The 115343-nt window shown below is 71.5% G+C and carries 90 protein-coding genes and 1 pseudogene (2 of these 91 cut by a window edge); 42 read left to right on the forward strand and 49 right to left on the reverse strand.

Annotated elements, in window-relative coordinates; translation table 11 throughout:
- From ACFYWM_RS23485 to hemG, 3 genes are all read right to left on the reverse strand, one after another.
- Nucleotides 1–231 carry the beginning of a hypothetical protein gene (locus ACFYWM_RS23485; protein ID WP_389917573.1) on the reverse strand. Its footprint begins 381 nt before the window's first position, so the window shows 231 of its 612 coding nt (coding positions 1–231); its start codon is at nt 229–231; the stop codon falls past the left edge of the window.
- Between the two features lie 243 nt (nt 232–474).
- Nucleotides 475–1176 carry a hydrogen peroxide-dependent heme synthase gene (gene hemQ, locus ACFYWM_RS23490; protein ID WP_389917574.1) on the reverse strand — a complete coding sequence of 234 codons (702 nt, stop codon included), beginning with the start codon at nt 1174–1176 and terminating at the stop codon, nt 475–477.
- Nucleotides 1177–1178: 2 nt separating this feature from the next.
- On the reverse strand, nt 1179–2621 hold the full coding sequence (hemG, locus tag ACFYWM_RS23495; RefSeq protein ID WP_389917575.1) for a protoporphyrinogen oxidase: 1443 nt from the start codon (nt 2619–2621) through the stop codon (nt 1179–1181).
- Nucleotides 2622–2768: 147 nt separating this feature from the next.
- On the opposite strand from hemG, the gene ACFYWM_RS23500 reads away from it, so the two are divergent.
- Nucleotides 2769–3848: a DUF4349 domain-containing protein gene (locus ACFYWM_RS23500; RefSeq protein ID WP_389917576.1), complete on the forward strand. Its 1080-nt coding sequence runs from the start codon at nt 2769–2771 to the stop codon at nt 3846–3848.
- Nucleotides 3849–4100: 252 nt separating this feature from the next.
- Here ACFYWM_RS23500 and hemE read toward each other — a convergent pair whose 3' ends face one another.
- Both hemE and ACFYWM_RS23510 read right to left on the reverse strand, forming a co-directional pair.
- Entirely contained in the window at nt 4101–5138 is a 1038-nt protein-coding gene (gene hemE, locus ACFYWM_RS23505) for a uroporphyrinogen decarboxylase (RefSeq protein ID WP_389917577.1), read from the reverse strand.
- A 420-nt stretch (nt 5139–5558) separates the two neighbouring features.
- Nucleotides 5559–5699, reverse strand: coding sequence for a hypothetical protein (locus ACFYWM_RS23510; RefSeq protein ID WP_389917578.1), 141 nt, complete (start codon nt 5697–5699; stop codon nt 5559–5561).
- Between the two features lie 138 nt (nt 5700–5837).
- Here ACFYWM_RS23510 and ACFYWM_RS23515 point away from each other — a divergent pair, with 138 nt between their 5' ends.
- Nucleotides 5838–6434: a DUF3000 domain-containing protein gene (locus ACFYWM_RS23515; RefSeq protein ID WP_362867197.1), complete on the forward strand. Its 597-nt coding sequence runs from the start codon at nt 5838–5840 to the stop codon at nt 6432–6434.
- Nucleotides 6431–7657, forward strand: coding sequence for an HRDC domain-containing protein (locus tag ACFYWM_RS23520; protein ID WP_389917579.1), 1227 nt, complete (start codon nt 6431–6433; stop codon nt 7655–7657). The genes ACFYWM_RS23515 and ACFYWM_RS23520 overlap by 4 nt, the downstream gene beginning before the upstream one ends.
- A 112-nt stretch (nt 7658–7769) precedes the next feature.
- On the opposite strand, the gene ACFYWM_RS23525 is transcribed toward ACFYWM_RS23520, so the two are convergent.
- The 3 genes from ACFYWM_RS23525 to ACFYWM_RS23535 form a co-directional block, all read right to left on the reverse strand.
- Entirely contained in the window at nt 7770–8252 is a 483-nt protein-coding gene (locus ACFYWM_RS23525) for an ATP-binding protein (protein ID WP_389917580.1), read from the reverse strand.
- Nucleotides 8253–8638: 386 nt separating this feature from the next.
- The gene (locus ACFYWM_RS23530) at nt 8639–9403 is read right to left on the reverse strand and encodes an SDR family NAD(P)-dependent oxidoreductase (RefSeq protein WP_389917581.1); all 765 of its coding nucleotides are present in this window, start codon (nt 9401–9403) and stop codon (nt 8639–8641) included.
- Nucleotides 9404–9431: 28 nt separating this feature from the next.
- Nucleotides 9432–10352: an NADP-dependent oxidoreductase gene (locus ACFYWM_RS23535; RefSeq protein WP_389917582.1), complete on the reverse strand. Its 921-nt coding sequence runs from the start codon at nt 10350–10352 to the stop codon at nt 9432–9434.
- Between the two features lie 196 nt (nt 10353–10548).
- Between ACFYWM_RS23535 and ACFYWM_RS23540 the strand changes: the two genes are divergently transcribed.
- Entirely contained in the window at nt 10549–10935 is a 387-nt protein-coding gene (locus tag ACFYWM_RS23540) for a winged helix-turn-helix transcriptional regulator (protein WP_389917583.1), read from the forward strand.
- 431 nt (nt 10936–11366) lie between these two features.
- Here the strand turns inward: ACFYWM_RS23540 and ACFYWM_RS23545 are convergent, their stop codons facing one another.
- From ACFYWM_RS23545 to ACFYWM_RS23555, 3 genes are all read right to left on the reverse strand, one after another.
- On the reverse strand, nt 11367–11999 hold the full coding sequence (locus ACFYWM_RS23545) for an HNH endonuclease family protein (RefSeq protein WP_389917584.1): 633 nt from the start codon (nt 11997–11999) through the stop codon (nt 11367–11369).
- Between the two features lie 307 nt (nt 12000–12306).
- The gene (locus ACFYWM_RS23550) at nt 12307–13026 is read right to left on the reverse strand and encodes a VOC family protein (protein ID WP_389917585.1); all 720 of its coding nucleotides are present in this window, start codon (nt 13024–13026) and stop codon (nt 12307–12309) included.
- 181 nt (nt 13027–13207) lie between these two features.
- Nucleotides 13208–13762, reverse strand: a complete 555-nt coding sequence (locus ACFYWM_RS23555; protein ID WP_389917586.1) for a PadR family transcriptional regulator — start codon at nt 13760–13762, stop codon at nt 13208–13210.
- Between the two features lie 151 nt (nt 13763–13913).
- Between ACFYWM_RS23555 and ACFYWM_RS23560 the strand changes: the two genes are divergently transcribed.
- The 4 genes from ACFYWM_RS23560 (at nt 13914) to ACFYWM_RS23575 (ending at nt 17911) form a co-directional block, all read left to right on the forward strand.
- Nucleotides 13914–15056, forward strand: coding sequence for a Gfo/Idh/MocA family protein (locus tag ACFYWM_RS23560; protein WP_389917587.1), 1143 nt, complete (start codon nt 13914–13916; stop codon nt 15054–15056).
- On the forward strand, nt 15056–16195 hold the full coding sequence (locus ACFYWM_RS23565; protein ID WP_389917588.1) for a dihydrodipicolinate synthase family protein: 1140 nt from the start codon (nt 15056–15058) through the stop codon (nt 16193–16195). Before ACFYWM_RS23560 ends, ACFYWM_RS23565 begins: the two co-directional genes overlap by 1 nt.
- Nucleotides 16192–17037, forward strand: coding sequence for a sugar phosphate isomerase/epimerase family protein (locus tag ACFYWM_RS23570; protein ID WP_389917589.1), 846 nt, complete (start codon nt 16192–16194; stop codon nt 17035–17037). Before ACFYWM_RS23565 ends, ACFYWM_RS23570 begins: the two co-directional genes overlap by 4 nt.
- 127 nt (nt 17038–17164) lie before the next feature.
- Nucleotides 17165–17911 (forward strand): hypothetical protein, encoded by a 747-nt coding sequence (locus tag ACFYWM_RS23575; RefSeq protein ID WP_389917590.1) that lies wholly within the window; start codon nt 17165–17167, stop codon nt 17909–17911.
- Between the two features lie 94 nt (nt 17912–18005).
- Here the strand turns inward: ACFYWM_RS23575 and ACFYWM_RS23580 are convergent, their stop codons facing one another.
- On the reverse strand, nt 18006–18998 hold the full coding sequence (locus ACFYWM_RS23580) for a LacI family DNA-binding transcriptional regulator (RefSeq protein ID WP_389917591.1): 993 nt from the start codon (nt 18996–18998) through the stop codon (nt 18006–18008).
- A 205-nt stretch (nt 18999–19203) separates the two neighbouring features.
- Here ACFYWM_RS23580 and ACFYWM_RS23585 point away from each other — a divergent pair, with 205 nt between their 5' ends.
- Complete coding sequence (locus tag ACFYWM_RS23585) at nt 19204–20403, forward strand: thiolase family protein (RefSeq protein WP_389917592.1); 1200 nt, start codon at nt 19204–19206, stop codon at nt 20401–20403.
- Nucleotides 20400–22517 (forward strand): 3-hydroxyacyl-CoA dehydrogenase NAD-binding domain-containing protein, encoded by a 2118-nt coding sequence (locus tag ACFYWM_RS23590; RefSeq protein WP_389917593.1) that lies wholly within the window; start codon nt 20400–20402, stop codon nt 22515–22517. Before ACFYWM_RS23585 ends, ACFYWM_RS23590 begins: the two co-directional genes overlap by 4 nt.
- A gap of 46 nt (nt 22518–22563) precedes the next feature.
- On the opposite strand, the gene ACFYWM_RS23595 is transcribed toward ACFYWM_RS23590, so the two are convergent.
- On the reverse strand, nt 22564–24018 hold the full coding sequence (locus tag ACFYWM_RS23595) for an amino acid permease (protein ID WP_389917594.1): 1455 nt from the start codon (nt 24016–24018) through the stop codon (nt 22564–22566).
- A gap of 152 nt (nt 24019–24170) precedes the next feature.
- Here ACFYWM_RS23595 and ACFYWM_RS23600 point away from each other — a divergent pair, with 152 nt between their 5' ends.
- Complete coding sequence (locus tag ACFYWM_RS23600) at nt 24171–25112, forward strand: DedA family protein (RefSeq protein ID WP_389917595.1); 942 nt, start codon at nt 24171–24173, stop codon at nt 25110–25112.
- Here the strand turns inward: ACFYWM_RS23600 and dxs are convergent.
- Nucleotides 25057–26979 (reverse strand): 1-deoxy-D-xylulose-5-phosphate synthase, encoded by a 1923-nt coding sequence (dxs, locus tag ACFYWM_RS23605; RefSeq protein WP_389917596.1) that lies wholly within the window; start codon nt 26977–26979, stop codon nt 25057–25059. The two genes, ACFYWM_RS23600 and dxs, sit on opposite strands and share 56 nt — an antisense overlap.
- Before the next feature lie 167 nt (nt 26980–27146).
- Between dxs and ACFYWM_RS23610 the strand changes: the two genes are divergently transcribed.
- From ACFYWM_RS23610 to ACFYWM_RS23620, 3 genes are all read left to right on the forward strand, one after another.
- A complete protein-coding gene (locus ACFYWM_RS23610; RefSeq protein WP_389917597.1) occupies nt 27147–28010 on the forward strand; it encodes a neutral zinc metallopeptidase in 864 nt (287 codons plus the stop codon).
- Between the two features lie 173 nt (nt 28011–28183).
- The gene (locus tag ACFYWM_RS23615; RefSeq protein ID WP_389917598.1) at nt 28184–28966 is read left to right on the forward strand and encodes a neutral zinc metallopeptidase; all 783 of its coding nucleotides are present in this window, start codon (nt 28184–28186) and stop codon (nt 28964–28966) included.
- Between the two features lie 280 nt (nt 28967–29246).
- Nucleotides 29247–29678 (forward strand): hypothetical protein, encoded by a 432-nt coding sequence (locus tag ACFYWM_RS23620; protein WP_389917599.1) that lies wholly within the window; start codon nt 29247–29249, stop codon nt 29676–29678.
- A 118-nt stretch (nt 29679–29796) separates the two neighbouring features.
- Here the strand turns inward: ACFYWM_RS23620 and ACFYWM_RS23625 are convergent, their stop codons facing one another.
- From ACFYWM_RS23625 to ACFYWM_RS23660, 8 genes are all read right to left on the reverse strand, one after another.
- The gene (locus ACFYWM_RS23625) at nt 29797–30306 is read right to left on the reverse strand and encodes a hypothetical protein (protein WP_389917600.1); all 510 of its coding nucleotides are present in this window, start codon (nt 30304–30306) and stop codon (nt 29797–29799) included.
- Complete coding sequence (locus ACFYWM_RS23630; protein WP_389917601.1) at nt 30300–38537, reverse strand: LamG-like jellyroll fold domain-containing protein; 8238 nt, start codon at nt 38535–38537, stop codon at nt 30300–30302. Before ACFYWM_RS23630 ends, ACFYWM_RS23625 begins: the two co-directional genes overlap by 7 nt.
- A 288-nt stretch (nt 38538–38825) precedes the next feature.
- Nucleotides 38826–40034 (reverse strand): ROK family protein, encoded by a 1209-nt coding sequence (locus tag ACFYWM_RS23635; RefSeq protein ID WP_389917602.1) that lies wholly within the window; start codon nt 40032–40034, stop codon nt 38826–38828.
- Nucleotides 40035–40069: 35 nt separating this feature from the next.
- On the reverse strand, nt 40070–41317 hold the full coding sequence (locus ACFYWM_RS23640; protein ID WP_389917603.1) for a sugar ABC transporter permease: 1248 nt from the start codon (nt 41315–41317) through the stop codon (nt 40070–40072).
- Complete coding sequence (locus tag ACFYWM_RS23645; RefSeq protein ID WP_389917604.1) at nt 41314–42078, reverse strand: ATP-binding cassette domain-containing protein; 765 nt, start codon at nt 42076–42078, stop codon at nt 41314–41316. Before ACFYWM_RS23645 ends, ACFYWM_RS23640 begins: the two co-directional genes overlap by 4 nt.
- A 191-nt stretch (nt 42079–42269) precedes the next feature.
- Entirely contained in the window at nt 42270–43388 is a 1119-nt protein-coding gene (locus ACFYWM_RS23650) for a sugar ABC transporter substrate-binding protein (RefSeq protein ID WP_389917605.1), read from the reverse strand.
- 407 nt (nt 43389–43795) lie between these two features.
- Complete coding sequence (gene acnA, locus ACFYWM_RS23655) at nt 43796–46567, reverse strand: aconitate hydratase AcnA (RefSeq protein WP_389917606.1); 2772 nt, start codon at nt 46565–46567, stop codon at nt 43796–43798.
- Nucleotides 46568–46757: 190 nt separating this feature from the next.
- Complete coding sequence (locus ACFYWM_RS23660) at nt 46758–47483, reverse strand: metal-dependent hydrolase (RefSeq protein ID WP_389917607.1); 726 nt, start codon at nt 47481–47483, stop codon at nt 46758–46760.
- Nucleotides 47484–48359: 876 nt separating this feature from the next.
- Between ACFYWM_RS23660 and ACFYWM_RS23665 the strand changes: the two genes are divergently transcribed.
- Both ACFYWM_RS23665 and ACFYWM_RS23670 read left to right on the forward strand, forming a co-directional pair.
- Nucleotides 48360–49151 (forward strand): PadR family transcriptional regulator, encoded by a 792-nt coding sequence (locus ACFYWM_RS23665; RefSeq protein WP_389917608.1) that lies wholly within the window; start codon nt 48360–48362, stop codon nt 49149–49151.
- A 7-nt stretch (nt 49152–49158) separates the two neighbouring features.
- Nucleotides 49159–49725, forward strand: a complete 567-nt coding sequence (locus tag ACFYWM_RS23670) for a DUF1707 domain-containing protein (RefSeq protein ID WP_389917609.1) — start codon at nt 49159–49161, stop codon at nt 49723–49725.
- Nucleotides 49726–49792: 67 nt separating this feature from the next.
- Here the strand turns inward: ACFYWM_RS23670 and mug are convergent, their stop codons facing one another.
- From mug to ACFYWM_RS23695, 5 genes are all read right to left on the reverse strand, one after another.
- Nucleotides 49793–50359 (reverse strand): G/U mismatch-specific DNA glycosylase, encoded by a 567-nt coding sequence (gene mug, locus ACFYWM_RS23675; RefSeq protein WP_389917722.1) that lies wholly within the window; start codon nt 50357–50359, stop codon nt 49793–49795.
- 51 nt (nt 50360–50410) lie between these two features.
- On the reverse strand, nt 50411–51820 hold the full coding sequence (locus ACFYWM_RS23680) for a sugar porter family MFS transporter (protein WP_389917610.1): 1410 nt from the start codon (nt 51818–51820) through the stop codon (nt 50411–50413).
- Nucleotides 51821–51932: 112 nt separating this feature from the next.
- Nucleotides 51933–54431 carry a polynucleotide kinase-phosphatase gene (locus ACFYWM_RS23685; protein ID WP_389917611.1) on the reverse strand — a complete coding sequence of 833 codons (2499 nt, stop codon included), beginning with the start codon at nt 54429–54431 and terminating at the stop codon, nt 51933–51935.
- Nucleotides 54424–56157: a 3' terminal RNA ribose 2'-O-methyltransferase Hen1 gene (locus tag ACFYWM_RS23690; protein WP_389917612.1), complete on the reverse strand. Its 1734-nt coding sequence runs from the start codon at nt 56155–56157 to the stop codon at nt 54424–54426. Before ACFYWM_RS23690 ends, ACFYWM_RS23685 begins: the two co-directional genes overlap by 8 nt.
- Nucleotides 56158–56366: 209 nt before the next feature.
- Complete coding sequence (locus ACFYWM_RS23695; RefSeq protein WP_389917613.1) at nt 56367–57290, reverse strand: LLM class F420-dependent oxidoreductase; 924 nt, start codon at nt 57288–57290, stop codon at nt 56367–56369.
- A 147-nt stretch (nt 57291–57437) separates the two neighbouring features.
- On the opposite strand from ACFYWM_RS23695, the gene ACFYWM_RS23700 reads away from it, so the two are divergent.
- Nucleotides 57438–58523: a hypothetical protein gene (locus ACFYWM_RS23700; RefSeq protein ID WP_389917614.1), complete on the forward strand. Its 1086-nt coding sequence runs from the start codon at nt 57438–57440 to the stop codon at nt 58521–58523.
- A 98-nt stretch (nt 58524–58621) separates the two neighbouring features.
- Entirely contained in the window at nt 58622–59404 is a 783-nt protein-coding gene (locus tag ACFYWM_RS23705; RefSeq protein ID WP_389917615.1) for a Clp protease N-terminal domain-containing protein, read from the forward strand.
- Between the two features lie 272 nt (nt 59405–59676).
- Here ACFYWM_RS23705 and ACFYWM_RS23710 read toward each other — a convergent pair whose 3' ends face one another.
- Both ACFYWM_RS23710 and ACFYWM_RS23715 read right to left on the reverse strand, forming a co-directional pair.
- Nucleotides 59677–60837 (reverse strand): serine hydrolase domain-containing protein, encoded by a 1161-nt coding sequence (locus ACFYWM_RS23710; RefSeq protein ID WP_389917616.1) that lies wholly within the window; start codon nt 60835–60837, stop codon nt 59677–59679.
- 204 nt (nt 60838–61041) lie between these two features.
- The gene (locus tag ACFYWM_RS23715) at nt 61042–62541 is read right to left on the reverse strand and encodes a PLP-dependent aminotransferase family protein (protein ID WP_389917617.1); all 1500 of its coding nucleotides are present in this window, start codon (nt 62539–62541) and stop codon (nt 61042–61044) included.
- Nucleotides 62542–62965: 424 nt separating this feature from the next.
- Between ACFYWM_RS23715 and ACFYWM_RS23720 the strand changes: the two genes are divergently transcribed.
- The 3 genes from ACFYWM_RS23720 (at nt 62966) to ACFYWM_RS23730 (ending at nt 66079) form a co-directional block, all read left to right on the forward strand.
- Nucleotides 62966–64237: an MFS transporter gene (locus ACFYWM_RS23720; RefSeq protein ID WP_389917618.1), complete on the forward strand. Its 1272-nt coding sequence runs from the start codon at nt 62966–62968 to the stop codon at nt 64235–64237.
- A gap of 268 nt (nt 64238–64505) precedes the next feature.
- Nucleotides 64506–65081 carry a hypothetical protein gene (locus tag ACFYWM_RS23725; protein WP_389917619.1) on the forward strand — a complete coding sequence of 192 codons (576 nt, stop codon included), beginning with the start codon at nt 64506–64508 and terminating at the stop codon, nt 65079–65081.
- A gap of 422 nt (nt 65082–65503) precedes the next feature.
- Nucleotides 65504–66079 carry a hypothetical protein gene (locus ACFYWM_RS23730; RefSeq protein ID WP_389917620.1) on the forward strand — a complete coding sequence of 192 codons (576 nt, stop codon included), beginning with the start codon at nt 65504–65506 and terminating at the stop codon, nt 66077–66079.
- A gap of 160 nt (nt 66080–66239) precedes the next feature.
- Here ACFYWM_RS23730 and ACFYWM_RS23735 read toward each other — a convergent pair whose 3' ends face one another.
- Nucleotides 66240–66476, reverse strand: coding sequence for a hypothetical protein (locus ACFYWM_RS23735; protein ID WP_389917621.1), 237 nt, complete (start codon nt 66474–66476; stop codon nt 66240–66242).
- Nucleotides 66477–66634: 158 nt separating this feature from the next.
- On the opposite strand from ACFYWM_RS23735, the gene ACFYWM_RS23740 reads away from it, so the two are divergent.
- The 4 genes from ACFYWM_RS23740 to ACFYWM_RS23755 all read left to right on the forward strand — a co-directional run bounded on the left by ACFYWM_RS23740 (nt 66635) and on the right by ACFYWM_RS23755 (nt 70230).
- Nucleotides 66635–67915 (forward strand): sensor histidine kinase, encoded by a 1281-nt coding sequence (locus ACFYWM_RS23740; RefSeq protein ID WP_389917622.1) that lies wholly within the window; start codon nt 66635–66637, stop codon nt 67913–67915.
- 175 nt (nt 67916–68090) lie between these two features.
- Entirely contained in the window at nt 68091–68753 is a 663-nt protein-coding gene (locus tag ACFYWM_RS23745; protein ID WP_389917623.1) for a response regulator, read from the forward strand.
- Between the two features lie 331 nt (nt 68754–69084).
- On the forward strand, nt 69085–69324 hold the full coding sequence (locus ACFYWM_RS23750; RefSeq protein WP_389917624.1) for a hypothetical protein: 240 nt from the start codon (nt 69085–69087) through the stop codon (nt 69322–69324).
- A 147-nt stretch (nt 69325–69471) separates the two neighbouring features.
- The gene (locus ACFYWM_RS23755) at nt 69472–70230 is read left to right on the forward strand and encodes a hypothetical protein (protein ID WP_389917625.1); all 759 of its coding nucleotides are present in this window, start codon (nt 69472–69474) and stop codon (nt 70228–70230) included.
- Nucleotides 70231–70317: 87 nt separating this feature from the next.
- Here the strand turns inward: ACFYWM_RS23755 and ACFYWM_RS23760 are convergent, their stop codons facing one another.
- Together ACFYWM_RS23760 and ACFYWM_RS23765 are read right to left on the reverse strand one after the other, a co-directional pair.
- Nucleotides 70318–71565: a class I SAM-dependent RNA methyltransferase gene (locus ACFYWM_RS23760; protein WP_389917626.1), complete on the reverse strand. Its 1248-nt coding sequence runs from the start codon at nt 71563–71565 to the stop codon at nt 70318–70320.
- Nucleotides 71566–71633: 68 nt separating this feature from the next.
- Nucleotides 71634–73676 (reverse strand): APC family permease, encoded by a 2043-nt coding sequence (locus tag ACFYWM_RS23765; RefSeq protein WP_389917627.1) that lies wholly within the window; start codon nt 73674–73676, stop codon nt 71634–71636.
- A 116-nt stretch (nt 73677–73792) separates the two neighbouring features.
- Between ACFYWM_RS23765 and ACFYWM_RS23770 the strand changes: the two genes are divergently transcribed.
- Together ACFYWM_RS23770 and ACFYWM_RS23775 are read left to right on the forward strand one after the other, a co-directional pair.
- Entirely contained in the window at nt 73793–74458 is a 666-nt protein-coding gene (locus ACFYWM_RS23770) for a potassium channel family protein (RefSeq protein ID WP_389917628.1), read from the forward strand.
- Nucleotides 74458–75132, forward strand: coding sequence for a TrkA family potassium uptake protein (locus ACFYWM_RS23775; protein WP_362864379.1), 675 nt, complete (start codon nt 74458–74460; stop codon nt 75130–75132). Before ACFYWM_RS23770 ends, ACFYWM_RS23775 begins: the two co-directional genes overlap by 1 nt.
- A gap of 310 nt (nt 75133–75442) precedes the next feature.
- Here the strand turns inward: ACFYWM_RS23775 and ACFYWM_RS23780 are convergent, their stop codons facing one another.
- The 7 genes from ACFYWM_RS23780 to valS form a co-directional block, all read right to left on the reverse strand.
- Nucleotides 75443–76105, reverse strand: a complete 663-nt coding sequence (locus ACFYWM_RS23780) for a DUF3159 domain-containing protein (protein ID WP_389917723.1) — start codon at nt 76103–76105, stop codon at nt 75443–75445.
- A 33-nt stretch (nt 76106–76138) separates the two neighbouring features.
- Nucleotides 76139–76531 carry an OB-fold nucleic acid binding domain-containing protein gene (locus ACFYWM_RS23785; protein WP_389917629.1) on the reverse strand — a complete coding sequence of 131 codons (393 nt, stop codon included), beginning with the start codon at nt 76529–76531 and terminating at the stop codon, nt 76139–76141.
- 49 nt (nt 76532–76580) lie between these two features.
- The gene (locus tag ACFYWM_RS23790) at nt 76581–77261 is read right to left on the reverse strand and encodes a DUF3710 domain-containing protein (RefSeq protein WP_389917630.1); all 681 of its coding nucleotides are present in this window, start codon (nt 77259–77261) and stop codon (nt 76581–76583) included.
- 103 nt (nt 77262–77364) lie between these two features.
- Complete coding sequence (gene dut, locus ACFYWM_RS23795) at nt 77365–77808, reverse strand: dUTP diphosphatase (protein WP_389917631.1); 444 nt, start codon at nt 77806–77808, stop codon at nt 77365–77367.
- Complete coding sequence (locus ACFYWM_RS23800) at nt 77805–78359, reverse strand: PaaI family thioesterase (RefSeq protein WP_389917632.1); 555 nt, start codon at nt 78357–78359, stop codon at nt 77805–77807. The genes dut and ACFYWM_RS23800 overlap by 4 nt, the downstream gene beginning before the upstream one ends.
- 11 nt (nt 78360–78370) lie before the next feature.
- Nucleotides 78371–79816 carry an AI-2E family transporter gene (locus ACFYWM_RS23805; protein ID WP_389917633.1) on the reverse strand — a complete coding sequence of 482 codons (1446 nt, stop codon included), beginning with the start codon at nt 79814–79816 and terminating at the stop codon, nt 78371–78373.
- 405 nt (nt 79817–80221) lie between these two features.
- Nucleotides 80222–82762 (reverse strand): valine--tRNA ligase, encoded by a 2541-nt coding sequence (gene valS / locus ACFYWM_RS23810; protein ID WP_389917634.1) that lies wholly within the window; start codon nt 82760–82762, stop codon nt 80222–80224.
- A gap of 112 nt (nt 82763–82874) precedes the next feature.
- Between valS and ACFYWM_RS23815 the strand changes: the two genes are divergently transcribed.
- A complete protein-coding gene (locus ACFYWM_RS23815) occupies nt 82875–83171 on the forward strand; it encodes a DUF4235 domain-containing protein (RefSeq protein WP_389917635.1) in 297 nt (98 codons plus the stop codon).
- Between the two features lie 98 nt (nt 83172–83269).
- Here ACFYWM_RS23815 and ACFYWM_RS23820 read toward each other — a convergent pair whose 3' ends face one another.
- The 5 genes from ACFYWM_RS23820 to ACFYWM_RS23840 form a co-directional block, all read right to left on the reverse strand.
- Nucleotides 83270–84724, reverse strand: a complete 1455-nt coding sequence (locus tag ACFYWM_RS23820) for a trehalose-6-phosphate synthase (protein WP_389917636.1) — start codon at nt 84722–84724, stop codon at nt 83270–83272.
- A gap of 55 nt (nt 84725–84779) precedes the next feature.
- The gene (locus ACFYWM_RS23825) at nt 84780–85781 is read right to left on the reverse strand and encodes a hypothetical protein (protein WP_389917637.1); all 1002 of its coding nucleotides are present in this window, start codon (nt 85779–85781) and stop codon (nt 84780–84782) included.
- A gap of 81 nt (nt 85782–85862) precedes the next feature.
- Entirely contained in the window at nt 85863–86162 is a 300-nt protein-coding gene (locus tag ACFYWM_RS23830; RefSeq protein WP_030914836.1) for a DUF4193 domain-containing protein, read from the reverse strand.
- A 272-nt stretch (nt 86163–86434) separates the two neighbouring features.
- Nucleotides 86435–87760 carry a sensor histidine kinase gene (locus ACFYWM_RS23835; RefSeq protein WP_389917724.1) on the reverse strand — a complete coding sequence of 442 codons (1326 nt, stop codon included), beginning with the start codon at nt 87758–87760 and terminating at the stop codon, nt 86435–86437.
- Nucleotides 87761–87840: 80 nt separating this feature from the next.
- On the reverse strand, nt 87841–88494 hold the full coding sequence (locus ACFYWM_RS23840) for a response regulator transcription factor (RefSeq protein WP_389917638.1): 654 nt from the start codon (nt 88492–88494) through the stop codon (nt 87841–87843).
- 222 nt (nt 88495–88716) lie between these two features.
- Here ACFYWM_RS23840 and ACFYWM_RS23845 point away from each other — a divergent pair, with 222 nt between their 5' ends.
- Entirely contained in the window at nt 88717–88881 is a 165-nt protein-coding gene (locus ACFYWM_RS23845; protein ID WP_350976068.1) for a hypothetical protein, read from the forward strand.
- A 105-nt stretch (nt 88882–88986) separates the two neighbouring features.
- On the opposite strand, the gene ACFYWM_RS23850 is transcribed toward ACFYWM_RS23845, so the two are convergent.
- The gene (locus ACFYWM_RS23850; RefSeq protein WP_389917639.1) at nt 88987–89802 is read right to left on the reverse strand and encodes an inositol monophosphatase family protein; all 816 of its coding nucleotides are present in this window, start codon (nt 89800–89802) and stop codon (nt 88987–88989) included.
- Between the two features lie 141 nt (nt 89803–89943).
- Nucleotides 89944–91965 (reverse strand): prolyl oligopeptidase family serine peptidase, encoded by a 2022-nt coding sequence (locus ACFYWM_RS23855; RefSeq protein ID WP_389917640.1) that lies wholly within the window; start codon nt 91963–91965, stop codon nt 89944–89946.
- A 93-nt stretch (nt 91966–92058) separates the two neighbouring features.
- Here ACFYWM_RS23855 and ACFYWM_RS23860 point away from each other — a divergent pair, with 93 nt between their 5' ends.
- Nucleotides 92059–93030, forward strand: a complete 972-nt coding sequence (locus ACFYWM_RS23860) for a ferrochelatase (protein WP_389917641.1) — start codon at nt 92059–92061, stop codon at nt 93028–93030.
- 114 nt (nt 93031–93144) lie between these two features.
- Here ACFYWM_RS23860 and ACFYWM_RS23865 read toward each other — a convergent pair whose 3' ends face one another.
- Nucleotides 93145–94605: a lytic murein transglycosylase gene (locus tag ACFYWM_RS23865; protein WP_389917642.1), complete on the reverse strand. Its 1461-nt coding sequence runs from the start codon at nt 94603–94605 to the stop codon at nt 93145–93147.
- 155 nt (nt 94606–94760) lie between these two features.
- Between ACFYWM_RS23865 and ACFYWM_RS23870 the strand changes: the two genes are divergently transcribed.
- The 3 genes from ACFYWM_RS23870 to sepH all read left to right on the forward strand — a co-directional run bounded on the left by ACFYWM_RS23870 (nt 94761) and on the right by sepH (nt 99950).
- Nucleotides 94761–95921: an MFS transporter gene (locus ACFYWM_RS23870; protein ID WP_389917643.1), complete on the forward strand. Its 1161-nt coding sequence runs from the start codon at nt 94761–94763 to the stop codon at nt 95919–95921.
- Nucleotides 95922–96071: 150 nt separating this feature from the next.
- Nucleotides 96072–97385 (forward strand): D-arabinono-1,4-lactone oxidase, encoded by a 1314-nt coding sequence (locus ACFYWM_RS23875; protein ID WP_389917644.1) that lies wholly within the window; start codon nt 96072–96074, stop codon nt 97383–97385.
- A 729-nt stretch (nt 97386–98114) separates the two neighbouring features.
- Entirely contained in the window at nt 98115–99950 is a 1836-nt protein-coding gene (sepH, locus tag ACFYWM_RS23880) for a septation protein SepH (protein ID WP_389917645.1), read from the forward strand.
- An 82-nt stretch (nt 99951–100032) separates the two neighbouring features.
- Here the strand turns inward: sepH and ACFYWM_RS23885 are convergent, their stop codons facing one another.
- Both ACFYWM_RS23885 and ACFYWM_RS23890 read right to left on the reverse strand, forming a co-directional pair.
- On the reverse strand, nt 100033–101760 hold the full coding sequence (locus ACFYWM_RS23885) for a PH domain-containing protein (RefSeq protein ID WP_389917646.1): 1728 nt from the start codon (nt 101758–101760) through the stop codon (nt 100033–100035).
- A gap of 560 nt (nt 101761–102320) precedes the next feature.
- Nucleotides 102321–102929, reverse strand: coding sequence for a PH domain-containing protein (locus tag ACFYWM_RS23890; protein ID WP_389917647.1), 609 nt, complete (start codon nt 102927–102929; stop codon nt 102321–102323).
- Between the two features lie 243 nt (nt 102930–103172).
- On the opposite strand from ACFYWM_RS23890, the gene ACFYWM_RS23895 reads away from it, so the two are divergent.
- From ACFYWM_RS23895 to ACFYWM_RS23935, 9 genes and pseudogenes are all read left to right on the forward strand, one after another.
- Nucleotides 103173–104159, forward strand: a complete 987-nt coding sequence (locus ACFYWM_RS23895; RefSeq protein ID WP_389917648.1) for an ATP-binding cassette domain-containing protein — start codon at nt 103173–103175, stop codon at nt 104157–104159.
- The gene (locus ACFYWM_RS23900) at nt 104156–104965 is read left to right on the forward strand and encodes an ABC transporter permease (RefSeq protein WP_389917649.1); all 810 of its coding nucleotides are present in this window, start codon (nt 104156–104158) and stop codon (nt 104963–104965) included. Before ACFYWM_RS23895 ends, ACFYWM_RS23900 begins: the two co-directional genes overlap by 4 nt.
- A gap of 324 nt (nt 104966–105289) precedes the next feature.
- Nucleotides 105290–108562: a DEAD/DEAH box helicase gene (locus ACFYWM_RS23905; RefSeq protein WP_389917650.1), complete on the forward strand. Its 3273-nt coding sequence runs from the start codon at nt 105290–105292 to the stop codon at nt 108560–108562.
- Between the two features lie 112 nt (nt 108563–108674).
- A pseudogene (locus ACFYWM_RS23910) lies at nt 108675–109244 on the forward strand (hypothetical protein); the annotation flags it as partial.
- An 11-nt stretch (nt 109245–109255) separates the two neighbouring features.
- Complete coding sequence (locus ACFYWM_RS23915; RefSeq protein WP_389917651.1) at nt 109256–109822, forward strand: YbhB/YbcL family Raf kinase inhibitor-like protein; 567 nt, start codon at nt 109256–109258, stop codon at nt 109820–109822.
- A gap of 183 nt (nt 109823–110005) precedes the next feature.
- Nucleotides 110006–111610: a hypothetical protein gene (locus ACFYWM_RS23920; protein ID WP_389917652.1), complete on the forward strand. Its 1605-nt coding sequence runs from the start codon at nt 110006–110008 to the stop codon at nt 111608–111610.
- 72 nt (nt 111611–111682) lie between these two features.
- On the forward strand, nt 111683–113932 hold the full coding sequence (locus ACFYWM_RS23925) for a SulP family inorganic anion transporter (RefSeq protein WP_389917653.1): 2250 nt from the start codon (nt 111683–111685) through the stop codon (nt 113930–113932).
- Nucleotides 113933–114000: 68 nt separating this feature from the next.
- Nucleotides 114001–114993, forward strand: a complete 993-nt coding sequence (locus ACFYWM_RS23930) for an NAD-dependent epimerase/dehydratase family protein (protein ID WP_389917654.1) — start codon at nt 114001–114003, stop codon at nt 114991–114993.
- 7 nt (nt 114994–115000) lie between these two features.
- Nucleotides 115001–115343 carry the 5' portion of a VOC family protein gene (locus ACFYWM_RS23935; RefSeq protein WP_389917655.1) on the forward strand. The gene runs 86 nt beyond the window's last position, so the window shows 343 of its 429 coding nt (coding positions 1–343); the start codon lies at nt 115001–115003; its stop codon lies beyond the right edge, outside the window.

Raw genomic sequence — 115343 nt, forward strand, 5'->3', positions numbered from 1 at the left:
CTCGCTCTCCCTGCCCTTCGCGCCCTTCGCGCCCTTCGTGCTCTCGCCGTCCACCTCGGCGGCGACCACCCCGCCGGCCGCGGGAGCCCCGGGCGGTGCCAGGGCGGCCACGCCGCCGGGAACCGGCGCCCGGACCGTCCCGCCCACGGGGCCCGCCTCGGCGGAGAACCACCCGCTCACCCAGAGAGCCCCCACCGCGAAGGCGACGACGGCCACCGAGACCTCAAGCACGCGCGAGCGGGACTTCTTCCTCCGGCGCCCCCGAGCACGTCGCCTGGACCGTGCCAGACCTTCGCCCCTTTTCACCCTTGGCCTCACATAGACAGGTGATTTTTCCCGAGTATGACAAAGCCAAGTAACGGTAAAGAGACCTTCGGAGGATTAATTTTCGCCGCGACGTCACAGGAGACACGCTCTTCACCTCGCGAAACTCCCGTGACGAAAGGGCGGGCGGCGCAAGGAAGCGCGCGAAGGCTACGGCAGTGCCGCGACCAGCTCGCTCAGCGGCTTGCGGACCCCCGTGAAGAAGGGAATCTCCTCGCGGGTGTGCCGCCGGGCCTCGGCGCCGCGCAGGACACGCATCAGGTCGACGATGCGGTGCAGTTCGTCGGCCTCGAAGGCCAGCATCCACTCGTAGTCGTTCAGCGAGAAGCAGGCGACGGTGTTGGCCCGCACGTCGGGATACTCACGGGCCATCCTGCCGTGCTCGGCGAGCATCCGGCGGCGGTCGGCGTCGTCCAGCAGATACCACTCCAGGGAGCGCACGAACGGGTAGACGCTCACGTACCCCCGCGGCTCCTCCTCGGCCAGGAAGGCCGGGATGTGTGACTTGTTGAACTCGGCCGGGCGGTGCAGCGCCATCGCCGACCAGACCGGCTCGGTCAGCTGCCCCAGGCCGGTGCGGCGGAAGCGCGAGTAGGTCTCCTGCAGGTCCTCGGCCGTCGGGGCGTGCCACCAGAACATGAAGTCTGCGTCGGCGCGGAACCCCGCGACGTCGTACAGGCCGCGGGTGACCACGTCCTTGCGCCCCATCTGGGCCAGGAGCTCCTCGACCTCGGCGGCCATGCCCTCGCGGTGCCCCGGGCAGCGCTCCTTCATCCTGAAGACCGACCACATCGTGTAGCGGATCACCTGGTTCAGGTCGCGTGCCTTGGGCCGCGGGTTCGCGTCCGTCATCGTCACCCCTTTGTCAACGAATCAGTGCTGTCCTGCCATTCTCCCGTGGGATCCAGGTGGTCGAGAATCCGGGCCGCCGCGGTGCGGGCGGTGGCGACGCAGGCGGGGATGCCGAGGCCGTCGTAGGCGGCGCCGCACAGGGCCAGGCCCGGCTGGTCGGCCGCGGCCGCCCGGATGCGGGCCACCCGGTCGAGGTGGCCCACCTCGTACTGCGGCAGGGAGCCTCCCCAGCGGGTCACCCGCGAGTCGCGGGGCAGCCCGCGCACGCCCATGACCTCGACCATCTCGGCCATCGCCAGCGCGACCAGCTCCGCGTCGTCGCGCTGGAGCACGGCCTCCTCGCCGATCCGGCCGATCGAGCAGCGCAGCAGGACCAGGTTGGGATCGCTCCCGGCCAGGTGCGGCCACTTGACCGAGCTGAACGTGGCGGCCTTGATCGCGCGCCCGTCGACGGCCGGGACCAGGTAGCCGCTGCCGGTCGGCGGCTTGGGGAACGCCTCGCGCGGATAGGCGAGGGTGACGATGGCCATGCTGGCGTACTCGATCCGGGCCAGCTCGGCGGCGGCCCCGGGCACCTCGGCGGCGAGCAGGCGGCCCGCCGCGGGGGCCGGGACGGCGATGATCACCGCGTCGGCCTCGACGGTCTCCGGGGCGGGGACGGGACCGGTGACCAGCAGCCAGCCGTCCTCGGTCCTGCGCAGCTCCCTGACCGTGACACCGGTCCTGATCTCGGCCCCCGAGGCGGCGGCGACGGCCTCGGGCAGGCTGCCCATCCCCCGGCTCAGGGTGGTGAAGACGGGCCCGGCGTCCTTGGGGGCGTCGTCGGCGATCTCCCTGGCCGCGGTGAGCAGCGACCGCTCGGACCTGGCCGCGATGGCGATCCTCGGCATGGTCGCGTCCAGCGAGAGCCGTTCGGCCCTGCCCGCGTAGACGCCGCCGAGCAGCGGCTCGACGAGCCGGTCGACCACCTCCTCGCCCATCCTGGCCCGGATGTACGCCGCCACCGACACGTCGTTGGTGACGCGCGTGGCCGGGAGGATGTGGTCCAGCGGCACCCGGGCCAGGCCCGCCGGGCTCAGGACGCCCGACCTGGCCAGCGCGAGGACGTCGGAGGGCACGCCCATGACGTGCCCCTCCGGCATGGGCCGCAGCACGCCCCTGCTCAGGATGCCCGCCCTGGTGGTGCCGGGGAGCCTCAGCTCCTCGCCCAGCCCCACCATCCTGGCCAGCTCCTTGCCCTCGGGCCGCCGGGCGAGCATCGCCTCGGCCCCCGCGTCCATCGCGACGCCCGCCACCTCGGTGGCGTGGAGCTTGCCGCCGATCCGCGGGGCGCCGTCGAGGACGGTCACCCTGAGATGCCTGCCGCGCCCCCGCAGGTGCCACGCGGCGGCCAGCCCGGCGATCCCGCCGCCGACGACCACCACATGCCTCCGCTTGCCTTCCATGACCCCAGACCGTACCGGTCCCCCCTGCCGCCCGCGCATCCCGCCCGGCGCCCCTGGCGCCCCCGTGACCCGGCTGCGCGCGGAACGTGACGCCATCGTGACTGCCCCTCGCCGAACCCGTCCGCGGCGGCCGCCGTCATGATGTTCATGAGCAGATTCCGGTACGGCCCGCGCCTGGCGGTCCCCCTGGTGGGCCTGGTGTTGTTGTTGTCCGCCTGCGGTGGCGGCGCCGAAACGCAAGGCGCCATGTCCGACGCCGCGGCGCCCGCATCCGCCTTCCCCGCCGCAGGCTCCGACGCCGGCGGCTCCGGCGTACAGGCTCCCGAGGCGGAGTCGTCCGCCAAGGACGCCACCACGCGCCAGGCCGTGGCGGCCCCGGCCGACTCCCAGAACACCGCCCGGGTGCAGGTGGTCCCGGAGGACCGGGCGATCGTCTACACCGCGGAGATGACCGTCAGGGCCAAGGACGTCACCGCCGCGTCGGACCGGGCCCGGCAGATCGTCACCACCGCCGGCGGCTACCTGGCCAGGGAGAGGTCGAACGCCCACTCCGACGGCGAGGGCTCCGCGACGCTGGTCTTCAAGATCCCCCCGGGGAACTACCCGGGAACGCTCGACCGCCTGGGCAAGGACCTGGGCACGCGCGAGTCGCTGCAGCAGAACACCAAGGACGTCACCGAGCAGGTGGCCGACGTGGAGAGCCGGCTGAAGTCGGCCAAGGCCGCGCTCGACTCGCTGCGCACGCTGCTGAAGCGGGCCAACACCATCGGCGAGGTCCTCGACGTGGAGCGGGAGGTCTCCAACCGCGAGAGCGAGCTGGAGTCCCTGCAGGCCAGGCAGCGGACCCTCGCCTCGCAGACGAGCATGGCGACGCTGACGCTGAACCTGGTCGGCCCGGCCGCGGTGGTCGAGAAGGAGGAGGACGAGCCGTCCGGCTTCCTCGCCGGCCTGCGAACGGGGTGGAAGGCGTTCGTCACCGCCGCCAAGGTCGGCCTGACGCTCCTGGGCGTGCTGCTCCCGTGGCTGGTCCTGATCGGCCTGATCTGGCTGGTGCTGGCCTTCCTGCTCCGCCTGCGCCGAGGCGGGCGGGGGCCGGAACCGCTCGCCCCCGCTCCTGCGGCCCCCGCGCCGGTCGTGGACAGGCGTGAGGACGGGGACGAGGGTGAGAGGGACGGCGACGAGGGGCCCGTCCCCACGAGCCCGAGAGGGGACGGCACCCCGGGGTGAGCGCGCTCCCGGGGACGCGGATCGGGCGGACGGGTCCCCGGGCGAGCGGTTCCCGGGGAGCCGGGCCGGTCCTTCGAAAGCCGAGCCGGTACCTCGAGAATCGAGCCGGTACCTGGGAAGCCGGGCCGGTCCTTCGAGAGACAAAACGGCCCCTCGGGAACCGAGCCGGTCAGCGGACCCGTTCCCGGGAACCGAGCCGGTCAGCGGGCCGATCCCCGAAAAGCCGGGCCGGTCCCTCGGGAACCGGACCGGTCAGCGGGCCGAGGCCTCGTGGACGAAGTCGGTGAGGCGGGCCAGCTGGTCGGGGTCGATGCCCGGCAGCACCCCGTGGCCCAGGTTGAACACGTGGCCCTCGGTCTTGGCCGCGCGGGCGAGGATGTCGCCCGCGCGGCGCTCGACGACCTCCCACGGGGCGAGCAGGATCGCCGGGTCGAGGTTGCCCTGCAGCGCCTTGCCCGGACCGACCCGCAGCGCGGCCTCGTCGAGCGGGACCCGCCAGTCGACGCCCACGACGTCGGCCCCCGCCTCGCCGAGCAGGCCGAGCAGCTCGCCGGTGCCGACGCCGAAGTGGATGCGCGGGGCGTCGGAGGCGGCCAGGCCCGCGAAGATCCGGCTGGTGTAGGGCAGGACGAACTCCCGGTAGTCGTCGGGCGAGACCGCCCCCACCCAGGAGTCGAAGAGCTGGACGGCGGAGGCCCCGGCGTCGAGCTGCACGTGCAGGAAACCCAGGGTGATCTCGGTCAGCCGGTCCATGAGGGCGTGCCACAGCTCCGGCTCGCCGTACATCATGGCCTTGGTGTGGTCGTGGTTCTTGGAGGGGCCGCCTTCGATGAGGTAGGACGCCAGCGTGAACGGCGCTCCCGCGAAACCGATCAGGGGGGTCGCGCCCAGCTCCCCCGTCAGCGCCCGGACGGCCTCGGTGACGTAGGAGACGTCGTCGGGCTCGATCGGGCGCAGCGCCTTGGCCGCCTCGGCGTCCCTGATCGGCGTGGCCACCACCGGCCCGACGCCGGGCTTGATGTCGAGGTCGACGCCGATCGCCTTGAGCGGCACGACGATGTCGCTGAAGAGGATGGCCGCGTCCACGCCGTAGCGGCGGACCGGCTGCATCGTGATCTCCACGACCAGCTCGGGGGTGGCGCAGGCGGTGAGCATCGGCACCCCCTCGCGGAGCGCCCGGTATTCGGGCAGCGAACGACCGGCCTGGCGCATGAACCACACCGGGGTGTGGGAGACGGGCCGGCGGCGGCAGGCACGCAGGAAGGCGGAGTCGGCGGGCTCGGAAGTCACCCCACCAGGGTGCCATGTCGGGGGACCGGTCGGCTCACCAAGACCGCCGACCGACGAGACCAATACGAAATCACCGGCTATTCAATGAGATCGGACCGCACACCACCCGGGCACTGCCAAGTGATGACAATGATCGCGTCTTACCAGTTTTGAGAGCTTCGTCCACTGAAATCCGATGTTGGTACGCGGCAGGTGACATCACGCCGAGCGAAGCGATCATGTTTCCGGGTACAGTTCCTCCCATCGGCGATCCTGGCCCGGCCCCCGGCTGGTCCAAATGTTCGCCAAGTCACCGCGCGGCATCGATTCCCGTACCACTTTGGGGACACGCCGAGCACGCTGCGCGGAAATGTCGGCGCGACGTGCCAACGTCGGACCACGACCCGACGAAAGGCCCGTGCGATGTCCACCATGTGGAGTTCACCCGAACATCGCGGTGAGCACCGTGCCTCCTGCGCCCGCGGGCGGGTTACCGAACCACGGCCCCACTCCGGCGATCACGGCCGGGACGGGCACCGGGAACGCCCCGGCACCGGACGGGTCCGCGCCGGACGTGGTCACGCGCTCTTCCTGGGAGTTCCCGCCGGCGGGGTCGCCTCCGCCCTCCACAGGCCGCCGGCAGCGGCTTGATCGGCTCCCATGGCTCCTACACACACCCCAGTGGTCCCCATGCGCTCAGTTTCGACCTACGCTTCCGATATGACCGTCGGTGACGCGCCGCCCGCTCCCGCCGCCTTCAGGCGCGCGGTGGCGAGCATGCGCCCCGCGGAGGTCAGGCCCGAGATCGAGCTGGAGGACATCCCGGCCCCGCAGCGCCTGGCCCCCTACTCGGCCGCGATCGGAGCGTCGGTCTACCGCGACGACGACGAACTCGCGGTCGGCCGCCTCATCGTGCTCTTCGACCCCGACGGCCAGCGCGGCTGGGACGGCCAGTTCCGGCTCGTCGCCTACGTCCGGGCCGACATGGAGCTGGAGATCACCGAGGACCCGCTGCTCGGCCCCGTCGCGTGGAGCTGGCTCACCGAGTCGCTCGACGCGCACGACGCCGGATACGCCGCCGCCGGAGGCACCGTCACCCGGGCGGTCTCCGAGGGCTTCGGCAACAAGGCCGACGACCCGGTGACCACCGAGCTGGAGCTGCGCGCCTCCTGGTCACCGCTGCAGGAGGACCTCTCGGGTCATGTCGCCGCCTGGTGCGACCTGATGTGCCTCGCCGCGGGCATACCACCCCTGCCACCCGACGTGGCGGCGCTGCCGCCCCGACGTCGCGAAGATCCGGAGCCCTTCAGAACGTGACCGATGAGACGACCGTAGTCCCGCTGCTGGAACCTCGCGAGGGAATCCCACCCGTCGTCGAGGACCCGGCCGCTCTCGCACGCGTGGTGCGTGCCTTCGCCGAGGGCACCGGCCCCGTCGCCGTCGACGCCGAGCGCGCCTCCGGCTATCGCTACAGCGGCCGCGCCTACCTGGTCCAGCTGCGCCGCGCCGGCGCCGGCAGCGCCCTGATCGACCCCATCCGCTGCCCCGACCTGTCGGGGCTCGACGCGGCGCTGGCCGGCGCGGAGATCGTGCTGCACGCGGCCTCCCAGGACCTGCCGTGCCTGGCGGAGGTGGGCTTCCACCCGCGCGAGCTGTTCGACACCGAGCTGGCCGGCCGGCTGCTCGGCTACGAGCGGGTCGGGCTCGGCCTGATGGTGGAGAACGTCCTCGGGCTCAGGCTGGAGAAGGGCCACTCCGCCGCCGACTGGTCCACCCGCCCGCTGCCCGAAGACTGGCTGCGCTACGCCGCGCTCGACGTCGAGGTCCTGATCGAGCTCCGCGACATCCTGTACGAGGAGCTGGTCTCCAGCGGCAAGCTGGCGTGGGCGCGGGAGGAGTTCGCCGCCGTGCTCGCGCACAAGGCCCCCGCCCCTCGCACCGACCCGTGGCGGCGCACCTCGGGGATCCACAAGGTCCGCTCGCTGCGCGGGCTGGCGGTGGTGCGGGAGCTGTGGACGCTCCGCGACGGGCTCGCCCGCGAGTCCGACGTCGCCCCGGGCCGGGTCCTGCCCGACTCGGCGATCGTCACGGCCGCCCTGGAGCTGCCCCGTACGACCAAGGCGCTCACCGACATCCCGCCGTTCACCGGCCGCAGCGCCCGGCGGCACCTGCGCGACTGGCTGGCCGCGATCGGCACCGCCCGCTCGCTGCCCGACGCGGAGCTGCCGCAGCCCAGCACCCCCGGCGACGGGCCGCCGCCGGCCAACCGGTGGATGGACCGCGACCCGGTGGCCGCCCGCAGGCTCGCCGCCGCCAGGGCCGTGGTGGCCGCCCTCGCCGACGAGCACCACATGCCCGCGGAGAACCTCATCCAGCCCGACGCGGTACGCCGGCTGACCTGGGAGCCTCCCCCTGTCATCGACGACGGGACGGTGACCGCCCGGCTGCGCGAGCTGGGCGCCCGCGAGTGGCAGATCGGGCTGACCGCCCACCCGATCGCCAAGGCGCTGCTCCGCCTGGAGATCAAGGGGCAGGCATGAGGCCCCCGCCCTTTACAAAGTAGATCATTCCCGGACAAATCAGGTTATTCCCGGAGCCCGAGCGGCACGATCCGCTCGGGCCGGGTCCTTTCGTCTCCTGGAACGTTCCAGCTCAGTTCGGGAAGGCCGCCGGGAGGGGCCACGGCGCGAACCGTTCCGCCCCGTCCTCCTCCGCGGACGGCTCCGGCCGCACGTAGGGAATGGCGCACCACACCGTCCGGCCCAGTCCCGGGCCGTGCTCGCGGGTTCCCCAGCGCCCGCCGGAGAGCCGGTCGACGATGAGCAGGCCGCGCCCGCGCCTGGCCCCGGGAGGCCGCTCCCGCGGGATGTGCGGGACACGGGAGGCGGAGCCGGGGTCGGAGACCTCGACGTGGACGGAGTCGAGGGTGGCGGTCAGCGTCAGGCCGATCAGGTCGCCGACCAGCCCGTGGTCGGCGTGCTCCACGGCGTTGGCCAGCAGCTCCGAGACCACCTGGACGACGTCCGGCAGAAGGACGTGGTCCGGGCCGAGGGCCTGGCGCGTCTCGCGGCGCGCCTGCCCGACCGACTCGTAGGCGCCTTCCAGGAATACCTCCGCGAGCTTTCCCGTCTCCATGCCCGAAGCCCTCCAGCTGGTCTCAGAATCGCCGTCGTCACGTCCGCCCCCGCGGGGTTCCCCCCACAGGACGACTACCCTTCGTGTCCGGCTCGACACGCGCCCGCCCCGCGCTTCCGGGCGCCCGCCGCGCGGCCGGGAGGGAACCCGCGACACTCACCCGCACCGGTCTCGACGCCGGCCTTTCGCGGGAACGCGAGCCGGTGTGGAGTGCGGCGGCACGCGAACGCCACCGGATGTCACGAAACCAGTGCGATCACCCTTCCGGCGGCGTCACGCCTCCGCGAGGAGGGCTCCGGCGCCACCGGCGCCCTGGACAGCACGCGGCGACAGCGGGGATCGGCGTGCGGGAACCGGACGGCCGGTGGCGCCGCGGAGATCTCGCGTCAGGCGGCGGTCATGCCGCCGTCGATCGCGAGCGCAGCTCCGGTGACGAACCCGGCCTCGTCGCTCAGCAGGAACGCCACGAACGCCGCGATCTCCTCCGGCCGGCCGATCCGCCCGACCGGGTGCATCGCCCCGGCCGCGCGCAGGGACTCCTCCGGTGTCGGGCCGAGGTTGGCGCGCAGCAGCGGGGTGTCGACGCCGCCGGTGATCAGGGCGTTGATCCGGATGCCGGTCGCGGCCGTGTCGAGCGCCGCCGAGCGGGTGAGCCCGACGACGCCGTGCTTGGCGGCGCTGTAGGAGGCCATGCCCGCCGCGCCGGTGACGCCGAGGTTGGAGGCGTTGTTCACGATCGCGCCGCCGCCGCCGGCCCGCAGCGCGGGGATCTGGTGCTTCAGGCCGTAGAAGACGCTGCCAAGGTTGAGCGCCAGGTCGGCCTGCCAGGCGTCGCCGTCCACGTCGGTCACCGCGCCGATCGCGGTGGCGGCGCCGACGTTGTTGAACGCGCCGTCGAGCCGGCCGTACCGCTCGACGGCCTGCCGGACGAGTCCGGCCGCCTCGGCCTCCACCGTCACGTCGGCGGGGACGAAGGTGGCCTCGCCCCCGGCGGCGCGGATGCCGGTCACCAGCGCGTCGCCGGCCTCCTTGCCGCGTGCGGCCAGGACGACCTTCGCGCCCTCGGCCGCGAGCCGCTCGGCGGTGGCGCGGCCCATGCCGGAGGTGGCGCCGGTGATCAGGACGACCTTTCCCGCGAAACGTGTGGACACGAATACTCCTTTTTGCCAGTGGGTGGGATCAGAAGGTGAGCACGAGCCGGCCGCGGAGGCCGCCGGCCTCGAGCCGCCGGTGCGCGTCGGCCGCCTCGGCGGCGGGGAGGGTCGCCGCGACGCGCGGGGTGAGCACGCCGGACTCGGCGAGCCGGCGGATCTGGTCCAGCTTGTCCGTGCGTCCCGCGTAGTCGGGGACGAACGTCGTCCGCACCGTGATCCGGCCGTCGCCGTCGAACTCGTGACCACCGGGTTCGTCGGCACCGCGGAACCGGGCGTACGCGCCGCCGTCACGTACGGCGGCGAGGAGTGCCGGCCCGGCCAGCGCCGTGTCGGCGACCGCGTCCACACCGTCCGGGTACCGGGCCCGGACACGTTCGGCGACGCCGGATCCCCTGGCCACGACGTCGGTCGCGCCGGACAGGCGGACCAGGGCCTCGTCGGCGGGGGCGGCGTCGGCGACCACGGTCAGCCCCGCGTGCCTGCCCATCTGTACCAGGTAGCCGCCGAGGATCCCGGCGGCCCCGATCACGGCGAGGACCGAGCCCGGGGCGAGCGCCAGCTGATCGAGCGCCAGCCGCGCGGTGAGGCCGTTCATCGGCAGCGTCGCCGCCGCCGCGTGATCGACGCCCGCCGGTGCGCGGACGACCCAGCCGGCCGGCAGCACCACGTGTTCGGCGTAGCCGCCCGCGGCCGGGCCGAGCGGTATCACCATCGCCATCACCGCTTCCCCCGGGGACAGCTCGGTCTCCGTCCCCGGGCCGATCTCGTCGATCACGCCGGCGATGTCCATCCCGAGCACGTACGGGGCCGGCACCCCGTCGAACGCCCGCGCGTGCACGCCGGAGCGCAGCAGCGTGTCCCCCGGATTCACCGCGGCCGCCCGTACCCGCACCCGGACCTCACCGGGCCCGGCGTGTGGTTCCGGCAGGTCCACGACCCGCAGCACGTCGGGTCCCCCGAACTCATGAAAACCTATCGCTCGCAAAGCCGCAGCTCCTAAGTGGTTTCTTTTGTATACCGACCAGGTCGTCCTCACTTTTGCACCGGTGTGCGGAGGCGGCAAGAGAGCACTTCAACGTGCGCAGGTATCACCGGAGGAACCGTCCCGGAGGGAGCCCGGCACCCCTCCTACACTGGGAGCCATGGCGTATCCGGTCACAGAGACGGACGACACCGCCTCCGGCCCGTGCGAGCAGGGCCGCGCGCTCATCCGCGACGTGCTCGAACGGATCGGCGACAAGTGGTCGGTGGTCGTCATCTGCCAGTTGGGCGACACCACCCGGCGGTTCAACGAGCTGCGCCGGATGAGCGAGCCCATCACCCAGCGCATGCTCAGCGCGACGCTGCGAGGGCTGGAACGGGACGGCCTGGTGACGCGGACCGTACACGACACCACCCCGCCGCGGGTCGACTACGCGCTGACCCCGCGCGGGATCAGCCTGCTCCAGGTCGTCCGTGACCTGGCGGGGTGGGCGGGGGACAACGCCGCCGACATCCTGGACTCCAGAACGGCCTTCGACGCCCGGTGACCCTGGCGTTCCCGGGCTCCCCGGAGGTCGTACGGCACGGGCGACGACGGCGCCGTCGACCCGCCGGGCGCTGTCAAACTCCCCCCGGAGGCCGTACAGCACCGTGGCCCCGGCCGGGCGCGGCACGCGACGGCGGCGTCACGGGGCCGGGGCCCGGCCGAGCTGTTCGTGCCCGACGCCGGCCTGCCGGCCCCCGCGGACCTGCCGGTGCCCGTCATCGCGGCGCACGACGTCGAGGAGACGCCGGCGCGTGACGGGAGGATCCCGGGCCCCGCCCCGCCCCCGGGGCGGGACCCGACGCGGGAGTTCCCCCTCACGCGGACGGCGGGCGTCCGGCCCCTCCGGTCGGAGGGGCCGGACGCCCGCCGGTCACGCGAGGGGACGAAGCCCTCACCCTTTCATGGCGGGATCCCGGACACGGGGCGGGACGTTCAGCAGCTCGCGAGCATGCCCTGCAGGGCGCTCTTCTCCGAGCTCTGCAGGGTCAGCTTCCAGTAGTACTTGACCTGGATCCACGCCCTGGCGTAGGTGCAGTCGAAGCTTCCCAGCGGCGGCTGCCACGTCGAGGGGTCCTGGTCGCCCTTGGCCTGGTTGACGTTGTCGGTGACCGCCCACAGCTCGGGGCCGCCCAGGTCGTTGGCGTAGGACTGGCGCTGCGCGCTGGTCCAGGCGTAGGCGCCCGAGCGCCACGCCTCGGCGAGCGGCACCATGTGGTCGATGTCGACGTCGCTCGCGGCGGTCCAGGTGGCGCCGTCGAACGGGGAGTACCAGCGCCCGGAGGTGGCCGCGCAGCTGGAGTCGACGACCACTCCCGTACCGTCCCTCTTGAGCACCGTCTCGCGGGTGTTGCAGGCGCCGCTGATGGTGATCCAGTGGTTGAACAGCGACCGGTTGTAGGAGGACTGGTTGGTCTCCGCGGCGACGGTGAGCGTCGCCAGCCTGCTGGCGGCGGTGGCCGCGGAGGGAATGTTGGGCGGGGTCGCCGACGCGCTTCCCGTTGTCAGGGAGACCGTGAGGAGGATCGCCGTAAGGGTGGCGGAGATCCCGGTGACGACTCGTTTCACGAGTGGCCCCTTCTGTCGCTCCACCTCGGCCAGTCGGGGGGTCTGGGCACGGCGAGAGGAGGACAGACGGAACGTCTCAACTCATGACAAATGCGGAAATGTCATGGTTTGACGACGAGTCAGGACGCGCTTGGTCGGATACTGCCTTGGCCCGTGATCGGACGCGTTTGATCTGCGACGACATGGCGCGTGGAAAGGCGCGGGCTTTCCCTCCCCCGCGAACGCGTCGTGAAGATCTGGTAAACGCCGTAATTCCCGCGATTCCCGCGATTCCCGCGATTCCCGCGTGCCCCGGAAACCGGGAAGCTCAGCCGGCCGACAGGACCGCCTCGATGTCGTCGGCGCCGGCCAGCGTCTCGGCCAGCCGTTCCCGCTCCGCGGCGTCCAGGGGGATCGCGCGGACGCGGGCCAGCAGCTCGCCCGCCCCCTCGCGGTCGGAGAGCGCCAGGGCCATCTCGGCGCGGTAGAGGAGCGCCTCGACGAGGTCCGCCTTCGGCGCGTCCCCGGCCCGCGCCAGCGCGCCGTCGAGGATCTTGGCGGCCTGCTGGGGGTCGCCGCGGGAGTCGCCCATCACGACGGCGTTCCGCACAGACGTGGCGAGCTTGCTCGCGGGGGGTTCCTCCGCCTCCTCGGGCGCGGCGGAGGGGAAGATCCGGATCCAGTTGCCTCCCGGGTCGACGACCGTGAACCCGGCGAGGTTGTCGGCGTTCTTCCGCTTCCTCGGCCGGGTTATCCGGGGGATCCCGGAGACGGGGAGTTTTCCGTACGCCGACCGTATGCCCTCGGCGAAGGCGCGGAAGAGAACCCCGGTGTCGGGGACGCTGATGATGCAACTGCCGTAGGAGTCCTCCGGCTTGAAACCCGGGATGCCGCAGAACTGCAGGTGGATGTCCTCCCGCCGCAGGCCGAGGCAGGGATACGGGCGATCCTGGCGATAGGTCCTGGTGAAACCCAGCGCGAGGTAGAACTCCTCGACCTCGTCGATCGATCGGCAGGGCAGTATCGGCACGGTTATCTCGTTGGCCATCTCGCTCCTCCGGATATGCAGTAGTCAAATTTTACTACTGGTGCGTCCGAGTGTAGCGGCGACCGAAGGAGGATGCCTCCTGGGTTGTCACGCTCCGCGGGGAAATGCCCCACCCGGAAGCCCCGCGGGGAAACCTCACGCGTAAACGTCCCGCACGGTCCCCTCAGCCCGCACGGTCCCCTCAGGACGTGCGCGCGTCCCTCTCCAGGCGTTCGATCAGCCCGCGGGTCCATTCGGCGCCGCTGCCGGAGAAGTGGGTCCACAGGCGCATGATCTCGGCGGTCGGCTCCCAGTCATGGGCGTCGGCGCCCTCGGACGTCCAGTGGCGGGCGACCTCCGCCCGCCAGCCGTCGAGCGCGGCCAGCCGCTCCCTCAGCAGCGCGACCACCTCTTCCCTGGGCAGGCAGTTGAGGAAACCCACCCCGGCCGTCAGCTCGTCGATCTTCTGGTCGTGCCTGGCCAGGGCCGTGCGCAACATGGCCAGGAACTCCGCGTCACCCTCGACGGTGAGCTCGTACTCCACGCGCGGCGGCCCGCCCGCGGCGCTCGGCGCCAGTTCGTGGGCACGCAGCAGCCCCTGCTTGGCCATCTGCCTGAGCGCGTGGTAGATCGAGCCGGGCTTGGCCGTGGACCATTCGTGCGCGCCCCAGCTCTCCAGGTCACCGCGCACCTGGTAACCGTGCGCCCGGCCGCGTTCGCGGACGGCCCCGAGCACCAGCAGCCTGATGGCCGACACCCTGCTCCCATCTCCGGACGGTCGACGGTCGGAGCCTATCGGCCCCGCGGACCCCCTCCAGCTCACCCCTCCTTTCCCCTGGCGCTTGCAGCGGGCGGGACGGCTGCCGTACCGTGGACAGGAAAGCGCTTTCCATTGGAGGTCGGAGAAGATGTCCCCGCAAAGCATCGGCGTCGTGATGAACGGTGTCACGGGCCGCATGGGCTACCGCCAGCACCTGGTCCGATCGGTCCTGGCGATCAACGAGCAGGGCGGCGTGACGCTGTCGGACGGCGGGAGGGTTCTGCTCAGGCCGGTGCTGGTGGGCCGGAGCGCCGAGAAGCTGGAGAGGCTGGCGGGCGCGCACGGCATCGCGGACTGGACCACCGACCTCGACACCGCCCTCGCCGACGACGCCAACCTGATCTACTTCGACGCCCAGGTCACCCAGGCCCGGGTGAAGGCCGTGCTCGCGGCGATCGAGGCGGGCAAGCACATCTACGCGGAGAAGCCGACCGCCGAGACGTACGGGGACGCGCTGGCGCTGGCCGAGGCCGCGACCGCGAGAGGTGTGAAGAACGGCGTCGTGCAGGACAAGCTCTTCCTGCCGGGCCTGCTCAAGCTCAAGCGCCTGATCGACGGCGGCTTCTTCGGCCGGATCCTGTCGGTGCGCGGCGAGTTCGGCTACTGGGTGTTCGAGGGCGACTGGCAGGACGCGCAGCGCCCGTCGTGGAACTACCGCACCGAGGACGGCGGCGGCATCGTCCTCGACATGTTCCCGCACTGGGCGTACGTGCTGGAGAACCTGTTCGGCCGGGTCACCTCCGTCTACGCCCAGGCCGTCACCCACATCCCCGAGCGGGTGGACGAGCGGGGCGAGACCTACCGGGCCACCGCCGACGACGCCGCCTACGGGGTGTTCGAGCTGGAGGGCGGGATCATCGCGCAGATCAACTCCTCCTGGAGCGTCAGGGTGAACCGCGACGAGCTGGTGGAGTTCCAGGTCGACGGCACGCACGGCAGCGCGGTCGCGGGCCTGCGCGACTGCCGGGTCCAGCACCGCGCCGCCACCCCCAAGCCGGTCTGGAACCCCGACCTGCCCGCCACCGCCCGCTTCAGGGACGGCTGGCAGGAGGTGCCCGACAACGCGGAGTTCGACAACGGCTTCAAGATCCAGTGGGAGCTGTTCGTCCGCCACGTGGTCGAGGACGCCCCCTTCCCCTACGACTTCGCCTCGGGCGCGCGCGGCGTCCGCCTCGCCGAGCTGGGCCTGCTCTCCTCCGCCGAGGGCCGCCGCCTGCCGGTGGAGCACTGATGACCGCCCTGAGGATCGCGCTGCCCGGCGGGGAGCACACCCTGCGCGAGCCGGTCACCTGGACCAAGCCTGCGGGCCCGGCGGTGAGCCGCGTCGTCTACGCCGCCGCCCACGTGGTCGCCGACCCGCTCGGCGACAACACTCCGGGCTCCCCCGCCGCCGTCGACTGGGACGCCACCCTGCGCTTCCGGCACCACCTGTGGTCGTACGGGCTGCGGGTCGCCGACGCCATGGACACCGCCCAGCGCAACATGGGTCTCGACTGGGCGGCCACCCGCGAGCTGATCCGGCGCAGCGCCACCGAGGCGAAGGCCTTCGGCGACCCGGCGGAGCTGGTGGCCTGCGGCGCGGGCACCGACCAGGCCCCGCACGCCCGGACCCTGGACGAGGTCGTGGCGGCCTACACCGAGCAGATCGAGACCGTGCGGGACGCGGGCGCCGGGGTCATCGTGATGGCGAGCCGCCAGCTGGCCGCGATCGCGCGGGGCCCGGAGGACTACCACCGGGTCTACGGCGAGCTGTTCTCGCGGGTCGACCGGCCGGTGATCCTGCACTGGCTGGGCGAGATGTTCGACCCGAACCTGGCGGGCTACTGGGGCTCACGGGACGTGCCCGAGGCCACCGCGTCGTTCCTGGACCTGATCCGCGACCACGCGGCGAAGGTGGAGGGGGTGAAGGTCTCGCTGCTGGACGCCGAGCACGAGATCGGGCTGCGCGCGGCGCTGCCCGAGGGCGTGCGGCTCTACACCGGCGACGACTTCAACTACCCCTCGCTCATCAAGTCGGGCAGCCACGCCCTGCTGGGCATCTTCGACGCCATCGCCCCCGCCGCCGCCGCGGCCCTGGAGGAGCTCGACGCCGGGGACCTCGGGCGGTACGACGAGATCATGGAGCCCACGGTCCCGCTCTCGCGGAAGATCTTCGAGGCTCCGACGTACAACTACAAGACGGGCATCGTCTTCCTGGCCTGGCTCAACGGCCACCAGGACGCCTTCGCCATGGTCAACGGCGCCCAGGCGGCCCGGTCCCTGCCCCATCTGGCCGAGGTGTTCCGCCTGGCCGACGGGGCGGGGCTGCTGGCCGACCCCGAGCTGGCGGTCTCCCGGATGCGCTCGCTGCTGGCGGTGAACGGCCTGTGAGCGTGCGCGCGAGCAGGTTCTCGCTGAACCAGTGGACCACGAAGCGCTGGACGGTGGCCGAGGTCGTCGACGGGTGCGTGCGGCACGGCGTCGAGGCCATCGGCCTGTGGCGGCAGGACGTCGCCGCGCAGGGCCTGGAGCAGACCGTCAAGCTCGTCGCGGACGCCGGGCTGCGGGTGTCGTCGCTGTGCCGGGGCGGGTTCCTCACCTCCGGCGGGCCCGAGGCCCTGGACGACAACCGCAGGGCGATCGACGAGGCCGCCACGCTGGGCGCCGCCTGCCTGGTCATGGTGGTCGGCGGCCTGCCCGGCGTGGTGCCCGGCGAGCCGCTGGGCACGATCTCCCGCGACCTGCCCGCCGCGCGGGAGCGGGTCGCCGAGGCGCTGGCCGTGCTGGCCCCGTACGCGGGCGAGCGCGGGGTGCGGCTCGCCCTCGAACCGCTGCACCCGATGTACTGCGCCGACCGGGCCGTGCTGTCCACCCTCGGCCAGGCGCTCGACCTGGCCGAGGCGCACCCCGCCGAGCAGGTGGGCGTCGTCGTCGACACCTTCCACGTGTGGTGGGACCCCCGGGTGCTGGAGGAGATCGCCAGGGCCTCGGGCCGGATCGCGAGCTACCAGGTGTGCGACTTCCTGTCGCCGCTCCCCGCCGACGTGCTGCTCGGCCGGGGGGTGATGGGCGACGGGGTGATCGACTTCGCGCCGATCACCCGGGCGGTGGCCGAGGCGGGCTACACGGGGGACGTCGAGGTGGAGATCTTCAACGCGGACGTGTGGGCCGCCGACCCCGACGCGGTGCTGGCCAGGGTGAAGGCCGCCTTCGCCGAGTTCGTCGGCGATTGACACGCGGTCCCCCGCCACGGTGTTCCGGGGGCGGGGGACCGTTCCAACACGCGGGAAAACGCGTTCGCCGGGCACGGAATACCGGTTCACGTTGGAGTGACATGGCAGGTACTCGTACGGTAGGGGTATGACGACCGCAGAAAGCGAAGCCAGCCCCGCCGTACAGCGGCCGCCGGAACACGTGATGGCCGTACTGGAAGCGATCAGGGAGTGGGAGGCCGCCAACCCCGACTCGGCCCCCTCCGGCCAGGGAGAGGCGATCCTCTGGGCCCTGGGCAAGCGGGAGCAGGCGCCGATCAGCGGCCGCCCCACCAATGGATCCCCGCCCACCCTCGCCGACGCGCGCGCCGAGATCGACGCCGCCGAGCGGGTTCCGCGCGAGGGCCGGGTCGTGCCGGCCGACGGGGTCATCAGCACCCTGAACTGGCTGATCGGCGCCAAGGACGGCCTGCCCATCCCCGGCCGTAAGTCCTCGGAGGGCTGGGGACACCTGGTCGGCGGGCGCGGTGTGATCCTGCGCACCGAGGCCGAGATCGCCAGGATCGCCGAGCTGGCCCGCGAGGGCCGGCCCAACGCGGCGGGCGAGTGGGAGAAGGAGTGGTGCGCGGGCACCATCGCCGTCTGCGAGTGGGTCCTCGGCACCCGCAGGAAGTCCCCCGTCCGCAACACGCCCCGCCCCATCCACGGGCCGACCGGCCTCAACCTCGGCATGGAGGAGAGCGCGGCCGAGGACGTGTCCCGGCAGCTCGGCCGGGGACGCCAGCACTCCCCCGGCTACGGCGACGGGGTCATCAGGACGATCCGGTGGCTGCGCGGGCAGCTCATCGTCCCGCCGATCAACGAGCAGGGAAACCCCGTCTCCGGCGTGCGCTGACCGTTCCTCCTCCCGCCCTCCCCTACGACACGATCGGCCCGGACACCCTGAAGGTGTCCGGGCCGATCGTCGTGACGCCCCCGCCGGCGGCGTCTCACCCCAGGCCGCGGGTGCTCTCCCGGAGGATCACCTCGCCGGTCACGCTCTCGGCCCTGGACTCCTGCGAGGGGTCGAGGGCCAGCTCCAGCGCGCGCACGCCCATGCCGGCGAGCGGCAGCCGTACGGTGGACAGCGAGGGGACCAGGTCCCGCAGGGTGAAGATGTCGTCGAAGCCCGCGACGGAGACGTCCTCGGGGACCCGGATGCCCCGGTCCCTGAAGGCGGCCAGGGCGCCCACCGCCATCACGTCGTTGACGGCGAAGACGCACGTGACCCCGGACACCTGGGTGGCCGCCGCGTAGCCGCCCTCCCGGTCGAAGGAGCCGTGCAGGACGCGCGGCGCGGGCAGGCCGAGCTCCTCCAGCGCGCCGCTGAACCCCTCCACCCTGTCCCTGGGCGCGATCAGCCAGTCGGGCCCGGCGAGGATCGCGAAGTTGCGGTGCCCCAGCCCGGCGAGGGCGCGGGCCAGCTCGGCGGCGCCCAGGCGGTTGTCCGGCACCACCGTGTCGACGCCGAGCAGGTTCTGGCCCACGGAGGCGACCCGGCCCCCGGACTCCCGGTAGTGGTCGAGCTCCGTCCGGAGGCGCCGGGTCGCCTCCGGGTCGGTGACCCGGGAGCCGACGAGCAGCACGGCGCGGACCCGCTGGGCGTTGAGCGTCGAGACGTAGGCGATCTCCCGCTCGGGGTCACGGTGGGTGGTCCCGATCATGACCATGAGCCCCTGGCTCTCGGCGACCCGCATGGCCCCGTCGGCGATCGCGGCGAAGTAGGGGTCGGTGAGGTCGTGGACGACCAGGCCGATCACGTTGCTGGCCCCCCTGGCCAGGGTCTGCGCGGCCACGTTGGTGCGGTAGCCCAGCTCGGCGGCGGCCAGCTCCACCTTGGCCCGCAGGGAGGCGCCCACCTGTCTGGTGCTGCCGTTGAGCACCCGCGACGCCGTGGCGAGCGAGACGCCCGCCTGCCGGGCGACATCCTCAAGCGTGACCACCGACAACCTCCAGGAAAGCGTTTTCCAAAGTCTGCCAGAGTTACCCCCCGCCCCGCATCCCCGACACGGCCCGCGAGGTGGGACCCCGCAGGCCCGCACACTCTTGGGGACAACTTACCCACCTCTCGCGCGCCCGGCCGCGCCAAGCGTTGTTACTGACGAGTAGCATGGTGGCGAAGCCATCCAGCAACGAGGAGCGAACCCCGTGCCTTCGTCTCGTGACGTCGTATTCGTCGACGGTGTGCGCACACCATTCGGCAGGTCGGGCCCCAAGGGCCTGTACGCCGAGACGCGCGCCGACGACCTGGTGATCCGCGTCATCCGCGAGCTGATCCGGCGTAACCCGAATCTGCCTCCCGAGCGTGTCGACGAGGTGGCCATCGCGGCCACCACGCAGATCGGCGACCAGGGCCTCACCCTGGGCCGCTCCGCCGCGATCCTGGCCGGGCTGCCCAAGACCGTGCCCGGCTACTCGATCGACCGCATGTGCGCGGGCGCGATGACCGCGGTGACCTCGGTCGCCGGCGGCATCGCCTTCGGCGCCTACGACGTCGCCATCGCCGGCGGCGTCGAGCACATGGGCCGCCACCCCATGGGCGAGGGCGTCGACCCCAACCCCCGCTTCCTGGCCGAGCAGCTCGTGGACGGCTCCGCCCTCGTCATGGGCATGACCGCCGAGAACCTGCACGACCGCTACCCCTCCATCACCAAGGACCGCGCGGACGCCTTCGCCCTCGCCTCCCAGGAGAAGGTCGCCAAGGCGTACGCCGACGGCAGGATCCAGCCTGACCTGGTCCCGACGGCGACCAGGTCGGCGGAGAAGGGCTGGGGGCTGGCCACGGCCGACGAGGCCCCCCGCCCCGGCACCACGCTGGAGGGCCTCGCCGGCCTGAAGACCCCGTTCCGCCCGCACGGCCGGGTCACCGCGGGCAACGCCTCCGGCATCAACGACGGCGCCACCGGCTGCGTCCTGGCCGCCGCCGACGTGGCGGAGGAGCTCGGCCTCACGCCGAAGATGCGCCTGGTCTCGTACGCCTTCGCGGGCGTGGACCCCGAGGTGATGGGCGTCGGGCCGATCCCGTCCACCGAGCGGGCGCTGCGCCTGGCCGGGCTCTCCATCTCCGACCTGGGGCTGTTCGAGATCAACGAGGCGTTCGCCGTGCAGGTGCTGGCGTTCCTGGAGCACTTCGGCATCGCCGACGACGACCCCCGGGTCAACCCCTACGGCGGCGCCATCGCCTTCGGCCACCCGCTCGCCTCCTCCGGGGTGCGCCTGATGACGCAGCTCGCCCGCGAGTTCGGCGAGCGCCCCGACGTCCGCTACGGCGTGACCACGATGTGCGTGGGCCTGGGCATGGGCGGAACGGTCATCTGGGAGAACCTCGGCTGGGAGGGCGAGAAGTGACGGACATCAAGACGGACACGAACACTGACGGCACCGACATCACCGGGCTCTTCGCCGACGAGGTCGTCACCCGGGCGGTCGTCCGCGACGTGGAGCTGCCCTACGGGGCGGGCACCCTCGCCCTGATCACGCTGGACAACGGCTTCGACCACACCAAGCCGTCGACGTTCGGCCCCGGCGGGCTGACCTCGCTGGGCGAGGCCCTGGACGCGGTCGCCGGGCGCGGCGACCTGGCGGCCGTCGGCGTCGTCGGCAAGCCGTTCGTCTTCGCCGTCGGCGCCGACCTCAAGGGCGCCGCGCTGGTCTCCGAGCGGGACCAGGCCCTTCAGATCGGCAAGCTGGGACACGACGTGTTCCGCCGCCTGGGCGAGCTGGACGTGCCGTCGTTCGCGTTCGTCAACGGCGCGGCGATGGGCGGCGGCCTGGAGGTCGCGCTGCACTGCACGTACCGGACCATCTCCTCCGGCGTGCCCGCCGTGGCGCTGCCCGAGTGCTTCCTCGGCCTGGTCCCCGGCTGGGGCGGCACCCAGCTGCTGCCCCGCCTGATCGGCCCGGCCGCGGCCGTCAAGCTGATCGTCGAGAACCCGCTCGCGCAGAACCGCATGACCAAGGGCAGGGAGGCGTTCGCGCTCGGGGTCGCCGACGCGATGTTCGAGCCCGCCGACTTCCTGGAGGAGTCGCTGCGCTGGGCCGCCCGGGTGCTGCGCGGCGAGGTGACGGTCACCCGTACCGACCACACCGGGGACGACACCGGGCAGGACTGGGCCAAGACGGTCGCCGACGCGCGCTTCCTGCTCGACATGAGGCTGCACGGCGCCTCCCCGGCCCCCTACCGGGCGCTGGAGCTGGTCGAGCTGGCCCGCACCGCCTCGCGCGACGAGGGCTTCGACGCCGAGGACCGGGCCCTGGCCGACCTCCTCATGGGCGACGAGCTCCGCGCCGGCCTGTACTCCTTCGACCTGGTCCAGCGGCGGGCCAAGAAGCCCGCGGGCGCCCCCGACAAGGCGCTGGCCCGCAAGGTGACCAAGGTCGGCGTCGTCGGCGCGGGCCTGATGGCCTCGCAGATGGCGCTGCTGTTCGCCCGCCGCCTGGAGGTCCCGGTCGTGCTGACCGACCTGGACCAGGACCGGCTGGACAAGGGTGTGGGCTACGTCCACGCCGAGGTGGACAAGCTGCTCGGCAAGGGGCGCGTCTCCGCCGACCAGGCCAACCGGCTCAGGGCCCTGGTGACCGGCTCGCTGACCAAGGACGCGTTCGCCGACGCCGACTTCGTCATCGAGGCCGTGTTCGAGGACATGAAGGTCAAGCGGAAGGTGTTCGCCGAGGTGGAGGAGGTCGTCTCCGCCGAGTGCGTGCTGGCCACCAACACCTCCTCGCTCTCGCTGACCGAGATGGCCTCGGGACTGCGCCACCCCGAGCGCGTGGTGGGCTTCCACTTCTTCAACCCGGTCGCGGTGATGCCGCTGCTGGAGATCGTGCGGGGGGCCGAGACCGACGACGCGACGCTCGCCACGGCCTTCTCCGTCGGGCGGTCGCTGAAGAAGTCGTCGGTGCTGGTCAAGGACGCGCCCGCGTTCGTGGTCAACCGCCTGCTGACGCGCTTCATGGGCGAGGTCATCGGCGCCGTCGACGAGGGCACCCCGCTGGAGGTCGCCGACCACGCGCTGGACGGGCTCGGCCTGCCGATGACCCCGTTCGCGCTGATGCAGCTGGTCGGCCCCGCCGTGGCGCTGCACGTCGCCGAGACGATGCACGAGGCCTTCCCGGCCCGCTACGGGGTGTCGGAGAACCTCGCCCGGCTGGTCGCGGCGGGCAAGCCGGGCGTCTACGCGCCCGACTTCTCGCTGGACCCCGAGGCGGTGGCCCTCTTCACCGGCGGCACCTCCCCGTCCACGGCCGAGGAGGTCCGGCTGCGGGCGCTGCGGGCGCTGGCCGAGGAGATCCGCCTCATGCTCCAGGAGGGCGTGGTCTCGGCTCCCCAGGACATCGACCTGTGCATGATCCTCGGCGCGGGCTGGCCGTTCCACCTGGGCGGCGTCACGCCGTACCTCGACCGGGCGGGCATCGCCGAGCCGCGCTTCCTGCCCCCGGGCGTGGCCTCGGTCCCCGCCTGACGTCTTCTCCCGTACGGCCCCCCTGTCCTTCGTGGCGGGGGGGCCGTCAGCGTCCCGACAGCCTGCTGTGCCGGTGGCCGTACCCGAAGTAGATCAGGATGCCCAGGAGCATCCACGCCACGAACCTGAGCCAGGTCTCCACCGGGAGGTTGAGCATCAGGTAGAGGCAGGCGAGCACCGACAGGATCGGCACCAGCGGCACCAGCGGGGTGCGGAAGGAACGCGGCAGGTCGGGGCGGGTACGGCGGAGGATGACCACCGCGATCGAGACCACCACGAACGCGAAGAGCGTGCCGATGTTGACCAGCTCGGCGATGGTGGACAGCGGCACCAGCCCGGCCAGGGCCGCGACGACGACGCCCATCATGATGGTGATGAGGTACGGGGTCCGGTACCTGGGGTGCACCCTGGCCAGCCCGCGCGGCAGCAGGTTGTCGCGGCACATGGCGAACATCACCCGCGACATTCCCATCATGAGGATCATCACGACCGTCGTCAGGCCGGCCAGCGCGCCGACGCTGATCAGCGACGCGGCCCAGGTCTGGCCGACCGCCTTGAACGCGTCTGCCAGCGGCGCCGCCTCACTCAGCTGACCGTAGGGCTGCATGCCCACGACGACCATGGAGACCGCGACGTAGAGCACCGTGCAGATGCCGAGCGAGGCCAGGATGCCGATGGGCAGGTCCCGCTGCGGGTCGCGCGTCTCCTCGGCGGCGGTGGCGACCACGTCGAAGCCGATGTAGGCGAAGAACACGATGGCCGCGGCACTGAAGATGCCCAGTACCCCGAACGCGACCGGGGTGATCCCGAACAGCACCTGGATCAGCGGCGCGGACATCCCCTCCACCGCGGGGGTCGGCTTCGCCGGCGGGACGAACGGCGAGTAGTTGACGGCCCTGACGAAGAACAGCCCGGCCACGACCACCAGCAGGATGACCGCGAGCTTGATCGTGACGATGACCAGGTTGAACCGGGACGACAGCTTGATCCCGACGACGAGGATCGCGGTCAGGATCAGCACGATCAGCGCGGCGGGCAGGTTGAACGCCGCCCCCTCCCCCGCGATCGCGGCGGGCAGGGTTATCCCCATGGACGCCAGCAGCGAGGTCAGGTATCCCGACCAGCCGACCGCGACGACCGCGGCGCCGAGCATCATCTCCAGCATCAGGTCCCAGCCGATGATCCAGGCGGGGAACTCGCCGAGGGTGGCGAAGGCGAAGGTGTAGGCGGACCCGGCCACCGGGACGGTCGAGGCGAACTCGGCGTAGCAGAGCGCCGCCAGCGCGCAGACGACACCCGCGACCACGAAGGACAGGGCGACCGCGGGCCCGGCCATCTCCCTGGCGACCCGGCCGGTGAGCACGAAGATGCCGGTGCCGATGACGACGCCGATGCCGAAGACGGTGAGGTCCAGCGCACTGAGATCCTTACGCAGCCGATGTTCGGGGGCCTCGGTATCGGAGATCGACTGCTCCACCGACTTGACGCGCAAGACACTCATGGTCCCTCCTCGGCCGCCGGCACTGTGTCCTAGGTCACATTCATGGTCCCAGATCACATGCCCAGTCGATCGGCGGCCGAACGGCGAACTCGGGGTTGTTTGGGGGGCGGTCCCCGATGCCGCCCGTCACCTGCGGCGGCGATCCTGGGGCAATGCTCCTGGACATGCTGCAGTCGTCGTCTCCGTACCTGGTCGGCTCGATACTCCTCGCCGTGCTGGCGTTCGCCGGGTCGCTGATCCCCGGGGTCGCGGCTCTCCTCGTGGCGGGGGCGACGCTGGCGGATCCATGGGGCATCGCGGTGGTGGGGGCCGCCGGGTGCGCCGGGTACGCGCTGTACGCGACCGGCGGCTGGCTCGTCGGCCGCCGGTACGGCTCGCGGCTGCGCCACGGCAGGGCCGGCCGCCGGATCGGCGAGCACCGCTGGTCACGGGCCGAGCGACTGCTCACGGGCGCGGGAACGGGCGTGAGCTCGGGTGTGAGCTCGGGTGTGAGCGTAAGAACGGGCGCGGGCGCGGACCCGGGTGTGGGTGCGGGCATGGACACGAACGCGGGCATGGACACGAACGCGGGCAAGGGCACGGACACGGGCAGGGGCGAGAGCAGGGGCAGCGTCACGGGTACCGGCACGGACGCGGGCAGCGGCCCGGCTCTGGCGGTGGCCTGCTTCCTGCCCGTGGTCGGCTCGCTCGTCCCGATCGTCGCCGGGACCCTGAGCGTGCCGTACGCGCGCTTCATCCGCCGGGCCCTGGTGGGCGGCGCGGTCTGGGTGAGCGTCCACCTGTCGCTGGGCGCCCTCGCGGGCGAGGCCCTGCGCCAGAACCGGCACCTGCTGGTGCCGATCTCCGTGTGCGTGGCCGTCGTGGCGGCGAGCCTCATCGTGATCAACCACCGCGCCCGCCCGCCCGCCCCGGGAGGGGGCGGGCACCGGCGACGCGAGCGGCAAGGTCCTGGGATAGCCGGGCCGGGAGCCCCGGCCGGTCAGGGCAGAGGGCTCCCAGGTGACCGGGCCGGGGGTACCGGAGACGCTGGAGACGCTGTCAGCGGGTCGGGTGGTTCTCCAGGGCCGGGGAGCGCTTCGCGATCGCCTCGGTGATCTGGCGGGCGATGTCCTGCGAGGTCAGGCCGATCTCACCGAGGATCTTCGGGCGCTTGGCGTGGTCGAGGAAGCGCTGCGGGATGCCGTAGGTGCGGACCGGGACGTCCACGTCGGCGTCGCGCAGCATGCGGGCCACCGCGTCGCCGACCGCGCCCACCCGGCCGTTGTCCTCGACCACCACGACCAGCTTGTGGGCGCGGGCGGCCGGCACCAGGGCCTCGTCCAGGGGCTTGACCCAGCGCGGGTCCACCACCGTGGCGGAGATGCCCTGGGCGTCGAGCAGGTCTGCGGCCTCCAGGCACAGCCCGGCCATCGGGCCCACGGCCACGAGCAGCACGTCGGGGTCGTCGCCCGCGCGCAGGACGTCCATCTCGCCGAGGCGGCCGACCGCCTCGATCTCGGCGCCCACCGCCCCCTTGGGGTAACGCAGGACGGTCGGGCCGTCGTCGACCTCCACCGCCTCGGCCAGCAGCTCGCGCAGGCGGGGCTCGTCGCGGGGGACGGCGACCGACAGGCCGGGGACGACCTGCAGGATCGACAGGTCCCACATGCCGTTGTGGCTGGCGCCGTCGTCGCCGGTGACGCCCGCCCGGTCGAGCACGACCGTGACGGGGAGCCGGTGCAGGGCGACGTCCATCAGGAGCTGGTCGAAGGCCCGGTTGAGGAAGGTGGCGTAGACGGCCACCACCGGGTGCAGGCCGCCGAGCGCCAGACCGGCGGCGCTGGTCAGGGCGTGCTGCTCGGCGATGCCGACGTCGTAGAGGCGGTCGGGGTAGGCCTCGGAGAACGGGATCAGGCCGGTGGGGCCGAGCATCGCGGCGGTGATCGCCACGATGTCGCGCCGCTCGGCGCCCAGGCGCACCATCTCCTGGCCGAAGACGTTGGTCCAGCCGTGCGGCTTCGGCTTCTCCTCGCCGGTCAGCGGGTCGAAGACGCCCGGCGAGTGGAAGCAGTCCTCGTCGTGGTTCTCCGCCGGGGAGTAGCCGAAGCCCTTCTTGGTGAGCACGTGCACGATCACCGGGCGGCGGAAGTCGCGGGCCCTGCGCAGCGCGGCCTCCACGGCCTGCTCGTCGTGGCCGTCGACCAGCCCGATGTACTTCAGGCCGAGGTCCTCGAACATGACCTGCGGGGCCAGGACGTCCTTGAGGCCCTTCTTGACCCCGTGCAGGGCGTCGTAGACGGGGGCGCCGACCACCGGGACCTTGGTCAGGTTGCCCTTGACGAAGTCGAGCACGTCCTCGTAGCGCTGGTTCGTGCGCAGCGAGGCCAGGTGGGAGGCGAGCCCGCCGATGGTCGGCGAGTAGGAGCGGCCGTTGTCGTTGACCACGATGATCAGCGGCAGGTCCTTGCGCGCCGCGATGTTGTTGAGCGCCTCCCAGGCCATGCCGCCGGTGAGCGCGCCGTCCCCGATCACCGCGACGACCGTGCGGTCGGCCTCGCCCTTTAGCCGGTACGCCTTGGCCAGGCCGTCGGCGTACGACAGCGCGGTCGAGGCGTGGGAGTTCTCGATGATGTCGTGCTCGGACTCGCTCTGGCTCGGGTAGCCCGACAGGCCGCCCTCCTGGCGGAGCGTGTCGAACTGCCCGGCCCGGCCGGTGAGCATCTTGTGGACGTAGGCCTGGTGGCCGGTGTCCCACAGGATGCGGTCGCGTGGCGAGTCGAAGACGCGGTGCATCGCGATCGTCAGCTCGACGACGCCGAGGTTGGGGCCGAGGTGGCCTCCGCTGCGGGCGGTGGAGGCGATCAGGAGTTCCCTGATCTCGGTGGCGAGGACCGGTAGCTCGTCCACCGCCAAGCGCTTGAGGTCCCCTGGTCCCTTGACCGACTCCAGAAGATTTCCAGGCTGCCCGGTCCGCTCGCTCACGGAATCATCCCCTCTGTCCAGTCAACGTCACGACGAGTCTAGTTGCGCCGGGGAACGCAACCCCCGGGAGCGGCGATTCTGCACGCTTTATCCACACTTGCAATAACCTTTGCCCCACCATGAAAACTCTCCCCTTTAGGCAACTATCGTCTCTTGTTGCCGCCTCGTTGACGTTTGCCCTGGTGGCGGGCCTGGACCCCGTCAGCGCGTCCGCCTCGCGGACCGTCGCGCCCTCCGCCTCGCAGCAGGTCGCGCCGGTCACCGGGGTGGCGTCGGGTACGAATACCTCCACCGCCTCCGCCAAGGAGTCCGCCGGGGAGCAGGCACCCCCGCGCGGCCGGGCCGCCGCTACGGCCAGTCCCCTCTACCGCACCGGCACCCTGCCCACCATGCGCTGCCAGGCCGGACAGATCCGCGCGGGGAGCGCGGCGTCCTACCGAACCTTCGTCACCAAGCTCATCCGCTGCCTGAACCTGGCCTGGAAGACCCAGTTCAGGAAGACCAACCTGGGCTTCTCCCACCCCAAGCTACGTTTCACCACCACCAAGGTGACCACCCCCTGCGGCCGGTGGCCCAGCAGCGCCGGGGGGCTGTACTGCTCCAGCAACCGCACCATCTACATCGCCGTCACGCGTGAGGTCCTGAAGAACGCCCACCCGGCCAACCACGCCCAGTTCATCGCCCACGAGTACGGCCACCACGTGCAGCGCCTCGCGGGCATCATGGACTACTACGGCCGCAGCATCTGGCGGGCCTCCTCGTCCACCAAGCTGGCCTTCTCCCGCCGCCTCGAACTGCAGGCCGACTGCCTGGCCTCCGCCTTCCTGCGCCAGGCCGCCGACGACCTGCCGGTCGAGCAGGCGCAGTGGGAGGCGATGGTCAACTGGGTCAGCGCCAACGGGCACAAGAACTGGCCCAAGAACGACCACGGCAAGGGCCGCAGCCAGGCCTACTGGATGGAGCGCGGCTTCGACGCGGGCTCCCCGTCCGGCTGCAACACCTGGACGGCCCCCTCCGGCCGCGTCGCCTGACCTGTCGCCCGACGCCCGGTACGCCTCGCACCGGCCGACCTCCGGTGCGAAGCCGGCTGATTCCCGGCACGAGGCCCGACTCCAGCACGAAACCGCGATGTGCGGCCACTCCTGCCAAGGGTGGCCGCATATCCGCTTTACCCCCCCTTTAACCTCCCCTAGGGTTGAGGATCATGCGCATCCCCCTTATCGCACTGCTCTCCGGCGTGCTGGTGAGCACGCTGCTCGCCGGTACGGCGGGCGCCGCGGTCACCACCGGCCGGCTCGCGCCGGTGCCCACGGGCAAAGCCGCCCTGACCGCCAACCCGATCTACAAGACGGGCAAGCTCGAACCGGATGCCTGTCCGGAGCAGCCGGTCTACAACGACGACCTGGAAACCGCCGAGACCTATCTCAGCTTCGCTCTGGACTGCCTCAACGAGGGCTGGGCGTACCAGTTCTCCAAGGCGAAACTGCCGTTCTCCAAGCCCAAGTTCGCGGTCACCACGCGCGTCGGCGTCCCGACCGGCTGCGGCAAGTTCCCCAAGGGCGCCCAGGCGGTCTACTGCTCGCTGAACAAGAAGATCACCTTCTACCTCGACAAGGGGATCCTCTCCCAGGCGACCGAGCTGTTCCTGCTGCAGACCCTGGCCCACGAGTACGGTCACCACGTCCAGCAGCTCTCCGGGATCCTGCCCACGGTGTTCAACCGGAAGTACAAGAACGACAAGGCGTACCTGCCCGAGCTGCGCAAGGTCGAGCTCCAGGCCGAGTGCCTGAGCGGCGCCTTCATCGGCAGCATCTGGCGCTCCCTCGGCCGCCGCGAGTCGGACTTCAGGTACGTCCTGAGCGCCGCCTACAGCACGGCCAGCCACGGAACGACCAAGAGCATCACCTACTGGGTGACCCGTGGCTTCAAGCAGGAGACCCCCGGCTCCTGCAACACCTTCTCCGCCCCCAAGTCCAGGGTCACCTGACCTCCTCCCCCTCCCGATTTCCACGACCACCCGCCGCCGTCCCCCGGACGCGCGACGGGTGGTCGTTCTTTTCCACCCGGTGTAAGTCTTTTCCCCCAAGAGGTGCGGACCTCGTCCCCTCCTCGTCCGGCACCCCGCGAAACCTCGCTCACGAGTGGCGACGGACCCATGACATTCAGTAACCTGGCGACGCCGCCTGAGCAACCCTCCCTGTGAGCGCCCTCCACGCCACGGAACCAGGTCCGGTCCCCCCGCTGGTCGATGGCAAGGAGAAGACAGAATGGACACGACCGACACCCGCCTGCGCGTCCTGGAGACGGACGTCGCCAAGTTTCGCCTGGCGAACGAGGAGAACAAGGTGATCAACGCCGGGATCCTGGAGGTTCTGGCCGACCTGCGAACGGAGGTGTCCGGAATCCGGACGGAGATGTCTGAAATGCGGGCGGACATGGACAAGCTCCGAACCGGGCAGGACGAACTCCGCGCCGGACAGGACGAACTCCGCGCCGGACAGGACGAACTGCGCGCCGGGCAGGACGAACTGCGCGCCGAGATGCGCGCCGGTCACGCCGAGCTCCGCGAGGAGATCTCCGTGGTCAAGCGCTCCGTCGGCAACCTGGAGCTCTCCATGAAGCGCGTCGAGGGCGATGTCGCCGAGCTCAAGGCCGGTCACATCGAGCTGCGCCACCTGGTCGCCGGTCTCGTGAAGTAACCCCACACCACCGCCGGCACCCACGCCTCCGGGTGCCGGTAACAAGATATTTCACTGATCACCACAGGCCAGACGGCGGAGCCCGATCTTTTCACGGAATTTTCATGTTAAATACAGATCAGAAACCTTTATGACCGCCACGAATTAGCGCACTTCGAACAAGGTCGCGTTGATATAAAATCACTGAATTACATCGCCTGTTATTGCGCTCAGCCTCTACGTTTAGATCGGCGATGTCTTCCCTGTCCATTGCCCCTTCATAACAGTAAGAAAGAACGTTATACGCCCCTTCTGCGTTCAGGCCGTCGGAAGCTTCACAACACTCCATTACCGCCGAAAGAAGATGAGCGGTGCCGGGCTCTTCGGTTCCCTCGTACACGTCATCAAATTCTTCCACAAGTTCTGGCTGCTCCGAAACTGACCCTCGATTTTCAGCTACAGCATGACGGAAAGCTCTTAAGGCCTTATCCAGGAAAGCGAGCGTGGCACCATCTTGGATTGGTGGGGACATCGTTTCCAACGTCCACTCGATGGCCACCACGGCCAACGCAAGCCGTTCAGGCAGACTAAGGATAGCTAGATTTTCTCGCTCTGAAGCCATCTCATAGTCCCAGAGCAACATCAGCACCCTCCAACTAGATCAATACCTGGATATTCGCCAATCCGTCCGGCACAGTCCTGTCGACTGGGCCCACACGGCGGGCGAGAGGTTGCCATTCTACCCTGATCCGAAAGGCGCCCATTATCCACAGCATTTAGCATTACCTGCTCTGCGTCAGTCTGATTCGGACCCATATACTTCGATCCGCTAACCCGCGTATATCCAAGGCTATCCGCCAACGTTCGCATAGCGGGATTCGTCTTGTTTCGATTAACTGTATAGACGTGCTCTCCACCAAATTCGCCGGTTGCAACAGTTGTACCATTGTAGGCACGGTCTCCATACGACGAACGCATTGTTTCGTGCAAAGATTTTGCATCCGACAGAAGTTCATCGTCAGGCTTTCCTGGACCGCTGTTGTGAACAAGAACATCGTGATCGCCTGCGACAACGTGATACGTGTGCAGGCCGTCGACCGTCAGGTTGTGGACTCGCTGGACGGCGGTCGACTTCTTGAGGGCGGTGATCTGGACGTGGGTGCCGGCTGAGGTGCGCAGCCACATGCCCGGTTCGAGGTCTCCGGCGTTCACCCATTCGCGCAGGGACGGGACCCAGAACGGGTGCTCGTCCGTGGCGGTGACGACGTCGGTGGCGTCGCCGCGGAGGCCGTCGAGGTCGATGGTGACGCGGACCAGGTCCTTGACGCCGTCGCCGGTGATCAGGGTGGTGACGGGCCTGGCCTCGGTGACGCCGGAGGCGGGGTCGGTGGCCGCGACGTGGTCGCCGACCCTGACGTCCTCGATGGCCCTGGTGGAGCCGTCGGCCATCAGGACCCGGGTGCCGGGCACGAAGCTGTTGGGCTTGCGCCCGCCGTCGCACGAGCCCCCCGCTCCGGGGAGGTCCACGGGCAGGTCGGGGGCGACCTCGTCGATGATGTCGTCGACCAGGTCCTCGGTGCTGTTCTCGACGAGGTCCTCGACGACGTCCTTCACGCAGGCCTTGAAGCTGCCGCAGAACTCGATGCCCAGGTCGACCGGCTCGGCGCTGCCGATGTCGCCGGCGTCACCGCCGATCTCGATGGAGACCTCGTTCTTCTGCTGCTGCTTCGACTTGGTCGACTTGCCCTTGGCCTTGGACTTCGCCTTCGTGGCGGCCTTCTTGGTGGTCTTGGCGACCTGCTTCGCGGCCTTCTTGACCGCCTTCTTGGTGGACTTGGCCGTCTTCTTGGCGACCTTCTTCGCCGCCTTCTTGGCGGCCTGCTTGGTCACCTTCTTGCCGACCTGTTTGCGGGCCTGCTTGATGCCCTTCTTGACGGCCTGTTTGATCCCCTTCTTGATCCCCTGCTTGGCCGCCTTCTTCGCGCTCTGTTTCGCGGCCTTCTTGGCCCCCTGCTTGGCGGCCTGCTTGGCGCTCTGTTTCGCGGCCTTCTTCGCGGCCTGTTTGGCGGCCTGCTTCGCCGCCTGCTTGGCGGCCCTCTTCGCGGCCTCGGCGGCGATCCGCTTGGCCGCCTCCGCCGCGATCCGCTTGGCGGCCTCGGCGGCGATCCGCTGCGCGATCTGCCGGGCGATGATCTGCGCCGCGATCCGCGCGGCGTGGAACAGCAGCGGGATGCAGAACGGGCAGTTGCCGGTCGGGTCGTCGAGCGACATCGGGTCGCCCATGGCGTAGGTGTAGCGGTTGAGGTTGATCGACGGGTAGGGGCTCAGCGTCACGTCGTCGCGGGAGGCGAACCCGCCGGTTCCGGGCACGTACCAGCGGGCGTGCATGTTCACCTTGCCGGTGACCGGGTCGGTGTACTCCCCCTGGTACCCCAGCCTGGCGGCCGTCCCGGTCCTGGCCGTCACCTCGCCGTACGGGTCGTAGGCGGTGGAGTCGACCAGCGCGGTGCCGGAGAAGGTGCCCACCAGGTCACCGTGCTGGTCCGACATCACCCCGACGGCGGCGGCGGTCCCCTCCTTGAGGCCGAGCAGGTCACCGGACGGGTCCCGGCCGTACCTGGCCTTGACGGCGCCCGCCCCGTCGGTCACCGCGACGATGTCGTTCTCCAGCCCGGAGTAGGCGAAGTTCTCCGTCGAGCCTCCCTGGGTGCGGGAGGCCAGGCGGCCGAGGCCGTCGTAGGCGTAGGTGGCGTCCCCGTCGGTGACCAGCCGGTCGAAGGCGTCGAACGTCAGGTTCCTGGTGACCCCGCCGGTGGTCTCGGTGGCGAGCGTGCCGCGCGGCGTGTAGGTGTAGTCCGTCCCGCCGCCCGAGGTCACCCGGTTGCGCTGGTCGTAGGCGAAGGTCTCGCTCCCGGCGCGTGTCCGGTTGCCCGAGGCGTCCCACTCGTAGGTGGTGACGTTCCCGTTCGGCGCCTTCCACGAGGTCATCCGCCCGGCGTGGTCGTAGCCGTAGGTGTTGGCGCCGGCGCCGGCCGTGCCGGTCGTCGTCTTGGAGACGAGGCTGTCGTCCTTGTTCCAGCCGTAGGTGATCTTCGCGATCTCGGTGCCGGAGGTGTTCCTCAGCGAGTGGCTGGTGATGCGGTCCATCGCGTCGTAGCCGAACGCCTGCGTCGTCCTCGGCGTCGCCGAGGTCAGCGAGGTCAATCGGTCGGCGTCGTCGTAGCCGTAGGTGAAGGAACGGCCCGTCACGGGTTCGCCCGCCGTCCTCAGCCGGTCGTCGACGTCCCAGCCGAAGGTCGCCGTCCCTGACGGGTCCACCCGCTGGGTCACGTTGCCCGTGTCGTCGTAGGCGAAGGCGGCCACCTGGGTGGTCCCCTTGGAGACCTTGGTCAGCAGCCCCCTGTCGTCGTACTCCAGGTTGTAGTCGCCGATGGCGGTGTCCCGCCCGGCCAGGTCGTAGCCGTAGACGCGCACCGGCGTGGCGGCCTGCGTGCCCGTGCCGGTCTCCTTGGTGAGCCGCCCGAGGTGGTCGTACTCCCTGTCGACACGGACCCCGCCGGGCTGCACGACGGCGGTGGTGTTGCCGGCCGCGTCGTAGAGGGTGGTCCACGTCCGGTCGGCCGCCGCCGGGTGCGCCTGCGTGACGGGCTCGATCACCGATTCCGGCAGGCCGAGGCTGTTGTAGGCCGTCCAGACCGTGTTGCCCCGCCCGTCGGTGCTCCGGGTCATCTCGCCGTTCGCGTCGTACCCGAACGTGGTCGTGATCGAGTCGGTGTCCGTGACCGGTTCCACCAGCTCGACCATCGCCCCGGTCGCGTCGTAGGAGCGCCGCACGACCCGGTTCTCGCCCGAGGTCTCGGTGACCGGGTTGCCGGCCACGTCGTACCCGGTGCCGAACGTGCGCTGCGTCACTCCGGAGCTGTTGAGGTCCTTGACCGCGGTCTCCCTGCCGGCCAGGTCGTACTCGGTGACGGAGGCGTTCTCGAGGGGGTCGGTGACCTTGACGGTGCGGCCGGCCAGGTCGTACTGGTACCTGGTCACCTTGTTCAGGGGGTCGGTCTCGGAGACGACCTCCCCGGCGGGGTTGTACGCGTATTCGAAGACTCGCCCGCTGCCCGGCAGGGTCTCCTTGACCTTGTTGCCGGACTGGTCGTACTCCATCCGCGTGATCAGCGTCTTCGGCGTCGGCTTGCGTTCCACGATCGTCGCGGTGATCTGGCGGCCGAGGTCGTCGTAGGTCGCCTGCGTCCGCGCGCCCAGGGGGTTGACGCTCGCCAGCAGCTCACCGGCGGTGTCGTACTCGTAGGTCCACTGGCCGCCCGGCTGGCCGTTCGGCCCCGGCTCGGTCACGCGCACCCGGTTGTCCAGCGCGTCGTACTCGGTGTTCCACACCGATCCGCGGGCGTCGGTGTACTTGGTGACCCTGCCGGCGGCGTCGTAGGCGTAGCTCGTCTTCGGGGTCAGCGTGCTGCCGCCGGGCGGGGTGTAGGCCGCTCCCGTCACCGAGGTGGTGCGCCCCAGCCGGTCGAAGGCCTTCGTGGTGGTCCCGCCCTCGGCGTCGACCGAGTGCGTCCTGCGGCCCGCGCTGTCGTAGCCGTACCTGAGGGTCGGGCGGGCGTCGGCCACTGTCCCGGCCTTCTCCACCTTGACCTGCGGCGCCTTGACCTCGATCAGCTGCTCGGCCGTGTCGTAGCGGTAGGCGGTGGTGAAGTCGGCCGCGTTCGCGCCCTGCGCGTTGCCCCGCGGTTCGGTCATCGCGACGACCAGGCCCCGGTCGTCGACCGTCCAGGAGGTGACGATGTCCTGGGCGCCGTTCTCCACCGTCCTGCGCGTCAGCAGGTCGTCGGCGTTGTAGGCCGCCTCGGTCACCTCCGTGCGGGTCGTCCCGGCGGCGGTCGACGTCTCCTTGGTCACGTTGTCGTTGGCGTCGTAGACGTAGGCCGTCTTACGGGCCAACCCCTGGGGGTCGAACGTCTCGGAGGTGAGGCGGTCGGCGGCGTCGTAGACGTAGACGGTCTCCTCGGCCCCGTCCCCGGTGATCTGGCTGACGAGGTTCCCCGCCGCGTCGTAGGTGTTGTCCTCCAGGACCACGTTCCAGGGATCGGTGTCGCCGTTCAGCCTGACGTCCTCGGCGATGATCCGGGCCGGGGAGTCGTCGGGGAAGTAGGTGCGCGACAGCTTGCGGCCCATCACGTCGGTCCTGGTGGCCAGGCGGCCCTCGGGGTCGTAGGTGAAGGACTCCAGGACCAGGTCCCTGGGGGTCTGCGGGTTGACCGGGCTGCCCCGCCAGTTCTTCAGGGTGCGCGAGGTCAGCTCGCCCCGCACGCTGTAGGCGTAGCTCAGGACGTTGCCCAGCTCGTCGGTCGTCCCGGTGCGCGCGCCGGTGTGGTCCCAGGCGTGCCGGATCACCCCGCCCTCGGCGCCGGTGATCGTCTCCACCCGGCCGTAGGTGTCGTAGGTGTAGGCGACCTTGCGCTCGGGGTCTCCCCCGGTGAGGTCGACGACGGTCTCGCTCAGCTTGAGGCCGTCGGCGTCGTACGCCGAGCGCGTCTCGGTGGTGTGCGTGACACCGGTGACCTCGTTCCTGACCCCGGCCCCGGTGTGGGTCACGAGACGGCCCGCGCCGTCATAGGTGAACCTGGTCGTGATGCCGGCGGGGTTGGCCTGCGACACCTCCTTCCTCGACGTGACCCGGCCCAGCGCGTCGTGGCCGTACGTCGTCACCAGGTTCGACGGGTCCTTCTCCTCGGCCAGGTCGCCGGAGACGGTGTAGCGGTAGGCGGTCTCGTTGCCCTTGGCGTCCTTCTCCGACTCCAGCAGCCCCGCCGGAGTGAGGCCGCCGCCTACGGCGGGCTCGGTGCCGTCGGTGTAGGTGTACGTCGAGGAGCGGCCGTTGGGGAAGTCGGGGGTCGCGGGGGTCGTCTCCTTGAGCAGGTCGCCGAAGGTGTCGAACTCCCAGCGGGTCGCGTAGGTGTCGTCGGTCTCCGACGCCGACCTGCCGTCGCGGGAGACGACGAGCTGGTCGTTGCGGGCGTCGAACTCGTTGGCGGCGTTCAGGTAGTAGGAGTTGTACTCCGTCGTGCACGGGAAGGGACTGCTCCAGTCACTGCCGCACTGCGCCTCGAAGATCCGGTTGCCCCGCTTGTCGTGCCCGAAGTAGGAGATCTCTCCGTTGCGGTCGGTCTCCACCAGCGGGAAACCGCCCTCGTCGTACTCGGTGACGCTCTTCTTACCAAGCTGGTCGGTCTCGGACACCTGGCGGTAGCCGCGCAGCGCGTCGTGCTCGTAGAGGAGCTTGCCGTTGTGCGGGTCGGTGACCGTGACCACCGACATGCCGGTCTCCGGGTCGAACACCGGCACACCGACCTGCCAGGCGCCTCCGTGCTGGTCGGTGTGCGTCTTGATCCGCTCCGTCGCGGCGTCGTAGACGTTCTCGGCCCACACCCGGCCCGACGGCAGGGTGATCTTGGTGAGCTTGTACGGCACCGCGGTGCGGGCGGCGGTGTAGTGCGCGGTCACCTGCGCGGCGGAGAGCGGCGTGTCGTAGAGGGCGAACTCGTCGATCTGGCCGTTGAAGGGGAACCTGACGGGCTCCCCGGCCTCGGGGATCGTCGCCGGCCAGTTGTCCGCGATGAACCCGTTGCCCACGGTGGCCTGCGGCAGCCAGCTGTTGTCGGCCTTGCGGGCGAGGGTCCCGACCTGCTGGCCGTCGAGGTAGAGCGTCTGGGTCTGCCCGGTCGCCGACAGGACGACGTGATGCCACTGGTTATTGTTGACCGGGGCGGCGGAGGTGATGGGCGAGATGACGTGGTCGTCGTCCCTGCCGGTGCGGAACTGGCCGCGGAGCCTGCCGTCGGTGCCCACGTAGATCGTGGGCTCGGTGGCACCGAACCATTCGGCGATGTTCTCGTGGAGCGACAGGACGATGCCGTGGGAGGCGGTCTTGAACCACGCCTCGACCGCCAGGTCGGAGCCGAGCCTGGGGACGACGTGGTCGGGAAGCTTGACCTCGCTGACGTTCTCGTCCGCCGAGGAGAAGGTGGCCGCGCCGTTGCCCGATCCGGTGAGCGCCCCGGTCTGGCCGAGGGTCACCCCCTGGTAGTCGGCGCTACCCGCCGCCCAGCCCAGGCCGGTCGCCGTGGTGGTCGGCGTCCCCTCGCACTCCTCGGGGTAGAGCTCGCAGAAGGGATCGGGCGGGCCCGTCGGCTGGGGCCGCGGAACGGTCGGGGGCTCGCCGAACCGCCAGTACCCGGCGGGGTCGGCGTCCTGGACCACGCTCTGGTACTGCGAGCCGGAGCCGTAGGCGTACGAGGTGCAGTTGGGCGCCGCGACCGGCGAGCACGCCTTGACGAGCTTGCCCGCCTCGTACTGGTAGGTCCAGGTGAGCGGGGCGCCGCCGACGGGGTCGGTGGAGACGGAGGTGACCTGGGCGCCGGTCCAGGCGAACGTCAGCGACCTGCCGCCGTCCGCGACGACCCTGGCGAGCCTGCCGTCGCCGCCGTAGGTGAGGTTCTGGGCCCGTCCCCTGCTGTCGCTGACCCTGGTCAGCCGGCCCGTCGCGTCGAAGGTGTAGGAGGTGGAGGACTTGTCCATCAGCCGCCAGCCCCCGCCGGTGACCTGTGCGAGCGTGGCGTGCATGCCGGGCGGCGGCTGGAAGGTCCCGTCACCGTTGGGGGCGAACCGGAGCCTGCGCCCGTCCGGGTAGGTGACCAGCAGGGCGGTGCCGCCCTCGAACGCCTCGGTTCTGATCCCCATGTCGAACCTGGTCGACCAGCCGGCGCCGAACATGCCGGTGGTGCGGGGGTCCTGGCTGTTGTAGGAACGCGTGACGTTGAGCTGGGGGCCGGCGGTCTTGACCGACGCGTCCACGAAGGCCGTCGTGTAGTTCCCGGCCAGCTGGTGGAACTCCTGGCCGTTCGCCCCGCGCGCGGTGAGCTGGGAGGTAATGCCGTGCTGGCGGACCCCGGTGGTGAAGGCCAGTTGCTCCGAGCTCGCCTGCGCGTCCCTGGAGGTGTCGGTGGCGGTGAACGACCAGACGTAGTTCTTGCCCCACGCGAGCCGGCCGGCGGGCACCCGGATGGTGTTGACCCCCGGGGGCTGGAGCCCCGACGACCAGCACCACTCCTCCTCGCCGTCAGGGGGGATCGGGAAGGGGAACTCTCCGGGCTCCTCCTCGAAGGTCCGGCAGACGTCGAAGGTGTAGCGCAGCGGGGTGTAACCGCTGTCGGAGGAGGCGGCGTGGGCCACGAGCAGCGGGGTCAGCGAGGAGACGGAGGCACCGTCGTCGGGGAACATGTCCACGATCTCGGGAGAGGACGGGTTGCCGCCCCCGCTGACGGCGCAGGGCCCCTTGTCGGTCCACCGGAAGTCGTCCGGCGCCACGCCCCGGGTCGGCCAGACGGCGACCCAGTCGTGATCGTCGTAGGAGACGGTGTCACCCGAGGTGTAGGTCACGAAGCTCGACCAGGCGGCGTGCAGGCAGCCGGCCGCGCCGGAGGCGGCGGTCTTCCTCGGGGCCTCCACCGGCTTCTCCTGCTTCTTCGACGTACCCGTCCGCTTCTCCGGCCGGCGCTCCGCAGGTCGCCGGTGCAGGGGGCGCGAGTCCGGGCGCAGTGCCCTCTTGGGCCACTTGGGCTTCACCACGGGGCCGGCCGGCCTGTCCGGCTTCGCCATGGTCGCGCTCGCGTCCGTGTGGGTGGGCCGGCCCTGTGCCGACCCTGTCATCTGCACCGGGGCGACGGGCTGCACCGGGGGTGCCGGTTCCGCCCTGGCGGGTTCCGCCGTCAGCTGGATCAGTCCGGGGACGGCGAGGAACAGTGTCGCCATCACCGCCCAGCGCAGCAGGCGGGTGTTTCCGAGCAGCCAAGCAGAACGGCCCATGTGCCGTCATCCTCCGACCCGTCGACAATCAGGGAGCCCTGTTCGGGCGCGCGAGACCGCCAGGCGAGGATGCCTCACAGCAAGTTCCCAGCCCGCTCACAAATGATCGTCAGGAATGTAACCCGACCCACTCATAAGCCACAAGTTCCACTTGAACAGCCGAAAACCCCAAACATCCGCAATTCACTACAAATCACTAAATTTCATGATTAAAAGCACATGGCCGGATGCGGTCAGGAAGCGGGCACGCGCGCGAGGTTTGAGAACAGGGCCCGGGAGCCAAGAGGATCAGGAGCCCGCGCGGGCGAGGACCTCGAGAGGGTCGGCGAGGACCTGGGAGAAGGCCAGTTCGGCGGCGCCGACGAGGGTGGCGTCATCGCCGAGGGCCGAGGTGCGCAGGCGCAGCTGCTCGCGGCACGGGGGCAGGGCGTCGAGGGCGAGGCGGCTGCGGACCTGCGCGGCGGAGCCGAGGTAGATCTCCCTGAGCGTTCCCCCGAAGACGACCATTTCGGGGTTGAACAGGTTGACGAGGTTGGAGACGCCCAGGCCGAGCCAGTCGCCGACGCGGCTCAGGGCCGCCTGCGCGACGACGTCCCCCCGGTCGGCGGCGTCGACCGCGGCGCGGACGGCGTCCCTGCCGACCCGGGAGCCGAAGCGGCCCGCGGCCTCCAGGAAGGCGCGCTCGCCGACCTCCGCCTCCAGGCAGCCGTGCGAGCCGCACCCGCAGATCCGGCCCTTGTCGGGATTGACGATCATGTGCCCGACCTCGCCGCCGAAGCCCAGGTGGCCGCCGAGCAGCTGGCCGTTGACGATCACTCCCCCGCCGATGCCGACGTCGCCGTGGAGGTAGACGAGGTCCCGGCAGCCGACGCCGACGCCCCGGGTCTGCTCGGCGAGGGCGGCGAGGTTGGCGTCGTTGCCGACGGTGACCGGCAGGCCGAAGCCCAGCCGGCGGGTCATCTCCTCGGAGAACGGCACGTCGTCCACGGTGACCATGTTGGGCCCGAACCTGACGACCCCGTCGCCGCGTCCCACTCCCCCGGAGAAGGCCGCCGCCACCCCGACGCACACCGTGTCGGGGCGGGTCCTGCGGTGCATCTGCCGGGCGAAGGCGGCGAGCGGGCCGACGATCTCCTCCAGGGAGAAGTCCCCGCGCCGCCGTACCGTCTCGCGGCGGTCGAGGATGGTGCCGCCCAGCCCGACGCGGGCGGCGACCAGCCGGTCGACGCCCACGTCGAAGGCGAACACGTAGACCCGCGCCGACTCCGGGCGGACCACCAGGGACGGGCGCCCGGCCCGGCCCGTCTCCCGGGGGAGCTCCTCCCTGACCAGCCCGGCGGCGGTCAGGTCGGCGGTGAGGGCCATGATGGTGCTGCGGTTGAGGCCCATCCGGTTGGTGAGCTCCGCGCGCGAGGTGGGGCCGCTCAGGTGGACGTGCCTGAGCAGTGCCCCGAGGTTGTGGCGCCTGATCTCCTCTTGGGAGGGGCCTGCCCGCATGGCGTGGTGTTCCTTCGGTGAATCGGAGTCGCTGATCACCTTAGACCAGTGGCGGCCGCCCGCTTGCGGGACAGCGCGTCCACCATGGCGGCCAGCAACAGGACCGATCCGGTCACCATGAACTTCACCCCGGAGCTGTAGCCCATCAGGCCCATGCCGTTCTCGATGACCGCGACCACGGCACCGCCGAGGATGGCGTCCAGCACCCGGCCCTTGCCGCCGAACAGGCTGGTGCCGCCGATGACGGCGGCGCCGACCGCGTAGAGCAGCACGTTGCTGCCGCCGGTGTTGGGGTCGACCGAGCTGGCCCGCGAGGCGGCGATGATGCCACCGACGGCGGCCATGGAGGAGCAGATCACGAAGGCGCTGATCTTCATCCGGTCGACGTTGATGCCCGCCCGGCGCGCGGCCTCGGCGTTGCCGCCGACCGCGTACAGGTGGCGCCCGTACGCCGTGCGGCGCAGCACGAACGTCAGGACGAGCAGCAGCACCACGATGATGGGCACCACCAGCGGCACGCCCGCCAGGGAGACGACGGCGACGTTGCGGCTGCGCTCGATGTTGAGGAAGTAGACCGCCAGGCCGCCGAGCAGCGCGAGGGCGCCGACCCTGACCGCGATGAGCGAGATCGGGTCGGAGGTGAGGCCCCGGGAGGCCCGCTTGCGGGAACGCAGCAGCTGGAGGCCGGCGTAGGCGGCGACGCCCACGGCCAGCAGGATCCAGCCCAACGTGGGCGGGAGGTTCTTGTTGGCGATCGACAGGATGGTCTCGTCGCGGATGGCGATGATGGTGCCGCCCTTGACGAGCAGCAGGACCAGGCCCTGGAAGGCGAGGAAGGCCGCGAGCGTCACCACGAACGACGGGATGCCGAGTTTCGCGACGATGGAGCCGATCGAGGTGCCGATCACCACGCCGGTGAGGATCGCCGCGCCCACCGCCACGTACCAGGGCAGCCCCTGGCTGCTGAGCATGATCGCGAGTACCGCGGCGCAGACGCCGCTGGCGAAGCCCGCCGACAGGTCGATCTCGCCGAGCAGCAGCACGAAGACCAGGCCCATGGCGATCACGGTGACCGCGGCGCCCTGGGTGAACAGGTTGGCGAAGTTTCCCGCAGTCAGGAAGGAGGGCCGCAGGACGGCGAAGATCGTGCAGAGCACCACGAGGCCGAACACCGCGGGCAGCGCGCCCATGTCGCCGCCGCGTACCCTCTCGGCGTAGCCGCGGACGTTCGTCCTGATCGAGGGTGCCTCGTGTGCGGTCTTCGGTGAGATCGTGGCGGTCATACGGTGGCTCCGTTGGTGAGGCCGAGGTCCCCGCTGCGGCCGGAGGTGATCAGTTCGACGACCTGCGCATGGGTGACGTCCGAGGTCTTGACCTGGGCCGCCATCCGGCCGAGGTAAAGGGTGGCGATCCGGTCGGACACCGCGAAGACGTCGTTCATGTTGTGCGAGATCAGGACGACGGCCAGACCCTGGTCGGCCAGGCGCCGGACCAGTTCCAGCACCTGCGCCGTCTGGGCGACGCCGAGGGCGGCGGTGGGCTCGTCGAGGATGACGACCTTGCTGTTCCACAGCACGGCCTTGGCGATGGCCACCGTCTGGCGCTGGCCGCCGGAGAGGCTGGCGACGAGCTGGCGGATGGACTTGACGGTCCTGACCGACAGGCTCTCCAGGGTCCTGGCCGCCATCTCCTCCATCGTGTCCTCGTCGAGGACGATGCCGCGCCGGTGCTCGCGGCCGAGGAACATGTTCTGGACGATGTCGAGGTTGTCGCAGAGCGCGAGGTCCTGGTAGACGATCTCGACGCCCAGGTCGGCCGCGTCGCGCGGGCTGCCGATCTGGACGGGCTTGCCGTCGAAGAAGTACTCGCCGGAGTCGATCGAGTGGATGCCTCCGACGCACTTGACGAGGGTCGACTTGCCTGCGCCGTTGTCGCCGACCAGCGCGGTCACCTCTCCGGCGTACGCGGAGAGGGAGACGTCGTGCAGGACCTGTACGGGACCGAAACTCTTGTCGATCCCGCGGAGTTCCAGTGCGGGGGTCATGGGGTTGTGCTCCCTGTGTTCGGTTCGCGCGGCGAAGCTCGCGCGGCTCGGGCGCCTGCGGGCGGCGTCCCGCCCCGTGACGCCGGGAGACGCTCGCCTGTCGCGGCTCCCGGCGTCACAGGATGAGGTGTGCCGCGATCGAGCGCGAGGGCGCGGCCGGCCGGGGGAGGTCCGGCCGCGCCCTCCACGCCCTACTGGATTCCGGCCTCGGTGCACTTGTCGGCGAACTCGCCGGTGCACAGCTCTTCCTTGGTCACGAAGCCGTCGGCGACGACGTCCTTGACGCTGTCGAAGAAGATCGGCTGCGGGTCGAGGAGGACGGCGGGCACGTCGGCGCCGCTCTCGCTGTCCTTGACGCTCCCGGTCGCCGCGGGCTTCTCGCCCTTGGCCAGGCCGATGGCCAGCGTGGCGGCCGCGTCGGCCTCCTTCTTGATCGCCTTGTAGACGGTCATGCACTGGTCGCCGGCGAGGATGTTCTGCAGGCCCTGCACGGTGGCGTCCTGGCCGGTGACCGGGACCTTGCCGTTCAGGCTGTTCTTCTTCAGTACCGCGATGGCGGCGTTGCCGAGACCGTCGTTGGCGGCCAGGACACCGGCGATCTTCGGCTGCTCAGTGAGCATCTGCTCGAAGATCGTGCCTGCCTGGGCGTTGTCCCAGTCGGGGACGGACTGGTCCGGGCCCTTGACGTAGTCGCCGGAGTCGTACTTGGGCTTGAGCACGCCGTCGTAGCCGTTCTTGAACAGCGTGGCGTTGTTGTCGGTCGGCGAGCCGTTGAGCTCGGCGACGATCGGCTTCTCGGCCTTCTTGTCGGTCAGGCACTTCACCAGGCCCTCACCCTGCAGGGTGCCGACCTTGGTGTTGTCGAAGCTGACGTAGTACTGGGCGCCGCCGTTGAGGGTGAGGCGGTCGTAGTCGATGGTGGCCACGCCCTGCGCCTTGGCCTTGTCGAGTACGGCCTTGCCGGTGCCGCTGTCGAGGTTGACGATCATCAGGACCGTGGCCCCGTTGGTGATCATCTGGTCGGCGATGGTCTGGAACTGGGTCTTGTCGCCCTGGGCGTTCTGGATGTCGTAGGCGACACCCGCGGCCTTGAACGCCTCCTCCAGGTACTTGCGGTCCGCGGTCTCCCAGCGGGCGGAGGACTTGCTGTCGGGAAGGATGACGCCGACCTTGCCCGCGGCGGCCGCCGTGCTCTCAGCGGGGGCGGCACTGCTCGAAGCGCTGGTCTCGGGGCTGTCGCTCCCGCAAGCGGTGAGGCCGAGGGTCATCGCCGCGGCGGCGGCGGTAAGGCTGAGGATCCCCTTGCGCATGGTGCACGGGTCCTTTCTTCGAAATTGGGGGGTACGGACGTGCGGCATGCCGAATTCGCGGGTACGGCTGTCCGGGTCTCGGCTCACCGTTCCGTTGAATGTTGTTTGCGGCAACGTATTCCGCCGTTGGCCTGGAGCGCCAGACCCACCCGAGGTAAAGTTTGTTGTGGCCGGTAACAATCCAGAAACGCGCCCTTAACCGCCTCGGGACCGGGTGCCCCCTCCCCTTTCCGACACCTTCGCCGTTACCGGGACCGCGGCTCCGAGCTGCCCTTTTCCCCGGACCTCTCCTTGAAACGCCCTCGGAAAGCACGGAACCGCCCGGCGGGATGGTGTCCCGCCGGGCGGTTCTCGTCTGGGGTGTGCCCCCATGCGGGCGAGGCTTACGTGCGGCCTCGCCCCCCTGCTCAGCTCTTGGCGAGCAGGGAGCGCAGGACGTACTGCATGATGCCCCCGTGCCGGTAGTAGTCGGCCTCTCCGGGGGTGTCGATGCGCACGACCGCCTGGAACTCCTTGCCGTCGGCCCTGACCGTCACGGTCTGCGGGACGCCGCCCTCGTTGAGGGCCTCGACGCCGACGACGTCGAAGGTCTCCTCGCCGGTCAGGCCCAGCGACGCGGCCGTCTCGCCCTCGGGGAACTGCAGCGGCAGCACGCCCATGCCGATGAGGTTGGAGCGGTGGATGCGCTCGTAGGACTCGGCGATGACGGCGCGGACGCCGAGCAGCGCGGTGCCCTTGGCCGCCCAGTCGCGCGAGGAGCCCGAACCGTACTCCTTGCCCGCCAGGACCACGAGCGGGATGCCCGCGGCCTGGTAGTTGGCCGAGGCGTCGTAGATGAAGGACTGCGGCGCGCCCTCGACGGTGAAGTCGCGGGTGTAGCCGCCCTCCACGCCGTCGAGCAGCAGGTTCCTCAGCCGGATGTTGGCGAAGGTGCCGCGGATCATGACCTCGTGGTTGCCCCGGCGCGAGCCGTAGGAGTTGAAGTCCTTGACCCCGACGCCGTTCTCCTTGAGGTAGTCGGCGGCGGGGGTGCCGACCTTGATCGCGCCGGCCGGGGAGATGTGGTCGGTGGTGACCGAGTCGCCCAGCTTCGCGAGCACCCGGGCGCCGGAGATGTCGGTCACCGGCTCCGGCTCGGGCGGCATGCCCTCGAAGTAGGGGGCCTTGCGGACGTAGGTCGAGTCCGGGTCCCACTCGAAGGTGTTGCCGGTCGGGATCGGCAGCGAGCGCCAGGTCTCGTCGCCCTTGAACACGTCCGCGTAGTCGTGCAGGAACATCTCCTGGTCGATCGAGGAGGCGACGACCGCCGCGATCTCCTCGGGCGCCGGCCAGATGTCGGCGAGGAAGACCGGCTCGCCGTCCGAGCCCACGCCCAGCGGCTCGTTGTTCAGGTCGAGGTCCATGGTGCCCGCGAGGGCGTAGGCGACGACCAGCGGCGGCGAGGCCAGGTAGTTCATCTTGACGTCGGGGTTGATCCGGCCCTCGAAGTTGCGGTTGCCCGACAGCACGGCGGTGACCGCGAGGTCGTTCTCCTGGATGGCGGCGGAGATCTCCTCCTGCAGCGGGCCCGAGTTTCCGATGCAGGTGGTGCAGCCGTAGCCGACCAGGTTGAAACCGATCTTGTCGAGGTACGGCTGCAGGCCCGAGCGCTCGAAGTAGCCGGTGACGACCTGCGAGCCGGGGGCGAGCGAGGTCTTGACCCACGGCTTGCGGGTCAGGCCCTTCTCGACCGCGTTCCTGGCGAGCAGCGCGGCGCCCATCATGACGTACGGGTTGGAGGTGTTGGTGCAGCTGGTGATCGCGGCGATGGTGACCACGCCGTGGTCGATCTCGAAGTCGGTGCCGTCGGCCAGCGTGACCCGCACGCGCTTGTGCGGGCGCTCGCCGTTGAGATTCGCCGGGTGCGGCTTGTCGCCGTTGTCGTCGTGGGAGACGGCCGGGGAGTCGGAGGCGGGGAAGGACTCGCCGGACGCCTCGTCGAGCGGGCCCTGCTCGCTCGACACGTAGTCCTTGACGGCCGCGCGCCAGGCCCTCTTGGCGTCCGACAGCGCGATGCGGTCCTGGGGACGCTTGGGACCGGCGATCGACGGGACGACCGTCGACAGGTCCAGCTCGATGTACTCGGAGAAGACCGGCTCCTCGGCCTCGGGGTCGAGCCACATGCCCTGGGCCTTGGCGTAGGCCTCGACCAGGGCGACCTGCTCGGCGGGGCGGCCGGTCAGCGTGAGGTAGTCGGTCGTCTGGCCGTCGATCGGGAAGATCGCGCAGGTCGAGCCGAACTCGGGGCTCATGTTGCCGATCGTGGCCCGGTTGGCCAGCGGCACGCTGGAGACGCCGTCGCCGTAGAACTCCACGAACTTGCCGACGACGCCGTGCTTGCGGAGCATCTCGGTGATCGTGAGCACCAGGTCGGTGGCGGTGGCCCCGGCCGGGAGCTTGCCGGTGAGCTTGAAGCCGACCACGCGCGGGATGAGCATGGAGATCGGCTGGCCGAGCATCGCGGCCTCTGCCTCGATGCCGCCGACGCCCCAGCCCAGGACGCCGATGCCGTTCTCCATGGTGGTGTGGGAGTCGGTGCCGACGCAGGTGTCCGGGTACGCCTTCCCATCGCGGACCATCACGACGCGGGCCAGGTGCTCGATGTTGACCTGGTGCACGATGCCGGTGCCCGGCGGGACGACCTTGAACTCGTCGAAGGCGGTCTGGCCCCAGCGCAGGAACTGGTAGCGCTCGCGGTTGCGCTCGTACTCCCGGTCGACGTTGCGCTGGAAGGAGTCGGCGCCGCCGAAGAAGTCGACGATGACCGAGTGGTCGATGACCATCTCGGCCGGGGCGAGCGGGTTGATCCTGGCGGGGTCGCCGCCGAGGTCGCGCACGGCCTCGCGCATGGTCGCCAGGTCGACGACGCACGGGACGCCGGTGAAGTCCTGCATGATCACGCGGGCCGGGGTGAACTGGATCTCCACGTTCGGGGCGGCCTTGGGGTCCCACTGGCCGATCGCGCGGATGTGGTCGGCGGTGATGTTCGCGCCGTCCTCCGTGCGGAGCAGGTTCTCCAGAAGGATCTTCAGGCTGTACGGGAGACGTCCCGCCCCCTCCACGGCGTCCAGCCGGTAGATCTCGTACTCCGCGTCACCGACGCGGAGCGTGTCACGGCTGCCGAAGCTGTTCGCGGACACGGTTCGCCTCCCTCATCACCTGATGTCTGGCGCGCCGGCACATAGGGCGCGATTGAATCCTGCCGCACCCCCTGAGCGCCCTTGACTGTTAGGTTCGCCTAACTTCCAGGTCACCGACAGGTTGCAGCGGATGTCTCGATATCAAGATATCGCCCGGAGTATCTCGACATCAAATTACTCCCCAGTATGATCACTGCGGGGCGAGGCGAAGATACAGCAGCCCGAGAACGATGACGGAAAGTACCGGGGCGAGAAACTTCTGCTCGAAGGCGCGGCCCGTCTTGATGCCGATCTTCCACGGCAGCAGCCACTTCTGCCGCATCGGCCAGAGCACCGGACAGCCCCTCTCGGTGCAGCAGTCACCCACGACGTGGGTGAGGCACCCGATCGCGACCGCCAGCCCCAGCCAGGCGTACTCCACGTGGTCGCTGCGGAACACCACGAACAGCCCGGCCGTCATGCCCACGTTGAGCATCGCCGAGGCGAACTTCTTGCCCGGGATGCCGATGCCGATCGCCCGCAGCGCCAGGCCGATGAGCAGGACCACCAGGATGTCGCGGCCGATCGGATAGGTGTTGGCCAGGTAGTGCGCGCCGAAGCCCGCGGCGATCGCGAACACCAGCGAGTGGGTGGCGTTGCGGTGGCCCCCGGCGAGCCACGAGACCGCCTTGCTCAGCCCCCAGGTGACCGGCCCGAACGTCTGCGCGATCGTCGCGCTCGGATGGTCGAGGTCCGGCAGCATCGCGGCACCGGCGCAGATGATGGCCCCGGCGACGAACTCGGCCGGGTTGAGCGCGTTGACCATGACGCCGGTCTCGATGAACCTGGACGTCTCGGTCAGCAGGGGCAGCGCGGCCAGCGCGGGCGCCACCCCCAGCCACGCGATCGCACCCGTCAGCGCATGCGTATGCCCCATCATCGGTCAAAAACCCCCATCAAGATCACCTCGGGAGACTGTACGTCAAAGCCTCCTCCAGATGGAGGACCGTGCCATTTCACGCCTTCGGCGTGTCGTGGGGGCGACATGGCCCCACCGCGCGTGCGCTGATCGTTTCCGGCCGACTCCGGGGTCGCCCGGGGGCGACGACGGTCCGCTTCGATCTCCCCGTCCCTTCACGAGAGGTGACTGCCATCCGAATCTTCCTACGGATGGGGAACGGATGGAACGGGTGAATGGTGCCTGGGGCAAGGGTTCCGGAGCGTCCCGGCGGAGTGATCGCCTTCAGGAGGCGAGCCGGGAGTGGTCACGGGCGGGCCCGGAGCGGTCACGGGCGGGCCCGGAGCGGCCGGAGGCGGCGTTGGAAGCGGAGGGAGGCGGCGCCGGGAGCGGAGGGCCTCGCGGGAGTCTTCACCGGAAGGCCGGGAAGTGATCCCGGGAGAGTCGCGATCAAGAGGTGACGTGCGGAAACGTCGGCGCGACCAGGAAGGAGGTGCGGAAACGACAGACGGGACCGTTCCGCGCCGAAAGCACCCCCCAGCCCTTCCGGCACGGAACGAATCCCGTCTACGTCCTTTGTAACGTGCAGGTCTCAGTACTTGTTCCAGAATCCGGCAAGAATTACGTGATCTGCCTCACTTCTACTTAGAGTAACCAGTCACTACTCTCTGCAATTTAGGCCGAAAGGTGGGCAAAAGCTGACAAAACGGGCCCCTGTGGCTCATGACAGCAGCCAGATGCCCCATGTCGCACAGAACCCCAATTTCATGACATGAGGTTGCTGGCAGAATGTTCTCGATATATCTTTGAAGCATCGAGAGCGATCAAAAGACGATCGCGTCATGGAGGTACGACATGACACCGTCCAACGCGATGGACGCCCCCTGGGGCGGGTTCGGCTCCCCCGAGGTCAGGCGCGAGATGAAGCGCGCGGCCAGGCGGGCGTGGCGGCAGATGGCCGCCGGATGGCACGAGGGTGGCCCCGAGCACGGCCCCCGCCCGCCGCACCACACGCACCACGAGCACCGTGAGCACCACGAGGGCGGGCCTCACGAGCACCGTCACCGCGGCCACCGCGGCCCCTTCCCCCTCGGCGGCTTCCCCTGGGACATGGGCCGGGGCGGCAGGGGGGGCAGAGGCCCGTTCGGCGGTGGCCCCTTCGGCGGCCCGCCGTTCGGCAGGGGGCGCAAGGCGAAGCGCGGCGACGTCCGCGCGGCGATCCTCGCCCTGCTCACCGAGTCCCCGCGCAACGGCTACCAGATCATCCAGGAGATCGAGCGGCGCAGCGAGGGCGGCTGGAAGCCCAGCCCGGGAGCGGTCTACCCGGCCCTGCAGCAGCTCACCGACGAGGGCCTGGTCCTGGCCGAGGAGAGCGAGGGGCGCAAGACCTTCGCCCTCACCGACGCCGGACGCGCCTACGTGACCGAGCACGCCGACGAGGTACGCGCCCCGTGGGAGGAGATGACTCCCGACGTCGACGACAGCACCTGGGAGCTGATGGACATCACCCGCCAGTCGGGGTTCGCCATGCTCCAGATCCTGCAGACCGGCAGCGACGCGCAGATCCGGCAGGCCAAGCAGACCCTGGTCGAGACGCGCCGCAAGCTCTACCAGATCTTGGCCGACGGCGACACCGGCGAGGAGTGACCTGACCATGACGCCCCGAGACGACCTCCGTATCGGAGACGCCGAGCGTGACGTGGCGATGGAGTCCCTGCGCGAGCACTACGTGCAGGGCCGCCTGACTCGCGAGGAGCTCGACGAGCGCCTGGAGATGACCCTGTCCGCGCGGACCGGCGGCGAGCTGGCCCGGGTGAGCGCGGATCTTCCCGGCCCGAACGCCTCCCGGACGGAGGAGTCCGAGGACGCCCGGGGTCCCTGGGGCGCGGGGGCTCCCTGGGGCCCGGGGGCTCCCTGGGGCCCGGGAAGAAGGCCGTGGGAGCCGGGCCACCGGCACCGCGCGCACGCCCACCCCTGGGGGCGTCACCGTCCCAGGGATCACCGGGGCTGGAGCCACCACCGCATGGGGCACCGCGGCGGGCCGCCGTTCTTCCCCCTGATCATCCCGGTGATGGTGGCCGGGGTGCTGATCGGCGGGTTCGGGGCGCTCAAGTTCGTCTTCCTCGCCTGGCTGGTGATGGCGGTGCTGAGCACGCTCCGCCGCGGACGCGGGCGTTCCAGGACCCGCTCCCGCCGGGTCGGCCCCCCGGCCACGTTCTGACCCCGGCCACGTTCCGACCCCGTCCCCGACGGGCCCCGGGCGGGCGCGGCGCGCTCGCCCGGGCGGCTCAGGCGAGGGACTCGCGGAGCCTTCGCATCTCCCCCGCGATCCCGTCCAGCGTCCAGTGCGCGTTCAGGCCGCTCGGGTTGGGCAGCACCCACACCGCCGCGCCGCCGATCTCGCTCTCCTGCGGCCCGATCACGGCCTTGGGCACACCGAACGCCTGCCGGTAGGCGGTCACCCCCGCCACCGCCAGCACCTTCGGCCGGACCTCGGCGACCAGCCCCGCCAGGCGCTCCCCGCCCGCGCGGAACTCCGCCGCGGACAGCTCCGCCGCCTGCGCGGTGGGCCGCCGCACCACGTTGGTGATCCCCAGCCCGTACGAGGGAAGCAGGTCCTGCTCGGCGGGCGAGAGCAACCGGGGGGTGAAGCCGGAGCGGTGCAGCGCGGGCCAGAAGCGGTTGCCGGGGCGGGCGAAGTGGTGGCCGGTGGCCGCGGAGTACAGGCCGGGGTTGATCCCGCAGAACAGCACGTCCAGCGAGGGCCCGAGCACGTCCTCGATCGTCCTCTCCTCCCCGGCCGCCTCGATCTCGGCGCGGCTCGGCCGCGCCGGGACCCGCGCTCCGGAGGTCACGCGCCTCACGGGCGGGGTGTTCTCCTGCTCCTTGGACGGCACGGGGCGAACCTAACCCATCTCCTCGAGCTTTCGCCCCTTGGTCTCCCGTACCTTGAACAGCACGAAGACGAAGGAGAGCGCGGCGAAGGCGGCGTATCCCACGTAGGCACCGGCCAGGTTCCACTCGCTCAGCGACGGGAACGAGACGGTGATCAGCCAGTTGGCCACCCACTGGGCGGCGGCGGCCACCGAGAGCGCGGCGGCCCTGATGCGGTTGGGGAACATCTCCCCCAGCAGCACCCAGACGATCACACCCCACGACAGGGCGAAGAACAGCACGAAGACGTGCGCGGCGATCAGGGCGACCGTGCCCTGGGCCTCGGGCAGCTTGACGGCCTCGCCGCTCGGGACGCCCGCGCTGAACGCCCACGCGGCCACGGCGAGCGCGACCGTCATGCCCGCGGAGCCGATCAGCAGCAGCGGCCGTCGGCCGATCCTGTCGACCAGCGCGATGGCGACGAACGTGCCGACGATGTTGATGATCGAGGTGGAGAAGCTGATGAGCAGCGAGTCCGACTGGTTGATGCCGACCGACTGCCACAGCGACGCCGAGTAGTAGAAGATGACGTTGATGCCGACGAACTGCTGGAAGACGGAGAGCAGGATGCCGATCCAGACGATCGGCAGCAGCCCGAGCCGCCCGCCGCGCAGGTCGCGCAGGCGGGGGCGGCGCTCGCTGCGCAGCGAGGTCTCGATCTCCGCCACCCGGGCGTCCAGGTCGCTTCCCTCGCCCTCGACCTCCGCCAGCACCTTGCGGGCCGCGTCCGACCTCCCGACCGCGATGAGGAAGCGCGGCGACTCGGGGATGACCGTCGCGAAGACCAGATAGAGCAGGGCGGGGATCAGGCAGGCGCCGAGCATCCACTGCCAGGCCTGCAGCCCGAGCAGCTCGTTGTTGACGTCGCCCCCGGCCCGCTCCGCGATCGCGTAGTTGGCCAGCTGGGAGACCGCGATGCCCAGCACGATCGCGAGCTGCTGGAAGGACCCCAGGCGTCCCCGGTAGGCGGGCGGCGCGACCTCCGCGATGTAGGCGGGGCCGATCACCGAGGCCATGCCGATGCCCACGCCGGCGAGCACCCGCCAGAAGGCCAGGTCCCAGAGCGCGAAGGGCAGGGCCTGGCCGATGGAACTCACCGCGAACAGGATCGCGGCCACCTGCATCGTCCTGGTGCGCCCCCAGCGGTCGGCCAGCCCTCCGGCGATCCAGGCGCCCAGTGCCGAGCCCAGCAGCGCGATCGCCACCACGAAACCGGTCTGGACGGGGCCGACGTCGAAGTTCTTCTCGATCCCGGTGACGGCGCCGTTGATGACGGCGCTGTCGTACCCGAAGAGGAAGCCGCCGATCGCCGCGGCGGCGGTGATGAAGACGACGTGCCCGATGTTCTCACCGGAGGTGCCCGTGGGAGCGGTTCTGGCCATAAGGGTTCTTTCCCCCGGAAGGGGGTTTGAGACATGGCCCCGGCCTTTCGGGGACGGCCCCATCCCGGCCGTCCCCCACCGGCGCCGTCCCTGTCGGCATCGCGGCCGGGGGCTACAGCCGGGGGTCGACCGGTTCGGACTCCAGGGCCAGGACGGCGAAGACCGCCTCGTGCACCCGCCACAGCGGCTCCTTCTCGGCCAGCCGGGAGAGCGCCTCGAGACCCAGCGCGTGCTCGCGCAGGGCCAGCGAGCGCTTGCGGCCCAGGAACCGGTGGCGCAGGACGTCCAGGCTCTCGGTGTAGTCGGGACCGTAGATGATCCGCAGGTACTCGCGCCCGCGCACCTTGATCCCGGGCTGCACCCGGCTGCGCCCGTCCGGCGGGTCCAGCGGCTTGACGACCATACCCTCGCCGCCCTCGGCGGTCAGCTCCGACCACCAGGCCGTGGCCGCCTCCGTCGACTCCGGCGAGGTCAGGTCGGCGAAGACGTGCCGGGTGGGCGCGATCAGCGGGTCGTCGAGCCGGGACAGCAGGTCCAGGTGCCAGGAGTGCGGCTCCTGGATCGCGGTCGCCCTGCCCTCGCAGGCGAGGATCTGGAACGGTGCCAGGCGGAGGCCCTCCAGCCCGGAGACAGGCCAGCAGTAACGTGCATATGCCTGCCTGAAACGGGCAGCGTTGGTGGAGCGGCGGCGGGTGCGGTCCAACAGATCGCCCACATCCAACCCGCGCCCGGCCGCCGCTTCCAGCACGGTGACCGCCTCGGGCAGCACCGTACGCGCCGCGGCGCCCACCGAGGCGTACTGGCCGCGGATCAGCCCCTCGGCCTTCGCCGACCAGGGCAGCAGCTCGCAGTCGAGGGCGACCCAGTCAGACCCCAGCTCCTCCATCAGCGGCGCGCACACCCGCCTGAGCCTGTCGACGAGCTCGGTGGTGTCGGCGAAGAACGGCCGTCCGGTGCGGGTGTAGACCGCCCCGGCGCCGCCGTCGGTGATCCCGAAGCGCGCCGCCGCCACCCCCGGGTCGGCGGCCAGCACGGCCACCGCCCGCGAGCCCATGTGCTTCTCCTCGCACACCACCCGGGTCACCCCGGCCGCCGCGAACTCGGCGAACGCCTCGGCCGGGTGCTCCAGGTAGCCGTCGAGGCGGGAGGTCTCCGGCGGCGCCATCGTCGGCGGGAGGTAGACCAGCCAGCGTGGGTCCACCGCGAACCGGCTCATGATCTCCAGTGCGGCGGCCGAGTTCTCCTCGCGGACCTTGATGTGACCACCGCCGTGACGCACCTCGATGTGGCGGGTGCCCCGGACGTCGTCGACGGAGAGCAGGCCGGGATCGCGGTGGCCGGGAGCGGTGAGCGGCCTGACCGATTCGTACCAGACGCGCTCGGCGGGCACCGAGACGATCTCCCGCTCCGGGTAGCGCAGGGCGGTGAGCCGCCCGCCGAAGACCACCCCGGTGTCCAGGCAGATCGTGTTGTTGATCCACTCGGTCTCGGGGACCGGGGTGTGGCCGTAGACGACCATGGCCCGGCCCCGGTACTCGCGCGCCCAGGGGTAGCGCACCGGCAGGCCGTACTCGTCGGTCTCGCCGGTGGTGTCGCCGTACAGCGCGAAGGAGCGGACCCTGCCGGAGGCGCGGCCGTGGTAGTCCTCCCTGAGCCCGGCGTGGGCGACGACGAGCCTGCCCCCGTCGAGCTGGTAGTGGCTGATCAGCCCTTCCATGAAGGCCAGCGCCTCCCGCCTGAACTCCTCCGGCTCGGCGGCCAGCTGGTCCAGCGACTCCTGGAGGCCGTGGGCCACCCGGACCTTGCGGCCGTTGAGCGCGCGGGCCAGCTTCTGCTCGTGGTTGCCGGACACGCACAGCGCGGTCCCGGCCGCGACCATGCCCATGACCAGCCGGAGCACGCCCGGCGAGTCGGGCCCCCGGTCCACCAGGTCGCCGACGAACACCGCGGTCCTGCCCTCGGGGTGGACGGCCCCGGCGCCGCCGGGATCGACCTGCCAGCCGAGGTCGCGCAGCAACGTCTCCAGCTCGGCGCGGCAGCCGTGCACGTCGCCCACGATGTCGAACGGGCCGGTCAGCTCGCGCCTGTCGGTCCACGCCTTCTCGGTGACGACCGTGGCGGCCTCGATCTCCTCGGTCCCGCGCAGCACGTGGACCCGGCGGAAGCCGTCACGGGAGATCCGGCCCATGGAACGGCGCAGCTCCTTGCGCTGCCTGATGACCACGCGTGCCCCGAAGTCCCGGTCGGGCCTGGACTCGTTGCGCGCGACCGCCACCTCCTCGGGCACGTCCAGGACGATCGCGTCGACCAGCACGTTGTGCGACTTGGCGAGCGCGATCAGCTGCTTGCGGGCCTCCCACTGCACGTTCGTGGCGTCCACGACCGTGAGCAGCCCGCGCCGCAGGCGGGTGCCGACGATGTAGTGGAGCACGTCGAAGGCGTCGGGGGTGGCGGCCTGGTCGTTCTCGTCGTCGGCGACCAGCCCCCGGCAGAAGTCGGAGGAGATCACCTGCGTCGGCGCGAAGTGCCTGGCGGCGAAGGTCGACTTGCCGCTGCCGGACACCCCCACGAGCACGACCAGCGACATCTCGGGTACGGCGATCTCAGTCATCTCCACCTCCCTCGTTTCCCGTGCTTCCCGTGCTTCCCGTGCTCACGGACGTGTCCGTGCTTCTTCCGGAATCTTTCGTGTCCGTGAGGCCGAACAGGGCCATCTGGGTGGGCGGGCCGACCTCGGGGTCGTCGTCGCCCACCGGCAGGAACTCGACGCGGTAGCCGTACTCGCCGCACACCTTCGCCGCCCACGCGCGGAACTCGGCGCGGGTCCACTCGAAGCGGTGGTCGGGGTGACGGGCGCCGTTCAGGAACTCGTAGCGGACGTTGTACTCGACGTTCGGGGTCGTGACGATCACGTGTCCCGGCCGGGCGGTTCCGAAGACCACCCGCTCCAGCGCGTCCAGGCGCGGCGGGTCGACGTGCTCGACGACCTCCATCAGCACCGCGGCGTCGTACCCGGCGAACCGGGCGTCGGTGTAGGTCAGCGCGCCCTGGAACAGCTCCAGCCGCTCCCTCCGGCGCTCGGGCATCCGGTCGAGCCTCAGGCGCCTGGCCGCGAGCGCCAGGGCCTGGGAGGACACGTCCACCCCGGCCACCCTGCCGAAGCGGGGGCGTTCGAGCAGCGCCCCGACCAGGCGGCCCGAACCGCACCCGAGGTCGATGACGGTGCTCACTCCCAGCTCCTCCAGCGTGGCGAGCACGGCCTCCAGCCGGAGGGTGTTCAGCGGCCGCCTGGCGGCACCGGCGGTGCCGGCCTCGTCCGGCGTCCCCGGCGCGCCGGAGGGCGTACCGGGCGGCGAAGAGGCGGCGGCGGGCGTCACGGAGGTGTCATCTTCCGTGGCGGAGCCTTCCCGAGCGGGGCTCCCCTTGGCCGGGGCCCCGTCAGGGCCTCCACCGTCGCCCCCCTCCGCGACCGGGCCTTCCTGGGCAGAGCTCTCCTGGACGGGACTCTCCTGGGCAGAGCTCTCCTGGGCGGGGTCCGGCACGCCGGGGTCGGCCGAGGGGTCCTCCTCGACGGGGGGTTCGAGGTCCTCCTCCACGTCGTCGCCGATCTCGGCGAGGCGGGCGAAGGCCGTACGGGTGAGGGCCCAGCGACGGCCGAGGTAGCGGCGGGTGATCAGAGCCCGCTCGGGGTGGGCGGCCAGCCACGACTCGCCCGCCCTGATCAGCTTGTCCACCTCGTCGGGGGCCACCCAGTAGTGCTTGGCGTCGTCGAGCACCGGCAGCAGCACGTAGAGCTGGTTGAGCGCGTCGGCCAGGCGGACCTCCCCGCGCAGCACCAGCCGCACGTAGCGGGAGTCGCCCCACTCGGGGAACTCCTCGTCCAGCGGCAGGGCGGTCGCCTCGACCCGCCAGCCCAGCGGTTCGAACAGCCGGTGCGCGAGCTCGGGGCCGCCCTTGCACGGCAGCACGGGCAGGGTGATCTCCAGTGGTATCGGCCCCGCGGCCAGCTCGGGACGGCTGTCGCAGCGTCCGGTGCGCGCCGTGCGGAACACGTCGGCCAGCGCCACGGCCAGCAGCGACGACGCGGCGTAGGGCCGGTCGTTGACGTACTGGCCCAGCGTGTAGTCGGGCGTGGACCGGTCGCGCGAGCGCACCAGGCGGATCGGGTCGACGTCGAGCATCAGCGCGGCCGTGCAGCGCTCCTCACCCGCCTCGGGGTAGAGGACACGTGCCACGCCGTACGACTGCCCGAACTCCTGGACCCGGTCGGGATGCTTGTGCAGCAGGAAACCGAGGTCCGTGGCGGGGCGTACGGTGGTGGAGATCGTCAGTAACACCCGGTTCAGTTTGCCGCACCCATGCCGGGACGGCCATCGGTTAACGGCCCGATGATGATCTCGTATTCACACGGGACGGTCATTCACACGGAACGTTAAATCACACGGAACGGTCCCCGGAGGTTCACGGGCGGGGGAGAGCGGAGGGCGAGCCGGTCCGTGACCGGCTCGCCCGTGACCGGTCCACCCGTGACGTGCGGGGGCGGAAACTACACGTGGGTCAGAAGCTCGTCCGCGATGAGCTCCAGGTGTTCGAGGTCGTCCAGGTCCAGCACCTGCAGGTAGATCCGCTCGGCGCCCAGCTCGGCGAACCGGCCGATCTTCTCGGCCACCTCGGCGGGGGTGCCAGCCAGGCCCGTCGCGCGCAGCGCGGCGAGGTCCTGCCCGATCACCCCGGCCCGTCGTGCGATCTCCGCGTCGTCGGCGCCGACGCAGACGGTCTGCGCGGCGGAGAACACGACCGGCTCCCTGCCCTCCGCCTCGCACGCCTTCCTCACCCGGTCGAAGGCCTCCGAGGTGTCCTCCAGGGTGCGGAACGGCACGTTGTACTCGTCGGCGAACCGGGCGACCAGGCGCGGGGTGCGCGTGGCGCCGGTGCCGCCGATGATGATCGGCGGTTTGGGGCTCTGCGCGGGCTTCGGCAGCGCGAGCGAGTCGGCCAGCCGGTAGTGGGCCCCTTCGAAGGAGAACGTCTCGCCCTCGGGCGTGGTCCAGAGCCCGACCAGTATCTCCAGCTGCTCCTCGAACCGGCCGAACCGCTCACCGATCGGCGGGAACGGGATGCCGTACGCGGTGTGCTCGGCGTCGTACCAACCGGTGCCCAGGCCCAGCTCCACCCGCCCGCCGCTCATCTGGTCGACCTGGGCCACGCTGATCGCCAGCGGGCCCGGCAGCCGGAAGGTGACCGGCGTGACCAGGGTGCCGAGACGGATCGTGGTGGTGTCCCTGGCCAGGCCCGCCAGGGTCGTCCAGGCGTCGGTGGAGCCGGGTCCCGGGTCGCCGGGTCCGATCCGCATGTAGTGGTCGGAACGGAAGAAGGCGTCGAACCCCAGCCGCTCCGCGGCCAGCGCGACCGCCAGCAACTCGTCGTATGTGGCACCCTGCTGCGGTTCAGTGAAGATCCTCAACTTCATGGAACCATTATCCGGGCACTCCGGACGGCATCCGCTGAAAGCCCGCGCCGTGGCGGGGGCGCTTGCTAACGTTCTGGCCTCTGACGCAACGGGTAGCCGATCGACCACTCACAGCGATCACCCTTTGTCCGTCGAGGAGGGGATCACATGCCTGTGGCGACCGACCGCCCCGACACCCGCCGGACCCGAGAGCCCGGCACCCCGCCCCGCCCCCTCGTGGTGCTCGCCTCGATCGTGCTCGCCACCGGCACCGGCGCCGCGATCTGGCTGCTGCCCTCCAGGGCGCAGGGCGAGTGGGCCGCCCCCGGGGAGCGGGCCGGGGCCGGGGCGACGCCCGCGAAGACGGCCCTCGCCCCCACACCCTCACCCTCGCCCTCGCCCTCGCCCTCGCCGACCGTCGCCCGCCCCTCGGGCTTCGTGACGTTCGTGGACGCGGTCCGCGAGCCGCGCTTCAACCTGTCCAGGGAGGCCAGGAGGAGCCACGTGCGCTGGTTCACGCTGGGCCACCTCACCGCCGGGCTCACCGAGCGGAAGGGCTGCGTCCCCAGGTGGGGCGGGCTCCAGGAGCAGGGGGGCAACCCGGTCGCCAACCGGCTCGCCTCCCTGCGCGCGGCGGGCGGGGACGCGGGCCTCGCCTTCGGCGGCCCGGCGGGGCGCGAGCTCGCCTCGGCCTGCTCCGACCTCGCCAGGCTCACCGCCGCCTACCGCCGGGCGATCGACGCCTTCGCGGCCACGTACGTCGACTTCGAGGTCCGCGACCCGGCGGGCGGCGCCACCGTGCTGCGGCGGGCCAGGGCGATCGCGGCCCTGCAGCGCGAGGCCGCGGGCGAGGGCCGTTCCCTCACGGTGAGCTTCACCCTCCCGGTCACCGGGACCGGTCTGTCCCCCGGCGACCAGGAGATGCTCCGGGCCACCCGGGCGGCGGGCGCCGAGATCGCCATCGTCAACCTGCTGGCGCCCGTCGGCCCGGTTCCGGGCGCCGGGAGCCGCCTGCGCCCGATCGCCTCGGCCGTCCGGGCCGCGCACCCGCAGATAGCCCGTTCGCTGGGCGAGAGCGCCGCCTGGCACCGGATCGCCCTGACACCCGTGCTGGCCGGGTCCGGCGACCTCACGCGGCCGGAGGCCCGCAGGCTCGCCGCCTTCACCAGCCGCAACCACCTGGCGTGGCTCTCCACCAGGGGTGTGACCCTCTCCCCGGGCATCACCCGGTTCCTCAGCGGCGCGACGCGCTAGACGGGCCCCGAAGGCACGCTCGGCAGGACTGGACAAGTCCACCCCTTTGGGGTTATGAATGGGTTATAACCCTACTGTAACCCCAAAGGGGAGACGAGATGCCGAAGATCAATGTCTATCTGCCCGACGAGCTGGCCGAGGCGGTGAAGAAGGCGGGCGTGCCGGTCTCCGCCGTGTGCCAGCGGGCCCTGGAGCAGGCCGTCCGGCGGGTGACCGCCATCCGCGAGACGGCGCTCAGCGCCGCCGAGCTCGGTGACCTGACCGCGCGTCTCACCCACTTCACCCCGCGGGCGCGGGAGGTGGTCAAGCTGGCGGTGGAGCAGGCGCGCGCCCTGGGCGCGGCCGAGGTGGGCACCGAGCACCTGCTGGGCGGCATGCTCGCCGAGGGGGGCAATCTAGCGCTCCAGGTTCTCGGCGCCCTGGAGATCGACCCCGAGGAGGTACAGCGCCGCCTGGACCGGCTCGGCCTCGACGCCCCGGCCACGGCCGGTGCCGCCGAGACGGAACTCGCCTTCGGCGCGCCCGCGGCGACGGCCCTGGAGATGACCGTCACCGAGGCCACCTCGCTCGGCCACAACTACGTCGGCTGCGAGCACCTTCTCCTCGGGCTGGTCGCCGAGCCCGACGGGGCGGCCGGGCGCATCCTGCGGGAGCTGGGCGCCGAGCACCGGCTGACCCGCCACGCCGTCTCGGCCGCGCTCGCCGGCTACGTCCACCTGCGCGCGCAGACCGCGCCCGCCGCCCCTCCCCAGGCCCCGGCCCTGCCCCTGCCCGCCGAGGCGGCGAGCGCCCTGTCGGCGGCCGTACGCGAGGAGCTGCGCCCCGTCCTGCTCAGGCTCGAACGGCTGGAGGAGCGTCTCGGCACGGCGGACGAGGCGTAGTGGCGGGCACGCCTACCCGCACGGCCGGGCGCCTGGTCGTGGGCGTGGTCGCATGGCTGGTCACCGGGATCGCCGTCGGCGTGCTCGTGGGGATGGGCTCGGGCGTGCTCGCCGGGGTCCTGGCGGGCCTGAGCGCGGGCCTGGGCGTGCGCGCCCTCACCGGACGCCTCCTGGCCGAGGTGGGCACGGGCTCGGACCGGAAGTCGCCCCTCGGCCACCGGCCCCCGGCGGCCGCCGGAGAACGGCGGCGGCACCGGGGGAACCTCACGGCCTCACCGGGCCCGGCCGCACAGGGCGGCGTCGAAGGCGGCGATCAGGTGCTCGCGTTGCCCGGCCGTACCGGCCTGGCCCGTCGTGTAGACGGTCGCCTGGCGTCCCGACCGGTCACGCCCGCTGACGACCGACACGCCGGGCACGTCACCGCCGTGGAACCAGGCCGGGCCACAGCTCAGCCGGGCGCGGGCGACGCCGAGACCGTACCGGGCCTCCTCGGGCCAGCCCTCCTCCCCGACGGGCACGGGAGCGCCGACCATCGTCCGCAGCGTCTCGCGTGACAGCACCTCGCCGTCGAACACCCCCCGCCAGAACCGGTCGAGGTCCTCGGGCGTGGAGACCAGGCCACCGCTGGCGCCGAACTCGTAGCCGGGCAGCCGGGTGAGGTCGACGATCCCGGCTCCGGGGTCGGCGGGATGCACACCGTACGTGTGCGCGTGCGCCCCGCGGATGCCCGTCTCGCCGGCGGCCGGCCAGTAGGTGTCGCGCATGCCCAGCGGCTCCATCACCAGGTCGCGGCTGACCTCGCGGAAGTCGCGGCCGGTCACGGCACGCACGATCATGCCCGCGACCAGGTAGTTGGTGTTGGAGTAGGCGAACCGGCCGAGGGGCGTCGGCGTGCGGGCGAGCGCGAGCGCGAGGTAGTCCTGGGGGATCTTGGACCAGTCGACCGCGTCGGCGTACTCGGGCAGCCCGCTGGTCTGCCGGAGGAGGTCGCGCACCGTGATCTTCCGCCCGTCCGTCGCCGCGCCCGCGCCCTTCCCGCGCACGACGCCGGGCAGGTAGCGGTCGACGGGCGCGTCCAGGTCGATCTTGTTCCGCTCGACCAGCCGCATCACGGTCACCGCCATGACCGGCTTGGTCACGCTGCCGATCCTGAACCTCCCGCCCGCACCGACCATCGGCCGCCCGGTGCCCCGCTCGGCGGTGCCGGACGCGACGGTGACGCCCCTGCCGTGACGGTCACGGACGTGGGCGAGCGCGCCCGGCAGCCCGTCCGCGCCGGTGAGCCGGTCCAGCCGCGCCTGGAGGGAGGTGGGACGAGGTGTCTCCGGCTCGGCCCGCGCGAGAGCGGGACTCGGCGGGAACGGCAGTGCCGACAGGACCAGCGCGCCGGCGACCGCGGCCGCGAGCGACCGGCGGGAGTACTTCCAGGACATGACTTCGCCTCACGGCTCGGGGACGGATGACGCCCCCGGCTCTGTCGCGGGGAGAGGAGAAGGGCAGTGACGCCCGCACCGCTCTTGCGGGGAGGGCCTCCCCTACTCCCTCCGGTCGTGCCCGCCCAACGGCGAACCGGCCGCCGGACCGGGGGAGAGCGCCCCGCGGGACGAGCACGGGCCGGACCGGACGTACCGGCTGTACTACCGGCCGCTCTCCCCCGCGCGAAGGTCCCCGTCCTCACGGGCACTCCCCGCCTCACGAGCGCTTCGGCGGGCCTCCCGGAAGCTCTCCGCGAGCAGTTTCAGACCCGGTTCGATCCTGTCGAGGGGGATGGCGCCGTACCCGAGCACCAGTCCCGCCCGCGCGCGGGACTCGCCGTAGTAGGTGGCGAGGTCCTTCAGCACGATGCCCGCCCTCCTCGCGTACGCCGTCACGAGGGCGGTGTCGACCCCGGCGTCCGGCGTCAGGTAGGCGCAGAGGTGCAGGCCCGCGGCGGAGGGGACCGGCTCCAGCCAGTCGCGGAAGTCACGTCGCAGGATGGTGAGGATCCGGTCGTGGCGGGCCGCGTACTCGCGCGTCGCCCTGCGGATGTGCCGCCCGAGGAGGCCCTCGTCGATGAAACCGACGAGCGCCGCCTGGGTGGGGAGCTCGCCGCTCCAGTCGGTGAGCCGCTTGGCGGCGCGGAGGGCGGGCTGGAGCGAGGCGGGGGCGATCAGGAAGCCCAGCCGCAGCATCGGCAGCATCGTCTTGGAGAAGGAGCCGACGTAGATGACGTGACCGCTGTGGTCGAGGCTCTGGAGCGGTTCGAGCGGGCGGTCCCCGAAGCGGAACTCGCTGTCGTAGTCGTCCTCGATCACCACGGCGCCGCGCCGCCCGGCCCATTCGAGCAGCGCGGCGCGGCGGCCGAGCGACATCGGCGTACCCAGCGGGAACTGGTGTGACGGCGTGACGTAGACGAGGCGGGCGGAGTCGGGGAGGGCGGCCACGTCCAGGCCCTCCCCGTCGACGGGGACGCCGACGACCCGCGCGCCCAGGGACCGGAACAGCAGCCTGGCCGGAGGGTAGCCCGGCTCCTCGACGGCCACCCGGCAGCCCGGCTCGATCATGACCCGGCCGATGAGGTCGAGCGCCTGCTGGGCTCCCTGCGTGATGAGCACGTCATCGGCGCTCGCCCGCACCGAGCGGGAGACGCCGACGTGACGGGCGACGGCCTCCCGCAGGCCCGCGTACCCGGAGGAGGCGCCGTAGCCGGCGGAGCGCACCAGCGCCGGGCGCAGCTCGCGGGCGACGAGCCTGCGCCACGTCTCGAGCGGGAACAGCTCCGCGTCGGGGAGACCCACCCTGAAGTCGTAGACCGCCTCCTCCGGCGGTTCGGCCGGTGGGGCGGCCAAAGAGCGCCAGAGGCGGCGGGGGCGCACGCCGCCGCCCTCGGGCGCGTTCCTCGCGCGGGTGCGGGCGAGAGGCTCGTCGCACACGAAGGTACCCGCTCCGACCCTGCCGACGAGAACGCCTTCGGCGGTGAGCCGCTCGTAGGCGACGGCCACGGTGTTGCGCGAGACGTCGAGCCTCCGCGCCAGCTCGCGGGTGGGGGAGAGGCGCTCCCCCGGGCGCAGGCGGCCGTCGAGGACGGCGTCCAGGAGCTGGCGGTAGATGCGGGCGGACAGGTCACCACGACCGGTGAGGCTCACGTGGAAGTCCATCGTGTTCCCCCCGTATTGGCCCGGTGGATTTCCCGTGTATTGGATCTTACACGGGACCAATGGGCTCCATAGAGTTGCCCTCCGTGCGGCTCGCGGCGGGCCTTTCCGGCCCGGGACCCCGCCCGGGACCCGGCTCGGGATCCAGCCCGGGACCCGGCTCGGGACCCCGCCCGGGCGCGTCGCGGGTGCGTCGTGGGTGCGGGACCGGAGACGGACGCGCATCCGGGTGACGCCGACCTGATGCCGGGACGCCGTCCGAGCCCACTCACTCTTGCCCGCACCCATCCGAGCCCGGCCCAGCCCAGCCCGGCTGAGCTCACCCGCACCCACCCGGGCCCTGCCGAGAGGGTTCCGGGCCGGGCCGGGCCGGTGACGACCGCACGATCGAACGGCCGAACGGCCGAACGGCCGACGAAGGAGTCCCATGTCCAGCAGGATCACGCCCTCGTCCGGGCCGTCCCGGATCATGCCCTCTCCCGGGCCGCCCCGGGTCCTCGCCCTCGCGCAGCTGGCCAACTCCGTCGGGGACGGCGCGTACTACGTGTGCTCGGCGCTCTACTTCACCCGGATCGTGGGGCTCTCGCCGACCCAGGTCGGCTTCGCCCTGACGCTCGGCTGGGCCGTCGGCTTCGTGGCGGGCGTCCCGCTCGGTCACCTCGCCGACCGCCGTGGACCCCGTGGCACGGCGGTCCTGCTCGCCGTCGCCACGGCCGCCGCGGTCGGCTCGTTCCTGTTCGTCCGCTCCTTCCCGGTGTTCGTGGTGGTCGCCTGCCTGTACGCGACCTCGCAGTGCGGTCTCGCCGCGGCCAGGCAGGCGCTGCTCGCCGGTCTGGTGGACAGGGCGCGGCGGACCCGGATCCGGGCCCACCTGCAGGCGACGGTCAACGCCGGGCTGGCGGTCGGCGCGGCGCTCGGCGGGGCGGCGCTGCACCTCGACACCCGGGCGGCCTACCTGACGGTCCTCGCGACGGACGCGCTGAGCTTCCTGCTGTCGGCCCTGATCCTGCTCCGCCTCCCCCCGGTACCGCCCACGGCGGCCGCGCCGGCGGGCGAACCGGCGCTCGCGGTGCTCAGGGACAGGCCGTACGCGCTGGTCTCCCTGCTCAACATGGTCGCGCTGCTGAACATGCCGCTGCTCAGCCTGGTCGTCCCCCTGTGGATCGTCCAGCGGACCGAGGCCCCGAGCTGGACGGTCTCCGCCCTGCTGATCCTCAACACCCTGGGCGTCGTGCTCTTCCAGGTGCGGGTGGCCCGGCGGGTCACGGACATGGAGAGCGCCGCCGGGTCCGTACGGCGCGCGGGTGCGGTGCTGCTCGCGGCGTGCGCGGTGTTCGCCCTGTCGTCGGCGTCGTCGGCCTGGTCCTCGGCGTGGGCCGCCGCGCTCGTCCTGCTCCTCGCGGCCTGTCTGCAGGTGTTCGGCGAGATGACGCACGCCTCCGGCTCCTGGGAGATCGGGTTCGGCCTCGCCCCGGCCGACAGCCAGGGGCAGTACCAGGGCTTCTTCGGCTCCGGCGCGGCGGTCGCCAGGATGCTCGGCCCGCTGCTGCTCACGACGCTGATCCTCACCTGGGGGACCCCGGGCTGGCTGGTGCTCGGCGGCCTGTTCCTGCTGTCCGGCCTCGCCATGGGACCGGCGGTGCGCTGGGCCCTGCGGACCCGGCGGGCGGAGCCGGCCGCCGAGGGGGCGTCCGGGTAGCGGGCGTCCCGTCCGGGGCCCCGGCGGCTCGGGGGCGTCGTACGAGTCGTCTGTACGAGTCGTCTGTGTGAGTCGTCTGTACGAGTGCCTGTACGAGTCGTCGTCGGCGGGCCTGTCGTCAACGGCCGGGGGATCTCCGGTCGGCCGCGAGCGGGACCACGGGGTCATCCTCCAGGGGGACGCCCTCTCACCACGGCCGCGCCCAAGATGTGATCTTCACCCCAGCCGCCGCTTCGCACGCAACGGCACTCGGAAGGGAACCCGGAAAATGAGGATCTACAGCAAGGCCGTACCCGCCGCGCTGGCGGCCGCCGCCCTGGCGGTCATGACCGCCGCCACCCCCGCCTCGGCGTCGTCCGCCACGGCGGTGACGATCAGGGTCGAACGCGCCTACGCCGAGTACGTGCCGGAGTGGAACACCAACTTCACCTGCCCGACGAACCAGGTGCTCACCGGCCGCTCGCACGTCGGCGACGAGAACGCCTGGACCACCTACCACTGCAGCTGGATCTTCATCAACGACGAGCAGGTCCAGGTGCACCTCGGTGACTGGACCCCCGGCCAGAAGGAGAGCAGGTCCGACTACACCGCCCCGCTGGACCAGGCGCTCGTCGGCAGGTCCCACACCGGCGACGAGAACGGTACGACGAGATACCGCACCGCCACCCTGTACTGGCAGGGTCAGCAGGTGCGGCTGACCGGCGCGGCCTGGACCGGCAGCCACAAGGAGAGCAACCACACCACGAACGCGGGACACAACCAGGTCATGACCGGCCGCAAGCACAGCGGTGACGAGAACGGCAAGACCTGGTACCAGTACTCCACCGTGGCCTTCACGGGCTGATCCCGCCGCGAGGCCCGGCCACGCCGACCGGCGGACGGGCAGCAGGGCTGACAGCAGGGCGTCCCGGCCCTGACCGGCCGAATCAGCCGCCGGCGCGAGCGCGAGCGCACGTTCACATCACCGCGCGCATGACCGGCGCGCGATCGTCACCGCGCACGTTCACATCACCGCGCGCATGACCGGCGCGCGATCGTCACCGCGCACGTTCACCACCGCGCGCATTCACCACCGCGCGATCGTCACCGCGCGATCGTCACCGCGCGATCGTCACTCCGAACATCACCACCGCGCATCCATCAGCAGCCGAGCAGCCGGGGAATCTCCGGCCGGCCGCGAGCGGGACCACGAGGTCGTCCTCCGGGATGACGCCCCTCGCCCCGGCCGCTCCCTCGCACGCGACGGCACCCGGAAAGGAAAAGAAGATGAGGACCCGCAGCAAGGCCGTACCCGTCACCCTGGCGGCCGCCGCCCTGGCGGCCATGACCGTCGCCGCCCCCGCCTCGGCGTCGTCCGCCACGGCGGTGACGATCAAGGTCGAGCGCACGTACTCCCAGACGATGTACGAGAACAACTCCCAGTTCACCTGCCCGCCGAACCAGGTGCTCACCGGCCGCTCGCACTACGGCGACGAGAACCGCCCGACCACCTACTACTGCAGCACGATCTTCATCAACGGCGAGCAGGTCCAGGTGCACTCCGGCGACTGGAGCGCCGCCCAGCGGGAGAGCAGGTCCAACTACGTCGCCCCGCTGGACCAGACGCTCGTCGGCAGGTGGCACGACGACGACGAGAACGGCGACACGCGATACCGCACCGGCGCGCTGTACTGGCAGAACCGCCAGGTACGGCTGACCGGCGCGGTCTGGAGCGTCAAGTACAAGGAGAGCAGCCACACCACGAACGCGGGACACAACCAGGTCATGACCGGCCGCCTGCACAGCGGTGACGAGAACGGCGACACCTGGTACCAGTACTCCACCGTGACCTTCGCGGGCTGATCCCGCCGTAGGGCCCGATCCCGCCGGCCGACCCGGAAACGGTACGGGTCCGGGTCGGCCGGAACGCCGGGCCCCGCGAGATCACCGAGGTCAGGGGGGCCGTTCCCGCCGGGTGACCCGCCGCGCCGCTCCACGGGCCGGCTCATGGACACCCGGCGGGTCATCCGCGGCCCCGCCGCGAGGCCGCGTCACCGGCCACGCCCACCACGAGGCCGAGGACGATCATGATGACGTAGCTGTAGACCTCGTAGCCGCCGGGCACGAGGAAGCGGACGAAGCCCATGAAGTGGAACCAGTCGAACCACTCGCGCAGGAGACCGCTCACCCCGCCGGCGACGAGGACGAAGCAGATGAAGCCGGACAGGGCCGCCAGGGGGGACTTCGAGGTCGAGGACATGGCCCGACGGTAGGCGCGTGGCGCCCGGCACCGGATCGGGCGCAAGATGGCCGGGTGGCGACCAAGGTCGGTCATCGGCGGGCCGGGGGTCGTACTTAAGTATCCGGACGCGGCGGGAACGCCCGGTCACGGACGGGGGCCGCGTAGATTTCCGAAGTATGGGCCGCATCCACCGCACCCGCCGCGACTGGGTCGCCGACCTGGCGCTGTTCCTCTTCGCCACCTGCTTCGCCGCCGTCAGCTCGCAGTCCATCCCGGTCCCCGACGGCCTCGATCCCCTGTGGCGGGACGTCGACCAGGTGGTCGGCGGGCTGGGATGCGCGGCGGTGTTCCTGCGGCGGCGCTGGCCGGTGGCGCTGGCGGTGACGCTGCTGCTGGTGGGCACCCAGGCGCACTACCTGACCGGCCCCGCGATGGTCGCGGTGTTCACGGTGGCCGCGACCCGGCCGTGGAGGATCACGGCGTGGGTGGCGGCGCTGGCCTTCGCGCCGCTGCCCGTCTTCCTGTGGCAGGTGGCGGAGCTGTCCGAGGACCGCACGGGCTCGGCGCTGACGTACTTCGCGCTGATCGCCGGGACCTTCGGGTGGGGACTGTTCCGGCGCTCCCGGCAGCAGCTGATCGCCTCGCTGCGCGAGCGTGCCGAACTGGCCGAGGCGGACGCGGAGTTGCGCTCCGAGTGGGTCCGGCGGGAGACGCGGGAGGAGATCGCCCGCGAGATGCACGACGTGCTCGGCCATCGGCTGTCGCTGCTGAGCGTCCACGCGGGGGCGCTGGAGTTCAACCCGGGCGCCTCCGGGGAGGAGATGGCGCGGGCCGCCGGGGTGATCAGGGAGAGCGCCCACCTGGCCCTGCGCGACCTGCGCGAGGTGATCGGGGTGCTGCGGGCCGGGCCCGAGGAGAGCGAGCGCCCGCAGCCGGACCTGGCGGACCTGGCCCGGCTGGTGGCGGAGGCACGGGCGACGGGCGGCCGGGTCGAGCTGACCGGTCCTCCGGAGGGACCGGCGCCACCGCCCGTGGTGGGGCGTACGGCGTACCGGATCGTCCAGGAGGCGCTGACCAACGCCCGCAAGCACGCGCCCGGCGCGGCGGTCGCGATAGAGGTGACCGGGAGCCCGGCGGGCGGGCTGGCGGTGGAGGTCCGCAACGCGCCGCCGCCCCGGCCGGCCCCGCTCTCCGGCGCGGCCGAGGGGGAAGCCGCCGGGCAGGGCAGGGGCGAAGGCACCGGAGCGGGCAAGGGGGAAAGCGCCAGGCAGGACAGGGGCGAAGGCACCGGGGCGGGCAGGGGTGAAAGCGCCGGGCAGGGGTTGATCGGGCTGGCCGAACGGGCCCGGCTGGCGGGCGGTGAGCTGACGGCGGGCCCCGCCGACGGTGGTTTCCGGGTGCGGGCCTCACTACCCTGGCCCGCGACGGACATCGCGCCCGTCACGGGCCGGAGCTGAGAAGCGGGACGAGGTTGATCGCGCCCCTCACGGGCCGGCGCCGGCGAAAGGGACAGGAGGCTCCGCGCCCCTCAGAAAAGGGACACCAGGATCCGCGCCCCTCACAGACCGGCGCCGGGAAAGAGATACGAGGATCCGCGTCCGCCGCAGGCCAGGGCCGGGAGGAGAACACGAGGTGATCCGCGTCCTGCTGGTCGACGACGACGCGATCGTGCGGGCCGGACTGCGCCTGATGCTGGGCGGTGCCCCGGACGTCGAGGTCGTCGCGGAGGCCGCCGACGGGGCGGAGGTGCCCGCCCTGGTCGCCGCGCACGGACCCGATCTGGTGCTGATGGACATCCGGATGCCGGGCGTCGACGGGCTGGCCGCCACCGAGAGGCTCCGGGCCCGGCCCGGCGCCCCGGAAGTACTGGTCCTGACCACCTTCCACACCGACGCGCACGTGCTGCGGGCGCTGCGCGCCGGGGCGGCCGGGTTCCTCCTCAAGGACACCCCGCCGCGGGACATCGTCACGGCCATCCGGACGGTGGCCGCCGGAGATCCGGTGCTCTCCCCCGCCGTCACCCGCCGCCTCATCGAGCAGGTCACGGACGGCTCCGAACAGGGCGACCGGGCGGCCGCCGCCCGCGCCCGGCTGGCGCTGCTGGCCGAGCGGGAGCGGGAGGTGGCCCTGGCGGTCGGGCGTGGCCGCTCCAACGCGGAGATCGCGCGGGAGCTGCACCTGGCGCTGCCGACGGTAAAGACGCACGTGTCACGGATCCTGACCCGGCTGGAGCTCAACAACCGGGTCCAGATCGCCCTGCTGGTCCACGACGCGAGCCCCCCGGAGGGCCGGTAGGAACAGAGGGCCGACAAGACCGGAGGATCGGCAGGACCGCCACCGGACGGGCACTCCTGCCGACCGGCGGCCCGCCGGGTGGCGCCCGGCATGACCACGCCCCGCGACCGCTCCGGCCACGAGACGCTCCACGACCGAGCGTCGTGAGCCCGCTTCGGCGAGGAACCCCGGAACTCGGCGCCAGACCGCGCGCCGCGTTCCCCGCGGTCAGCGGCTGGATCGTCTCGCTGACCGAACGCGCCACGTACTCCGCGCGGTGGAGCATCGTGGTGGATCGTCGACAACCCACCACGGTCATGTTGCCCCGGATCGATGTACTTCCACGGAATCTGTGCCTGCGGTGGTGGGCCCGCTCACCTGGGAACGGTTCACCGCGGCGGCGGGCTGGACGCTGGTGCCCGACGAGGGGACCGGCCGCGTGTACAAGGCGGAGCTGACGCTGCGGGAGCACCCGGTGGGCACCCTGCGCCGGATGAACATCTGGTACGAGCCCGGCCTCCGTGGCACCGGGCAGCCGAACCCGCACTCTCACCCGTGGCCGTTCCCCGCCCTGAGAAGGCTCCGAGGATGACGCCCCGTAAGCAGATGGGCGGCTCTGACACCCTGCGCGCGACGCTCAGTGAAATTGTCAACGGCCACCTGTGGGGACTTTTACATGTTCACGGACCAGAGCCGGTACCTAAGTTCTGCTCAGGAAACTTCAACCGCAAGGAGTGGCATGAAATTAATCGCAGCCATCGCCGCCACGATGATGCTCGCCTCCTCCCCTGCCGCGGCCGAACCCGAGGAGAGCGACAGGGAGATCCCCCTGGCGCACATCGAATACACGACCGGTCTCACCGTGAGCTTCTCCGACAGCCAGCCCTCCGACGAAGTGGGGATGTCCCAGCTCGGGATCATCGGCGGCGCGCCGCTCATCGACTGGGACCGGAGCAACAGTTACCTGCAGACCTACCTGGAGATCACCCCGCCCGACGTGCCGGTGCCCCAGCGCCTCGTCGACGACCACGGCACCGACCTCCCCGCCGGGCTGCAGGGGCGGCGGATCACCACCGATCCGGTCACCGTACGTGGCCTGACCGCTCCGGCCGGCGCCGTGCTCTCCGCCTCGTGCACCGCCGAACACTGGGGCTGGAACCTCTGGCACGACAACGCCCAGGCCGGACTGGCTCCCAAGTCGTACACCACCCTCGACTTCGGCGGTTTCAAGGAGCGTCGTGCGGAGAGCTTCATCTTCAACTGCCTGCCGGCGAACTCGCCGAGTCATCTGTGGGCCCGGCACCGGCTGTACTACTGGAACGGCACCAGTTGGTGGAAGCACGCGGACGTGAAGGTCGGCCCCGGGCTTCAGGCGGAAAAGGTCAAGGGCTCGATCAAGCGCCACCGCAAGGTCACCTATGACGACGGTTGGGAAGCCAGCCCCAACTGCCTCGGTGGGGCGTGCAAGTACACCCGTGAGGGACGTTTCACCAGCTGACGGGAGCTGCGAACCACCTGCGCGCCGCCGCCGAATCGCTGAATCCCACGCTCAAAGTCGAGTTCGTCTACCGCCACCGGTTAGCGCCTAGATCGTCTCGCTGACCAGGTGCGCCACGCACTCCACGTGATGAGTCATCGGAAAAGCATCAAAAGCCCGCAAATCGGCCAGACGGTAGCCCCGTTCGGCGAACCAGGCCAGGTCGCGGGCGAGGGTGGCCGGGTCGCAGGAGACGTACACGATCCGGGTCGCCTGGAGGGTGGTCAGGCTGTCGACGACGTCGCGCCCCAGGCCCGCCCTGGGCGGGTCGACGACGACCAGGTCCGCGCGCTCGATGCCGAAGCGGTCGAGGGCGTTCTCCACGCGGCCCCTGGCGAAGCGGGCCTGGGGCAGGTCGCGGAGGTTGCGCTCGGCGTCGCGGACCGCCACGGACTCGGACTCGACGCCGAACACGGCCCCCTCGGGGCCGACCGCCTCGGCCAGCCCGGCGGCGAACAGGCCGACGCCGCAGTAGAGGTCGAGGGCCCACTCCCCCGGCCGCGGGGCGGCGAACTCCATGACGGCGTCGAGCAGGGTGGCGGCGGCGCCGGGGTGCACCTGCCAGAAGCCGCTGCCGGTGACCTGGAAGTCGCGCCCGGCGACGTGCTCGACGAGGTGGTTGCGGCCGTGGACGACCCGGCTGCGGCCCTTGCCCTCGTCGACGAAGACGGCCACGCTCGTGTCGAGGTCGGGCACGGCCACCGTGCGCCGGGGCTTGGGCGCGACCACGACCGCCTGGTCACCGGTGCTGGAGGCGATGACCTCGACCGAGGAGGCGTTGCGCCAGTTCATCACCTCGGCGCCGACGTTCTCCACCTCGGCGTGGGCGATCAGGCAGGCGTCCACCGGCTCGACGTCGTGGGAGCGGTGGCGGCGCAGGCCCAGGCCGCCCTCGCGGTCGACGGCGAACTGGACGCGGGTGCGCCAGCCGAGCCCGTCAGGGGCCCCGGGGACCTCCTCGACGACGCCCTTCCAGTCGATCGAGGCCAGGCGCTGGAGCTGCTCGGCCACCACGTCGGCCTTCAGGCGGCGCTGGGCGTCGAGGGAGGCGTGCTGCCAGTCGCAGCCGCCGCAGCGCCCGGGGCCCGCGAACGGGCACGGCGGGGTCACCCGGTCGGCGGAGGGCTCCAGGATCTCGACCGCGTCGGCCCGCAGGAAGTGGGAGGTCTCCTCGGTGACCTCGGCGACGACCCGCTCGCCGGGCAGCGCGTGCCGTACGAAGACGACCCGGCCGTCGTGGCGGGCGACGCACCAGCCACCGTTCGCAACCGGTCCTACCGTCAGTTCGATGGCCATAGTCGTTGCCCCCAAGGGAAAAATCGTCGTCGGTCGAGCCTCCTCGCGTCAGGAGCGCATACGAAAGGTTATGCCTTGACGTCCTCGTCCCGTGCCGCCTCCTGGCGCGGACGGCGTACGGCGCCGGGCGCGAAGGGCTCGGGGCGGCCCTTGAGCCGGTCGGAGGAGTGCAGCTGCCAGGGCACGCTGATGACCATCACGCCAGGTTGGAACAGCAGGCGGCCCTTCAGCCGCAGCGCGCTCTGGTTGTGCAGGATGTGTTCCCACCAGTGGCCGACGACGTACTCGGGGATGTAGACGCTCACCACGTCGCGGGGCGAGCGGCGGCGCAGCGACTTGACGTACTCCAGGATCGGCCGGGTGATCTCGCGGTAGGGCGAGTCGAGCATCTTCAGCGGCACCGGGATGCCGCGCCGCTCCCACTCCTCCTGCAGCGCCCTGGCCTCGGGGCCCTCCACCCCCACGGTGATCGCCTCCAGCTTGGAGGGCCGGGTGGCACGGGCGTAGGCGAGGGCGCGCAGGGTCGGCTTGTGGATCTTGGAGACCAGGACGATGGCGTGGTTGCGCGCGGGCAGCATCGACTCGTCCACCTGGGAGTCCTCGGCGACGGCGAGCTCGGCGGCCACGTTCTCGTAGTGGCGGTGGATGCCCTTCATCATCAGGAACAGCACCGGCATGGCCACGCAGACGATCCACGCCCCGTGGGTGAACTTGGTGACCAGCACCACCACCAGCACCACGCCGGTCATGACGCCGCCGAAGAAGTTGATGGTCCGCGAGCGGTGCATCTGGTGCCGGACCTTCAGGTCGGTCTCGGTCCTCAGATGCCGGGTCCAGTGCCTGACCATGCCGATCTGGCTCAGCGTGAACGACACGAACACGCCCACGATGTAGAGGTTGAGCAGGCGGCTGACGTCGGCGTCGAAGCCCCACAGCAGCAGGCAGGCCGCGGCGGCGAGGATCACGATGCCGTTGGAGAAGGCGAGCCGGTCGCCCCGGGTGTGCAGCTGGCGGGGCAGGTAGCGGTCCTGGGCCAGGATCGAGCCGAGCACCGGGAAGCCGTTGAAGGCGGTGTTGGCGGCGAGGAACAGGATCAGCGCGGTGACGGCGGCGATGACGAAGAAGGGCAGCGAGCCGTTGCCGAAGACCGCGTCGGCCACCTGGGCGATGATCGGCTGCTGGTAGTAGCCGGGCCCGGCGGGCCTGCCGTCGATGAGGACGTCGCGGTAGGCGACGGAGGGCTCGGCGACCTTGACCCCCGAGGCCAGCCCCAGGGTGATGATGCCGACGAACATGGTCACCGAGACCAGGCCCATCATCAGCAGGGTGCTCGCGGCGTTCCTGCTCTTGGGCTTGCGGAAGGCGGGCACGCCGTTGCTGATCGCCTCGACGCCGGTGAGGGCCGCGCAGCCGGAGGAGAACGCGCGCAGGATCAGGAAGGCCGCCGCGAAGGAGGTCAGGTTCGACTGCTCGGCGATGATCTCGTACCCCGAGGTGGGCGCGTGCAGCTCGTCGCCGAGGACGAGCACCCGGAAACCACCCCACGCGACCAGGCCGAGGACGGCGAACATGAAGGCGTAGGTGGGGATCGCGAAGGCCGCGCCCGACTCCCGGATCCCGCGCAGGTTGACGATCGTCAGCAGCACCACGATGAGGATCGCGACCAGCGGCTTGTGCTGGGCGACGTACGGGATGGTGGCGCCCACGTAGTCGACGCCGTTGGCGACCGAGACCGCGACGGTCAGCACGTAGTCGACCATCAGGGCGCTGGCGACGGTGAGCCCGGCGCTCGGGCCGAGGTTGACGGTGGCGACCTCGTAGTCGCCGCCCCCGCTGGGGTAGGCGTGCACGTTCTGCCGGTACGACGCCACGACGGTGAGCATCACCACGACGACGGCGACGGCGACCCAGGGGCTGAAGTGGTAGAAGGAGACTCCGGCGAGAGAGAGGATGACCAGGATCTCCTGCGGGGCGTAGGCCACGGAGGAGAGGGCGTCACTCGCGAAGACGGGCAGCGCGATGCGCTTGGGGAGCAGCTGCTCGTGCAGCTGCGTACTGCGCAGCGCCCGCCCGATGAACAGGCGTTTGACAAGGTCCGTCACCTTCGACACGTCTGCAGATGCTAGCCGTTATTACTCGGCCCCACTCACGCGGCACTCCTGGGGCGGTCCATACTGGCTGAATACATCGGGCACAAGATCCGCCTCACAGCGACCGGCGGGGGAGCATGCATATCGTGATCATGGGGTGTGGCCGGGTCGGTTCGACCCTGGCGCACATCCTTGAGGACAGCGGCCACTCGGTCGCGATCATCGACCGTGACCCGCAGGCGTTCCGCCGCCTGCGGGCGGGTTTCAGGGGTCGCAGGGTGACCGGGATCGGCTTCGACCGGGACGTCCTGGAGGAGGCGGGCATCGAGGCCGCGGGCGCCTACGTGGCGGTGAGCAGCGGCGACAACTCGAACATCATCTCCGCCAGGGTCGCCCGCGAGACGTTCGGCGTCGACAACGTCGTGGCCAGGATCTACGACTCCCGGCGCGCCGAGGTCTACCAGCGGCTGGGCATCCCCACCGTGGCCACGGTCCGCTGGACCGCCGACCAGATCCTGCGCCGCGTCCTGCCCGAGGGCGCCGAGCCGCTCTGGCGCGACCCCAGCGGGCGCGTGGTGCTGGCGGAGGTGGCCTACCACCACGGCTGGATCGGCACCCCGACGAGGGACCTGGAGGCGGCGGCGGGCACCCGCCTGGCGTTCATCAACCGGATCGGCGACACCCTGCTGCCCAGGAACGACTCGGTGGTGCAGGAGGGCGACGTGTTGCACGTCATGGCGGTCGAGGCCGACATGGACCGCATCAACAAGGTGCTGTCCGGGGCGCCGGAGGAGGAGCACTGATGCGCGTCACCATCGCCGGCGCGGGGGCGGTCGGCCGGTCGATCGCCGCCGAACTCCTGGAGAACGGCCACGAGGTCCTGCTCGTCGACATCGACCCCAAGGCCATCAAGATCGACACCGTGCCGCGGGCGGAGTGGCTGCTCGCCGACGCCTGCGAGATCTCCTCGCTGGACGAGGCGGGCCTGGCCGAGTGCCACGTGGTCGTCGCCGCCAGCGGCGACGACAAGGTCAACCTCGTGGTCTCGCTGCTCGCCAAGACGGAGTACGGCGTGCCGCGCGTGGTCGCCAGGATCAACCATCCCAAGAACGAGTGGCTGTTCAACGAGTCGTGGGGCGTCGACGTGGCCGTCTCGACCCCGCGCCTGCTGAGCGCGCTGGTCGAGGAGGCCGTCAGCGTCGGCGACCTGGTCCGGCTGATGACCTTCCGCCAGGGCCAGGCCAACCTGGTCGAGCTCACCCTGCCCGAGGACGCACCGGTCGTCGGCCAGCGCGCCGGTTCGGTGCCGTGGCCCAACGACACCGCCCTGGTCGCGATCCTGCGCGAGGGCCGGGTGCTGGTGCCCACCGCCGACGACCCGCTGGAGGCCGGCGACGAGCTGATGTTCGTGGCCAGCCAGGAGGTCGAGGAGGAGCTGGCCGAGCTCCTGTCCCCGCACCACCGCACGCCCCGCTGAACCGGGCGCCCGTACGCCGCACCGAACCGGTCTCCCGCGCGCCACGCGGGAGCGGTCCTTGCGCGCCGCGCGCCGGAGGGGACCGGTGACGGTCCCCTGACCGCGAACAAGGTCGCGACCTCTCAGGAGAGTTGCGACCTTTTCGGAAAAGGTATGGCTTTTTGGGAGGAGCCGGCGAGCCGTCTCCCGGACGGGCCGTCTCCCGGACGGATTGCGGGCGGCGGGACCCGGGACCGGGCCCGCCTGCCGGGAGGCCCCGGCCCGCCGGTCAGGAGACCCTGATCAGGAGATCCCGGTCAGGAGATCCTGATCAGGAGGCCGCGGGGCGCACCGGGGTCCTGCCCCGGGCCAGCAGCCACACCATGGCGCCGAGCGCCGCGACCTGGAGCGGCCAGCCCATCGCGATCTTGAGGATGCCCAGCTCGGCGACCGCGTCGTCCCTGCCGATCAGGTAGACGGGGAGCTGCACCGCCACCCGGACCACGCACGGGATCATCAGCAGCCAGGTGAGCCTGGTGCACAGCTTCACCACGGCCGGATCCGCGCGCCAGGCGGTCGGGTCGCCGGTGACGGAGCCGATGAGGAAGCCCACCACCGGCCACCGGGTGACGATCGACAGCAGCATCACCACGGAGTAGCCGGCGTTGTAGAGGATGCCCGGCAGGAAGACGTCCTCCGCCTGGCCGGTGCGGGAGGCGAAGAACGCGCCGATGCCGATGCCGATCAGGCTGTTCACCACGAACTGCGGCGTCGAGCGCTGCAGCAGCCGCACGACAAGCAGCAGCACCGCGGCCGAGATGCTGACGATCAGGGACGTCTTCAGGTCGGAGGTGGTGATCCATGTGCCGGTGAAGGCGATGGTGGGCACGGCGGCCTCGATGACGCCCCGCACTCCGCCGAAGGCCTTGGCAAGCTGGCTGCGGATCGCGGCCTCGACCGTGTCGTGCGCGGCGGTCTCGCCGGTGGTGGTCATCTTCTCGCTCACCGTCTCGTGATCGTCAATCACTCACGCACCGCCAGCGGGGCGCAGCTCGTATCTCGGATTGAACATGACTTTGCGGCCATCCTGCACGCTGACGAGCCCTTCCGCCAGCACCAGACGCCCCGGCTCGATGCCCGCGATCTTCCTGCGGCCCAGCCATATCAGGTCGATCACATCGGAACCGTCGTAAAGCTCGGCCTCCAGCGCCGGGGCGCCCCCGCGAGGGCGCAGCGTCACCGTCCGCAGGGTGCCGGTCACACAGGAACGGCGGCGCATGCCGCACGAGACGATGGGCGTGGCACCGTGGCGGTCGAGGTCCTGCTGGAGCTCGTCGGCCTCCAATTCGGCCTGACCGGCGGTCAACCGGCGAAAGAATCCCCGCAAACCGCTCTGTTTGTGCGGCTCCTGAGAACCCACGGACCTCTCCTTCACACACGAGTCGAACCAGCGTACGCGATCCGCCCGGTCAGCGGATCTCGGCGATCTCCGGGCCCCGGTCGAACGGCTTGAGGTCGGGCACGTCGCCTCCGGCGGCCTGCTGCTCCGCGGCCTGCCTGGCCTCGGGCGGCAGCCGCAGCTCGATGGGCTCCTTGGGGGCCATCGGCTCGTCGCCGCGTACCACGACTATGTCGCGGACGACACCCTCCAGCGTCGCGGAGGCCTCGGCGTCCTCCGCGGCCCTCCCGCTGATCACCGCGCGCAGGAACCAGCGCGGCCCGTCGACCCCGATGTAGCGGACCGGCTGCTCGCCGCCCTCCGCGGGGATCCTGGCGGCCAGCTCGACGCCGAAGGCCCCCTCCCGCTCCTCGGCGGTGCCACCGGCGCTCTTGACCCCCTCGGCCAGCTCGGCCCTGACCTCGTCCCAGATCCCGCTCCGCTTGGGCGCCGCGAAGGCGTGCACCTGCAGGGCGCTCCCCTCGAACAGGACCACCGCGCCGACGATCTGGTCACCGGCCAGGTTGAGCTGCACCTCGAAACCGGCGTCGACCGGCAGGCGCATGCCCCCGAGGTCGACCCGCTCCCGCTCGGGGTGGGCCTCGTCGGCGTCCCACGGCCCCGACTCCCGCGCCGGGACCCGCTCGACCTCCTCCTCCACCACCACGGGCTTGGCGGCCGGGGACTTCTCACGGCGATTGCGTCCGAACACTTTCCTCACGCTCCTTGAAGATTCACTGGTCACTCGTCCCCCGCCGGGCCGGGCGGCGGGCCGGGGACACCCCTCGGCCCCGCCTCGCCGGGTCCGCTTCCTGTCAGCGGCCGGTGGACCCGAACCCGCCGGCGCCCCGCGCCGATCCCGGCAGCCGCTCCACCTCGTGGAACGCCGCCTTCTCCACCTTCTGGACCACCAGCTGCGCGACGCGGTCACCCCTGCGCAGCCGTACGGCGTTCCTGGTGTCGGTGTTGATCAGCGTCACCCTGATCTCGCCCCGGTATCCCGCGTCGACGGTGCCGGGCGCGTTGACGAGCGTCACGCCGTGCTCGGCGGCCAGGCCCGAACGCGGGTGGACGAACGCGGCGTACCCGTCGGGCAGGGCGATCGCGAGCCCGGTACCGACCACGGCCCGCTCTCCGGGGAGGAGCTCGACGTCCTCGGCGGCGTGCAGATCCGCGCCCGCGTCGCCCGGGTGGGCGTACGAGGGCGGCGGCAGGCCGGCGTCGAGCCGGTGGATCAACACCTCGACGGTGTGGGTCACGGGTTCACCTCGTACTCGTGGTGCTCGTCGGCGATCGTCTGGATGTCACCGTGCTTGGCGAAATGCTCCATGGCCACCTCGATGAAGAGCGCCGCGGCCCGCACGGCGACCGGCCCGTCCGGGGAACCGATCCGGCCCTCAGCCTCAAGGTACGCCTTCCGGCCGGACATGCCGTTGCACCAGGCGCGCATGTGCAGGACGGTGCCGACCGGGACCGGCGCGAGATAGTCGGTCTCCAGGCGGCCGGTGACGTAGGGGCGCTGGAAGAGCCACACGGACATGCCGATGACCTCGTCCATCGCCGCGGCGAGCACGCCGCCGTGCGCCAGGCCCGGCGCGCCCTGGTGGGTCTCCTCCACGGTGAACTCGGCGACCACCGAGACCCCGTCGGGGGTGAGGGCGGTCAGGTGCAGGCCGTTGGGGTGGTCGTCACCGCAACCGAAGCAGCGGCTGTAGTGGGGGCCGAGCGGGGTGCCGGGAGCGGGCGCGCCGGCGAGCGGCCTCGGCTGGGTCGCGTCCGGCGGGGGGGTGGTCAGGGTGGAACGGGTCACGGGGCAGAACGTTACCCCCTGGGCTGCGGTGATTCCTCATTCACCGGCTTTCCCGCGGCATCCGCCGCCGCCGGCCCGGCGGGATCGGCGCCCTGACCACCGGAACGGCCGGGACCGCGAGGACCGCCGGGATCGGCGCCGGAGGGGCCAGGATCACCCGGATCGCCTGGACCACGGGGACCGTCGGGGTCGGCGCCCGGATCGCCCGGCCGCCCCGGACCGCCGGGGCCGTCAGGGTCGGCGCCCGGGTCACCCGGCCGGCCCGGACCACCGGGACCGCCGGGACCGTCGGGATCGATTCCGGAGGGATCGGGACCGCCCGGATGGCCCGGACCGCCGGGGCCGTCCGGATCGGGGCCACCGGGATCGGGATGCGGCGGGGCCGGTAGCAGGGCCCGGTGCGCGCTGCCCGTGAGCTCGGGCAGCGCGCGGTAGATCACCGCGGCCACCGGCACCGCCACGGCGGCCCCGGCGATGCCCGCCAGGATGCCGCCCACCGCCAGCACCAGGATGATCGCCAACGGGTGGAAGTGGAGCACCCTGCCGACGATCAGCGGCTGGAGCACGTGGTTCTCCAGCTGCTGCTCCACGAGCAGGATGCCGAGGAAGATCAGGGCGTAGATCGGGCCCTTGGCGCCGAGGGTGACCAGGGTCGCCACCGAACCGGCGAAGAAGATGCCGACGATGGGGATGAAGCTCGCCAGGAAGATCATCACCGCGAGCGGCGCCCAGAGCGGCACGCCCATCCCCGCGAGCACGATGCCCATGATCACGCCGTGCACGGCGGCCACCGCGACCGTGCCCTGCACGTAGTGCGAGAGCGTCACCCAGGCGGTCCGCCCGGCCCTGTCGACGCGGGGCGCGACCTCGCCGAAGCCCTTCAGGAACCACGACCAGATCCGGTCGCCGTCCTTGAGCAGGAAGAACGTCACGAACAGCAGCAGCACGATGGAGGCCAGCACCTCCAGCGCGACCGTGGCGCCGGTGAGGACCGTCTGGGTGATCTGGTTGCGCTGGGTGGTGATCTGCTTGCCGATCTCGTCGACCCAGCTGGTGATCTGGGTCGGCTGAAGGTGCAGCGGCCCGGTGTAGAGCCAGTTCTCCACGGTCTTGGCCGTCTCGCGCACCTGGTCGACGAGGCCGGGGAACTCGTCGTTGGCGCGCACCCCGATGATCCAGCCGGTGCCGCCGAGCACGGTGAGCGCGATGATCATCGTGAGCCAGGTCGCGTAGATGGGCCGCATGCCCATCGCGCCGAACCTCCGGGTGAGCGGGAACAGCAGCGCGGTCAGCAGGAGCGCGATGGCCACCGGCAGGACCACGATGCGCAACGTCGCGATGAACTGCGCGAAGTAGAAGACCGCCCAGCCGATGATGATCAGGCAGAGGCTCCACATCGCGATGCGCAGCAACGCGCGAGGCACCAGGCTGGTCAGGCGTTCCCGATCGGAGATCACGTATTCCAGACTGTCACGCCCGCCGGGGAAATGCGCGAGAGTTATCGTCTGGACACGAAAAGCAGCGACCCCGCCGTACGACGCCCGCCGGGGACGGGCGTCCGCGGGCGAAGACGGGCGCCGGCCCCGGCGATGCCCGCCGGGGAAGGGCACCCACCGGCCGGGGACGAGGCCCGGCCGGACAGAGATGAGCGCCCGTCCCGTCGGGGGCGGGCGCTCATCCGGCCGAGGTCAGCGCTCATCCGGCGGGCGGGAGATCACCCTGTCTTCGAGGTAGCAGCTGCAGTTGCCACATCCTGGCGGCATGCCTGTCCTCCTCTCACCTGTCCTGCCTCGACCGTACGGCAGGATTCGCCGACGGCGAGGACAGATTCGCGTGCGCGCCCGGAGACCGCGCACTCGACGTCAGGTGAGGTCGACCTCCACCAGCAGCTCCCCCTCGCCCTCCTGGAGCACGAACTCGTCGATGACGCCCGCGCCGCACAGGTCGTCCTGCGCCAGGCGCACGAGGGCGACCCCCGCGCCGGTGACGGTGAGCCGGGAGACCTCCGCGCGCATGGACAGGCGGGCGTCGGACTTGGCCTTGCGGACCCGGCCGAGGACGGCGGCCACCACGGGCAGCAGCCCGGGGTCGCCGCCCCGCTCGCGCGCCTCGGGCCAGGCGGCCCGGTGCACCGAGCCCTCACGCCACCAGGACCAGACCTCCTCGGTGACGAACGGCAGGAACGGGGCGAACAGCCGGAGCATGACGTCGAGCGCCTCGCGCAGCGCCGCGTGCGCGGAGCGCGCCGCCGCGCTCGCCCGCCCCGCCCCGTCGCCGCCGTCGTTCGCGTCGTCGTAGGCCCTGGCCTTGACCAGCTCCAGGTAGTCGTCGCAGAACTCCCAGAAGAACCGCTCGGTCCGCTCCAGCGCGCGGGTGTAGTCGTAGCCCTCGAACGCCTCGGTGGCCTCGTGGACCACCTCCGACAGCCGGGCCAGCATCGACAGGTCGATCGGCTCGGTGACCTCCCCGCCCCCCTCGCCCAGGCCCAGGACGAACCTGGAGGCGTTCAGGATCTTGATGGCCAGCCTGCGGCCGACCTTGATCTGGCCGGTGTCGAACGCCGTGTCGGTGCCGGGACGGCCGCCGGCCGCCCAGTAGCGGACCGCGTCGGAGCCGTACTGCTCCAGCAGGCCGAGCGGGGTGACCACGTTGCCCTGGGACTTGGACATCTTCTTGCGGTCGGGGTCGAGGATCCACCCGGAGATCGCGACGTGGCCCCAGGGCAGGGTGCCCTGTTCCAGGTGGGCGCGGACCACGGTGGAGAACAGCCAGGTCCGGATGATCTCGTGGGCCTGCGGGCGCAGGTCCATCGGGAAGACCCGCTCGAACAGGTCCCGGTCGCGCTCCCAGCCCCCGGCGATCTGCGGCGTCAGCGAGGAGGTGGCCCAGGTGTCCATGACGTCCGGGTCGCCGATGAAGCCGCCCGGCTTGCCCCGCTGGTCCTCGGCGTAGCCGGGCGGGACGTCGGAGGAGGGGTCGATCGGCAGCGCGGACTCGGGCGGCACGATCGGCGCGGAGCGGTCGGGCTCGCCCTCGCCGTCCAGGGGGTACCAGACCGGGATGGGCACGCCGAAGAACCGCTGCCGGGAGATCAGCCAGTCGCCGGCCAGCCCCTGCACCCAGCTGTCGTAGCGGACCCGCATGTGCGGCGGGTGCCAGGACAGCTCCGCGCCGCGCGTCAGGAGGGCGTCGCGCAGGGCGAGGTCACGCCCGCCGTTGCGGATGTACCACTGGCGGGTGGTGACGATCTCCAGGGGCCGGTCGCCCTTCTCGTAGAACTTCACCGCGCGCTTCACGGGGCGCGGCTCGCCCTCCATGTCGCCGGACGCGCGCAGCAGCTCCACGATCCGCTCGCGGGCGCCGTGCACGGTCCTGCCCGCCAGCTCGGCGTACGGCTCCCGGGGCACGCCCTCGGGCGCGTCCGGCAGCAGCCTGCCGTCCCAGCCGATGACGGCGCGGGTGGGCAGGTCGAGCTCGCGCCACCAGACGACGTCGGTCACGTCGCCGAAGGTGCAGATCATCGCGATGCCCGAGCCCTTGTCCGGCTCGGCCAGGTGGTGGGCGAGCACCGGCACCTCGACGTCGAACAGCGGCGTCCTGACCGTCGTGCCGAACAGGGGCCGGTAGCGCTCGTCGTCGGGGTGGGCGACGAGCGCGACGCAGGCGGGCAGCAGCTCGGGACGGGTCGTCTCGATCCAGACCCGGTCGCCGAAGCCCCTGGCCCGCTGCTCCTCGGACAGGCCGAAGCCCAGCCGGTGGAAGGCGCCGGGCCACTCGCGGTCCTCCAGCTCGGCCTGGGCGACGGCCGTGCGGAAGGTGACGTCCCACAGCGTGGGAGCCTGGGCGACGTACGCCTCCCCCCTGGCCAGGTTGCGCAGGAAGGCGCGCTGGGAGGCGGTCCGCGCGGCGTCGCCGATGGTGGCGTACGTCAGCGACCAGTCGACCGACAGGCCCAGGCGGCGCCAGAGCTCCTCGAACGCCTTCTCGTCCTCGACGGTGAGCCGCTCGCACAGCTCGATGAAGTTGCCGCGCGAGATCGGGATCTGCCGCTTGGGGTCGGGTCTGGCCGGGGGCTCGAACGAGGGGTCGTAGGCGATGGAGGGGTCGCAGCGCACGCCGAAGTGGTTCTGCACCCGGCGCTCGGTGGGCAGGCCGTTGTCGTCCCAGCCCATGGGGTAGAAGACCTCGCGCCCGCGCATGCGCTGGAAGCGGGCGACGGTGTCGGTGTGGGTGTAGGAGAAGACGTGGCCGACGTGGAGGGAGCCGGAGACGGTCGGCGGCGGGGTGTCGATCGAGTAGATCTCCTCGCGCGTCCGCGACCTGTCGAAACGGTAGGTCCCTTCGCTCTCCCAGCGGCCCGTCCATACGGCTTCCAGGCCATCGAGAGTCGGTTTCTCGGGCATGGGCGCAGGGCGCGGTCGCTGTTGTGTCATGCCTCCCTATGGTATGGCTTCACGCGATGCGCCGCTCCGGGAGACTAGTGTTCTTGGGGCGAACAGTGAACGGGAGGACCACATGGCCGACAAGACCGAGAAACAGGACATGGCGTGGAGGGCCATCGGCGGCCTCCTGGGCCTCGCCACCGCGTGGGGGGCGAAGAAGGTCATCGGGTTCGCCTGGGAGAAGACCACCGGCAAGAAGCCGCCCGTCGACAACGAGTCCCTGGAGATCAGCCTCGGCGAGGCGATCGGCTACGCCGTGGTGATGGGGGTCGGCATGCAGGTGACGCAGATCGTGGTCGCCCGCACCGCCAGGAAGCGCTACAACGCGTGGAAGGCCGTCAAGGACGCGGCCAGGGAGGTCACCTCCTGACGGCGACCGCGCCGCGGGGGCGATGCCCCCGCGGGGGCGATGCCCCCGCGGCGACGCCGCTCCTCACGGCCTCGGAAGGCCGCGGTCCGGCCGGCAGGTCAGGACTCCAGGGCTTCCGGTGACTCCGGGGACCCCAGTGACTCCAGGGGCTCCGGGAGCTCCGGGGAGGGCGTGGACCCCGAGGACTCCAGCGAGGTGAGAAACTCCTTCGCCCAGCGGTCCACGTCGTAGGTGGACACCCTCCGGCGCAGCGACCGCATCCGGCGCGACAGGTCGTGCGGGGTGGCACGCATCGCGGTCAGCATCGCCCGTTTGAGGCCGTCGACGTCGTAGGGGTTGACCATGAACGCCTGGCGCAGCTCGTCGGCCGCCCCGGCGAACTCGCTGAGCACCAGCGCGCCGCGCAGGTCGTTGCGGCAGGCGATGTACTCCTTGGCGACCAGGTTCATCCCGTCGCGCAGCGGCGTCACCACCATCACGTCCGCGGCGAGGTAGAGCGCGGCGAGCTCGTCCCGCCCGTACGACTGGTGCATGTACTGCACGGGCTGCTGCCCGAGCTCTCCCTGCTCGCCGTTGATCCGGCCGACCTGGAGCTCGATCGAGTCGCGCAGCCGCATGTACTCCTCGACGCGTTCCCTGCTCGGGGTGGCGATCTGCACGAACGCCGCCTCGCCCGGCTTGATCGCCCCCTCGGAGAGCAGCTCGCCGAACGCCTTCAGGCGCTGGCCGATGCCCTTGGTGTAGTCGAGCCTGTCGACGCCGAGCAGCATGCACTCAGGGTCGCCCAGCTCCGCGCGGATCTCCCTGGCCCTGGCGATGATGTGCGGCTCCCTGACCAGGGAGTCGAGCTCGCCGAAGTCGACGGAGATGGGGAACGCCCCGGCGCGCACCACCCGGTCCCCCACGTAGATCTCGTGCTTGTGGTGCTGGAGGCCGAGCAGGCGGCGGCAGAGCCGGATGAAGTTGGACGCCCCGCCGGGGCGCTGGAAGCCCACCATGTCCGCGCCGAGCAGGCCCTCGACGATCTCGCGCCGCCACGGCATCTGGGAGAACAGCTCGACCGGCGGGAAGGGGATGTGCAGGAAGAAGCCGATGCGCAGGTCGGGGCGGAGCTTGCGCAGCATGGCCGGGACCAGCTGGAGCTGGTAGTCCTGGATCCACACGACGGCGTTCTCCGCGGCCTCCGCGGCCGCGGCCTCGGCGAAGCGCTCGTTGACGGTGCGGTAGGCCTCCCAGGTGACCCGGGAGTAGACGGGAGAGGCGACCACGTCGTGGTAGAGCGGCCAGAGGGTGGCGTTGGAGAAGCCCTCGTAGTAGAGCTCGACCTCGGATTCGGACAGCGGGACGGGGACGAGCTGCATGCCGTCGTGTTCGAAGGGTTCGAGGCTCTCGTCGGGGGCTCCGTGCCAGCCGACCCAGGCCCCCTCCCTGCGCTGCAGGACGGGGGCGATCGCGGTGACGAGGCCGCCGGGGCTACGCCGCCACATGTCCTCACCGACCCTGTCGACGGGGAGACGGTTGGCGACGATCACAAATGCGCTGCGGCCCAGCACAGATTCCTCCAGGTAGTCGGGGGCTTACTGAAGTAACTACCCGTTTGAGAGGTTTCTATGACTTTCCAGGTGGGAGGGCACGGTGGATCCTCAGATCGGCCCGTACGACCTCGCCGAGCTTCTTCGTGGCGGCCCGGTTGAGGAACCCTCCGGCCACGGCGCCGGTGAGGAAGGGGCCGAAGGTGGTGAGGTGGCGCCCGAGGGTGCGCATCAGCCTGTTGCGCAGGGCGGTCTTGGCCGCGGTGCCCAGGGCGACGGTCATCGTCCCGGGGGCCATGGGGTCGACGCCGCGCTGCTTGGACCAGGCCATCGCGAAGGCCATGGCCCGCTGGGAGCCGGTGCCGGGCACCTGGATGCCGTACACCTCGTGAAGCTCGGCGATGAGCTTCACCTCGATCGCGGCCACGACGAGGGTCTCGGCCACGAGCTGGGCGGGGGCGGAGAGCAGGAGGGGAGGGGCGGCGAACTCGGCGGCGGCGACGGCCCCGCCGATGGCCCCGACCGCCATGGTCGCCTTGGTCGCGGTGCGCACCAGGTCGTCGGCGAGCGCCTCGGAGGTGAGACCGTGATGGTGCTCGGAGAGGGTCTGCAGGTCGCGGATGGGGATGCGGGGCGCCACGGCCATGAACACGTCGGTCAGCCAGCGGCCCCGGCTCGCCCCCGACTCCTTGGCCCTCTTCGCCCCTCGCGCCAGTGATTTCGTGAGACGGCCGAGCAGCCTTCGCCGCTCGGCCCCGTCCATGTCGCCCGGCTCGGCGAGCCTGCCGACGATCTCGGCCACTTCCCGTTCGGCCCGGCCGTCTTCCTCGCCGGCCCGGCCGTCCGCGGTCGCGTCATGATCGGGAACGGCGGTCACCTTGTGGCCGGAACCGGCGGCGCCGGTCACTTCCCGGCCGGCCCGGCCGTCCACGGTCACCCTGTGGTCACCCCCACCGTCTCCGGTCGCCTTCCGATCGGACCCGCCGCTCGCGGCCGCTTCGTGATCAGGCGCGCCGTCCGACTCCTCGGCCGTGGAGTCGTCCGGCGCGGCACCGGTCTGCCTGTTCTCTGACGTCATGTCTCGGAACCTCCTCAAGGCTGTCCTGGGGCCCTACCCGTACCTGGAAGAGCACACCTCGGACAGGCCATCGGAATCATCTCAAGCCGCGCATTCCCGACAAATCTGCTGGCCGTTCTTCTCGACGGCGAGTTGACTGCGGTGGTGCACCAGGAAGCAGCGCGCGCAGGTGAACTCGTCGGCCTGACGAGGAATCACCCGGAGCGAGAGCTCCTCATTTGACAGGTCCGCGCCCGGCAGTTCGAGCGACTCGGCGAGATCCGTCTCGTCGATGTCGATGCTGCCCGAGGACTTGTCGGTACGGCGGGCCTGCAGTTCCTGAAGACTGTCCTCGCTGAGGTCGTCGTCGGTCTTGCGTGGGCTGTCGTAATCGGTAGCCATCGGTCTGCTCCATCCCCCTCATCTATCTGTCTGCGCTCACTCGCGCGTGTGTAACGTTCGAGAGGCACGACTTGTGCCCGATCCGCCAGAGAGATTCCTGCTTCGGTACCCCGCCGGAATGGTCACTGAACCTCCCTACACGTGAGGGACGTACTGCCAATGGCCACGGTTAGCCAAATATGGCGTAAACCACAGCATCGGCGGCATGCACCACCGTGTTCGACGGCACATCCAACCACATGTACGGCGTGAACGAGACGCCCCCCGCCGGATCAACGTGACCGAAGTCGCACCGTGACCACCAGACCGCCTCCGTCCCTGGGTATGGCGGTCACGTTGCCCTCGTGGGCGCGCACGACCGCGCGGACGATGGACAGGCCCAGCCCCGCGCCCTTGTCCGAGTCGACCCGGTCGGCGTTGAGCCGCCTGAACGGCTCGAAAAGGCTGTTCACCTCGTACGCGGGCACATGCGGCCCCGTGTTGGCCACCTGAACAACCAACGCACCCTCCACCATTCCCGTCCTGACCCACAGACGTCCGGAATCGGAGAGGTTGTGCTTTATAGCGTTCTCCACCAGATTGGCCACGCACCGCTCCAGCAGCACCGGATCGCCCACGGTCTCGGCGTTCCGCAGCTCGGCGACCACGGTGACCCCGGCCTCCTCGGCCCGCGCGGCGAGCTGGTCGACGACCGTCTCGGCCACGTCCTTCATGTCCACCGGCTTGCGCACGCTCAGCTCGCGCTCGCTGCGGGCCAGCAGCAACAGGCCCTCGATCAGGCGCTCGTTGCGGGCGTTGACCTCCAGGAGCGTGCGGCCCAGCGCCTTGAGGTCACCCGACGCCTCCGGATCGCCCAGGGCGATCTCCAGGACCGTCCGGTTGATCGTCAGGGGGGTGCGGAGCTCGTGCGAGGCGTTGGCCACGAATCTTCGCTGTGTGTCGAAGGCCACATTGAGCCTGGTGAGCATCGCGTCGAAGGTGTCGGCCAGCTCCTTCAGCTCGTCGTCGGGGCCCTTGAGGTCGATCCGCTCGTGGGCGAGCGTGGAGCCCGACAGCTTGCGGGCCGTGGCGGTCATCTGCTGGACGGGCTTGAGCGCCCGGTCGGCGACGATGTAGCCGATGATGACGGCCAGGATGCCGACCCCCAGCAGGGCCAGCAGCGAGCGGGCCAGCAGCTCCCGCTGCGCCCCGGAGATCGCGACGTGCTGGTACCAGTACCACTGCTTCTTGAGGGTGTTCGCCGCCTCGGGTCCCACGAGCTCGTCGAAGTCGACGATCGGGAAGTCCGGCCACGCGTCGTTGAGCGCCCAGCCCACCATCAGGTAGACCACGACCATGAGCAGCGCCCCCGCCGTGAAGAACAGCACGGCGTAGGTGATGGTCAGCCGCCACCTGATGCTGACCCGGTCCAGGATCGACCGCAACCGCTCCAGCGGGGTCCGCGGAGCCGTGGCGGCGTCCACGGGGGGCGGCCCGTCCCAGGCGGGCGGGCCGGTCGGCGGAGGGGGTTGCTCGGCCGTCCCGCCCTCCTTCCCGGCGTGCCCGGCCTCCAGCTGCTCGCTCCTCCACGCGCCCCGCTCGGAGTGCGGGCTGATCATCGGGTGGGTCGGCACCGACTCGCGGCTCTCGCCCACCGGGACGAACGTCGGGCGTTCCTCTCCCCCGCCTGCCGGAGCGCTCACAACTTGTACCCGACCCCGGGCACCGTCTCGATCACCTGAGGCTCGCCCAGTTTCTTTCTCAGCGTCATCATGGTGACGCGCACCACGTTGGTGAACGGGTCGATGTTCTCGTCCCACGCCTTGTCCAGCAGGTCCTCCTGGCTGACGACCGCGCCCTCGGCGCGCATCAGCTCCTCCAGGACCGCGAACTCCTTCTTGGTGAGCGAGATCTCACCGCCGTCCCTGGTCACCAGCCGCTTGCCCGGGTCCAGGCGGACCCCGGAGCGCTCCAGCACCGGCGGCAGCGCCGGGGCCGAACGGCGGCCCAGCGCCCGCACCCGCGCGACGAGCTCGATGAACACGAAGGGCTTGGCCAGGTAGTCGTCGGCCCCCAGCCCCAGTCCCTCCACCTTGTCGTCGACGTCGCCGGAGGCGGTCAGCATGAGGATCCTGGACGCGGTGCGGGAGGCGACCAGGCGGCGGCAGACCTCGTCGCCGTGGACCTTGGGCAGGTCCCTGTCCAGGACGATGACGTCGTAGTCGATGTATCCCGTCCGCTCCAGCGCCCCGGCGCCGTCGTAGGCCACGTCCACGGCCATCGCCTCGCGCCGGAGCCCGGTCGCGATCGCGTCGGCGAGCACCCGCTCATCCTCGACCACAAGCACTCGCACGGCTTATGGCACCTCCCGTCAATTCCCAGGGCAACCGCTGGGGCGGCTCCCCATTCTCCCCGCACCACCTGTAAGCACACGGTAAGGCCCCTCACGAGATCGGGCACTCCATGTGATGTCGGGAACAGACAGGTTTAGCTTGTGGTTCACCCTGGGTACAGCCGGTTCCAGTCTCTATCGCGATACCTTCCGTCCCCATGAGCCCGTGAGAAAGAAGGTGAGATGGGCGAGTTCACCACCACAATCGAACACCGCCTCGACCAGGCACACAGGAATCTGCAGGAGGCCAGGACCTCCGGCGACGATTACCTCGCCGACACCTTCACCGCCGAGATCGAGGATCTCCACCGTCTGGCCACAGACAACGGCGTCCCCATCCAGCGCTGATGGGAAGGAGCCCCTCGGCCGCCCGTCCGGGGGGCTTTTTCATGCCCTGAGAGCCCTCGGGCCCCTTCATGCCCTGAGAGTCACCGGGTCCCGAGCCCCGGGGGCTCAGGCGTCGCGTTCCGGGTCGAGCGGGAGCAGCAGGTCGTGCAGCTCCTCGAACAGGCCGGGCGCCGCGCACAGGGTGAGACCCGGGTTGGCGGGTTTGCCCGCCAGCCCGCCGACCCTCGCCCCGGCCTCGGCGGCGATGAGGCCGCCGGCGCCGTAGTCCCAGTACTGGGGGCCGCGCTCGTAGTAGCCGTCCACCCGCCCCGCCGCCACCGCGCACAGGTCCGAGGCGGCCGAGCCGCCCCTGCGGATGTCGCGCACCCGCGGCAGCACGTGGCGGAGCACCTCCGCCTGCACCGCGCGCCGCCCGCTCTCGTAGCCGAACCCGGTGGCGATCAGCGCCCGTTCCAGCGGTACGCCGGTGTTGCAGCTCAGCCGCTCCCCCGCCAGCCACGCGCCCCCACCCTTGACGGCGGTGAACACCTCGCCGCGGGGCACGACGTTGACCACCGCCGCGATCACCTCGCCGTCCACCTCCACCGCGATGCTGACCGCCCACTCGGGCACCCCGTACAGGAAGTTGACCGTCCCGTCGATGGGGTCGACGACCCAGCGGACCCTGCCCTCGCCGGTGGGACCGCCCTCCTCGCCGAGGATCGCGTCGCCGGGCCTGACCGCCTTGATCCTGTCTCGGATGAGCTCCTCCGAGGCCCGGTCGAGGGCGGTCACCACGTCTGTGGGGCTGGACTTGGTGACCAGCACCTCGGGGCGGGCCGGTCGCTTGGCCAGCAGCATCTCACCGGCCTCCCTGGCGATCTCCTCCGCCAGCCGGCCGAAGGTCACGGCGCTGTCCACGATCCGCTCCTCACTGCTCACACGTCCCTCACTCGCTCCGGCGGGCCCACGACGGCACCCGCCGCCCCCACATGCCCAGCCAGGCGTACGGCATTCCCGCCCGCCTCCCGGGTCGTCCGCCGTCACTCCCGTCGCGCGGCGCCCCCGCTCGCCGCGCCGGGTTCACGACAGGGACTCCGGGCGCTTCCACTCGCGCCCGAGGACATGCTGGTCGAGGAAGGCCAGCACGGTCTCGTACCAGACGACCGCGTTGCCCGGCTTGAGCACCCAGTGGTTCTCGTCGGGGAAGTACAGGAACTTCGACTCCACCTCCGAGCGCTGCAGGTCCCACCACAGGCGCAGCGCCTCCCCGATGGGCACCCGGTAGTCCTTGTCCCCGTGGACGACCAGCATCGGGGTGGAGATGTTCTCCAGCGACAGGTGCGGGGAGAGCTTGGTGTACAGGCCGGTACCCGGGGAGCCGAACTCGCGCTGCCAGTACATGGACGCGTCGGTGGTGCCCGCGAACTGGTCGAGGTTCCACAGCGAGGCGTGGGTGACGATCGCCCTGAACCTGCCGGTGTGCCCGGCGACCCAGTTGGCCATGTAGCCGCCGAACGAGCCGCCCATGGCGGCGGTCCTGGAGGGGTCGACCTGGGGCAGCTCCAGGGCGGCGTCGGTGATCGCCATCAGGTCGGCGTGGGTGCGCGGGCCCCAGTCGGCCCAGCCGCGCCGGATCATCTCCGGCCCGTAGCCGGTGGACAGGCACGGGTCCGGCAGCAGCACGGCGTAACCGTGCTGGGCCATGATCCACGGGTTCCAGCGCCAGGACCAGTCGTTCCAGCTGGACAGCGGGCCGCCGTGGATCCACAGCAGGAGCGGGGCGGGGTTCTCCGCCGAGGCGCCCTCCGGGAGCACCAGCCAGGCCCTGATCCTCGCGCCGTCGTCGGCGGTCACGTCGACCTCGGTGAGCGTGCCGGGCAGCTCCAGCTCGGGCGCGGGGGAGGCCAATCTCTCGACGGTGCCGTCCGGGGCCACCCTGACCGGGGCCGCGGGCGCGTCCACGGCGCTGCGCAGCGCGTAGACGGCACCGTCGGGCGCGATGTTGAGCGAGGAGTAGGCGGCGTCGTCGGAGGTGAGCCGCTCCGGCGCGGACCCGTCGGCCGGGACCCGGAAGATCGGGCGGCGGCCGTGGTCGTCTGCGACCACGAACAGCGAGCGGGAGTCGGGCGCCCAGACGATGCCGGACGGCCAGAGCTCGCCGCCCGCCGGACGGCCCTCTCCGGTCGCCAGGTCGACGATCCACAGGGTGCTCTCGGGGATCAGGTCGATGTCGGCGTGGTTGTTCCTGACGCACGCGACCAGGCGCCCGTCGGGGGAGATCTTGACCGGGCCGTCGAAGTCGTGGTCGTCCGCGGCGGCCACGACCCGCCGGGCGCCGCCGTCGGCCGTGTCGATGGCGACCAGCTCGAAGCGGAGCTCGCCCCGCGGCATCGACACGCCCCAGGTCGTCACGACCGTGGAGCCGTCCGGTGACACGTCGCACGCGTTGTGGCTGGACAGCGCCTTGCCCGGCTGCGGGGTGAGGTCCCTGACGTCGACCAGCCGCTCGTCGTCGCCCAGGGTGCCCGCGAACAGCCGGGACTCCCCGGGGCCGAGGTCGTGATCCCAGTAGCGGACCGGGTAGCTCTCGTGCAGGATGGCGCTGACTCCCGCGTCCTTGCGCGTCTTGCGCCGCTCGGCCTCGTCCGCCTCGTCCCCGGGCAGGACGTCGGAGCCGAAGACCACGGTCCTCCCGCCGCTCATGAACCCGGCGATGCCCCCCGGCCTGGAGGCGATCTGGCGGGCCTCGCCTCCCGCCGCGGGCAGCAGCCAGAGCCCGGGAACCTCCTCGTCCGCCTCCTTGACGGTCGGGTCGGGCCTGCGCGAGCCGAAGAGCAGATCGCCGTCCCGCGTGAACTCGGCCCCGGCCTCGCCCTTGACGGATCTGGTCAGCCGGTACGGTCTGCGGCCGTCGAGAGGAATCTCCCACAGGGAGGTCCCGTAGGATCTTCCGTCGGGATTAAGCGCCTGCACCACGCTGACCAGGCGCGCTCCATCGGGGGACAGCCGCAGGGATGCCACCCGCGGCACGCCGACATAATCGCGGATGTCGTTAAAAGGGGTCACGGTTTCGAACCTACCTCGGCGATCGTCTCCGAACATGCATCCGAACACGCATCCACAAACCTTGTTGATAACGAACTACTCAAGGTGGCGATGCAAGAGGCGACCCGGGGATGCGGTTTGATAAATGCCATGGGGAATTACGACGCGCTTGTCGTGGTCTCGTTCGGGGGACCGGAGAAGCCGGACGACGTGATGCCGTTCCTGGAGAACGTGGTCCGGGGCAGGGGGATCCCGCGCGAGCGGCTGCTGGAGGTCGAGGCGCACTACCAGCGCTTCGGCGGGGCGAGCCCGATCAACCAGCAGTGCCGCGACCTGATCGCGGCCGTGGAGCCGACCGTCGACCTCCCGGTCTACTGGGGCAACCGCAACTGGCACCCCTACCTGGAGGACACCCTCCGCCGGATGGCGTCGGACGGCGTGCGCAGGGCCGCGGCCTTCGTCACCTCCGCCTACAGCTCCTACTCGGCCTGCCGCCAGTATCGGGACGACATCGCGCTGGCCAGGGCCGCGGTCGAGGGTGCCCCCGAGGTCGTCAAGCTCCGGCACTACTTCGACCACCCCGGGTTCGTCGCGGCGATGGCCGACCACACCCGCCAGGCCCTGGACCGGCTGCCCGCCGGGCTCCGTGACTCCGCGCGGCTGGTCTTCACCGCGCACAGCATCCCGATCTCGATGGCCACGACGGCCGGGCCGGGCGGCGGGGCGTACGAGGCGCAGCTGCGCCGGGCGGCGGCGCTGGTCACCGCCGAGGTGGGCGGCGGCGACGGCGGCCGGGAGTGGGACCTGGTCTGGCAGAGCCGGAGCGGCGCCCCGCACATCCCGTGGCTGGAGCCCGACGTCTGCGACCACCTGCTGGAGGTCGACGCCCCGGCGGTGGTGCTGGTGCCGATCGGCTTCGTCTCCGACCACATGGAGGTCGTCTACGACCTCGACGTGGAGGCGGCGGAGACGGCGAGGAAGATCGGCCTGCCGCTGGTCAGGGCGTCCACGGCGGGGACCCACCCGCGCTTCGTCTCGATGGTCGGGGAGCTGCTCGCCGAGCCCGAGCCGGTCGCGTGCGCGGCCACCTGCTGCCCGGCCCCACCGCGCCGCCGCCCGTGACCGCGGGGCCTCCGGCGACCGCGGGGCCGTAGCCGATCACAGGGCGCGTGCGGACGCGGGAGCGCGACCGGTCACGGACGGGGCCGGTCACGGACGGGGTCGGTCGCGGGCGGTTCAGGGGTAGGCGGCGGCGTAGCCGCGGGAGATGCCCATGACCTTGGCGACGTACGACCAGGAGTGGTTGTAGAACCAGATGGCCTTCTCCAGCTTCTTGCCACCCCGGCCCGCCCCGTTGGCGCACAGGTAGTTGGCCGCGCCGGGGACCGCGTCGTACGGGTTCCAGATGTCGGCGACCCCGTCGCCGTCGCCGTCCACGCCGTAGGCCTTCCAGGTGGCGGGCATGAACTGCATCGGTCCCAGCGCGCCCGCCGAGGAGGGGCCGTTGTTGCGCCCATGCGAGCTCTCCACCTGGCCGATCGCGGCCAGGACCGTCCAGGAGAGCCCCGGGCAGACCCCGGCCGCCTTGCGGTAGAGCTCCAGGTAGCTGCCCGGCCTGCCGACCGTGGCCTGCCGCACCCGGCCGATGCCGGCCTTCGCGGTCGTCTCCGCGGCGGCGGGTTCCGGGGCGGTCTTCGCCGTACGGGTGCCGCCGACGGCGACCACCTGGGAACCCGGGCCCAGCAGCCTGCCCACCCGTGTCCTGAGGACCGTGGCGGCCCTCTCCGAGCTGTGCACGAGCAGCGCCACGCCGGGCAGCAGGCCCAGCCTGCGGCCGGTCTCCTCCCCCACGATGCCGTCCACGCCGGGCAGGCCGAACCCGGCGGAGGCCGCGGCCCGCAGCCGGGGGCCGCCGTCCACCTGGTACTCCGAGCCGAGGACCAGACCGAGGCGGCGCGCCGCCGAGTTGTCGGCGACGAACTCCCCCCTGGCGAGGGCGTCCCAGATCCTCCGCTGCTCGGCGACGGCCCTGGGGGCCCACGCGCGGAAGCGGGCCGGATCGACCGCGATGAGGTTGAGCCCGACCCCGGACACCTTCACCGCCCCGCCGTCGAAGGAGTCGATCTTCTGGACGTGCTTGAGCCGGGAGATGTCCTCCTTGGTCTGCTCGGTCAGCGTCGAGGGGGAGATGACCATCAGCCGGGGCGGGGTGGAGACGAGCCCGGGAGCACCCGTCGCGCCCGGCTCCGGGGATTCCCCGGTTCCGGGCCCGGGGGTCGGCCCCTGGGAGACGGAATCTCGCGGGCCCAAATCCTGCGGGCCAGGGTCCTGCGGGTCAGGACTGCGTGGGTCGGGGATGCGCGGATCAGAGCTTTGCGGGTCGGGGCTGCGCGGGTCAGGGCTCTGGGAGTCGGGGCTCTGCGGGTCGGGGTTGTCTCCGGCTGATACGTCCGGATTCGGGTCGAGGCCCGAGCCGAGGTCCGCGGGGCCCACCGGGACCGCGGGAGGGTCGGCCACCGGCGCGATCGCCGACAGGTCCCGGATGCGTGACTCCACGACGGCGCTCTCGCCGGAGGTCGCGGGAGCGACGGGGCGACCGGCGTTGATCACCGCGAGCGCGACGCCGCCGAGGGCGAGGAGAGCGGTCATGACCACCGCTACTGGGACGAGCAACCGCAACCCGGGAAGACGTGACACCGCGCTCACGTTAGCTCCAATGGACCGTGTCGTGAGCCGTTGCCCGGAAAATCACTTGCCGATCAGCGGTTCTGTGCGAAATCGTCGGCGTGTTCCACGCGCGCAGAGCAGCTAGGGGTTCATCGGTGGTCGGGCCGTACCGGGGGCTTTTCGACATGCCCGGCGTCAAGGGTTTCGTCGTCGCGGGGTTCTTCGGGCGGATGCCCATGTCGATGCTGGGCATCGGCGTCATTCTGCTCATCGAGGCGCTCACCGACTCCTACGCGACGGCGGGCGCGGTCGCGGCCACCGTCAGCGTCTCCTTGGCCGTCGCGGCCCCGCTGTCGGGGCGCCTGGTCGACAGGTTCGGCCAGGCCAGAGTAGTCGTCCCGCTCGTCCTGACGCACGGCGCCGCGCTGACCGGCATGATGCTCTGCGCCCACCACGGCGCCCCTTACTGGACGCTCTTCGCCACCGGCGTCGCGGTGGGCCTGAGCGCGCCCTCGCTCGGCTCGCTCGTGCGGGCCCGCTGGTCGCACCTGCTGGCCGGGTCGGCGAGGCTGCACACGGCGTTCTCCTTCGAGTCGGTCGCCGACGAGGTCATCTTCGTCGGCGGCCCCGCCCTGGTCACCGCCCTGGCCACCATGGTCAACCCGTACGCGGGCCTGATCGTGGCCCTGACCTGCACGGTCGTGGGCACGATCGCCTTCGCGCTGCAGCGCGGCACGGAACCGCCCGTCCGCCCCAGGGAGACCCGGTCGGGCACCCCGATCACCATCCCCGGCGTCGCCCTCATGTCGTGCGCCTTCCTGGCGATGGGAGCGGTGTTCGGCTCGGTCGACCTGATCACGGTCGCGTTCGCCGAGGAGCGGGGCGCCAAGCCCGTGGCCGGGCTGCTGCTCGCCTCGTTCGCCGGGGGGAGCCTGGTCTCCGGCCTGTGGTACGGCGCCCGGCGGTGGAGCATCCCGCTGAGCAGCAGGTTCGTCCGCTCGCTCGGGGTGTTCGCGGTGGGCCTGACCCCGATCATGCTCATCGACGACCTCAGGGTGATGGCGGGCGCGCTGTTCCTGGCCGGGCTGGCCATCTCCCCGACCATCATCACCGGCTACAGCCTGACCGAGCGGCTGGTCCCGGCGAGCCTGCTCACCGAGGGCATGTCGTGGATCTCGACCTCGGTCGGGTTCGGCGTGGCGGCCGGCGCGTGGGCGGGGGGCAGGCTCACCGACGCGTTCGGCGCCTCCAACGCCTACGGGTTCTCCTTCGCCTGCGCCCTGCTGGCCGTGACGGTCGGCGTCGGCGGCTCCGCGTGGCTGCGAACCCCTGTCGCCCAGCAGTGATCGTGAGTATCGTTCATATTCGCTGGCGAACGCGAACGTGAACCGAACGTGAACCGGCGGTGGCCCGCCTGATCGCGGGCGAGACCCCCCGCGCCCGGGGGCGTCGGCGCCCGCGGACGGCCGGGTGCCGCCCGCGGGGCAGGAGTGACCATGGGCGAGACCTTCCGCAACTGGGCCCGGAACCAGTCCGCCACCCCCGCGGAGGTCCGTACGCCCTCCTCCGCCGAGGAGGTCGCGCGGGCCGTGCGGGACGCCGCCGCGGCGGGCCGCCGGGTGCGCATGACCGGCACCGGCCACTCGTTCACCCCGGTGGCGCTCACCGACGGCCTCCTGCTGCGGCCCGGCGCGCTGACCGGGATCCGCGAGGCCGGGGACGGCTGGGTGACGGCCGAGGCCGGGACGACGGTCGGCGCGCTCAACCGGGAGCTGCACCGTAGGGGCCTGGCCCTGGCCAACATGGGCGACATCGACGCCCAGACCGTGGCCGGGGCCATCCAGACCGGTACCCACGGCACCGGCAGGGACGTCGGCGGGATGGCCGACCAGGTGCTGGCGCTGGAGATGGTGCTCGCCGACGGCGAGATCGTCACGGTCCGCGGCGACGGCGACGGGAAGATCCGCGGGGTGGCCGAGCGGGACCTGTTCGACGCCGCCAGGGTGAGCCTGGGCGCGCTCGGCGTGGTGACCGCGGTCACCTTCCGGGTGGAGCCCGCCTTCCTGCTGTGCAACGTACGGGAACCGATGACGCTGACCGCGATCCTCGGCTCCCTCGACACGCTCGTCACCGGCAACGAGCACCTCGACTTCTTCTGGCTGCCGCACACCGACACCTGCCTGACCAAGCGCAACAACCGCGCCCCCGGACCGGCCAGGCCCCCGGGCGCGTTCAGGCACTGGCTCGACAACCACTTCCTGGAGAACACCCTGTTCGGCGCGCTGTGCGGCGTCGGCGGGCGCTACCCGGGGGCGATCCCCCGTCTCAACGCGCTCTCTGCGGCGACGCTGTCGGCCTCGACCCACACCGACGCCTCGTACCGGGTCTTCACGAGCGTGCGGGAGGTGCGCTTCCTGGAGATGGAGTACGCCATCCCGCGCGAGCACCTCGGCCAGGCCATCCGCGAGGTCCGCGACCTGGTGGAACGGCGCGACTGGAAGATCACCTTCCCGGTCGAGGTGCGGGTCACCCCGGCCTCTGACGCCTGGCTGTCCACCGCCTACGGCAGGGACTCGGCCTATCTCGCCTGCCACGTCTACCGGCCGACCCCGAACCCGGCCTACTTCGAGGGCGTCGAGGAGATCATGACGAGGCTCGGAGGCCGGCCGCACTGGGGCAAGCTGCACACCCGCGACGCGGCCTACCTGGCACGGGTCTATCCCCGTTTCGCTGACTTCCTGGCGGTACGCGATGTCCTTGACCCCGGACGCGTCTTCGCCAACGACCATCTCGACACCGTCCTGGGCTGAGGGACGGCGCGCCGGTCTCCCCCGGCCACATTCTCGCGGCGGCCGACGGCGCCTTCCGCTCTTCCCCGGCCACCCCCTCGTAGCGGCCTGAGACGGCTCGGCGCCGATTCCCCGGCCGTTCCTGGCCGCCCCTGGCCGCCCCTGGACGCACGGCCCCGTTCCCCCGAATCGGCCGCTTCTCGCCAGCTTTCGGTAAAGGGTGGCGCAAAGGCTCGCTCGAAGAGTGACACGCCCGCGTGTCCCGCCGTTCCCGGACGCGCGCGAGGGGCAGATTCGCAGACGCCCGCGCCGCTCGACCCCGAGGGAGTCCGCTGGAGATGACCTTCTCCCGCCGTCCATGCCAGCCGCCGCCGCGTCCCGTCCTCACGGACCTCGTCACAGACCTCGTCACAGACCGCGACGACCGGCCCCCGCACAACGCCGCGATCGCGGCATACCCTGCCCGGACCGGCGGACCGGCCTCACCGCCATCTCCCGGTTCTTGGTGGAAGTCCGCAGCGGTTCCCGGAGTTATCCGTGAGAATTCCTTGAGGACCCCGAAGTTGCTGCTCCAGCCCGGTGCCCTGTAATTAGATGAATGGAGCAAATGTGACCGGCGTCACATCGCTGCGAGCCCCATCCAGGAAGGCGATGTTCGGACATGCCGGGTACGGTGCTGGCAGGCAACCGGCACACGCGAGAGACTCAAGGGTCCGGGGGAAGATTGAGCACGACGACGAAGGGACTCGCATGCAGGAGCTCCGACTCGTCGCGGTGAGTGAGGACGGGACCTATCTCGTGCTGGCGACAGCCGGCCGGGGTACCCGGTTCACGCTGCCCGTCGACGACCGGCTCCGTGCTGCCGTCCGCGGCAACTTCTCCCGTCTCGGCCAGTACGAGATCGAAGTGGAGAGTCCGTTGCGCCCCAAGGAGATCCAGGCCCGGATCCGTGCCGGCGAGACCGCGGAGGAGATCGCCAACACGGCGGGAATCCCGGTCGAGCGCGTGCGATGGTTCGAGGGCCCCGTGCTCCAGGAACGTGAGTACATGGCACAGCAGGCGCAGCGCTGCGCCGTACGCCTGCCCGGCGACTCCGCTCCCGGTCCCACCCTCGGCGACCTGGTCGCCGAGCGGCTGACCCGCCGTGGCGTCCCCGCCGACGAGATCGAGTGGGACTCCGCCAAGCGGGACGACAACATGTGGCGCATCAAGCTCGGGTTCGTGTGGAACGGTCACACACGCAACGCCGAGTGGCTCTTCGACCCGCGCCGGCGCCACATCACGCCCCATGACGACGAGGCCCTGCGGCTGTCCAGCGGCGAGGAGGTCGAGGCGTTCGAGGACACCACGGTCACGCCGTTCGTGCCGCGCGTGGCCAAGCTCGCCCCGGTGCCGTCGCTGGCGCCCGAGCCACTGAACCAGCCGCCGGTGGCCTTCCCCTCGGTCCTGCGGCACGAGACCCCGGCCCAGCCCCGGCCCGCCTACGCGCAGGCCGAGACCGCCGCGCCTCCGGCGGCACCCGCGCCGTCGGCGCCATCGGTGCCCTCTGCGCCCTCACCGGCCCCGGCCGCCTACCAGCAGCCGCCCATGCCCCCGCTGCCCGCCGGATACGAGGCGCCGAGGGTGTCGGTGCCGCCGCTGCGCGCCCCCGACCCGGCCGGATACCAGCCGGAGAGGTCCCCGGAGCCCGCCGCCCCCGCGGCCCAGGGTTCCGATCCCGTCACGCGGGTCAGGCCCCCCGAGCCCGTGCTGCCCGAGCCCCTCGCCTCCTCCCCGTCCCCGTACGAGCCGGTCACACCGGTCGCGCACGAGCCCGTCACGTACGAGCCGTCCGCGTACGAACCGGTCACACCGGCCGCGTACGAGCCCGCCGCCTCGGAGCCGGAGCCCCCGGCACCCGTCGTGCCGCGGCCCGTCCCCTCGACGGCGGCCGAATCTCCCGCGGCGAGCGCGCCCGAACCGGCGCCCGCCACGCACGGACCCGCCGAGCAGGGGGAAAAGGCTCTTTCGCAGCCCGCCCCCGAGCACGGACCTGCCGCTCCTCCCGAGGAGGCGGTCATCGCGGCGGAGGCCGTGGCCAAGCCCGCGACGGCGGAGACGCCGGAGACCTCGGAGGTCGTGAAGACCCCCGAGGTCGCCGAGCCGCCCGCCGCCGAGGCTACGCCGGAGGCGGCGGAGACCGCTCCGGCCGCGCCGCCGTCCGATCCCGCCGACCGGCGTCCCCCCGCCGCCGAGAAGACCACCGAGCGGGTTCCCGCGGAAGCGGAGAAGACCGTCGCGGCGAAGGAGACCCCCGCCTCCGAGGCCGCGCCGGAGACCGGATCGGCCCAGGAGGGTTCGATAGCTGTACCGGCGGCGCGCGTCAGCGTGGACGAGCGGGCCAAGGCCGAGCCGGGCAGGCAAGAGACACAGGGGGACACGGGGGCAATGCAGGAGACCAAGGTCGACAAGCCCGCGGCGGAGAAGCCCGCGGAGCCGCCGAAGCCGGCACCGGCTCCGGCGCGGCCTGCCAAGAAGTCCCGGGGACGGCGCGCGTCCGTGCCCACCTGGGACGAGATCATGTTCGGCGCCCGCCGCCAGGACTGACCGCACCGCGCCAGGCGGGGGTGACCGGGACACCGGTCGTCCCCGCCTCGCCGTATGTCAGCGATTTCCAGGGCGTCCGGTGTCAGCCGTTCCCGGGAGCGTCCGGAGCGGCAGGGGCTCCTGGTAGGACAGAGGGTCCTGGTGTGGCAGGAGCGCCCGGGACGAGGAACGGGGCGATCCAGGCGGGAGTGACCTCGGCGGCGAAGGCGGGCCCCTCGGCCTCGCCGACGTCGACGGCGGCGTAGCCGCCGGTGCCCGCCCCCACGCCCGCGGTCACGGTCAGCAGACCGGCGCGCCGCTGGAACCAGGTCTGGCTCAGGGTCCAGCCGACCACTGCCCGCTCCTCCACCACCGCCTGGGAGCGCCGCAGCGACCCCGACCGGACCGACAGGCGGCTCCCGTCGTACGTGTGGCCGAGGGACCGGTAGCGGTCGAGGCCGAGCGGCACGCCCAGCAGAGCGAGGAGCAGGGCGGGCACCGCGAGCACCCACCAGAACCCGGACCACAGCAGGGCGGCCGTCACCGCGCAGGCGGCGATCACCAGCCACGGGAAGATCGCCCGGAACAGCCTGCGCCTGCGCGCCGCCGGCGGGTGCGGCCGCAGTCCGGTGGCGATCGGGCCGATCGCCTCGCCCACCACGCCGAGCACGATGTCCCTCGGGGCCACGGGCATCAGCTGGCCCCGGGTCTCCGAGTCGCCGAGACCGGTCACGATCGCCCACGCGCGGCCGAGCCCCGCCCGGCGCTCGGCGGGCCCCTCGACGAACTCGAACCCCCGCACCCTGCGCCGCTCCAGCGACACGCTCCTGCGCGTGATCAGGCCGCGCCCGGCGATCAGGTATCCCTCGCCGGCTCGGAGGGTGAAGTCCCAGTTGAACACCGCGTACATGATCACGGCGATCACCGGCATGGCGAGGAGCAGCAGCACCCCGGCCGCGATGAGCAGGGGCGGGTGCTCCCAGATCCACTCCCCCGCGCCCACCACGAGCCGCCTGTCGATCCTGAGCTCGCTGCCCCACTGGAACGCCAGGCCCACGGCACCGGCCACCAGCGCGAACGGGGTCAGCAGGTAGGCGCCGGAGAGGGGACCGTACGCGAGCCACTTCCTCGGCATCACGAAGAACACCTGATCGGGGGTGGTGTCGCCCACCTCGTGGCGAGCGGAGGATCCGGCGGCCACCTCCCGCGTTCCTGCGGGCGCGCCGGACGTGCCGGACCCGTCGGCGGTGAGCTCGTCGGGACCGGGATCGGGACCGGGGACGGCGCCCGTCGCCGAAGCGGCCTCGCGCGCCTGGACACGTCTCGCCGTCCGGGCGCGGGCGTGCCAGAGCAGCACGGCCTTGAGCCGCTCCCCCTCCTCGACGGTGACCCCGTCGAGCTCGCCCTCCTGCTTCTCGTCCCCGCCCGCGCCGGTGTCGATCCGCAGCACGGCGATGCCGAGCAGGCGGTGCAGCGGCGGGGCGCTGATGTCGACGCCGCGGATCCGCTCCAGCGGGATCGTCCGCACCGACCTGCTGATCAGCGCCCGGGTGAGTTCCAGCCGGTCGCCGACGATCTGATAGGTGAAGGTGAGCCAGCGCACGGCCGCGAACACGACGGAGCCGACGACGGCCGACGCCGCCCACCCGAACGATCCGAGAGAGAAGCCTCCGAGGAACAGGACACCGGCCAGCGGCAGGAGGAGCGAGGGCAGCATCCGGATCGGGTCGGTCAGCAGCACCTTCGGGCTGAGCCGCAGGGGCCTCTCCGTCGGCGTCCTCTCCCCCGGCGGGATCGGGACCCCTCCCCGCGCGGCCCCCGCTTCCGGCACGGCTCCCGTACCGGAAACGCCACCACCGTGAACGGACGGGAAACCCGGCGCGCCACCGCCCTGGACAGGCGGGAAACCCGGCACGCCGACGCCCTGGGCGGATTGGGAGGCCGGTCCGCCACCACCGTGGACGGGATGGGAAGCCGGTCCGCCACCAGAAGGATCCGGCGTGTCACCGTCTGGGGCGGTCCATCCGCCCACCTCGGGGCCGCCCGGCCCCGCCTGCGGACCGGACCCGACCGGCCGATGCCCTCCGGGAGCGGGTCCGGCCGGGCGGGCATCCGGTGAACGGTCGACCGGTGGATGCCCGTCAGAGGCGGCCTCGGCCGGTGAGCGGTCACCCGCCGGACGGTCATCCGGTGGAGGGTCGGCCGGTGAGTGGTCACCCGGTGCACGGTCGGCCGGTGAGTAGTCACCCGCTGAGTGGTCAGCCGGTGCACGGTCGGCCGGTGAGTAGTCACCCGCTGAGTGGTCAGCCGGTGCACGGTCGGCCGGTGAGTAGTCACCCGGTGGACGGTCACCCGACAGACGGTCGGCCGGTGATTGGTCGGAGGATTCGGTCACGTCGCGTCGTCCCTGAGCTCTTCCGCGCGGCGGGCGAGGCCCTCGGCCAGCTCGGCGGCGATCTGGTACTCAAGACCCTTGATGGTGGACGAGCCCGCGTGGGAGGCGGTGCGGATCTCGACCGTGGCCAGGCCCAGCATGCGCTCGAACCAGCCCTGCGCCTTGTCGACCGTCTGGATCCTGCTGACGGGAACGAACACCCACTCCCTGCTGAGCCACCCGGAACGGGCGTAGACGACGTCCCCGCTGAGCTCCCACCGGTGCACGGCGTACCGCCAGAAGGGCTCGACGAGCGTGCCGGGGATCAGGAGCAGCACCATCAGCCACGGCAGCCACCCGATGTTGTCGAGCGCCCACCCGGGCAGCCAGGACCACCGGTCGTCCTCGATCCACCCGGCCAGGAAGAAGGTGCCCCCGACCAGGACGACGGACCAGAACAGTCCTTCCAGCAACCACAACGCGATGGCCTTGCGGGAGACCGGGTTGGCGGGGGCGCGCAGGGAGACACCGGTGCGGCCGGGGACGCCGGCGTGGCGCTCACCCGGCAGACCGGCCACCCTGGCCTCTTCGGAGGCGGCGCTGTGCTCATCGGCTCGGTCGCTCACGCTGTCAGCCTAAACGCTCTTGTCCCGGCGGGCGCTCCGGCCGCGTCACGGAAAGAGGTCCCGCGGGCACCGGAGGCGGCGGCGCCGCGACCCCGTGAACGGGGCGCCCCGGGACGGCGGCTCCCGTCCGGCCGTTCTCCGGTGATCCGTCCGCGCTTCTTCCCCTCTCCCCCGGCTGGACGCCGAAAGTGTCGGGGGCGCAGGGCATGCTGGAGGCCCGAAGATTACGGAGAGGTGCGAACGATGACAGATGCGATCCAGGCCGAGGGTCTGGTGAAGCGTTACGGGGAGACCCGCGCGCTCGACGGGGTGGATCTCGTCGTGCCGCAGGGGCGGCTGCTGGGCGTGCTGGGCCCCAACGGGGCGGGCAAGACCACCGCGGTGCGCATCCTGGCGACGTTGCTGCGTCCCGACGCCGGCACCGCCAGCGTCGGCGGCTACGACGTGACGCGCCAGGCGCACCAGGTGCGCTCGCTGATCGGCCTGACGGGCCAGTACGCCGCCGTCGACGAGATGCTCACCGGCGTCGAGAATTTGATGATGATCGGCCGCCTGCTGGGCATGACGCGTGCCGACTCCCGGGCCCGCGCGAACGAGCTGCTGAAGCGCTTCGACCTGTCCGACGCCGGCGGGCGTGCCACCAAGACCTACTCCGGCGGCATGCGCCGTCGCCTCGACCTGGCCGCCAGCCTGGTCGGCCGCCCCCAGGTGCTCTTCCTCGACGAGCCCACCACCGGGCTCGACCCGCGCAGCCGCACCGAGCTGTGGAGCGTGGTGCGCGGCCTGATGGCCGACGGCGTCACGGTGCTGCTCACCACCCAGTACCTGGAGGAGGCCGACCAGCTCGCCGACGACATCGTCGTCTTCGACCACGGCAAGGTCATCGCCTCCGGCACCTCCGACGAGCTCAAGGCCGCCACCGGCGCCCAGGTCATGGAGGTCCGTCCCCTGCAGGCCGAGCACCTCGACCTGGTGGGCAAGGTCATGGCCGACGTGCTGGGCGAGACGCCCGACCTCAGCGGGGGCAAGGCCACCGCCCCCGTCCACGACCCCGCCGCCGTCCCCGCGATCGTGCGCCTCCTCGACGACCAGGGCGTCGTCGCCTCGGAGCTCGCGCTGCGCAAGTCCAGCCTGGACGAGGTGTTCCTGTCCCTCACCGGCCGCCTGCCGGACGACGAGAGCGCCCCCAAGGACGAGGCCACCTCCCAGAAGGAAGAGACCTTCGCATGACCACGCTGACGACGACCATCCCGCAGGTGGCCGCCAAGCGCGTCACCCCCCTGGCCACGCTGCAGCAGACCATGACACTGGCCTGGCGCAGCCTGGTCCAGATCAAGCACAACCCGTGGGAGCTGCTCGATCTGAGCATCCAGCCCATCATGTTCCTGCTGCTGTTCACCTACGTCTTCGGCGGCGCCATCTCCGGGTCCACCGGCGACTACCTGCAGTTCGCCCTGCCCGGCCTGCTCGTGCAGAACGCCCTGTTCTACACGCTGTCCACCGCCATCGGCCTCAACACCGACATCACCAAGGGCGTCTTCGACCGGCTGCGCAGCCTGCCCATCGCCCGCACCGCGCCCCTGTCGGGGCGCATCATCGCCGACACCGTCAAGCAGGTGTGGGCGTTCGCCCTGCTGATCGGTTTCGGCATGGTGCTGGGCTTCCGGGTGACCACCAGCGTCTTCGGCCTGCTGGGCGCGCTGGCCCTGCTGGTCGTGGTCGCCCTGGCCATGTCCTGGATGTCGGTACTGATCGGCCTGAAGGCCTCCAGCCCGGAGAAGGTGCAGATGATCTCCTTCTCCACGATGATGCCGCTCACCTTCACCAGCAGCGCGCTGGTGCCCTCGGCCACCTTCCCGTCCTGGTTGAAGACCTGGTCGGACATCAACCCGGTCACGCATCTGGCGGACGCCATCCGCGGCCTTCTCATCGGCGGCGACGTCGGCCAGGCGACCTTCTTCTCGCTGCTGTGGGCCGTGGGTTTCGCGGTGGTCTTCGCCCCGCTGGCGATCCGGGCATTCCGTAGCCACGTCTAGTCTGTCGGCAGGCCGGGCCGGGGGGCGCCCGCCGCATGACGGAGAACCAGAGGTGGTCACGTGCTCGTGGTCCATGGCGTGTGGGTGGACGGGCTCGTGGGGGTCTGGGCGGAGGACACCGCCCAAACCCCCACGGCCGTCTCCCGTGCCGCCCTGCGCCCGCACCCCTTCGCGGCGTCCACGGCCGCGCTGACCACCGCCCTCAGTGGCATTTCGGGCGATTTGCCAATTTCGAGTGATTTACCAACAGAAGCCCCGAATGAGCCTCTGAGCGAAGTTTCGGGTGGGGTCCTCCCCCGAGGTGCGGGCGGGCCTCACAGGGGCGTGAGGGCCCATCAGGGGGCCGTCACGGGTGTCCCCGTCGCCACGGGCGCCCCCTCCGTCGCGTGGATCCCGGACGTCACGAGCGCCGGGAGCGTCACGGTCCTGACGGACACCACGGCCGTCGAGGGGGAGCTGGTTCTCCTGCTCCCCGGTTCGGCGTCGGGCCCGCTGCCCTCTCCCGAGTCCGGCCTGGCGAGCCGGGCCCGGAGCCCGAGGATCTCCGCCTGGCGGGTTCCCGGCCTGCTGTTCCGTCCGGCCGACGCGCTCCGCCTGCTCGGCTCCCTGCCGGACGCCGGCTCCGTCTCCACCGGTCTCACCGCCGGGAACGCGGGTGGCGCCGGGGACGCCGGGGACGCCGGGGACACTGACGACCTCGCGTGGGAGCCCGCCCTCTCGCTGCGCTACCTCGCCGTGGTCGCCGAGCACGCTCGCGGCCTGGTCCGGCGCGGCCGGATCCTGCCCCAGCTCGTCGCCGAGGGCGACGTCCACGCGGCCCGCTGGCGCCCGGTGCTGACCGGCGCCGACCTGGCCGCGCTGCCCGGTCTCATCGGCGCGATGCCGCCGGTGTGCAGGACGGCGGGGCGCGAGAGACCTCCGGGGGAGGTGCTGGACGAGCTCCTGAACGGCCTGGTCGACGGCGCGGCGCGGCTGTCGCTGCCCGCCCGCCTGATCCTCGGCAACCGTCCCGGCCCCAAGGCCGCGCTGCCCGACCGCTGGCTGTACGCGCTGACCGGCGAGGACGCCTCGCTCCCCGGCGCGCGGCAGAACGAGGTCAAGGCGCTCGGCGAGGCCCTGACCGGCTGGTTCGACTCGGCACACCAGCTGGGCGGACCGGTCAGGGTCTGCTTCCGGCTGATCGAGCCCGCCGGCGACGGCGACTCCTGGAGGGTCGAGTTCGGCCTCGCCCCCGCGGACGACCTGGACGCCACCTCCGGCGGCGAACACCCGGGACATCGGGAACACGAAGGCGGCGGGGAGCACGCGGAAGGCCGGGAACGCATAAGCGACGCGGAGCACGCGAGCGAGCGAGAACGCGAAGGCGGCGAGGAACACCCGGGAGACCGGGAGCGCGAAGGCGGAGACGAACACCCGGGAGACCGGGAGCGCGAAGGCGGAGACGAACACCCGGGAGACCGGGAACACGAAGGCGGCGGGAACGGCCGGGGGCGTGAGGGCCGCGAGCCCGCCCGCTACCTGTCGGCCGAGCGGATCCGGGCCGGCGAGCGGGCGCCGTGGCTGCCCGAGCGGCCCGAGGAGCTGATCCGCGCCGACCTCGGCCGGGCCGTGCGCCTCCATCCCGACCTCTACGTCGCGTTGCGCGCCCCCGAGCCGGTCGCCCTGACGGTCGAGACGGCGTGGGCGTTCTCGTTCCTCCGCAACGGCGCGCCCGTGCTCAGGGCGGCGGGATACGGCGTACGCCTGCCTGCCTGGGCCGGACGCCAGGGGCTGGGCCTGAAGCTGACCACCCGCACGCTCGGCGGCGACGGCAGGAGCGAAGGCGAAGGTCTGGGCGGGCGGGTGAGCGTCCGGCTGGACGTCGCCGTCGCCGGTCACACGATCGGCGCGGAGGAACTGGCCGGGCTGGCCGGGCTGCGCATCCCCCTGGTACGGGTCAGGGGCCGGTGGGTCGAGCTCGACGACCAGCAGGTCAAGGCGGCCCTGAAGGTGATCGAGCAGCGCGGCGGCGGCGAGAGGACCGTCGGCGAGGTGATCCGCGAGGTCGTGGAGGGCGGTGACGAGACGCTGCCGCTGATCGCGGTCGACGCGGACGGCCTCCTCGGCGATCTGCTGTCCGGCGAGGCCGACCGCCGTCTCACCCCGGTCACCCCGCCTCGGGCGCTACGCGGATCCCTGCGCCCCTACCAGGAGCGCGGCCTGTCCTGGTTGAGCTTCCTGTCCGGGCTCGGCCTGGGGGGCGTCCTGGCCGACGACATGGGCCTCGGGAAGACCATCTCCACCCTCTCGCTCCTGCTGGCCGAGCGCGAGACCGGCACGCCCGCCCCGACACTGCTGGTCTGCCCGATGTCGCTGCTCGGCAACTGGCAGAAGGAGGCGTCCAGGTTCGCCCCGTCGCTGCGCGTCCACGTCCACCACGGCGGCACGCGCAGGCGCGACGAGGAGCTGGCCGCCGCCGTGCGGGAGGCCGACCTGGTCGTCACCACGTACGGCACCGCACTCCGGGACCTGGGGGCGCTCGCGGGGCTCGGGTGGGAGCGGGTGGTCTGCGACGAGGCGCAGGCGATCAAGAACAGCTCGGCGCAGCAGTCCAGGGCGGTGCGCTCCATCCCGGCCCGCACCCGGCTGGCGCTGACGGGCACGCCGGTGGAGAACCACCTCGCGGAGCTCTGGTCGATCATGGAGTTCTGCAATCCCGGCCTGCTCGGCCCGGCCAGGCGGTTCAGGAAGCGCTACCAGGAGCCGATCGAGACCCGCCGCGACCCCGACGCCACCGCGGCGCTGAAGCGGGCCACCGGCCCGTTCGTGCTGCGGCGGCTCAAGACCGACCGCTCGATCATCTCCGACCTGCCGGAGAAGCAGGAGATGAAGGTCTGGTGCACGCTCACCCCGGAGCAGGCCGAGCTGTACAGGGCCGTGACCGGCGAGATGCTCGGGAAGATCGACGCCTCCACCGGCATCGAGCGGCGGGGCAACGTGCTGGCGACCATGACCAAGCTCAAACAGGTGTGCAACCACCCGGCCCAGCTGCTCAAGGACGGCTCACGCCTGGCCGGACGGTCGGGCAAGCTGGCCCGGCTGGAGGAACTGGCCGAGGAGATCGTCGCGGAAGGCGACAAGGCACTGGTCTTCACCCAGTACGCCGCGTTCGGCGCCCTGCTGCAGCCCTACCTGGCCGCCCACCTGGACCGGCCGGTGCTGTGGCTGCACGGCGGACTGACCAAACGCAGACGCGACGAACTGGTCGAACGCTTCCAGCACGACCAGGAGCCGATGCTGTTCCTGCTCTCGCTCAAGGCGGCCGGGGTCGGCCTGAACCTGACCGCCGCCACCCATGTCGTCCACCTGGACCGCTGGTGGAACCCGGCCGTGGAGGACCAGGCCACCGACCGGGCCTTTCGGATCGGCCAGAACAGGAACGTCCAGGTCAGGAAGTTCATCTGCCTGGGCACCCTGGAAGAACGCATCGACGAGATGATCGAACGCAAGAAGGCACTCGCCCAGAGCGTGGTCGGCACCGGCGAGGACTGGATCACCGACCTGTCCACCGACCAGCTCCGCGAACTGTTCCGGCTCGGCTCCGAGGCCGTCTCATGAGCAACGCGAACGGCGAGCGGGCCGGCAGACGGACCAACACTCGGACCGGCGGCAAGCCGTCGGACGGACGGACCTTCGAAGAACCGACCTTCAAGGAACGAGCTCTCGAGGAGAAAGCCCCCGAGGAGCCGACCTCCGAGGAGCCGACCTTCGACGAGCGGATCGAGGACTTCTACTCCCCCGCCGTCTCGCTGAACCGCCTGCGGCCCCGGCCCGACACCACCGGGGCCCCGGCCGACCTGCTGCTGCGGGTCCTGGAGCCGCCCGCGGTCAAGGTACGGCACATCCCGCTGGTCGACCTGCTCAGGAAGCCCTACCGGGAGCTGGGCGGCGACTGAGACCTCGGGCCCGCCGCTCCCGCTCCCGAAGCGTTCCCAAGCCCTTCCGGCTTCCAGGTCTCGCGACTCCCATGACCCGTCCATTCCCCGGCGGAACCCCGTGGTTCCCGGCGCCTCGCGCGTCCCGGACGGCCCCGGGGCCCCCGGAACCTCACCGTGGCATGGACGGGTCATGGAGGGACGAGGCGGTGAACGAGTGGTTGACGGGGGGCGAGCCGTGGGCGGCGAAACTCGTTTTGGAAATCACTCCAACCCCTTCCGCCCCTCGATTTCCCCTCATTTCCGTCTTTTTCCCTGCGGCAGAACCTCGCGATCCGGTCTGCACATCTTCCAGACCCGCGTAGCATCATCGGGCATGGGGCAGCCGAAAACGTCTACGCGCCGCCCGCGGCACACCCCGAAAGTGGCGGTGGCCGCGGCGCTGGTCGTCATGTCCTCAGGCTGCGGGATGGCGAACGGCATGGCCTCCACGGAGCGGTTGCAGCTGGAGCCGATCAGCGTCTCCAGCCCTCAGGTCAGGGACGGTGGCCCCCTGCCGTCCGACTACTCGTGCAAGGGTTCGGCCGGTAACCCGCCGCTCCGCTGGTCTCGCGTGCCGGAGGGAACGAAGTCCGTCGCGATCGTGGTGGACAACAACTCCCGGACGGGCGGCGAGGTGAACTGGGTGGTTTTCGACATCGATCCGCGCACGAACGAGCTACCGGAGGGTAGCGTCCCGGTGGGAGCCGTGGAAGGAAGCACGACGAGCGGCAAGGTGGGCTATAGCCCTCCGTGCGACGCCCAGGAGAACTATCGTTTCACTGTCTACGCGCTGGACGGCGAGGTCGGTCTTCGTAAGGGAGCCCTCCTCGACGTGACCTTGAAGAACATCGCGGACAAGACGATCGCCTGGGGGCGGCTCACCGCGGCGCACATCGAGTGACCGCCCAAACACCGGAGGTAGTAATGGTTACCAATTCTTCACTTAGGGTGTGACAACGCTCATAGTGGTCCGACACAATCAGATCCAATGTCCGAGCGCAGGTGATGCATGGGGGCAGGTCGCGTCGATGGCCGCGCGACCTCACCGGCGCCGCTGTAAGGCCATGGCCTTGAGGGTGGTGCAATGATCGCGGTCGTAGTAAGCCTGGTCGCCGTCGTGCTCCTCGTGCTCGTCGTCGTGGCACTGGGGATGCGGTCGATGAACCGCAGGGAGAGCGCACTCCCCGCGGAGCGTCTGCGGGAGATGGCGGAGAAGGAGGCGCTGACTCCGACCATGTCCAGCGACGACTTCGCCACCAGAGAACCGAAGATGAACCATTTCACCCCCGACCTGACCCCGTTCGACGAGCCGAAGCCACCGCGCCAGCCGCGGCCGCCGAGCTCCCGGGGCAAGCGCGGGCTGAACGAGTTCGGCCAGGTGGACGACTATGACGACGACTACTGGACGCGGCTCCAGGCCGACGAGGGCGGTTTCGGAGGGTCCTTGGCGGCTCGGATGGGCGCCAGCCGTCCCGTCGAGCAGGACGACCAGAAGGTCGACGCCGACGCGGTGACCGTGCAGGCTCCGCTGCCGACCAGGCCCCAGCCGTCCCGCGGCACCCCGCAGCGGCCCCCGGCCACACCGGCCAGGCCCGCCCCCGAACCGGCCATCGCCTCCTCCTCGCTGCCCTCCGGTCTCTCCGACCTGGTGGCCCCGGTCCAGCCGAACCCGGCTCCCACGGCCGCCTCGCTCGCCGAGCAGAAGACCGTCACCTTCGCGGCTCCCACTCCCGGCGCCTTCGGCGAGAGCCGCCCGTCCCGGGCGAGCTCCCGTCGCGGCGGCAACAGGACGCCCTCGCAGCCGTCCGCCCAGCCCGCCCAGGGCAACGGCGGCCCGCCCCGGCCCGCCCAGGGTGGCTCGTCCAGGTCCGCCCAGGGCGGACCGTCCCGGCCCGACCCGCTGAACGACCCGCTCGGCGGCTCCTACCCCCGCCGTGGCGCGGGCTCCCCCGCGGGCTCCCGGCCCGGCGCCGCCTCCCCGGCGAACGGCAACGGCGCCCCCGGCGCCCGCCCCGGCCCGTCCGGCGCCCGTCCCGGCAACGGCGGCGCCCCGATGCCCCCCATGGGGCCGACGACCAGCGGCGGCTTCCCCGCCGCGGCCGCACCCGACCCGCTCGCCGCCTCCTACCGCACCCCGCCGCAGCCGCAGCCGCCCAAGACCGGCAACGTGGCGGACAACCCGTGGGCCCAGGCCACGAACCCCTCGTCGGGGGGCTGGCCGGCGGCGAACACCGCCGACATCCTCGACGATCCCGGCCCGTCCTACTCCTCGTACCAGACGCCGGTCTACAACGCTCCGACCACCGGCTCGTACGAGGTCAGCGCGGGCTGGGCCACCATCGAGGACGACGCGATCACCGGCCCGAGCCCGGCGGTCTCCACCTCGACCGGCCCCTCCCGGACCCTCCCCCCCACCCCCGACCGTCCGGCCGACCCGCGAGGCGGGGCGCCGGGTGGATACGGCTACGAGCCCCGTCCGGCGACCCCGGCCAGCCCGGCCGCGTGGCCGGAGCCCGGCACCCCCAACGGGAGTGACGCGGCGAGCTGGCCGAGCTACGGCGAGCTCTACGGCACGGCACCGGCCCCCGAGCCGGCGTCCACCGGCACCGACGCGCGGGGCCGGGCGAGCTCGCGGGGCAACCACCACCGGGCGGCCCAGGAGCCCGATTACCCCGACTATTACCGCTGATTCTTTCCGTCCTCCGTAAAAGCCTCCGGTAAACGCCCGGGCGGCGAGGGGCAGCACCGTAAGGTCTGCCCCATGGAGACGGACACGAAGAGCGACGGTGTTCTGACAGCGGGTGGCCTCGGCTCCGTGCTGCGGCATGATCTGCCCGCCTCCCTGGTGGTCTTCCTGGTGGCCGTGCCCCTCTCGCTGGGCATCGCGGTCGCCTCGGGAGCGCCACTGGCGGCAGGGCTCATCGCCGGCGTGGTGGGCGGCGTCGTGGCGGGCTTCCTGGGCGGCTCCGTCGTCCAGGTGAGCGGGCCGGCGGCCGGGCTCTCCCTGGTGGTGGCCGACCTCGTGACCACGTACGGCTGGCGGGCCACCTGCATGATCACTCTGCTCGCGGGCGCCCTGCAGCTGCTGCTGGGCGTCTGCCGGGTCGCCCGTTCGGCTCTGGCGGTCTCCCCCGCCGTGGTCCACGGCATGCTGGCCGGGGTGGGCGTGGTGATCGCCCTGTCCCAGTTGCACGTGGTGCTCGGCGGGAGCCCGCAGCGCTCGGCGATCGAGAACCTGATCGAGCTGCCCCAGCAGATCATCCACAACCACACGCACGCGGTCTTCGTGGGCCTGCTGACCATCGCGGTCCTGATCGCCTGGACCCGCCTGCCGCAGCAGTTGCGCAACCTCCCCGCGCCGCTCGCGGCCCTCTTCGCCTCCTCGGTGACCGCCTGGGCGCTCGGCTGGGAGGTCACCCGGATCGACCTGTCGGCCAGCCTGGACTCCTGGGCCGCCCCCGTGTGGCCCAAGGGCGACTGGCACGGGATCATCGGGGCGGTGCTGCTCGTGGCCCTGCTCGCCGGGGTGGAGTCGCTGCTGTGCTCGGTGGCCGTCGACAAGCTGCACGACGGCAGGCGCTCCGACCTCGACAAGGAGCTCACCGGCCAGGGCGTGGCCAACATGGTGACCGGCGCGCTGGGCGGGCTGCCCGTGGCCGGGGTCATCGTCCGCAGCACCACCAACGTCCGCGCCGGGGCCCGCAGCCGCTGGTCCACGATCATGCACGGGGTCTGGATCCTGCTGTTCGCGGTCGGGCTGGGGTGGATGATCGCGCTGATCCCGATGGAGGCGCTGGCGGCGCTGCTGGTCTTCATCGGCGTGCAGATGGTCAACATGGGGCACCTGCGCAACCTGCGCGGCCACAGCGAGGTCCCGGTGTACGTCGTCACGATGGCCGGGGTGGTGCTGCTCGGCCTCGCCGAGGGCGTGCTGGTCGGCCTCGGTCTCGCCGCGCTGTTCGCGTTGCGCCGCCTCACCCGGGTGACCGTGCGGGCGATGGCCGAGCCCGACGGCCGCTGGCACGTGGTGATCGCCGGCTCTCTGACCTTCCTGGGGGTGCCCACGCTCACCTCGGAACTGCGGGCCATCCCCGCGAGGGCCGCGGTCGACCTCGACCTGAACATCGACTTCATGGACAACGCGGCCTTCGAGGCCATCCACGACTGGCGCAACGAGTACGAACGCGCCGGCGGGACCGTGAACATCGACGAGATCCACGACGAGTGGTACGCCATGGCGGCCAGCGGGGTGCGGGTGCTCCCCGCCAAGACGCCGCCCCACGCCCCCGACCGGTGGTGGCTGCCCTGGTCCCACCGGCGCAACGGGCGGCGGCCGGGCGGCCGGGCGCCGGTCGCCGCCCGGCACGCGCCCCGCGAGGAGAGTCCCGCCGTGCCCGACCTGCTGGCCGGGGCGCGGGAGTTCCACCGGCGTACGGCGCCGCTGGTCCGTCCCCTCCTGCACGACATGGCCCGTGGGCAGGAGCCCTCGCACCTCTTCATCACCTGCGCCGACTCCCGCATCGTGCCGAACCTCATCACCGCGAGCGGCCCCGGCGACCTGTTCACCGTCCGCAACATCGGCAACCTGGTGCCCCGGCTGGGGTCGGTGCCCGCGGACGACTCGGTGGCGGCGACGATCGAGTACGCCACGAGCGCGCTCAACGTCCGCACCATCACGGTCTGCGGGCACTCGGGCTGCGGGGCGATGGCCGCGCTGCTCAGCGGGGGCGAGCAGGCGGCGGGCCTGCCCGCGTTCGGCCGCTGGATGCGCCACGGCAACCACACCCTGGCGCGGTTCATCGCGGGCGAGAGCGCCGGTGAGGACGACGGGCCGCTGGACCGCCTGTGCCGGGTCAACGTGATCCAGCAGCTGGAGAACCTGCGGACCTACCCGCAGGTGGACCGGCTGTTCCGCGCCGGGCACCTGGAGCTGGTCGGCATGTACTTCGACATCGGCACCGCCCGGGTGCACCTGCTGGAGCATCCTCCGATCACGAGCCGTCCGCTGTGAGCGGATGGCTTGCGCCACGGGTGAAAGCCTGTGGTCATCCACCGGCGGGGCGCCCAGGATGAGGCGTCATGAGAATCCTGATCATCGGTGGTTCGGTCTTCCTCGGCCGGGCGGTCACCGAGGAGGCGCTGCGGCGCGGGCACGAGGTCACGACGTTCAACCGGGGGCTCAGCGGGGTGGACCTGCCGGGCGTGGAGGCGGTGAGGGGCGACCGCGGGGTGGCGGCCGACCTGGACCGCCTGGTGGAGGGCCGGGAGTGGGACGCCGTCATCGACGTGATCGGCAGGGTCCCGAGGCTGGTCGGCGAGTCGGTGCGCAGGCTCAACGGCCGGGCGGGCGTCTACACGTACATCTCCAGCATCTCGGCGATCGCCGACTTCCCCGCGAAGGAGTGCGACGAGAGCTCGCCGCGGTTCGAGTGCGCGCCGGACGCGGGGCCGGAGGACGGCGAGTACGGCGCGCTCAAGGCGGGGTGCGAGCGGGCGGTGGAGGAGGGCTTCGAGGGTGAGGCGCTGATCATCCAGCCGGGTCTCATCCTCGGCCCGTACGAGAACGTGGGCCGGCTGCCCTGGTGGCTGGACCGGATCTCCCGGGGCGGGCGGGTCCTGGCGCCGGGCGACCCCGGCCGCGCGATGCAGGTCATCGACGTTCGCGATCTCGCCGCGTTCGTCCTCGACCGCACCGAGGCCGGGAAGGCCGACCGGTTCCTCGCCAGTGGGGTGCCGGGCAACATCACCTACGGCGGCTGGCTGGCCGAGTGCCGCGCGGTGACCGGCTCCGACGCCGAGTTCGTCTGGGTCGACGACCGGTTCCTGCTCGACCGGGAGGTGCAGCCGTGGACGGAGTTCCCGATCTGGGCCCCCGACGACGCCGACTTCGCCGCGGTCTGGCTGCCGTCGTCGGCGAAGGCCCTCGCGGCCGGGCTGACCTGCCGCCCGGTCGCCGAGACCGTACGCGACACCTGGGCGTGGCTGCGCGACGTCCCCCCGGCGGAGCGGTCGTTCGGCAGGCACGGCATCGATCCCGGGAAGGAGGCCAGAATCCTCGCCGAGTGGGCATAGGGGGTCCATGGAGATCCAGATCACTTTCGACGCCAACGATCCGCCGTCGCTCGCCGCCTTCTGGGCCGAGGCCCTCGGCTACCGCCTCCAGCCGCCCCCCGAGGGGTTCGACAGCTGGGAGGCCTGGGAGGACGCCCAGGGCATCCCCGAGGAGAAGCGTTCCAACTGGTCGGCCATCGTCGACCCGGCCGAGGGGCGGCCCCGCTTCTACTTCCAGCGGGTGCCCGAGGGCAAGACCGCCAAGAACCGCGTCCACCTGGACGTCAACGTGGGTGGCCCGTCCGACACGCCGCTGGAGGAGCGCCGCAAGCTCGTGGAGGCGGAGGTGGGGCGGCTCGTCGCCCTGGGCG

Source organism: Streptosporangium sp. NPDC002721 (assembly GCF_042888905.1).
Lineage (GTDB): Bacteria > Actinomycetota > Actinomycetes > Streptosporangiales > Streptosporangiaceae > Streptosporangium.

What these genes read in the sequence shown, in the direction of transcription:
- hemQ (WP_389917574.1), bottom strand. Translation starts at nt 1,176, where the DNA reads ATGACGGACGCGAACCCGCGGCCCAAGGCACGCGACCTGAACCAGGTG.
- hemG (WP_389917575.1), bottom strand. Translation starts at nt 2,621, where the DNA reads ATGGAAGGCAAGCGGAGGCATGTGGTGGTCGTCGGCGGCGGGATCGCC.
- ACFYWM_RS23500 (WP_389917576.1), top strand. Translation starts at nt 2,769, where the DNA reads ATGAGCAGATTCCGGTACGGCCCGCGCCTGGCGGTCCCCCTGGTGGGC.
- ACFYWM_RS23515 (WP_362867197.1), top strand. Translation starts at nt 5,838, where the DNA reads ATGACCGTCGGTGACGCGCCGCCCGCTCCCGCCGCCTTCAGGCGCGCG.
- ACFYWM_RS23525 (WP_389917580.1), bottom strand. Translation starts at nt 8,252, where the DNA reads ATGGAGACGGGAAAGCTCGCGGAGGTATTCCTGGAAGGCGCCTACGAG.
- ACFYWM_RS23540 (WP_389917583.1), top strand. Translation starts at nt 10,549, where the DNA reads ATGGCGTATCCGGTCACAGAGACGGACGACACCGCCTCCGGCCCGTGC.
- ACFYWM_RS23550 (WP_389917585.1), bottom strand. Translation starts at nt 13,026, where the DNA reads ATGGCCAACGAGATAACCGTGCCGATACTGCCCTGCCGATCGATCGAC.
- ACFYWM_RS23560 (WP_389917587.1), top strand. Translation starts at nt 13,914, where the DNA reads ATGTCCCCGCAAAGCATCGGCGTCGTGATGAACGGTGTCACGGGCCGC.
- ACFYWM_RS23565 (WP_389917588.1), top strand. Translation starts at nt 15,056, where the DNA reads ATGACCGCCCTGAGGATCGCGCTGCCCGGCGGGGAGCACACCCTGCGC.
- ACFYWM_RS23575 (WP_389917590.1), top strand. Translation starts at nt 17,165, where the DNA reads ATGACGACCGCAGAAAGCGAAGCCAGCCCCGCCGTACAGCGGCCGCCG.
- ACFYWM_RS23595 (WP_389917594.1), bottom strand. Translation starts at nt 24,018, where the DNA reads ATGAGTGTCTTGCGCGTCAAGTCGGTGGAGCAGTCGATCTCCGATACC.
- ACFYWM_RS23600 (WP_389917595.1), top strand. Translation starts at nt 24,171, where the DNA reads ATGCTCCTGGACATGCTGCAGTCGTCGTCTCCGTACCTGGTCGGCTCG.
- ACFYWM_RS23615 (WP_389917598.1), top strand. Translation starts at nt 28,184, where the DNA reads ATGCGCATCCCCCTTATCGCACTGCTCTCCGGCGTGCTGGTGAGCACG.
- ACFYWM_RS23620 (WP_389917599.1), top strand. Translation starts at nt 29,247, where the DNA reads ATGGACACGACCGACACCCGCCTGCGCGTCCTGGAGACGGACGTCGCC.
- ACFYWM_RS23630 (WP_389917601.1), bottom strand. Translation starts at nt 38,537, where the DNA reads ATGGGCCGTTCTGCTTGGCTGCTCGGAAACACCCGCCTGCTGCGCTGG.
- ACFYWM_RS23635 (WP_389917602.1), bottom strand. Translation starts at nt 40,034, where the DNA reads ATGCGGGCAGGCCCCTCCCAAGAGGAGATCAGGCGCCACAACCTCGGG.
- ACFYWM_RS23640 (WP_389917603.1), bottom strand. Translation starts at nt 41,317, where the DNA reads ATGACCGCCACGATCTCACCGAAGACCGCACACGAGGCACCCTCGATC.
- ACFYWM_RS23645 (WP_389917604.1), bottom strand. Translation starts at nt 42,078, where the DNA reads ATGACCCCCGCACTGGAACTCCGCGGGATCGACAAGAGTTTCGGTCCC.
- ACFYWM_RS23650 (WP_389917605.1), bottom strand. Translation starts at nt 43,388, where the DNA reads ATGCGCAAGGGGATCCTCAGCCTTACCGCCGCCGCCGCGGCGATGACC.
- ACFYWM_RS23660 (WP_389917607.1), bottom strand. Translation starts at nt 47,483, where the DNA reads ATGGGGCATACGCATGCGCTGACGGGTGCGATCGCGTGGCTGGGGGTG.
- ACFYWM_RS23665 (WP_389917608.1), top strand. Translation starts at nt 48,360, where the DNA reads ATGACACCGTCCAACGCGATGGACGCCCCCTGGGGCGGGTTCGGCTCC.
- ACFYWM_RS23670 (WP_389917609.1), top strand. Translation starts at nt 49,159, where the DNA reads ATGACGCCCCGAGACGACCTCCGTATCGGAGACGCCGAGCGTGACGTG.
- ACFYWM_RS23680 (WP_389917610.1), bottom strand. Translation starts at nt 51,820, where the DNA reads ATGGCCAGAACCGCTCCCACGGGCACCTCCGGTGAGAACATCGGGCAC.
- ACFYWM_RS23685 (WP_389917611.1), bottom strand. Translation starts at nt 54,431, where the DNA reads ATGACTGAGATCGCCGTACCCGAGATGTCGCTGGTCGTGCTCGTGGGG.
- ACFYWM_RS23695 (WP_389917613.1), bottom strand. Translation starts at nt 57,290, where the DNA reads ATGAAGTTGAGGATCTTCACTGAACCGCAGCAGGGTGCCACATACGAC.
- ACFYWM_RS23700 (WP_389917614.1), top strand. Translation starts at nt 57,438, where the DNA reads ATGCCTGTGGCGACCGACCGCCCCGACACCCGCCGGACCCGAGAGCCC.
- ACFYWM_RS23705 (WP_389917615.1), top strand. Translation starts at nt 58,622, where the DNA reads ATGCCGAAGATCAATGTCTATCTGCCCGACGAGCTGGCCGAGGCGGTG.
- ACFYWM_RS23710 (WP_389917616.1), bottom strand. Translation starts at nt 60,837, where the DNA reads ATGTCCTGGAAGTACTCCCGCCGGTCGCTCGCGGCCGCGGTCGCCGGC.
- ACFYWM_RS23715 (WP_389917617.1), bottom strand. Translation starts at nt 62,541, where the DNA reads ATGGACTTCCACGTGAGCCTCACCGGTCGTGGTGACCTGTCCGCCCGC.
- ACFYWM_RS23720 (WP_389917618.1), top strand. Translation starts at nt 62,966, where the DNA reads ATGTCCAGCAGGATCACGCCCTCGTCCGGGCCGTCCCGGATCATGCCC.
- ACFYWM_RS23725 (WP_389917619.1), top strand. Translation starts at nt 64,506, where the DNA reads ATGAGGATCTACAGCAAGGCCGTACCCGCCGCGCTGGCGGCCGCCGCC.
- ACFYWM_RS23730 (WP_389917620.1), top strand. Translation starts at nt 65,504, where the DNA reads ATGAGGACCCGCAGCAAGGCCGTACCCGTCACCCTGGCGGCCGCCGCC.
- ACFYWM_RS23735 (WP_389917621.1), bottom strand. Translation starts at nt 66,476, where the DNA reads ATGTCCTCGACCTCGAAGTCCCCCCTGGCGGCCCTGTCCGGCTTCATC.
- ACFYWM_RS23740 (WP_389917622.1), top strand. Translation starts at nt 66,635, where the DNA reads ATGGGCCGCATCCACCGCACCCGCCGCGACTGGGTCGCCGACCTGGCG.
- ACFYWM_RS23755 (WP_389917625.1), top strand. Translation starts at nt 69,472, where the DNA reads ATGAAATTAATCGCAGCCATCGCCGCCACGATGATGCTCGCCTCCTCC.
- ACFYWM_RS23760 (WP_389917626.1), bottom strand. Translation starts at nt 71,565, where the DNA reads ATGGCCATCGAACTGACGGTAGGACCGGTTGCGAACGGTGGCTGGTGC.
- ACFYWM_RS23770 (WP_389917628.1), top strand. Translation starts at nt 73,793, where the DNA reads ATGCATATCGTGATCATGGGGTGTGGCCGGGTCGGTTCGACCCTGGCG.
- ACFYWM_RS23775 (WP_362864379.1), top strand. Translation starts at nt 74,458, where the DNA reads ATGCGCGTCACCATCGCCGGCGCGGGGGCGGTCGGCCGGTCGATCGCC.
- ACFYWM_RS23780 (WP_389917723.1), bottom strand. Translation starts at nt 76,105, where the DNA reads ATGACCACCACCGGCGAGACCGCCGCGCACGACACGGTCGAGGCCGCG.
- valS (WP_389917634.1), bottom strand. Translation starts at nt 82,762, where the DNA reads ATGCCCGAGAAACCGACTCTCGATGGCCTGGAAGCCGTATGGACGGGC.
- ACFYWM_RS23815 (WP_389917635.1), top strand. Translation starts at nt 82,875, where the DNA reads ATGGCCGACAAGACCGAGAAACAGGACATGGCGTGGAGGGCCATCGGC.
- ACFYWM_RS23825 (WP_389917637.1), bottom strand. Translation starts at nt 85,781, where the DNA reads ATGACGTCAGAGAACAGGCAGACCGGTGCCGCGCCGGACGACTCCACG.
- ACFYWM_RS23830 (WP_030914836.1), bottom strand. Translation starts at nt 86,162, where the DNA reads ATGGCTACCGATTACGACAGCCCACGCAAGACCGACGACGACCTCAGC.
- ACFYWM_RS23835 (WP_389917724.1), bottom strand. Translation starts at nt 87,760, where the DNA reads ATGATCAGCCCGCACTCCGAGCGGGGCGCGTGGAGGAGCGAGCAGCTG.
- ACFYWM_RS23845 (WP_350976068.1), top strand. Translation starts at nt 88,717, where the DNA reads ATGGGCGAGTTCACCACCACAATCGAACACCGCCTCGACCAGGCACAC.
- ACFYWM_RS23855 (WP_389917640.1), bottom strand. Translation starts at nt 91,965, where the DNA reads ATGTTCGGAGACGATCGCCGAGGTAGGTTCGAAACCGTGACCCCTTTT.
- ACFYWM_RS23860 (WP_389917641.1), top strand. Translation starts at nt 92,059, where the DNA reads ATGGGGAATTACGACGCGCTTGTCGTGGTCTCGTTCGGGGGACCGGAG.
- ACFYWM_RS23870 (WP_389917643.1), top strand. Translation starts at nt 94,761, where the DNA reads ATGCCCGGCGTCAAGGGTTTCGTCGTCGCGGGGTTCTTCGGGCGGATG.
- ACFYWM_RS23875 (WP_389917644.1), top strand. Translation starts at nt 96,072, where the DNA reads ATGGGCGAGACCTTCCGCAACTGGGCCCGGAACCAGTCCGCCACCCCC.
- sepH (WP_389917645.1), top strand. Translation starts at nt 98,115, where the DNA reads ATGCAGGAGCTCCGACTCGTCGCGGTGAGTGAGGACGGGACCTATCTC.
- ACFYWM_RS23895 (WP_389917648.1), top strand. Translation starts at nt 103,173, where the DNA reads ATGACAGATGCGATCCAGGCCGAGGGTCTGGTGAAGCGTTACGGGGAG.
- ACFYWM_RS23900 (WP_389917649.1), top strand. Translation starts at nt 104,156, where the DNA reads ATGACCACGCTGACGACGACCATCCCGCAGGTGGCCGCCAAGCGCGTC.
- ACFYWM_RS23915 (WP_389917651.1), top strand. Translation starts at nt 109,256, where the DNA reads ATGGGGCAGCCGAAAACGTCTACGCGCCGCCCGCGGCACACCCCGAAA.
- ACFYWM_RS23920 (WP_389917652.1), top strand. Translation starts at nt 110,006, where the DNA reads ATGATCGCGGTCGTAGTAAGCCTGGTCGCCGTCGTGCTCCTCGTGCTC.
- ACFYWM_RS23925 (WP_389917653.1), top strand. Translation starts at nt 111,683, where the DNA reads ATGGAGACGGACACGAAGAGCGACGGTGTTCTGACAGCGGGTGGCCTC.
- ACFYWM_RS23930 (WP_389917654.1), top strand. Translation starts at nt 114,001, where the DNA reads ATGAGAATCCTGATCATCGGTGGTTCGGTCTTCCTCGGCCGGGCGGTC.